94 protein-coding genes, 1 tRNA gene and 4 pseudogenes (1 of these 99 running past the window's edge) are annotated in these 114,590 nt (G+C 67.6%); 51 read left to right on the forward strand and 48 right to left on the reverse strand.

Features of this window, described 5'->3' with window-relative positions; all coding sequences use genetic code 11:
* Window positions 1-233, reverse strand: a pseudogene (locus QHF85_RS17780) (hypothetical protein); the annotation flags it as partial.
* A 159-nt stretch (window positions 234-392) separates the two neighbouring features.
* Between QHF85_RS17780 and QHF85_RS17785 the strand changes: the two are divergent.
* Both QHF85_RS17785 and QHF85_RS17790 read left to right on the forward strand, forming a co-directional pair.
* Window positions 393-1,862, forward strand: a complete 1,470-nt coding sequence (locus QHF85_RS17785) for a hypothetical protein (protein ID WP_281328397.1) — start codon at window positions 393-395, stop codon at window positions 1,860-1,862.
* Window positions 1,863-1,871: 9 nt separating this feature from the next.
* A complete protein-coding gene (locus tag QHF85_RS17790; RefSeq protein ID WP_281328398.1) occupies window positions 1,872-3,008 on the forward strand; it encodes an acyl-CoA dehydrogenase family protein in 1,137 nt (378 codons plus the stop codon).
* Window positions 3,009-3,051: 43 nt separating this feature from the next.
* On the opposite strand, the gene QHF85_RS17795 is transcribed toward QHF85_RS17790, so the two are convergent.
* The 7 genes from QHF85_RS17795 to hxsC4 all read right to left on the reverse strand — a co-directional run bounded on the left by QHF85_RS17795 (window position 3,052) and on the right by hxsC4 (window position 10,045).
* On the reverse strand, window positions 3,052-3,216 hold the full coding sequence (locus QHF85_RS17795) for a hypothetical protein (protein ID WP_281328399.1): 165 nt from the start codon (window positions 3,214-3,216) through the stop codon (window positions 3,052-3,054).
* Window positions 3,217-3,288: 72 nt separating this feature from the next.
* Entirely contained in the window at window positions 3,289-4,044 is a 756-nt protein-coding gene (locus QHF85_RS17800; protein ID WP_281328400.1) for an AgmX/PglI C-terminal domain-containing protein, read from the reverse strand.
* Window positions 4,041-5,168: an acyl-CoA dehydrogenase family protein gene (locus QHF85_RS17805; RefSeq protein ID WP_281328401.1), complete on the reverse strand. Its 1,128-nt coding sequence runs from the start codon at window positions 5,166-5,168 to the stop codon at window positions 4,041-4,043. Before QHF85_RS17805 ends, QHF85_RS17800 begins: the two co-directional genes overlap by 4 nt.
* A 35-nt stretch (window positions 5,169-5,203) precedes the next feature.
* Window positions 5,204-6,238 carry a hypothetical protein gene (locus QHF85_RS17810; protein WP_281328402.1) on the reverse strand — a complete coding sequence of 345 codons (1,035 nt, stop codon included), beginning with the start codon at window positions 6,236-6,238 and terminating at the stop codon, window positions 5,204-5,206.
* A complete protein-coding gene (locus tag QHF85_RS17815) occupies window positions 6,210-7,958 on the reverse strand; it encodes a serine/threonine-protein kinase (protein WP_281328403.1) in 1,749 nt (582 codons plus the stop codon). The genes QHF85_RS17810 and QHF85_RS17815 overlap by 29 nt, the downstream gene beginning before the upstream one ends.
* A 52-nt stretch (window positions 7,959-8,010) precedes the next feature.
* On the reverse strand, window positions 8,011-8,862 hold the full coding sequence (locus tag QHF85_RS17820) for an ATP-binding protein (protein ID WP_281328404.1): 852 nt from the start codon (window positions 8,860-8,862) through the stop codon (window positions 8,011-8,013).
* Window positions 8,863-9,007: 145 nt separating this feature from the next.
* Window positions 9,008-10,045: a radical SAM protein HxsC4 gene (hxsC4, locus tag QHF85_RS17825; protein WP_281328405.1), complete on the reverse strand. Its 1,038-nt coding sequence runs from the start codon at window positions 10,043-10,045 to the stop codon at window positions 9,008-9,010.
* Between the two features lie 249 nt (window positions 10,046-10,294).
* Here hxsC4 and QHF85_RS17830 point away from each other — a divergent pair, with 249 nt between their 5' ends.
* The 3 genes from QHF85_RS17830 (at window position 10,295) to QHF85_RS17840 (ending at window position 16,431) form a co-directional block, all read left to right on the forward strand.
* On the forward strand, window positions 10,295-11,440 hold the full coding sequence (locus QHF85_RS17830; RefSeq protein ID WP_281328406.1) for an acyl-CoA dehydrogenase family protein: 1,146 nt from the start codon (window positions 10,295-10,297) through the stop codon (window positions 11,438-11,440).
* 393 nt (window positions 11,441-11,833) lie between these two features.
* Window positions 11,834-15,391 (forward strand): DUF4215 domain-containing protein, encoded by a 3,558-nt coding sequence (locus QHF85_RS17835; RefSeq protein ID WP_281328407.1) that lies wholly within the window; start codon window positions 11,834-11,836, stop codon window positions 15,389-15,391.
* Window positions 15,392-15,525: 134 nt separating this feature from the next.
* On the forward strand, window positions 15,526-16,431 hold the full coding sequence (locus tag QHF85_RS17840) for an adenylate/guanylate cyclase domain-containing protein (RefSeq protein WP_281328408.1): 906 nt from the start codon (window positions 15,526-15,528) through the stop codon (window positions 16,429-16,431).
* 12 nt (window positions 16,432-16,443) lie between these two features.
* On the opposite strand, the gene QHF85_RS17845 is transcribed toward QHF85_RS17840, so the two are convergent.
* Complete coding sequence (locus QHF85_RS17845) at window positions 16,444-17,994, reverse strand: serine/threonine-protein kinase (RefSeq protein ID WP_281328409.1); 1,551 nt, start codon at window positions 17,992-17,994, stop codon at window positions 16,444-16,446.
* On the reverse strand, window positions 17,991-20,336 hold the full coding sequence (locus tag QHF85_RS17850; protein WP_281328410.1) for a FecR domain-containing protein: 2,346 nt from the start codon (window positions 20,334-20,336) through the stop codon (window positions 17,991-17,993). Before QHF85_RS17850 ends, QHF85_RS17845 begins: the two co-directional genes overlap by 4 nt.
* Window positions 20,337-20,498: 162 nt before the next feature.
* On the opposite strand from QHF85_RS17850, the gene QHF85_RS17855 reads away from it, so the two are divergent.
* The 3 genes from QHF85_RS17855 to QHF85_RS17865 all read left to right on the forward strand — a co-directional run bounded on the left by QHF85_RS17855 (window position 20,499) and on the right by QHF85_RS17865 (window position 25,537).
* A complete protein-coding gene (locus QHF85_RS17855) occupies window positions 20,499-22,250 on the forward strand; it encodes an OmpA family protein (protein ID WP_281328411.1) in 1,752 nt (583 codons plus the stop codon).
* 37 nt (window positions 22,251-22,287) lie between these two features.
* On the forward strand, window positions 22,288-24,060 hold the full coding sequence (locus QHF85_RS17860; protein ID WP_281328412.1) for an adenylate/guanylate cyclase domain-containing protein: 1,773 nt from the start codon (window positions 22,288-22,290) through the stop codon (window positions 24,058-24,060).
* A 73-nt stretch (window positions 24,061-24,133) separates the two neighbouring features.
* Window positions 24,134-25,537: a sigma 54-interacting transcriptional regulator gene (locus QHF85_RS17865; RefSeq protein WP_281328413.1), complete on the forward strand. Its 1,404-nt coding sequence runs from the start codon at window positions 24,134-24,136 to the stop codon at window positions 25,535-25,537.
* A gap of 3 nt (window positions 25,538-25,540) precedes the next feature.
* Here QHF85_RS17865 and QHF85_RS17870 read toward each other — a convergent pair whose 3' ends face one another.
* Complete coding sequence (locus QHF85_RS17870; protein ID WP_281328414.1) at window positions 25,541-26,374, reverse strand: LysR substrate-binding domain-containing protein; 834 nt, start codon at window positions 26,372-26,374, stop codon at window positions 25,541-25,543.
* An 85-nt stretch (window positions 26,375-26,459) separates the two neighbouring features.
* Between QHF85_RS17870 and QHF85_RS17875 the strand changes: the two genes are divergently transcribed.
* Both QHF85_RS17875 and QHF85_RS17880 read left to right on the forward strand, forming a co-directional pair.
* Window positions 26,460-27,179: a TSUP family transporter gene (locus QHF85_RS17875; protein ID WP_281328415.1), complete on the forward strand. Its 720-nt coding sequence runs from the start codon at window positions 26,460-26,462 to the stop codon at window positions 27,177-27,179.
* A 158-nt stretch (window positions 27,180-27,337) separates the two neighbouring features.
* A tRNA-Thr gene (locus QHF85_RS17880) sits at window positions 27,338-27,412 on the forward strand.
* Window positions 27,413-27,518: 106 nt separating this feature from the next.
* Here the strand turns inward: QHF85_RS17880 and QHF85_RS17885 are convergent.
* Together QHF85_RS17885 and QHF85_RS17890 are read right to left on the reverse strand one after the other, a co-directional pair.
* The gene (locus QHF85_RS17885) at window positions 27,519-28,706 is read right to left on the reverse strand and encodes a site-specific integrase (protein WP_281328416.1); all 1,188 of its coding nucleotides are present in this window, start codon (window positions 28,704-28,706) and stop codon (window positions 27,519-27,521) included.
* 67 nt (window positions 28,707-28,773) lie between these two features.
* The gene (locus tag QHF85_RS17890; protein ID WP_281328417.1) at window positions 28,774-29,001 is read right to left on the reverse strand and encodes a hypothetical protein; all 228 of its coding nucleotides are present in this window, start codon (window positions 28,999-29,001) and stop codon (window positions 28,774-28,776) included.
* Between the two features lie 1,643 nt (window positions 29,002-30,644).
* Between QHF85_RS17890 and QHF85_RS17895 the strand changes: the two genes are divergently transcribed.
* From QHF85_RS17895 to QHF85_RS17940, 10 genes are all read left to right on the forward strand, one after another.
* Entirely contained in the window at window positions 30,645-30,995 is a 351-nt protein-coding gene (locus tag QHF85_RS17895) for a hypothetical protein (protein WP_281328418.1), read from the forward strand.
* Window positions 30,996-31,442: 447 nt separating this feature from the next.
* Entirely contained in the window at window positions 31,443-32,552 is a 1,110-nt protein-coding gene (locus QHF85_RS17900; protein WP_281328419.1) for a hypothetical protein, read from the forward strand.
* Window positions 32,552-33,010, forward strand: a complete 459-nt coding sequence (locus QHF85_RS17905; protein ID WP_281328420.1) for a transglutaminase domain-containing protein — start codon at window positions 32,552-32,554, stop codon at window positions 33,008-33,010. The genes QHF85_RS17900 and QHF85_RS17905 overlap by 1 nt, the downstream gene beginning before the upstream one ends.
* A gap of 19 nt (window positions 33,011-33,029) precedes the next feature.
* Window positions 33,030-33,752 (forward strand): hypothetical protein, encoded by a 723-nt coding sequence (locus QHF85_RS17910; protein WP_281328421.1) that lies wholly within the window; start codon window positions 33,030-33,032, stop codon window positions 33,750-33,752.
* Window positions 33,753-33,783: 31 nt separating this feature from the next.
* Window positions 33,784-36,219 (forward strand): LysM domain-containing protein, encoded by a 2,436-nt coding sequence (locus tag QHF85_RS17915; RefSeq protein WP_281328422.1) that lies wholly within the window; start codon window positions 33,784-33,786, stop codon window positions 36,217-36,219.
* Window positions 36,220-36,347: 128 nt separating this feature from the next.
* Window positions 36,348-37,073: a hypothetical protein gene (locus tag QHF85_RS17920; protein ID WP_281328423.1), complete on the forward strand. Its 726-nt coding sequence runs from the start codon at window positions 36,348-36,350 to the stop codon at window positions 37,071-37,073.
* 97 nt (window positions 37,074-37,170) lie between these two features.
* Entirely contained in the window at window positions 37,171-37,608 is a 438-nt protein-coding gene (locus QHF85_RS17925; RefSeq protein WP_281328424.1) for a hypothetical protein, read from the forward strand.
* A 33-nt stretch (window positions 37,609-37,641) separates the two neighbouring features.
* Window positions 37,642-38,838, forward strand: a complete 1,197-nt coding sequence (locus QHF85_RS17930; RefSeq protein WP_281328425.1) for a hypothetical protein — start codon at window positions 37,642-37,644, stop codon at window positions 38,836-38,838.
* Between the two features lie 10 nt (window positions 38,839-38,848).
* Window positions 38,849-39,253: a hypothetical protein gene (locus QHF85_RS17935; protein ID WP_281328426.1), complete on the forward strand. Its 405-nt coding sequence runs from the start codon at window positions 38,849-38,851 to the stop codon at window positions 39,251-39,253.
* A gap of 80 nt (window positions 39,254-39,333) precedes the next feature.
* Window positions 39,334-40,212 (forward strand): SpoIID/LytB domain-containing protein, encoded by an 879-nt coding sequence (locus QHF85_RS17940; RefSeq protein ID WP_281328427.1) that lies wholly within the window; start codon window positions 39,334-39,336, stop codon window positions 40,210-40,212.
* A gap of 32 nt (window positions 40,213-40,244) precedes the next feature.
* Here QHF85_RS17940 and QHF85_RS17945 read toward each other — a convergent pair whose 3' ends face one another.
* A complete protein-coding gene (locus QHF85_RS17945) occupies window positions 40,245-40,580 on the reverse strand; it encodes an STAS domain-containing protein (protein ID WP_281328428.1) in 336 nt (111 codons plus the stop codon).
* A 23-nt stretch (window positions 40,581-40,603) separates the two neighbouring features.
* Here QHF85_RS17945 and QHF85_RS17950 point away from each other — a divergent pair, with 23 nt between their 5' ends.
* Entirely contained in the window at window positions 40,604-40,981 is a 378-nt protein-coding gene (locus tag QHF85_RS17950; protein WP_281328429.1) for a hypothetical protein, read from the forward strand.
* A 1,047-nt stretch (window positions 40,982-42,028) separates the two neighbouring features.
* Here the strand turns inward: QHF85_RS17950 and QHF85_RS17955 are convergent.
* A complete protein-coding gene (locus tag QHF85_RS17955; protein WP_281328430.1) occupies window positions 42,029-42,289 on the reverse strand; it encodes a helix-turn-helix transcriptional regulator in 261 nt (86 codons plus the stop codon).
* A gap of 98 nt (window positions 42,290-42,387) precedes the next feature.
* On the opposite strand from QHF85_RS17955, the gene QHF85_RS17960 reads away from it, so the two are divergent.
* On the forward strand, window positions 42,388-42,927 hold the full coding sequence (locus QHF85_RS17960) for a sigma-70 family RNA polymerase sigma factor (RefSeq protein WP_281328431.1): 540 nt from the start codon (window positions 42,388-42,390) through the stop codon (window positions 42,925-42,927).
* Window position 42,928: 1 nt separating this feature from the next.
* Here the strand turns inward: QHF85_RS17960 and QHF85_RS17965 are convergent, their stop codons facing one another.
* On the reverse strand, window positions 42,929-43,237 hold the full coding sequence (locus QHF85_RS17965) for a helix-turn-helix transcriptional regulator (RefSeq protein ID WP_281328432.1): 309 nt from the start codon (window positions 43,235-43,237) through the stop codon (window positions 42,929-42,931).
* A gap of 227 nt (window positions 43,238-43,464) precedes the next feature.
* Between QHF85_RS17965 and QHF85_RS17970 the strand changes: the two genes are divergently transcribed.
* Window positions 43,465-44,607 carry a hypothetical protein gene (locus QHF85_RS17970; RefSeq protein ID WP_281328433.1) on the forward strand — a complete coding sequence of 381 codons (1,143 nt, stop codon included), beginning with the start codon at window positions 43,465-43,467 and terminating at the stop codon, window positions 44,605-44,607.
* A 6-nt stretch (window positions 44,608-44,613) separates the two neighbouring features.
* Here the strand turns inward: QHF85_RS17970 and QHF85_RS17975 are convergent, their stop codons facing one another.
* Window positions 44,614-45,573 (reverse strand): hypothetical protein, encoded by a 960-nt coding sequence (locus QHF85_RS17975; protein ID WP_281328434.1) that lies wholly within the window; start codon window positions 45,571-45,573, stop codon window positions 44,614-44,616.
* A 169-nt stretch (window positions 45,574-45,742) separates the two neighbouring features.
* On the opposite strand from QHF85_RS17975, the gene QHF85_RS17980 reads away from it, so the two are divergent.
* Together QHF85_RS17980 and QHF85_RS17985 are read left to right on the forward strand one after the other, a co-directional pair.
* Window positions 45,743-46,819: a sigma factor-like helix-turn-helix DNA-binding protein gene (locus QHF85_RS17980; protein ID WP_281328435.1), complete on the forward strand. Its 1,077-nt coding sequence runs from the start codon at window positions 45,743-45,745 to the stop codon at window positions 46,817-46,819.
* 265 nt (window positions 46,820-47,084) lie between these two features.
* Complete coding sequence (locus QHF85_RS17985; protein WP_281328436.1) at window positions 47,085-47,561, forward strand: hypothetical protein; 477 nt, start codon at window positions 47,085-47,087, stop codon at window positions 47,559-47,561.
* Window positions 47,562-47,614: 53 nt separating this feature from the next.
* Here the strand turns inward: QHF85_RS17985 and QHF85_RS17990 are convergent, their stop codons facing one another.
* The 3 genes from QHF85_RS17990 to QHF85_RS18000 are packed head-to-tail and all read right to left on the reverse strand — an operon-like array spanning window position 47,615 to window position 53,592.
* Window positions 47,615-50,662: a type I restriction endonuclease subunit R gene (locus tag QHF85_RS17990; protein ID WP_281328437.1), complete on the reverse strand. Its 3,048-nt coding sequence runs from the start codon at window positions 50,660-50,662 to the stop codon at window positions 47,615-47,617.
* Window positions 50,663-50,675: 13 nt separating this feature from the next.
* Window positions 50,676-51,920 carry a restriction endonuclease subunit S gene (locus tag QHF85_RS17995; RefSeq protein WP_281328438.1) on the reverse strand — a complete coding sequence of 415 codons (1,245 nt, stop codon included), beginning with the start codon at window positions 51,918-51,920 and terminating at the stop codon, window positions 50,676-50,678.
* A 43-nt stretch (window positions 51,921-51,963) separates the two neighbouring features.
* Window positions 51,964-53,592 (reverse strand): class I SAM-dependent DNA methyltransferase, encoded by a 1,629-nt coding sequence (locus QHF85_RS18000; RefSeq protein WP_281328439.1) that lies wholly within the window; start codon window positions 53,590-53,592, stop codon window positions 51,964-51,966.
* Between the two features lie 538 nt (window positions 53,593-54,130).
* On the opposite strand from QHF85_RS18000, the gene QHF85_RS18005 reads away from it, so the two are divergent.
* Window positions 54,131-54,970: a hypothetical protein gene (locus tag QHF85_RS18005; protein ID WP_281328440.1), complete on the forward strand. Its 840-nt coding sequence runs from the start codon at window positions 54,131-54,133 to the stop codon at window positions 54,968-54,970.
* Between the two features lie 944 nt (window positions 54,971-55,914).
* On the opposite strand, the gene QHF85_RS18010 is transcribed toward QHF85_RS18005, so the two are convergent.
* Both QHF85_RS18010 and QHF85_RS18015 read right to left on the reverse strand, forming a co-directional pair.
* Window positions 55,915-56,904 carry a site-specific integrase gene (locus tag QHF85_RS18010; RefSeq protein WP_281328441.1) on the reverse strand — a complete coding sequence of 330 codons (990 nt, stop codon included), beginning with the start codon at window positions 56,902-56,904 and terminating at the stop codon, window positions 55,915-55,917.
* Window positions 56,905-57,121: 217 nt separating this feature from the next.
* Window positions 57,122-57,271 (reverse strand): hypothetical protein, encoded by a 150-nt coding sequence (locus tag QHF85_RS18015; protein ID WP_281328442.1) that lies wholly within the window; start codon window positions 57,269-57,271, stop codon window positions 57,122-57,124.
* Between the two features lie 229 nt (window positions 57,272-57,500).
* On the opposite strand from QHF85_RS18015, the gene QHF85_RS18020 reads away from it, so the two are divergent.
* Window positions 57,501-57,818 (forward strand): hypothetical protein, encoded by a 318-nt coding sequence (locus QHF85_RS18020; RefSeq protein ID WP_281328443.1) that lies wholly within the window; start codon window positions 57,501-57,503, stop codon window positions 57,816-57,818.
* Here the strand turns inward: QHF85_RS18020 and QHF85_RS18025 are convergent.
* Both QHF85_RS18025 and QHF85_RS18030 read right to left on the reverse strand, forming a co-directional pair.
* Window positions 57,776-58,198, reverse strand: coding sequence for a helix-turn-helix transcriptional regulator (locus QHF85_RS18025; protein ID WP_281328542.1), 423 nt, complete (start codon window positions 58,196-58,198; stop codon window positions 57,776-57,778). The genes QHF85_RS18020 and QHF85_RS18025 overlap by 43 nt on opposite strands.
* A gap of 65 nt (window positions 58,199-58,263) precedes the next feature.
* Window positions 58,264-58,476: a helix-turn-helix transcriptional regulator gene (locus tag QHF85_RS18030; RefSeq protein WP_281328444.1), complete on the reverse strand. Its 213-nt coding sequence runs from the start codon at window positions 58,474-58,476 to the stop codon at window positions 58,264-58,266.
* 273 nt (window positions 58,477-58,749) lie between these two features.
* Here QHF85_RS18030 and QHF85_RS18035 point away from each other — a divergent pair, with 273 nt between their 5' ends.
* Window positions 58,750-59,472, forward strand: a complete 723-nt coding sequence (locus QHF85_RS18035) for a class I SAM-dependent methyltransferase (RefSeq protein ID WP_281328445.1) — start codon at window positions 58,750-58,752, stop codon at window positions 59,470-59,472.
* A 444-nt stretch (window positions 59,473-59,916) separates the two neighbouring features.
* Complete coding sequence (locus tag QHF85_RS18040) at window positions 59,917-60,186, forward strand: sigma factor-like helix-turn-helix DNA-binding protein (RefSeq protein WP_281328446.1); 270 nt, start codon at window positions 59,917-59,919, stop codon at window positions 60,184-60,186.
* Window positions 60,187-60,391: 205 nt separating this feature from the next.
* Here the strand turns inward: QHF85_RS18040 and QHF85_RS18045 are convergent, their stop codons facing one another.
* From QHF85_RS18045 to QHF85_RS18055, 3 genes are all read right to left on the reverse strand, one after another.
* Entirely contained in the window at window positions 60,392-62,299 is a 1,908-nt protein-coding gene (locus tag QHF85_RS18045) for a hypothetical protein (RefSeq protein ID WP_281328447.1), read from the reverse strand.
* A gap of 183 nt (window positions 62,300-62,482) precedes the next feature.
* On the reverse strand, window positions 62,483-64,345 hold the full coding sequence (locus tag QHF85_RS18050; protein WP_281328448.1) for a serine/threonine-protein kinase: 1,863 nt from the start codon (window positions 64,343-64,345) through the stop codon (window positions 62,483-62,485).
* 1 nt (window position 64,346) lies between these two features.
* A complete protein-coding gene (locus tag QHF85_RS18055; RefSeq protein WP_281328449.1) occupies window positions 64,347-65,165 on the reverse strand; it encodes a sigma-70 family RNA polymerase sigma factor in 819 nt (272 codons plus the stop codon).
* Between the two features lie 400 nt (window positions 65,166-65,565).
* On the opposite strand from QHF85_RS18055, the gene QHF85_RS18060 reads away from it, so the two are divergent.
* The 7 genes and pseudogenes from QHF85_RS18060 to QHF85_RS49800 form a co-directional block, all read left to right on the forward strand.
* Window positions 65,566-65,934 (forward strand): hypothetical protein, encoded by a 369-nt coding sequence (locus tag QHF85_RS18060; RefSeq protein ID WP_281328450.1) that lies wholly within the window; start codon window positions 65,566-65,568, stop codon window positions 65,932-65,934.
* 40 nt (window positions 65,935-65,974) lie between these two features.
* A complete protein-coding gene (locus tag QHF85_RS18065; RefSeq protein WP_281328451.1) occupies window positions 65,975-66,112 on the forward strand; it encodes a hypothetical protein in 138 nt (45 codons plus the stop codon).
* A 217-nt stretch (window positions 66,113-66,329) separates the two neighbouring features.
* Window positions 66,330-67,820 carry a HAMP domain-containing sensor histidine kinase gene (locus tag QHF85_RS18070; protein ID WP_281328452.1) on the forward strand — a complete coding sequence of 497 codons (1,491 nt, stop codon included), beginning with the start codon at window positions 66,330-66,332 and terminating at the stop codon, window positions 67,818-67,820.
* Window positions 67,802-69,175 carry a sigma-54 dependent transcriptional regulator gene (locus tag QHF85_RS18075; protein ID WP_348652744.1) on the forward strand — a complete coding sequence of 458 codons (1,374 nt, stop codon included), beginning with the start codon at window positions 67,802-67,804 and terminating at the stop codon, window positions 69,173-69,175. Before QHF85_RS18070 ends, QHF85_RS18075 begins: the two co-directional genes overlap by 19 nt.
* 119 nt (window positions 69,176-69,294) lie before the next feature.
* Complete coding sequence (locus QHF85_RS18080; RefSeq protein WP_281328454.1) at window positions 69,295-69,792, forward strand: response regulator; 498 nt, start codon at window positions 69,295-69,297, stop codon at window positions 69,790-69,792.
* Between the two features lie 676 nt (window positions 69,793-70,468).
* A pseudogene (locus QHF85_RS49795) lies at window positions 70,469-71,194 on the forward strand (Ig-like domain-containing protein); the annotation flags it as partial.
* 69 nt (window positions 71,195-71,263) lie between these two features.
* Window positions 71,264-71,779: pseudogene (locus tag QHF85_RS49800) on the forward strand (lamin tail domain-containing protein); the annotation flags it as partial.
* A 485-nt stretch (window positions 71,780-72,264) separates the two neighbouring features.
* On the opposite strand, the gene QHF85_RS18090 reads toward QHF85_RS49800, so the two are convergent.
* The 7 genes from QHF85_RS18090 to QHF85_RS49805 all read right to left on the reverse strand — a co-directional run bounded on the left by QHF85_RS18090 (window position 72,265) and on the right by QHF85_RS49805 (window position 78,331).
* Window positions 72,265-72,918: a hypothetical protein gene (locus QHF85_RS18090; RefSeq protein ID WP_281328456.1), complete on the reverse strand. Its 654-nt coding sequence runs from the start codon at window positions 72,916-72,918 to the stop codon at window positions 72,265-72,267.
* Window positions 72,919-73,500: 582 nt separating this feature from the next.
* Window positions 73,501-74,274 (reverse strand): DNA alkylation repair protein, encoded by a 774-nt coding sequence (locus QHF85_RS18095; protein ID WP_281328457.1) that lies wholly within the window; start codon window positions 74,272-74,274, stop codon window positions 73,501-73,503.
* Between the two features lie 58 nt (window positions 74,275-74,332).
* Entirely contained in the window at window positions 74,333-75,097 is a 765-nt protein-coding gene (locus QHF85_RS18100) for a protein phosphatase 2C domain-containing protein (protein WP_281328458.1), read from the reverse strand.
* A 162-nt stretch (window positions 75,098-75,259) separates the two neighbouring features.
* Window positions 75,260-76,018 carry a thioredoxin domain-containing protein gene (locus QHF85_RS18105; RefSeq protein ID WP_281328459.1) on the reverse strand — a complete coding sequence of 253 codons (759 nt, stop codon included), beginning with the start codon at window positions 76,016-76,018 and terminating at the stop codon, window positions 75,260-75,262.
* Window positions 76,019-76,083: 65 nt separating this feature from the next.
* Window positions 76,084-76,626, reverse strand: a complete 543-nt coding sequence (locus tag QHF85_RS18110) for a zf-HC2 domain-containing protein (protein WP_281328460.1) — start codon at window positions 76,624-76,626, stop codon at window positions 76,084-76,086.
* The gene (locus tag QHF85_RS18115) at window positions 76,623-77,246 is read right to left on the reverse strand and encodes an RNA polymerase sigma factor (protein WP_281328461.1); all 624 of its coding nucleotides are present in this window, start codon (window positions 77,244-77,246) and stop codon (window positions 76,623-76,625) included. Before QHF85_RS18115 ends, QHF85_RS18110 begins: the two co-directional genes overlap by 4 nt.
* Before the next feature lie 71 nt (window positions 77,247-77,317).
* A complete protein-coding gene (locus QHF85_RS49805) occupies window positions 77,318-78,331 on the reverse strand; it encodes a LysR family transcriptional regulator (protein WP_348652743.1) in 1,014 nt (337 codons plus the stop codon).
* A 5-nt stretch (window positions 78,332-78,336) separates the two neighbouring features.
* Here QHF85_RS49805 and QHF85_RS18125 point away from each other — a divergent pair, with 5 nt between their 5' ends.
* The 6 genes from QHF85_RS18125 to QHF85_RS18150 all read left to right on the forward strand — a co-directional run bounded on the left by QHF85_RS18125 (window position 78,337) and on the right by QHF85_RS18150 (window position 84,015).
* Window positions 78,337-78,810 (forward strand): GFA family protein, encoded by a 474-nt coding sequence (locus QHF85_RS18125; protein ID WP_281328462.1) that lies wholly within the window; start codon window positions 78,337-78,339, stop codon window positions 78,808-78,810.
* Window positions 78,807-79,499, forward strand: coding sequence for a type 1 glutamine amidotransferase domain-containing protein (locus tag QHF85_RS18130; protein WP_281328463.1), 693 nt, complete (start codon window positions 78,807-78,809; stop codon window positions 79,497-79,499). Before QHF85_RS18125 ends, QHF85_RS18130 begins: the two co-directional genes overlap by 4 nt.
* A 52-nt stretch (window positions 79,500-79,551) precedes the next feature.
* On the forward strand, window positions 79,552-80,505 hold the full coding sequence (locus tag QHF85_RS18135; RefSeq protein WP_281328464.1) for a hypothetical protein: 954 nt from the start codon (window positions 79,552-79,554) through the stop codon (window positions 80,503-80,505).
* A gap of 228 nt (window positions 80,506-80,733) precedes the next feature.
* Window positions 80,734-82,089: a serine/threonine-protein kinase gene (locus QHF85_RS18140; protein ID WP_281328465.1), complete on the forward strand. Its 1,356-nt coding sequence runs from the start codon at window positions 80,734-80,736 to the stop codon at window positions 82,087-82,089.
* Window positions 82,067-83,062, forward strand: coding sequence for a PEGA domain-containing protein (locus QHF85_RS18145; RefSeq protein ID WP_281328466.1), 996 nt, complete (start codon window positions 82,067-82,069; stop codon window positions 83,060-83,062). The genes QHF85_RS18140 and QHF85_RS18145 overlap by 23 nt, the downstream gene beginning before the upstream one ends.
* On the forward strand, window positions 83,062-84,015 hold the full coding sequence (locus tag QHF85_RS18150) for a formylglycine-generating enzyme family protein (protein WP_281328467.1): 954 nt from the start codon (window positions 83,062-83,064) through the stop codon (window positions 84,013-84,015). Before QHF85_RS18145 ends, QHF85_RS18150 begins: the two co-directional genes overlap by 1 nt.
* A 4-nt stretch (window positions 84,016-84,019) precedes the next feature.
* Here QHF85_RS18150 and QHF85_RS18155 read toward each other — a convergent pair whose 3' ends face one another.
* From QHF85_RS18155 to QHF85_RS18185, 7 genes are all read right to left on the reverse strand, one after another.
* Window positions 84,020-84,466, reverse strand: a complete 447-nt coding sequence (locus QHF85_RS18155; RefSeq protein WP_281328468.1) for a hypothetical protein — start codon at window positions 84,464-84,466, stop codon at window positions 84,020-84,022.
* A gap of 7 nt (window positions 84,467-84,473) precedes the next feature.
* Window positions 84,474-84,863 carry a DUF4150 domain-containing protein gene (locus tag QHF85_RS18160; RefSeq protein WP_281328469.1) on the reverse strand — a complete coding sequence of 130 codons (390 nt, stop codon included), beginning with the start codon at window positions 84,861-84,863 and terminating at the stop codon, window positions 84,474-84,476.
* 10 nt (window positions 84,864-84,873) lie between these two features.
* On the reverse strand, window positions 84,874-85,524 hold the full coding sequence (locus QHF85_RS18165) for a DUF3540 domain-containing protein (RefSeq protein WP_281328470.1): 651 nt from the start codon (window positions 85,522-85,524) through the stop codon (window positions 84,874-84,876).
* 29 nt (window positions 85,525-85,553) lie between these two features.
* A complete protein-coding gene (locus QHF85_RS18170) occupies window positions 85,554-86,597 on the reverse strand; it encodes a pentapeptide repeat-containing protein (RefSeq protein WP_281328471.1) in 1,044 nt (347 codons plus the stop codon).
* Window positions 86,594-89,281, reverse strand: a complete 2,688-nt coding sequence (locus QHF85_RS18175) for a DUF2169 domain-containing protein (RefSeq protein ID WP_281328472.1) — start codon at window positions 89,279-89,281, stop codon at window positions 86,594-86,596. Before QHF85_RS18175 ends, QHF85_RS18170 begins: the two co-directional genes overlap by 4 nt.
* 67 nt (window positions 89,282-89,348) lie before the next feature.
* Complete coding sequence (gene tssI, locus QHF85_RS18180; protein ID WP_281328473.1) at window positions 89,349-91,754, reverse strand: type VI secretion system tip protein TssI/VgrG; 2,406 nt, start codon at window positions 91,752-91,754, stop codon at window positions 89,349-89,351.
* 181 nt (window positions 91,755-91,935) lie between these two features.
* Entirely contained in the window at window positions 91,936-93,900 is a 1,965-nt protein-coding gene (locus tag QHF85_RS18185) for a DUF2169 domain-containing protein (RefSeq protein ID WP_281328474.1), read from the reverse strand.
* Window positions 93,901-94,336: 436 nt separating this feature from the next.
* Between QHF85_RS18185 and QHF85_RS18190 the strand changes: the two genes are divergently transcribed.
* Window positions 94,337-96,106 (forward strand): multicopper oxidase domain-containing protein, encoded by a 1,770-nt coding sequence (locus QHF85_RS18190; protein ID WP_281328475.1) that lies wholly within the window; start codon window positions 94,337-94,339, stop codon window positions 96,104-96,106.
* 75 nt (window positions 96,107-96,181) lie between these two features.
* Here QHF85_RS18190 and QHF85_RS18195 read toward each other — a convergent pair whose 3' ends face one another.
* From QHF85_RS18195 to QHF85_RS18210, 4 genes are all read right to left on the reverse strand, one after another.
* Window positions 96,182-98,413, reverse strand: a complete 2,232-nt coding sequence (locus QHF85_RS18195; protein ID WP_281328476.1) for a DPP IV N-terminal domain-containing protein — start codon at window positions 98,411-98,413, stop codon at window positions 96,182-96,184.
* Window positions 98,410-99,804, reverse strand: coding sequence for a PLP-dependent aminotransferase family protein (locus QHF85_RS18200; RefSeq protein WP_281328477.1), 1,395 nt, complete (start codon window positions 99,802-99,804; stop codon window positions 98,410-98,412). Before QHF85_RS18200 ends, QHF85_RS18195 begins: the two co-directional genes overlap by 4 nt.
* A 168-nt stretch (window positions 99,805-99,972) precedes the next feature.
* The gene (locus QHF85_RS18205) at window positions 99,973-100,398 is read right to left on the reverse strand and encodes a hypothetical protein (protein ID WP_281328478.1); all 426 of its coding nucleotides are present in this window, start codon (window positions 100,396-100,398) and stop codon (window positions 99,973-99,975) included.
* A gap of 276 nt (window positions 100,399-100,674) precedes the next feature.
* On the reverse strand, window positions 100,675-103,869 hold the full coding sequence (locus QHF85_RS18210) for a serine/threonine-protein kinase (protein ID WP_281328479.1): 3,195 nt from the start codon (window positions 103,867-103,869) through the stop codon (window positions 100,675-100,677).
* Between the two features lie 309 nt (window positions 103,870-104,178).
* On the opposite strand from QHF85_RS18210, the gene QHF85_RS18215 reads away from it, so the two are divergent.
* Entirely contained in the window at window positions 104,179-105,612 is a 1,434-nt protein-coding gene (locus QHF85_RS18215; RefSeq protein ID WP_281328480.1) for a hypothetical protein, read from the forward strand.
* 143 nt (window positions 105,613-105,755) lie between these two features.
* Here the strand turns inward: QHF85_RS18215 and QHF85_RS18220 are convergent, their stop codons facing one another.
* Window positions 105,756-106,658: a sigma-70 family RNA polymerase sigma factor gene (locus tag QHF85_RS18220; protein WP_281328481.1), complete on the reverse strand. Its 903-nt coding sequence runs from the start codon at window positions 106,656-106,658 to the stop codon at window positions 105,756-105,758.
* A 212-nt stretch (window positions 106,659-106,870) separates the two neighbouring features.
* Here QHF85_RS18220 and QHF85_RS18225 point away from each other — a divergent pair, with 212 nt between their 5' ends.
* The 3 genes from QHF85_RS18225 to QHF85_RS18235 all read left to right on the forward strand — a co-directional run bounded on the left by QHF85_RS18225 (window position 106,871) and on the right by QHF85_RS18235 (window position 110,127).
* The gene (locus QHF85_RS18225) at window positions 106,871-107,230 is read left to right on the forward strand and encodes an ArsC/Spx/MgsR family protein (RefSeq protein ID WP_281328482.1); all 360 of its coding nucleotides are present in this window, start codon (window positions 106,871-106,873) and stop codon (window positions 107,228-107,230) included.
* Window positions 107,231-107,254: 24 nt separating this feature from the next.
* Window positions 107,255-108,376: an aminotransferase class I/II-fold pyridoxal phosphate-dependent enzyme gene (locus QHF85_RS18230; protein WP_281328483.1), complete on the forward strand. Its 1,122-nt coding sequence runs from the start codon at window positions 107,255-107,257 to the stop codon at window positions 108,374-108,376.
* A gap of 344 nt (window positions 108,377-108,720) precedes the next feature.
* Window positions 108,721-110,127 carry a hypothetical protein gene (locus tag QHF85_RS18235; protein WP_281328484.1) on the forward strand — a complete coding sequence of 469 codons (1,407 nt, stop codon included), beginning with the start codon at window positions 108,721-108,723 and terminating at the stop codon, window positions 110,125-110,127.
* 46 nt (window positions 110,128-110,173) lie between these two features.
* Here the strand turns inward: QHF85_RS18235 and QHF85_RS18240 are convergent, their stop codons facing one another.
* Both QHF85_RS18240 and QHF85_RS18245 read right to left on the reverse strand, forming a co-directional pair.
* Window positions 110,174-110,533, reverse strand: coding sequence for a glutaredoxin (locus QHF85_RS18240; protein WP_281328485.1), 360 nt, complete (start codon window positions 110,531-110,533; stop codon window positions 110,174-110,176).
* A 108-nt stretch (window positions 110,534-110,641) separates the two neighbouring features.
* Entirely contained in the window at window positions 110,642-111,271 is a 630-nt protein-coding gene (locus QHF85_RS18245; RefSeq protein ID WP_281328486.1) for a cyclase family protein, read from the reverse strand.
* Window positions 111,272-111,551: 280 nt separating this feature from the next.
* On the opposite strand from QHF85_RS18245, the pseudogene QHF85_RS49810 reads away from it, so the two are divergent.
* From QHF85_RS49810 to QHF85_RS18260, 4 genes and pseudogenes are all read left to right on the forward strand, one after another.
* Window positions 111,552-111,686 (forward strand): annotated as a pseudogene (locus tag QHF85_RS49810) (glycosyltransferase); the annotation flags it as partial.
* Window positions 111,687-111,694: 8 nt separating this feature from the next.
* The gene (locus tag QHF85_RS18250) at window positions 111,695-113,158 is read left to right on the forward strand and encodes an FAD-dependent monooxygenase (RefSeq protein WP_281328487.1); all 1,464 of its coding nucleotides are present in this window, start codon (window positions 111,695-111,697) and stop codon (window positions 113,156-113,158) included.
* A gap of 192 nt (window positions 113,159-113,350) precedes the next feature.
* Window positions 113,351-113,614 (forward strand): hypothetical protein, encoded by a 264-nt coding sequence (locus QHF85_RS18255; RefSeq protein ID WP_281328488.1) that lies wholly within the window; start codon window positions 113,351-113,353, stop codon window positions 113,612-113,614.
* A 95-nt stretch (window positions 113,615-113,709) separates the two neighbouring features.
* Window positions 113,710-114,590, forward strand: partial view of a hypothetical protein gene (locus tag QHF85_RS18260; protein WP_281328489.1) — the 5' portion only. The gene runs 19 nt beyond the window's last position; the window shows 881 of its 900 coding nt (coding positions 1-881); the start codon lies at window positions 113,710-113,712; the stop codon falls past the right edge of the window.

Consider the following 114,590-nt stretch of genomic DNA (forward strand, 5'->3'; position numbering starts at 1 on the left):
GGCGCTGCGGGCGCGGGCGCGGGCGTGGGAAGGGCGGCGGAGGCGGGCGTGGGGGGCGCGGCGGCGGGGGGCGGCGCCGGGGGCATCAGCTCGGCGGCGGGGCTTGGGCCGGGCGCGGCCTCGGTTTTTGCGCTCGTGCAGCCTGCGAGCGCGCCGAGGACGAGGACGGCGAGGCCCGTACACGACGCACCTTGGACGAACGCGGAGGGCCTGGGAGCAGAGGCGCGAGGCATGGCGAGGCGCGGCGCGGGCCGCTTTCGACTCCCCAGTTACGCGTTTGACGCCCGGTGTGCAAAACATTTAACCTGACGGAGGCCTCTGCGCGGGAAGGAAGAGCCATTTTTGGCCGCCCGTGCCCGGGCCGGTTCGTGTCGTCGAGGAGGCGCCGTCCGATGAGCTTGGGCCACCGTAACCATGGGCGGATCGTCTTGATCGGAGCGTTCGTCGCGGCGCTGTTCGCGGCGTGCGCGCAGGGCAATCACGTCGAGCAGCCGGGGGGCGGCGGCGGCGCGGGCGGCGAGGGCGGCGGGGGCATTCCGCCGGGCCAGATCGGCGGACCGTGTGGCGACGACGTGCCTTGCGAGCAGGGGGACTGCACGGTCGTCGGCGCGAACAAGTTCTGCACCGTGCCGTGCCCGCCCGGCTGCCCCGACGGGACGTACTGCGCGATCATCAACGGCGACTCGATCTGCGTGCCGGATCTCGGCAGCCAGTGCTTGCCGTGTACGACGAAGCTGCAATGCCTGAACCCCTCGGACACGTGCTTGCGGGCGCCTGCGGGGGATCGCTTCTGCGCGCGGGATTGCACGACGGACGGCCAGTGCCCGAACGGCTTCACGTGCCTCGAGGGCGCGAAGTACCCGCCGAAGCCGGACGGCGAGATGCCGGACGCGGGGCCGCCGGACGACGCGGGGGACGCGGGGGATGCGGGGTCGGACGACGGGGGCACGGACGCGGGGCCGACGAAGCCGCCGCAGGGGGAGGCCTACAAGTTCTGCGTGCCCAACGTGCCGTTCTCGTGTCCGTGTAGCGAGAAGCGCGATGGGGTCGAGAAGGATTGTTCGAACTCGAACGACTACGGCACGTGCACGGGCGTCGAGATGTGCAACGGCGACACGGCCAAGTTCGAGGGGTGCACGGCGAAGGTCCCCGCGGCCGAGACGTGCAACGCCCTGGATGACGACTGCGACGGCATGATCAACGAGGGGGATCCGAACGAGCTCTGCAGCGCGGAAGGTCCGGTGCCGCCGCACGCGTCGTGGGTCTGCACGGCGCAGGGCTCGTGTGATCTCGGGCCGTGTGAGCCGGGGTGGGCGAGTTATCCGCCCGGCCCGATCTCGAACGGCTGCGCGTGCCCCGTCGAGATGGGCGAGCCGAACGACCTCTGCGCGAACGCGACGGCTGCGGGCAGCGTGAGCGACACCGCCGGGAGCAGCCTCACGATCACGGGCACGCTCGGCGGCGCGAACGACGTGGATGTGTGGTCGTTCGACACGGTGGACACGAACGAGGTCACGACGAACTCGTACCACGTGAGCATCGATTTCGTGGCGCCGACGCCGAACGACGAGTTCGTGATCGACGTGATTCGCGGCGACGCGTGCACGGATACGCCCACGGGCGGCGGCGCGGGGATCACGTCGTACGACTGGTGCGTCGACGGGAAATCGGCGGACGGCCTCTCGGGCGAGGTGCCGTGCGCGAACGACGGCTCGCAGCCCGTGCACTGCAACAACAACAGCACGAAGTACTTCGTGCGCGTCTACCGCAAGCTCGGCGCGCAGGGGTCGTGCACGCAGTACAGCCTGCTCGTGACCGCGAAGGGCGGCGATCCTTGCGATTTCACGCAGAAGTGCCAGTAACGCGGACCCATGGACCTCGAGCCTAACGAGACCGAGGCGCTCGTCCAGCGGACCGCGCGGGACTACGCCGAGCGTGTGATCCGGCCCGTCGCGGCCGATCTCGACCGCGACAAGGACATCCCGCGCGACATCCTGCGAGGGCTCGCCGACCTCGGCCTGATGGGCGTGAACGTGCCCGCGGCGCTCGGCGGGGCCGAGGCGGGCGTCGTGGCGTATGCGCTGGCGATGATGGAGATCGCGCGCGCGTGCGCCTCCACGGCCGTGACGATGAGCGTGACGAACATGGTCGCGGAGGTGATCGCGCGGTTCGGCACGGAGGCGCAACGCGAGACGTACGTGCCGCGGATCTGCGCGGGCGACTACGCGGCCGGGTCGTTCGCCTTGAGCGAGCCGGAGGCGGGCAGCGATCCCGGCTCGATGCGGACCGTGGCGGAGCGGACCGAGGGCGGCTGGGTGCTGCGCGGGCAGAAGCAGTGGATCACGAACGGGGCGTGGGCCGGCGTGTTCGTGGTCTGGGCGCGCACGGGCGGGCCGGGGACGCGAGGGCTCTCGGCGTTCCTCGTGGAGGGCGGGACGCCGGGGCTTCGGTGCGGCCGGCCCGAGGACAAACTCGGCCTGCGCGCGTCGAACACCGTGCCGATCGAGCTCGACGACTGCAAGGTGCCGGCGGACGCGCTGCTCGGCAGCGAGGGCGAGGGGTTCAAGATCGCGATGATGGCGCTCGACGGCGGGCGCATCGGGATCGCGTCGCAGGCTTGCGGCATCGCGACGGCGGCGCTCGAGGAGGCCACGCAGTACGCGCGGGAGCGCAAGCAGTTCGGCCGATCGATCGGCGACTACGAGGCGATCCAGTGGTCGCTCGCGGATTGCCGGACGGAGCTCGAAGCGGCGCGGGCGCTCACGCTGCGCGCGGCGTGGCTGAAGGAGAAGGCGCGGCCGTTCTCGGCCGAGGCGGCGATGGCGAAGCTCTACGCGAGCGAGGCGGCGAACCGGATCTGCCAGCGGGCGCTGCAGATCCACGGCGGCTACGGTTACGTGCGGGATTTCGCGGTCGAGCGTCACCTGCGCGACGCGCGCGTGACGACGATCTACGAGGGGACGAGCGAGATCCAGCGGATCGTGATCGCTCGGAGCGCGACGCGCTGATGGGTGGGAGGCAAACCCGTTGGGGCTCCAACGGGTTTGCCCGTCAGACGAAGATCCGCGTCAGGACGAAGACGACGACCGCGATCACGGCCCCGAGGAGGAGCGTGTAGAGCAGGACGCGCTTCAGGATGACGCGGAGCTTGTTCTTGAGCAGCGTCTTGACGAGCTTCCAGAGGAGGCCGAGGACTTCACGGATGAGCTTCCACACGCGGAGATCCTAGCGCGGCTCTGCGCGCGGCGCCTCTCGGCCGAACACTTCTTCACCGAGCTTCGGGCGTGCTCACTCCGCGACGAGGGACACTTTGCCGGCGTAACTTCCAGGCGACGGGAAGCTCATGCCGCGCAGCGCGTCGACGATACACGACGCCGCGGCGTCGCCCTTCGGATCGGCGCTCGACACGCCCACGGAGAGGGGCTTGCCGTCGGTGTCGAGGTACATCGTGGCCTTGATCGGGCCCGCACCCTGGCTCGCGCGGCACGTGGCGAGCGCTTGCTTCGCCTTGGGCAGCTCCTTGCCCAGGCGATCGGGGTCGAGCGAGACGGGCGGGCGCTCGTCGGCGCTCGGATCGAAGGAGAAGCCACCCTCGGCGAGGCCTTCCTTTCCGCCCACGGGCGAAGGCCAACTCGCGCCGCGCAGCGCGCCGAGCATGCACGACTCGGTCTCGCGATCGCCGAGCGTCGACTCCTTGAGGAACGCGACGGTGGCCGTGCCGCCCTGCGCGATCCGCAAGGCGAAGCGGATCTCGCCGCCCATGAACGGGATGCGGCGGACGCCGTTGTGGAAGCACGCGCTGAGTTTGTCCGAGGTGCGCTGGAGCGTCGACTGGACCTTGTCCTGATCGAGCGCGCCGATCTCGGCTTCGACGTTGGCGCCGCTGCTCCCGCCGCTCGTCGAGGAGTCCGTGCCGCCCGTGTCCGGCGGCTTGTTCGTCGTCACCTCGCCTCCACAACCCGCGAGCGAGGCGAGCGCCGCGAGCGCGGTGACGAGGGCCGGAAGAGAACCAACACCCAGGCTTCTTTCGTTGCTCTTCATCATCCCTTCAACATGGTTTGCGCGATGATCGATCGCTGCGTTCCGCTGCTCTCCTCGACGAGCTCGGTGGTGCGGGCGTCGCGGAAATGACGCCCGAGGCCCTCGCTCGCGCCTCCGCCGCGCGCGCCGAGGATGTCCATGGCTCGGTGCGCGACGCGGGTCGACATCTCGGAGGCGAAGAGTTTTCCGATGGATCGCTCGGCCGAGGAAGGCAGGCCGCGATCCGCGAGGTGCGCGGCGCGGAGCACGAGCAGGCGCGCCGCTTCGATGTCGACGGCCATGTCGGCGAGCTGTGCCTGCATGCCGAGCAGGCCCGGCGTCTTCACGCGATCCTGCGTGCGCTTGACGTGCGCAGCCGCCTTGTCGAAGGCCGCGCGCGCGACGCCGATGGCCTCCGCAGCGACGGCGATCCGCGCGTCTTCGAGCGCCGCTGCGGCGATCGAGGAGCCTTCCCCCGGCGCGCCGATCACGTCGGCCGCGTCCACACGAACGCCACGCGCGCGCAGCAAGGCCGCGCTCGCCGCGCGGCGGCCCACGGTGGCCTCCGCGGGGACGAGCGTGAGGCCGGGGGCGCTCTTCGGGACGAGGAGCGCGACGAGGCGAGGATCGTTCGGGTCGCGGTTCGTCGCGGCAAACACCAGGAACACGTCCGCCGCGGGGCCGAGGATCACGGGGCCGGCCTCGCCTTCGAGGACGAAGCCACCGGCGGCGCTGGGCTCGGCGATGAGGGAAACGGGCTCCGCGGGATCGGGCATCGCGGCCGCGCCGAGCGAGGCGCCGCGCGCGAGCCGGGCGAGGTGGTTCTGCTTCTGCGCGTCGCTTCCGGCGCGGAGGAGCGTGCGCGCGACGAGCGCGACGTGCGTGCCCACGATCGCGGCCGAGCTCGCGCACGCGGCGGCGATCTCCTCGATCGCGAGTGCGAGCGCGACGAGGTCGCCGCCCGATCCGCCGTGCTCCGCGGGGATCGTGAGGCCGAGCAGGCCCGCGTCGCCGAGCGTCCGCGCGTGGCCTTCGGGCAGGCGCGCGTCGTGATCGATCTCGGCGGCCCGCGGCGCGAGCTCCCGCGCGGCGAGCGCGCGCGCGGCTTCCTGGAAACGCTTTTGCTCTTCGGTGAGGTCGAAGTCCATGGCAGGTCGTGAAAAAGGGTCGATTCGGTTCGGGCTCAGAACGTGCCCAGGAGCGAGGCGCCTCCGCCGTGGGGGACGAACGAAGGGACGAGCCACGCGCGAGGCGCCTCGGGAGCGCGCTCCTTCGCCGGGGAGCGCGAGACGAAAAACAGCACGACGCCGGCGGCCAGGGCAGCTCCGCCCATGCTGAAGCCGATCGTCGAGACGAGGGCCTTCGTCTGCGCGCCCTCGATCAAAGCGAATCCCTCGGCGTTGCACTTCTTGCCGGGGCAAAGTGGCTCGGCCGCGCCCACGTCGCTCGACGCGAGCCCGCCGAAGACCGCGCCGACGCCGAGCGCGACGGCGCCCAGGCCCCCCGCGACGAACGCCGCGGTGCGCAGGCCGTTCGCGCCGGAGGATCCGGCCGGCGGCGCGTCGATCTTCTCGACGGGCTTCACGCTCGGATCCGGCGCGAGCGCAGGCACCGAGACGGTCTTCACGTCGGCATCCTTGCCGACGACGATCTTCGTCGACCACGACAAAAACCCGGGCGCGGTCGCTTCGATCGTGTGCTCGCCGGGATCGACGGGGATGGCGTCGCCGAGCAGCGCGGACCCGAGGACCTCGCCGTCGCGCTCGATCACGAGGCCCGCCGCGGGGCTCGTTGCCTCGACGCGCAGGCGCGAGAGCTTGGGGGCGAGTTTGCCCGCGAACTCCTCGGCGATCCGCAGGCGATCGGTGTCGCCCGTGGCGTGCGCCAGGGTCGCGGCTTCCTTGTACCGCGCCCACGCGGTGGCGGTGCGGCCGAGCTGCTCGTTGCAGAGCGCCAGGTTCAAGAGCGCGCCGACCGAAGGATCGAGCCGCGCGCTCTCCTCGAACTTCGGGCACGCCTCCGCGGGTTTGCCCTGGTCCAGGAGCTCGCGGCCGCGCAAGAAGGCCTCCTCGGCGATGGCCTTTTTGTCACCGCCCTGCGCGGCCGCGTGGCCCGGAGCGAGCGCGATCGACGCCGCGAGCGTGAGCGCGGCGGCGAGGATCCTCCGAGGGGCGCGGGCCCTCGGGGCGCTAGCGGCGCGTGAAAGCGGATTTCGCATCTTTCTTCGTGGTGCTCGTCGGCGCCGGCGTCGCCTTGCCCGTGGGCTTCGGGCCCGGCGGAGGTGTCACGGACGCGCTCGCGGACGCGGCCACCATCGGTGACGCAGATGCCGAGGCGCTCGGCGGGGCTGTGGATTCGGGCGTGACCGTGGGCGTCGTGGACGTCGGCGCAGCCGCGATCGTGGGCGCGGGGATCGCGGGGACCTCCACGGGCGCGCCGCTGGCGACCGCCGTCGTGGAGGACGCCTCGACGCTCGATCGGAACAGGAAAATGAGCACGCCGCCGAGCAGCCCGACGAGCGCGCCGAGGCCGAGCACCACGAACCCGAACGATCGACCTGCATCGCTCGGCGAAGGCCGCGTCCGCGCGGCGCTGGCGAAGGCGGCGGCCGCATGCGCGCTCCGCGGGCCCGTGTAGAGATCGGCCTCGATGCGGCTGAGGTCTGGCTCGATCGTTTCGAGCTCCGGGGGCTCGGTGAGCGTGACGATGCTCGGGCCGGTCGTCGTGGCCGACGCCGGCAGCTCCGGAGCGGACACGATCTGCACCGGGAGCGGCATCGTCTTGTGCGCGGCGCTCTGCACAGCGACGTCCGCGGGCGGCAAGGCGGCGGCCAGCGTCGTGCTGATGGCCGCGTTGCGCCGCCCCGTGTTGGGAAGGGGCACGGTGCTCGGGCCCTCGGGGAGCGAAGACACGAGCCCCGCGTCGGGGAATTGCATCGCGGGCAAGGTCGGCTGCGAGGGCATGCGCGTGGCCTCGGCGCCGGGCGCGCCTCCGGCGAGGGGCGTGGGAAGGCCGGCCATGCGCGTGATCCGCTCCAGCGTGCTCTGCGAGCGCGGCGGCGCGTAGGGCGCGAGCGCGACGGCGAACTCGGCGATCGACTGATATCGCCGGTTCTTGTCGCGCTCGTAGGCGCGCTCGAGCCGCGCGGCGAGGTCCTCCGGGACGTCCGGGCGGAAGTCGCGGAGCGGGCGCGGCGTGCCGGTGAGGACCTCGGCGCAGAGCTGGGGCAAGGTCTCGGCGAAGAACGGCTGCGTGCCCGCGATGAGCTCGAAGAGCGTGATGCCGAGCGAGTAGATGTCGGTGCGGTGATCGACGCCGCGCGTCTCCTGCATCTGCTCGGGCGACATGTAGAGCGCCGAGCCCATCGCGGTCGAGGTGCGCGTGAGCGCGTGATCGCCCGGCGCGCCCTGCATCTTCGAGATGCCGAAGTCGAGCAGCTTGACGAGCGGCGATCCGTCGCGGCGGCGTGCGAGGAACAGGTTCGCAGGCTTCAGATCGCGGTGCACGATGCCGTACGAGTGCGCCTCGGCGATGGCCTCGCAGGCCTGGAGGACGTAATCGATCGCGTCGGGCACGTCGATCACGCCGTCCTTGAGCTGCCCCGCGAGGTCCCGGCCGTCGAGGAACTCCATCACCATGTACGGCGCGCCGTTCTCGAGCGTGGCCACGTCGAGGACGCGGGCGACGTGCTCGCTCTTGATCTTCACGGCGGCGCGCGCCTCGCGCTGGAAGCGCGTCGAGGCCTCGGGGTGCTGCGCGTACTCGGGCAGGAGGAATTTCAGCGCGACCCGCTCGTCGAGCGCGACGTGCCGGGCCTCGACCACGTAGCCCATGCCGCCTTTGCCGAGGACACGCTCGACGCGGTACTTCTGGGCGAGGAGGGTGCCCGGTACGACGGCCGCCGCCGGCGAGCCATGGGGAGACGCATTCGACGTCACGGACCTCTGCGCATGATGGCGCCCACGGCCGTCCGTCGGCAAGGGCGTTCTGTCACGTGGACAGCGGGAGATCGAAGCGCACGGCCGTCCCCTTGCCGAGCTCGCTCTCGATCTCGATGTCCCCGTTGACGGCCTCGATGAGGGTCTTGACGACGGAGAGCCCGAGGCCCGTACCTTTGCCCGAAGGTTTCGTCGTGAAGTACGTCTCGAAGACGCGCGCGAGGATCTCGGGCGCGATGCCGGTTCCCGCGTCTTCGACGAGGCAAAACGCGCGTCCCGTCTCGCGGCTCTCGCTCACCTCGATGCGGATGAGCCTCCCCTCGGGCGGCTGCTCCATCACCGCGTCCGCGGCGTTCGTCACGAGGTTGACGAAGATCTGTTCGAGCTTCGTGCGGCTCATGGCCACGCGCACGGGTACCTCGGGCGCGTGCGTCATGATGCTGACGCGCTTCGTTCGGCCCGAGACGTGGAGCATGGAGAGCACGTCGGAGATGACGGCCATCACGTCGAGGACCTCGTGCCGATCCTGGGTCGGCGTGCCGAGGTGCAGGAGGTTTCGCGCGTGCTCGGTCAGGTGCGCGACGCCGCGCTCGAGGGCCACGAGATCGTCGGGCTCCGGTGGCTTGCCCGCCTTGGCGTGCATGCGGATGAAGGTCGCGGTGTGCGTGAGGACGGCGGCGACGTTGTTGAGCTCGTGTCCGACGCTGGCGGCGATGGTGCCGAGCGTGGCGAGGCGGTCGGCCTGGAGCAGGCGCGCGCGCGTGCGCTCGAGCTCCTCGGCGAGCCACTTGCGGTGCGCCTCGGGATCCTGTGAGAGCGGCGGCACGTCGCTCTTGCGGCTCGCCACGACCACGCTCGAAGGACCGAGGCTGTGCGGGCCCGAGTGCGGGGTGCTCTGGAACATCGGACGCGGGGGAGGGGGAGCCGGGAGGGGAGGCCCGAGAGGGCGCTCTGCAGGCGTTGCCTGCGCTCTCACCCCGCTCCCACGTCCATCGCTCTTGCCGTCGCTCATGCCTGCTCGGGCGATGGTACCACGTTCGGCCCTGTGATCACCGAGCGTTTGGGGTGCCAACGACCGGCTCGAACTCGTCCCAGCCGTACCGCTTGAGGTAGTTGCGCCAGACGCCCTCGCATTGCGGCCCGTATTTGCACGTTCCGCACGCCTCGCGTTTGTCCCGCTGGGCCTCGTCGAGATCTTGCCGCGTGACGAGGACGAGCCCCCGGCCCCGTCCGTCCGCGGCCCGCTCGGGCGCGCGCGCCGCGTCGAGGTTTGCCTGATCGCCGAGGTCGAAGTGCCGGTAGCGCTCGACGTACCCGCGGTTGAAGTCGGCGACGCCCTCCGTCGTGCAGAGCGGGATGTCGACGAGGAACGCCATCGGCCGCGGCTCGCCGACCTCGGCGAGGAAGCGCCGGAACGCGGCGGCGGTGTCCGTGTAGCGCGGGAAGATCTGCTCGAAGTACGTGTCGGCGCGGCCGTTCGCCTGCATCACGTTGAAGACGACCTGGTCGACGCCCGCCTGCCGCAGGAAGCGGTAGATGTCGAGCATGTGCGGGAGGTTTCGGTCCGTGAGCACCGTCGAGGTGTGGAGCTCGACGCCGAAGCGCTTCAACTTGGCGATCGAGGCGAGGCCGGCGGCGGTCTGCTCGAAGCTGTCGGGCGTGCGGGTGAGGCCCTCGTGGAGCTTCTTCGTGTGGCCGTGGATCGAGACGTAGAACCGGTTCATCCCGGCCTTCGCGAGCAGCGCGGCGTAGGGCAGGTGCGAGAGGCGCCTGCCGTTCGTCATCACGCTGATCTTGCGGTAGCCGAGGCCCTTGGCCATCGACACGAGGTCGGGCAGCTCGGGGCGCGTCGTGGGTTCGCCCGAGGTGAAGCAGACCTCCTCGGCGCCTCGGTTCTGTTCGAGGATCCAGCGCACGCGCTCGGCGGTCATCGCCGAGTTGTTCACGTAGCGGCCGTCGCGATCTTCCTCCATGCAGAAGATGCAGTTGTTGTTGCAGACGGCGCCGATGGAGACGTGGATGCGCTCCTCGCGGGTGGAGAGCCGCTCGGCGATGGTCGGCTCGGCAGCGTTGGCTCCGTCGGACAAGCGTCGGCCTCGACAAGAGCGTCTGCTAGCGAGCGGCGTGCGTCAACCGCTTCGGGGGTTTGGGGGCGTAGCTCGGCTCGCCGAGCGTAGCCCCCAAGCGTTGACTGGGGTTTGGGGGCGTAGCTCGGCTCGCCGAGCGTAGCCCCCAAGCGTTGACTGGGGTTTGGGGGCGTAGCTCGGCTCGCCGAGCGTAGCCCCCAAGCGTCGACGGTGGACGCGGGCCGGGAGGTTTGGTAGCCCCTCATTCAAATGGACAGGAATCTTTTCCGCGAAGAGCACGAGCTGTTTCGAACGTCCTTCCGCCGGTTCGTGGAGCGCGAGGTCAAGCCGCACCAGGAGCGGTGGATGGAGCAGGGGAGCGTCGACCGCGAGGCGTGGCGCAAGGCGGGCGAGGGGGGCTTTCTCTGCCCGTGGCTCGATCCGGCCTACGGCGGCGCGGGCGGCGATTTCCTCCATTCGGTGATCGTCATCGAGGAGATGGCCCGGTCGTATGACTCCGGCTTCGCGATGTCGCTCCACTCGGACATCGTGGTGCCGTACATCGAGACCTTCGGCACGGAGGAGCAGAAGCAGCGCTGGTTGCCCGGCTGCGCGTCCGGGGAGATCGTGACGGCGATCGCGATGACGGAGCCCGGGACGGGCAGCGATCTCGCGGGGATCGCCACGACGGCCGTGCGCGACGGCGACCATTACGTGCTCAATGGGGCGAAGACGTTCATCTCGAACGGCATTCTCTGCGACATCTGCATCGTGGCGGCGAAGACGGACGCGGATTCGGCGAACGCGCACCGGGGGATCAGCCTGTTCGTCGTGGAGGCGGGCGCGCCGGGCTTCGTGAAGGGCAAGAAGCTGCGCAAGATGGGGCTGCCCTCGCAGGACACGTCGGAGCTCGCGTTCGAGGATTGCCGTGTGCCCGTGAAGAACCGCCTCGGCGAGGAGGGCGGGGGCTTCTTGATGCTGATGCAGAAGCTCCAGCAGGAGCGGCTCGTCGTGGCGATCGGGTGTCAGGCGGGGGCGGAGCGCATCCTCGAGGACACGGTCGCGTATTGCAAGGAGCGCAAGGCGTTCGGCAAGCCGATCTCGAAGTTCCAGAACACGCAATTCAAGCTGGCCGAGTGCGCGACGAAGGTCGAGGTGGGCCGCGCGTTCCTCGATCGCCTGATCGCGGAGCACATCGCGGGCAAGTACCTCGTGAAGGAGTGCTCGATGTCGAAGCTCTGGCAGACGGAGATGCTCGGCGAGGTCGTCGACGAGTGCCTGCAATTCTTCGGCGGTTATGGATACATGCTCGAATATCCGGTGACGCGCGCTTACATGGATGCGCGCGTGCAGCGCATCTTCGCCGGGACGAACGAGATCATGAAGGTGATCATCGCGAAGCAAATGGGGCTGTGAGCGCCGCCTTCCGGCGCGATTCGCCCCTGCCTGCCTGACGCGCCTCCCGAGGCTCGGGTCGCCGAGCCGCATCCGCATCGACATCCATTGGACCGAGCGCTTCCTCGTCAGGGCCATGTTCCGTGGCCCCTCGGGGAACGGGTGCGTCCGCGTGCCCTCGTCGAGGCGTTCGTCTAGCCCGATTGAAATTTGCCGGCGGATCCCGAGCACACGAGAGCCGTCGGGGGGCGGGATCGAGGCGCCCGAAAAAAAGATGCGACCTCGGGACGCGGCGAGCATCTCCCGGACGCTGGGCCTGTGGTTGAAGGCGCAGCGCCGTACACAAGCTTACGAACCGGGTAGATGACTATGCATATCAGACATCCTGGAGGGCCTCGCATCGCCCTGCATTTCATGGCGCTCGCCCTTGCGCTCGCTGTCTCGCTGGTTGTTCCTCGTGAAGCCCGCGCCGCGACGACCATCGCCGGCGGCACCATCGGTACACAGACCTGGAACGCCGCGGGCAGCCCCTACAATGTCCAGGGGGACGTCACGGTGCCGAGCGGCGCCTCGTTGACCATCGAGGCCGGCACGGTCGTGCGGTTCGCGAGCAGCGACGGGCAATCCGGCGGTAGCGACACGGCCCGCATCGAGCTCATCGTGCAGGGGCAACTCAACGTCAATGGCACGGCGGCGAGCCCCGTGCAGTTCATGGCCCAGAGCGGGTCGGCCGTGGGCACGTGGTTTGGCATCCGCGCCGGTGCGGCGAGCGCCGTCACCATCTCCGGCGCGTCGATCGCCCATGCGAGGCAAGGCGTCACCTCGAGCGCGGCGGGTATGGGTCTCGCCGTCGAAGGTACCACGATCACCGCCACCACGTATGGCTTCTACCTCCTCGCCGGCACGCCGACGCTCACGAACGTGAGCGTCAGCGGCGGCTCCGTCGGCATCGACATCGCGGGGTCCGCCGCAGCGACGATCAATGGCTGCACGATCAATGACAATACCAACCGCGGCATCCGGATCTTGACGACGGGCGTGGCTGCGGTGAACACCATCAACAATTGCGTGGTCCGGAATAGCTTTTACGGGCTCGATCTGTCGGCCGAGACGAACGCCATCTCGACGGTGAACATCACGGGCGCCACGATCCACGAGCAGTCCCGCGGCGTGTCCGCCTCCGCGTCTTCGGGCGCATCGACGACGGTGAACCTCAAAAACTCGAACGTGACGGACAACACCACCGGCGTCTACGGGGCGGGCGGCGCGGCGACGGTGAACGTCACGTATTCGAACGTCTGGGACAACACGACGAACTATACGGGTGTGACCCCCGGTCCGGGGTGCTTTTCGGCGAACCCGCTGTACGTGAACCCGCTGTCGAACCTGCGGATCACGTCGAATTCGCCGTCGAGGTTCGCGGGAGACGCGGGCCAGGACATCGGGGCGCTGCCGTACGTGAATGACGCGACGCCGGGGTATCATGGGACGCTCTGGACCGATACGACGCTGACCTTGGCAGGCTCGCCGTATAACGTCGCGGGGGACATCACGGTGCCGCCGGGCCGGAAGCTCTCGATCGAGCCGGGCGTGGTGGTGAACTTCTCGAACGGCGACATCATGGCCGCGGGCACGGACACGGAGCGCGGCGAGATCCGGGTGCGGGGGACGCTGGAAGCCATCGGGACGGCGGCCGCGCCCATCACGCTGCGCGCCCTCGTGGCGGCCGCGCAGAACTGGTATGGCGTGCGGGTGCTGTCCGGCGCGACGGCGGCGACGCTGACGCACGTGAACGTGCGGCATGGGTACAATGCGATCCATTCGAGCGCCGCGGGCAACGTGCTCGGGCTTTTGAACGTCACGACCGACACGTCGCTGCACGGCCTGCTTCTCGACGCGGGAGCGCCGCTCATCAAGAATTTCACGACCAAGGGCAACGAGTACGGGATCCGCGTGGAGGGCAATGCGTCCCCCACCTTCTCGGGCCTGACCGTGAGCGACAGCGAGTGGGATGGCATTGATTTCCGCCCGGAGAGCGGCACTGCCACGGTGACGATCGAGAACGGGCTCTTCCGCTCCAACTGGGACAACATCAGCCTGAACGCCACGGGCACCGCGACCGGCACGCTCCACGTGACGAACACGACGGTCCACGGTCCAGGCGCGTTCGGCGTGAGCCTGAGGGCGGCAGCGAATGCGACGGCGATCGTGAACGTCAAGAACAGCATCATCACCGGGGTCACGACGGGCGTCTACCGGGACAACGCGACGGGCTCGACGGCGGCCAACGTCACGTACACGAACGTCCTCGGGACCTCGGCGAACTACGACAAGGTGGTGGCGGGAGCGGGCTGCATTTCGCAGAATCCGGGTTTCGTGAACGCGCCCTCGGACCTGCACCTGGCCATGGGCAGCCCGTGCATCGACAAGGGCACGTCGGTGGGCGCCCCCCTCACGGACCTCGACGGCAAAACGAGGCCGATGGATGGGGACGGCGTCAATGGCCCCGCGGTCGACATGGGCGCGTACGAGTTCGTGCCTCCGTTCTATTGCGGCGACGGCGTGGTGAACGGCGCCGAGGAGTGCGACGACGGGAACGCGTCGAACACGGATGGGTGCCTCACGACGTGCAAGACGTCGGGCTGCGGCGACGGCTTCGTGCAGATGGGCGTCGAGGAGTGCGACGATGCCAATGCGTCGAACACGGACGCCTGCACCACCACGTGCAAGAATGCGGCGTGCGGCGATGGGTTCGTGCAGGCGGGCGTCGAGGTGTGCGACGACGGGAACCTGTCGAACACGGACGCGTGCCTCGCGACCTGCAAAATGGCCGCGTGCGGGGACGGCTTCGTGCAAGCGGGCGTCGAGCAATGCGACGACGGCAACCTGACGAACGGCGACGGCTGCCTCAATTCCTGCAAGAACGCCACGTGCGGCGACGGCGTCGTCCAGAGCGGCGTCGAGCAGTGCGATGACGGCAATGCGTCGAACATGGATGGCTGCGTGCAGGGTTGCAAGGACGCGGCGTGCGGCGACGGCTTCGTGGAGGCCGGCGTCGAGGCGTGCGACGACGGCAACCCGATCGACACGGACGCCTGCCGGAACAATTGCAGCTTGCCGGGTTGCGGCGACGGCGTCGTCTCGGGCAGCGAGGAGTGCGACGACGGGAATGCGTCGAACAACGACGCATGCACGAGCACCTGCAAGGCGGCCAAGTGCGGCGACGGCCACGTGCAGGCGGGCGTCGAGGTGTGCGACGACGGCAACCTGTCGAATGCCGACGGCTGCCTCAACACCTGCGCGCCTGCCAAGTGCGGCGACGGGTTCGTGCAAGACGGCGTCGAGCAATGCGACGACGCGAATGCGTCGAACATGGATGGCTGCGTGCAAGGCTGCAAGAAGGCCACTTGCGGCGACGGCTACGTGGAGGCCGGCGTCGAGAGCTGCGACGACGGCAACCAGAACAACGAAGACGACTGCTCGAACCTGTGCGCGTCGGCGACCTGCGGCGACGGCATCGTGCAGGCGGGCGAGGCGTGCGACGACGGGAACGACTCGAGCACCGACGATTGCCTCGCGAGCTGCGTCGAGCCGAGCTGCGGGGACGGCTTCCTCTGGGACGACCACGAGGAGTGCGACGACGGCAATGACGTCGCCGGCGACGGCTGCGCGTCCGACTGCAAGAACGAGGAGCCGGGGGCGGGCGGCGCAGGCGGCGCAGGCGGCGCAGGCGGCGACGGCGGCGCGGGTGGCGACGGCGGCGCAGGCGGCGCAGGCGGCGCAGGCGGCGACGGCGGCGCAGGCGGCGCAGGCAGCCAGGGCGGCGGCGGCACCGGCGGGGGCGCGGGAGGCGAGGACGGTGGCTGCGGTTGCCGCACCGTCGGCTCGACCAGCGACTCGCACACGGGCCTCGTGCTCGGAATTGGCGCAGCGCTGATTGCCCTGCGGCGTCGTCAGCGGCGCGCGGCCTGACAAGGACCGGGGCGGCCCTCGCGTGAGGGCCGCCCCTGCGCAGCCGCGAGCGTCCGGCGCGCTAGCAACGACGCTTCCATCCTCACACACATCCTTGCGCAGAGCCGCGGCGAGCGGTGTAGAATCGGGCGGCAATGCCCACGATCCACTACGCGCCCGACGGGATCTCCCTCGACGTCCCGGAAGGGCAGACTCTTCTCGCCGCCGCGCTCTCCGCCGGCATCCCGCACATTCGCGCCTGCGGCGGCAATGCGCGCTGCTCGACGTGCCGCGTGGCTGTTCTCGAGGGGCTCGAAAACGTCGACCCTCGGAATGAGCGGGAGCAGTCGCTCGCCGAATGGTTCGGGCTACCGCCGAGCGTACGCATGGCCTGCCAGACGACGGTGCGCGGCCCCGTCCGCGTCCGCAGGCTGGCGCTCGATCAGGAGGACGTGCAGATCATCAGCCGTCTGCGCGCGGGGAAGGCGGCCGCGCTCGGGGCCAAGCTCCCCGTCGCGATCCTCGTCGCCGATATCCGCGACTTCTCGGCCTTTTCCGAGGGGCTCCAGCCGTACGACGTGATCTATGTGCTGAATCGCTATTTCGAGGCCATGGGGCGCGTCGTGGCGGCCGAGGGTGGCTTCATCAACAACTACATGGGCGATGGCCTGACGGCGCTCTTCGGCGCGGACGGGCAGCCGGACGCGCCATGGCGGGCGGTGCGGGCGGCGCTCGGGATGCTCGACGCGGTGAAGCAGCTCGAGCCGTACCTCGTGACGAGCCATGGCCGGGCCTTCGACATCGGGATCGGGATTCATCTCGACGAGGTCGTGGTGGGGCCCGCGGGCGCGAGCGACACGAAGCTCATCGCTGCGATGGGCGGCGCGGTCGACTTCGCCTGCCGCGTCGAATCCGCGAACAAGGAGGTCGGCAGCCGGCTGCTCGTCTCGGAGCCCGTCTACAGCGTGGTGGCGGACAAGGTCTCGGTGGGGCGCACGGCGCGCAATGCATCCAAGCAAGGCCCCGAGCTCACGCTGCACGAGATCACGGCACTCCGCTGAGCCAGCGTCGCGCTACCGGCCCCTCCGCAGAATCCTACCAATCTTCTTGCCGAGCCCGTCCGGGCCGGCGGGGGCATTCGCCACATCGGCGGCGCCCGCCGAGACGAGCCGCGTCATGCGCTCGGGCGTGAGCGACGAGGCGCACACGAGGACCCGCGCCCGCGGCAGGGTCCGGGCGAGCTCGGCGATCCGCGCAGCCGCGCCGTCCACATCGGCGCCCGCGTCGACGAGCACCACGGCGAGGTTTGCCCGGGCCTTGTCGTCCAGGGCTTCGAGCGGGATCAAATAAATGCCTTGGGATGCGAGGCCCGTCACACACGAAGGATCGACGCCCCCCGGGCTTGCCATCCGGATCCAACCGACCTCCGTGAGCCCGTGCCCCGGATCCGTCGTATCGCCGGCGGGGGCGCGCTCTCCCTCCCATTGCGGCGCGCGTGACGCCCGCCCGCCGAGCGGCTCGTTCCCTTTGCGCGTGACGAGCTGCGTCGCCAGCGATTTGGGATCGAGCGCGTCCTCGAGCCGCTTCCTCACGATCGCGGCGCTCGCCGGCCTCCGCTCCGGCTGCTTGGCGAGCATTTCGAGGCGCAGCTTTTCGAGCAGCGGCGGCACGGGCTCCGAGCCGACCGGGCGCGCGAGCGGCGGCGGCGGCAAGAACAGATGCGCCGAGATGATCTCGATGGAGTTTTTCCCGAGGAACGGCGGCCTGCCTTGCAGCATCGCCGTCAGCACGCACCCGATCGCATAGATGTCCGTCGAGGGCCCGACCGCGAGCGAATGGCATTGCTCGGGGCTCATGTACTCGGGCGTGCCGCCCACGGCCTCGGGCTTCGTGAGCGTCGAGCCGTTATCGTCCTCCTTGGGCAATTCGACGTGCGCGAGCCCGAAATCGAGGATCTTCACGGTGCGCCTGCCGCCCACGTCCGTGAGGAAGACGTTCTCCGGTTTCAGATCCCGGTGCACGATCCCGCGCGCGTGCGCCACCTCGAAGGCGTCGAGGATCTGCACGAGGATGTCCCGCACGTCGGTGAACGGCGGCGCCGCGTCCCGGTCGCGGAGCCACGCGTGCAGCGTGACGCCGACGAGGTACTCCATCACCAGAAAGGGCAACCCGTCGTCCTCACCGTAATCGATGACGCGCACCACGTTCGGGTGGTCGAGCAGCGTCGCGGCCCGGGCCTCGCGGTAAAACCTCCGCACGTAGTCGGGCTCGATCGCGACGTTGTAATGGAGCAGCTTCACCGCGACCGGCATCCGCAAGGTCACGTGTTCGGCGCGATAGACCTCGCCCATGCCGCCCGAGCCGATCCGCGCGAGGAGGCGATATTTGCCCGCGAGGACGAGCCCGACATGGCCGCCGCCGCGCTCGCGGGGGACCGAGGGGGCCGCGGGGGAATGCGCGGCGTGCGGTGCGCCGAGGGTTTGCAGCGTCGTGTGGTGCTGCGCTTCGAGCTCGTCGAGGTCCTCGGCCCCGGGCGGCCGCACGCTGATGCGCAGGGACGCCTGCGCGCTCGTGGGGCCCCCGGGCCGCGAGGGCGAGCGGTCGTCGTCGTCGTCGTCGCTCATCGGCTCTCTCCCTCCAGGCGGAAGCCCAGCGATCCGGTCACCGTGCCCGCCGCCTGCCAGGTGACGCTCTCCGCCCGCCCGACCCAGCCGGACAGCGCGAGGAAAACCGAGCCGCCCGCCTCGACGCCGGCCGTCAGGCCATAAGGAACCACGACCGTGCCGGTTTGTCCGATCGTGGCGAGCACGTGCGCATCCGCGACGACGTACGCCCGGAGCCAGCGCAATGGGTCGTAGGTCGCGCCCACGAGCAGATAGGGCTGCACCCAGGGGATGCGCGCGGAGGGCTCTTCCAGGAGGAACCGCGCCCCCGCATTGACGACCCAGGTCATGCGGCCCTTCGCCCCGCCCGCGGCGCCGCCCACGTCGAACATCAGATCGCCCTGATTGGCGAGGGGCAGGCCAATGCGGAAGAGCGGCGCGATTTCGAGCTCGGACGCGCCTTCCTGGAAGACACGATATCGCGCGCCGAGCCACGCCATGTCCTCCGTGGGCACGCTCCCCGGCATTTCGACGGCGTCTCCACGTTCGAAGGGCGTCGTCACGATGAGCGCGTCGAGCCCGAGCGGGCCAAACGATCCGCTCACCCGGCCATTGGCCTGGAAGACCGGGCCATTCGCGGTGATGCCCGCGCTCAGGCCTCGACCGACGGTCGTGGGCGCCGTCGGGCTCGTCCACGGCACGGCCGTGACGCCGGCAGGCCGGAACGGCGGCAGCCACGCCCCGAGCGGGCGGAAGACCGGGCGCCGTGGCGGCGGCGGCGGGGGTTTGTCCGGGGCCAGGATCGTGGTCGTGCCGAGGACTTTTCCGTGAGAATCGAGCACGTCGAGCCGCGCCTCTCCGTGCGCGTCGCCGACCGGGAGGGAAGCGACGAGCGCGCCGCCCTCGGCCACGGCGAGCGGGACCGTCTCCACGCGCTCCCCGAGGCGAACGCGGAGGCGCGGCGCGACGCGCTTCGGGACGTCGATCTCCCCGAGCCCCTTCGTGGCGACCCGCACGTGGATCTCGCGCTTCGCGGTGTCGAACGTCGCCGCGGGCGTGACCACGACGGGCGTGGGGACGAGGGTGATCCGCTCCTCGAGCCCGCTCTTCGTGCGGAAGCGCAGCGTCTTCGGTGCTTGCTTCAGGAGGTCGATCTGCGCCGGCGGCGGGCCGAACGGGCCCTCGTCGAGGGCCACCTCGACCGGGCTCGACGCCGTGAGCGCGAGGATGCCGTAGGGGTTCACCGTGACGGTCTTGCCCTCGAACCGCGCGCCCTCGCCGCGGAGCTCGGCCGCGACGACGTCGATGGTGCGCGCCTCCGAGGCGACGCCGAGGTACTCCTCGACGTCGATGGCCCGGACCCGCACGCGGTACAGGCCCGGCGGCATCTTCTCGGCGCGGAACGAGCGCACCTCGGCGGGGATCTCTTCACGCACGACGAGATCGTGGAACCCCTCGTCGCGCGAGACTTCGAGCCGGTAGGCCTTGGCCTTCTCGACGGGGCTCCAGCTCGTGGTGATCACGGCCGTGCCCGGGGGCGCGAGCACGACGGACGGCGATCCACCGTCCTCCCAGCGCGGCGCGGGCGGCAGCGGGCGCGGCGGGGCGGGGGGCGCCTTCCCCTCGAAGCGCGTGCCGTGGTCCTTCGGCACCGTGACGGTCTTGCCCCCCGACTGGACCTGCGCTTTGCCATCGAAGACCGCCACCGTCGTGCGCGTCTTCTTCCGCTCGACGACCGTGTCGCGTGACTCGGCGCGCACCACGCCCCCCTCGGGCACGGCGACCTCGGCCGGCTCGCCGCGCAGCGCGGACAAACCCGCCTGCACCTCGCCCGCCTCGATCTCGACCGTCGGCGGCGTCTTCGAAACGCGCGTCTTGCCGGCGGTCCCGTAGATCACGACGAGCGTGTTCTGCGCGAGGAAGACGTGCGTGTGATCGAGGAACTCGATGTGCGCGCGCCCCTCGTCCATCGTCTGGACGTTGTGGTTGCGGTAGAGCGACGTGCCCGTCGCGACCTCGTTCCACGCGCCGCCGGAGGGCCTGCCGCGCACGTCGGGGTGGGCCGACTTGATGCGCGCGTCGGGCACGCTCGTGACGCCCTTCGGCAGGATCAGCGTGATCCCCTCGGGCAAGGGCTTGCGGCTCGCGCAGTCGACGCGGTTGTAGCGGTTGATGAGCGGCACGTGCGCGGCCGCGCCGTACATCACCTTCGCGATGTCCTCGCACGTCTCGCCCTTCTGCACGCCCCAGTGCACGATGGGCTCGAGGAATCCGGGCGGCGGCGGCGCGTCGGCGTGGGCGCGCGGCGCGGCAGCGAGCACGAGGGCCAGGGCGGCCAAGGCTCCTTTCACTGCTGTGCGCATGCCCATTCCTCCGGAGTCGCGCCCTGCCGAACCGCGGCGCGGTCGCCAGCATAGACGCGGTTCGTGGCGCATGGCGAGGCCCGCGCGTCCTGCCGTGAACGGCCTTCCTCCCGCTTCGTTTCGGGTTGCCCCCCCGCGGCCTCTGCCATAGCGTCGCCACCCATGGTCGCCCGGCTTTCCCGCTCCCTTGCGTGCGCGGGCGCCGTATGGCTCGCGCCCGCCGTGGCGCACGCGCAGGCGGCGACCGCGCTGGAGCGCTTCGAGCCGGCGCCCGCGGGGGACGGCTTCTTCGCCGTGCCGCGCGCCGAGGTGCCCGGCGATCTGCGCGCCACGGCCGCGCTCGTGTTCTCGTACGCCGATTCGCCGCTTTCGCTCCGCGTCGGGGCGGGCGACGCGGCAAAGGACGCCGGCGAGGTGGTCTCGTATCAGGTCACGGGGCACGTCGTCGCCGCGCTCGAGATTCGCCGGTTCTTGAAGATCGATCTCGACGTGCCGGTGACGCTCGCCCAGGGCGGGGACTCTCCCTCGATCACGGGGCTCGTCTCGGCGCTGCCGCCCGGCACGCCCGCCACGTACGGATCGCCCGACGGCGCCGCGATGAACGACCTCCGGCTCGGCGTGCGCCTCGTGCTCTTGCCCCAGCGCGGCGCGATCCCCGCGGCGAGCCTCGTGTACGCGGTCTGGGTGCCGACGGGTGACGAGACGGCGTTCGCGGGTACGGGCGAGGTCCGGCACATGCCCTCGATCGTCGTGGGCGCCGACATGGGCCGGTTCTCCTACTCGGTCGCGCTCGGGCGGCGCGTGCAAGACACGCGCGGCGGCCTCGGCCTGCTCGGCGGGGAGCTCATCGCGGGAGGCGCGATCGCCGGGCGTTTCGGCCGATTTTCGGCGCACGCGGAGCTCTACGGATCGACGGTGACCGTGGAAGCCGCGCCGTTCGGGCGCGGCACGACGAACATCGAGCTTTTGCTGGGCGGCCGCGCCAGCGTGGGTCCGCTCTCGTTTGGCCTCGCGGGTGGGCCCGGGCTCACGGCCGGCGTCGGGACGCCGACGTTCCGGCTCGTCGCGAACGTCGGCGCCTCGTTCGACGTGCCGCGGAAGGCGCAGGCGAGGACCGAGGCCACGAAGCGCGGCGGCGCGGCGGCTTCCGCCGTGGATCCGAAGGCGAATCCGAACGGGAAACCCAAGCCGATCGTCGATGTCGCCGCGGGGCCGGACGCCGACGGCGACGGTGTTCCGGATTCGAAAGATGTTTGTCCGGACCGCGCCGGCGACGCGACGCCCACGGCCGCGCGCCCCGGTTGCCCGGCCGATCGCGACGGCGACTCCATCGCGGACGTGGACGATGTCTGTCCGGACGAGCCCGGCGTGGCGAGCGCGGATCCCGCGCGTTTCGGCTGCCCGCTCGACGCGGACGGCGACGGGATCGCCGACGCCGCCGACGCTTGCCCCAAGGAGCGCGGCGAGGCGAACGCGGACCCGAAGATCACCGGCTGCCCCCCGTCGGTGCGCGTCGAGGGCACGCAGATCGTGATCCTGCAGGAGGTCAACTTCGCCACCGGTAGCGACGTGATCGCGCCGGAGAGCTACGCGCTCCTGGAGCAGGTCGCCGCGGTCTTCGCGCAGCATCCGGAGATCGCGCGCGTCGCGATCGACGGGCACACGGACAACGTCGGCGCCGAGCGGGCGAACGTCACGCTCTCGCAGCGGCGCGCCGTCGCCGTCGTGCGCTGGCTCGTGGATCACGGCGTCGATGCGCGGCGCCTGGAGGCGCGTGGGTTCGGGCCGCGCAGGCCGGTCGCGAGCAACGACAAACCCGAGGGGCGCGCGAAGAACCGTCGCGTGGAGTTCCAGATCCTCCGGCGCACGCCGCTCGGCGAGGCCGGCTGGAAGGAAGGGGCCGCGCAGCCATGACGCAGCGCAGAGGCGCACGCGAGGGGCGCGATCCGGCATGAAGCTCGGCTCCATCGGCGCACGCGCGCTCTTGCTCTTCGCCGCGGTCGGGCTCGTGCCCGTCGGCGCGGTCGTGGCGCTCCTGCTCTCCGTGAACCGCCAGGCGGTGCAGACGAGCGAGCAGCAGCTCCAGGCCGCCGTGCTCGAAGAGCTCGAGCGCGCCACGATGCGTCATGTCGAGGGCGTGCGGGTCGACGCCGACGCCGTGGCGTTCGCGCTGCACCAGGCCGCGGGCGCGAAGCCCGCCGCGGGGGGCGGGGATGGCCTCGACGCCGTGCGCGCGACCCTCGGGGCGCGCCGCGAGATCGGCGCCGTCCGCTTCGAGGTCCCCGAGCGCGGCGTGAGCACGGTGCTGCGCCAGAAAGGCGACGACGTCGCCGCGGGCCCCGACGTGCCCGCCTCGACGCCCGAGATGCGAAAGGCCGCGGACGAGCACGGCATGGGCGTCTCGCTGCTCGGATCGGGCAAAGGCCTGCTCGTGGTGCCGATCCCCGCGGTCGAGGGCGCGGCCACGACGGCGCGCGGTTACGTCACGGCCGCGCTCGATTTTGCCGATCTCCAGCGCGAGATCGACGACATCGCGGGACGTCGCTTCGGCGGCGCGGTCGGGCTCGTCGTGGTCGACGCGGCGCGGCGCAGCGTCGCCTCGCACGGCATGCCCGAGATCGGCGCCTTCGCCGACACGACGAGTCACCCGCTTTGGACGGGTTTTTCCAGGGAGAACCCCGGGCTCGTGGGCGTGGTGCGCGTCGCGCCGTACCGCGCGGAGAGCGGCGCGGACATGATCGGCGTGGTCCGCTTCCTCCCGGGCCTCGGCTGGGGCGTCGCGCTCGCGCGTCGCGAGGAGGACGCCTTCGCCGTGCTCTCGGCCATGCAGCGCCGCGGCGCCCTCGTCGCGCTCGGCGCCGCGCTGCTCGCGCTCGCGGCGGCGGCCTTCTCGGCGCGCTGGATCGCGCGGCCGATCGTGCACCTCGCGGGGCAAGCGCGCCTCGTCGGCGAGCGTCGCTGGCGCGAGCTCTCGCTCACCTCGCCCCGCACCGACGAGATCGGCACGCTCACGACCGAGCTCTCGCGCATGGCGACCGACCTCGAAGGCAGCGAGATCGAGATCGCCCGCCAGGCCCGTCAGCGCGCGGATCTCGGCCGATTCCTGAGCAAGGAGCTCGTCGAGGCGATCGTGAGCGGCCGGCACGAGCTCGCCCTCGGCGGCCGCCGCGCCACGGTGAGCGTGCTCTTCGCCGACGTCGTCGCGTTCACGCCGCTCGCGGAGACGAGGCCCGCCGAGGAGGTCGTCGCGCTGCTGAACGAGCTCTTCTCGGTGCTCACGGAGGTCGTCTTCCGCCACGGCGGCACCGTCGACAAGTTCCTCGGCGACTGCATCATGGCCGTCTGGGGCGCGCCCGTCGCCCAGGAGGATCATGCCGCGCGCGCGCTCGCCGCGGCCGAGGACATGATGCGCTTCCTCGAGACCGCGAACGAGTCGTTCCGCGAGCGCTACGGCACCACGATCGAGCTCGGCATCGGCATCAACTCGGGTGAGGTCCTCGTCGGCAACATCGGCTCGGACAAGCGGATGGAGTACACGGTCATCGGTGACGTGGTGAACGTCGCCGCGCGCCTCGAGGCGATCGCGCGACCGAACCAGGTGCTCGTCGCAGATACCACCTGCGCGCTCGTGGCGAACGCCTCCTTCGAGCTCTCGCCCCTCGGCGAGCGCGCGCTCACAGGCCGGAGCGCGACCACGAAGGTCTACGAGCTCGTGACGAGCTGACGCCATTTTCAGCCCGCCGCATGACGCATCCCACGACCAAGGGCGCGGGCATGGGCTAGAGTAGGCGCGCGCAATGAACAGGCCCCCGTTCGGAAGTGATCCGTCGCTCCCCGGCGTCCTCGGACGCAACTCGGAGACGACCCCGCAGTTCTCGGACCCCGTCATGATCCCGCGGATCGAGCTCTGCGTGGAGCGCGAGGCGGGCAAGGCGACCGAGCGCATCGTCGTGCTCGAAGGCGAGCTCTTCCGGATCGGGTCGCACGCGAGCAACGACCTCGTGATCACCGACCCGATGGTGTCGCGCTTCCACTGCCGGATCGCGCGCGGCGCCGGCGGCTTCCGGCTCATCGACACGGGCTCGCTGAACGGCTCGCGTATCGGCGGCGTGCGCGTCCGCGACGCGGATCTGCCGCTGCCCGAGTGCCGGATCGAGCTCGGCGAGTCCACGGTGCGCGTGCGCGAGCTCAACGCCACGGCCGCGGCCGACGTGCCTGCCGCGCCGAGCTTCGGCTCGATCTTCGGCGCCTCGCTCGGCATGCGCCGGCTCTTCGAGCTCTTGAAGCGTGTCGCGAAGACGGACGCGAACGTGCTCATCGAGGGCGAGAGCGGCACGGGCAAGGAGCTCATCGCCACGGAGATCGTGCGCCGGAGCCCCCGCGCGAACAAGCCGCTTGTGATCGTCGACTGCGGCGCGATCTCGCCGAACCTCATCGAGAGCGAGCTCTTCGGGCACGTGCGTGGCGCGTTCACGGGGGCCGAGCGCAACCGCATCGGCGCGTTCGAGGCGGCCGACGGGGGCACGGTCTTCCTCGACGAGATCGGTGAGCTGCCGCTCGACATGCAGCCGAAGCTGCTCCGCGCGATCGCCTCGCGGGACATCCGGCGCATGGGCGAGAACCAGTCGCGCAAGGTCGACGTCCGCGTGGTCGCCGCGACGAACCGCAAGCTCGAGCGCGAGGTGAACCTCGGCCGCTTCCGCGAGGATCTCTACTATCGGCTCAGCGTGGTCACGGTGCGCGTCCCGCCCTTGCGCGAGCGCATCGAGGACATTCCTTTGCTCGTGAACTGCTTTCTCTCGGCGCTGGAGGCGACGGACAAGGCCCACCTCTTCACGGCGGAGGTGCTCTCGGAGATGTCGCGGTACGACTGGCCAGGCAACGTGCGCGAGCTGCGCAACCACGTGGAGCGCCGCGTCGTGCTGGAGACCGTGGCCCCGAGCTTCCGCGACGAGGAGGAAGACGCGAGCCCCGCGCCGGAGAGACCCGGACCGAGCGCCGGCGCCGTCGACATCGAGGTGCCGTTCAAGACCGCGAAGGACACGATGATCGACCAGTTCGAGCGCGCCTACCTCGGCGCGTTGCTCGCCTGGGCCGACGGCAACGTGAGCCGCGCGGCCCGCAAAGCGCAGCTCGACCGCATGTACCTGCACCGCTTGCTCCAGCGTCACGGCCTCCGGCGCGCGGGCGCCCTCGAATAACCTTCAGCGCTTCGCCCGCGCGCTTCGGTGCGCGAGCAGGAGGTGCCGGAGCGCCGCGGCGGCGGGCGGCAGGCGATCCTCGCCGCGATGCACGATGTGCATGGGCCGAACGATGGGCGTGGCCGGGTGCGGCACCTCGACGAGCCGGCCGAGGGCGAGGTCGTGCTCGACGGCGAAGCGGCTCACGAGGGCCACGCCGATCCCCGCGCGCACGTTGCCCTTCACGGCCGCGATGCTGCCGAGCTCCATGACGACGTCGGCGTCCGGAAAATGCTGGTCGAGCAGCGCGCGTGTGGTCGATCCCCGCCCGAACGTCACGAAAGGAGCGCCGTCCGCCGGCAGGCCCGGCGCGGCGACGAGGATGAGGTGATCGTCGATCCAGGGCTCTCCGTCCGGATGCGTGACCACGCCGAGATCGATCTCCCCGCGCTCGAGGGCGTCGAGCACCTCGGCGGTCGTCGCTTCCCGCAGGCGAAACCGCACCCCCGGATGTGTCGCGCGGAACGCCGAGAGCGTCGGGGGCAAGAGATACGTACACGCCGTCGCGCCGGCGCCGAGCCGCACCTCACCGGCTTCGAGGCCCTCGACCTCGGCCACGGCCCGCATGGCATCGCCCACGGCGGCGAGGATGTGCAGCGCGCGCGGCAAGAGCACGCGCCCGGCGGCCGTCAGGCTCGTCCCTGCGCGATCTCTATGGAAGAGCCGCGCGCCGAACGCCTCTTCGAGCCGCTGGATGGACGCCGTGAGCGCGGGTTGCGACAGGTGGGCATGCCGCGCGGCCCTCGTGAACGTCCCGTGTTCGGCGATGAGGGCGAAGTGCCGCAGGGCATCAAGCATCAGTTGAAGTTATCACGACCTTCCGAACAATCGATTGGCTTGATGGCGACCGGGCCCCTACGTCTGGTATCGAGGAGGTGGAGCGATGCTGGCGCTTCTCCTGGTTTTCGGGGTTCTGGCGGGTGTGCTGACGACGATGGCGGGTCTCGGCGGGGGCATCCTGCTGCTGCTCGGCCTGTCGCTCGTGTGGGGCCCGGCGGCGGCGCTGGCCTCGACGGCGCCGGCGATGCTCTTCGGCAACCTGCATCGGCTGTGGCTCTTGCGGGACGCGTTCGACCGTCCCACGGCGAAGGCGTTCGCCTGGGGCGCGGTGCCCGGGAGCTTCGTGGGCGGCCTGATGGCGGCGTGGATGCCGGAGGACGTGCTGCGGTGGCTGATGCTCGCGATGACGGCGGCGGCGCTCGGCCGAGCGTTCGGGCTTTACACATGGAAGCCGCGGGCGGCGGCGATGATGCCGGCGGGCCTTGGGATCGGGGCGATCAGCGCGACGGCGGGCGGTGCGGGCCTGCTGGTCGGCCCGCTCTTCATGGCGGCGGGTCTCACGGGCAAGCGATTCGTGGGCACGATCGCCGCTGCCGCGGTGGCGCTGCACGCGGGGCGGGTGGCGGCGTACGGGCTCGGCGGGATGATGACGCAAGAGACGGTGGTGCGGGCGACAGTGCTGACGGTGGCGGTGATGGGCGGCAACGTGGTCGGGTTGTGGCTGCGGGATCGGGTGCTCGATGAGCGGCGAGCGGAGCGGCTGGAGCTCGGTGCCCTGGTGGTGTGCATGGGGCTGAGCATGGTGGGGGTCGGGAAGGGGTGAGCCTGGGGGTGGAACTCTAAAGGAGAGGAGGGAGGTGGAAGCGGGGAGGGGAGGCGGTCAGCGGGGGCGATTCGTGGGGGATTGGAGGGGGGTCGAAAAAAAGACGTTGACAACCGATGCGGAACATGGTTTTTCTGCGCGCCCGTTCGACGGGAAGTGCCGCCTTAGCTCAGTGGTAGAGCAACGGTTTCGTAAACCGTAGGTCTCGAGTTCAAATCTCGAAGGCGGCTCCAGGCGTTTCTTGGGTGATTCCGCGGGGTTACTGACCGCGAGGTTGATCGCCCGTCTCGTTGCCAGAAATGTTGTGGCCTCACTGTGGCCTCAACTGACGATGGCCGCTCAGAGCTGGCCCTCGTCCTGGCCGTCCGTTCGGGACCCCTGCCGAGGCCGACGCACGGGCAGCCGACGGGCTGCCTCTTCCAGGTCCTGCTTCAGGAAGTGGACGTACTTCTGCGTGGTCGCCAGGTGCTTGTGACCTGCCATCCGCTGGACAACGTGGACAGGGATGCCTGCGCGGAGCCAGCTGGTGATCGCGTAGTGTCGGAGACAGTACACCGACCACCCGCTCAGGCCCGCCCGCCGGCAGACGCGCTCGAACGCTTGGTCGATCCCGAACTGACCCCACGGCTTGCCGTGGTCGTTCAGGGCGACGTGCGCCTCCCGCGGTCCCTTCCTCACGATGGGGGCGAGGAGCCGAGCGAGTTCCCTGGAGACCGGGATCTCTCGCTGGCCGGTCTTGGGCGTGTGGATCTCGCCGTGTGACCGACCCTCGCGCACGCTGAGGAAGCCGCCCACCGCCACGCCGTTCTCCCACCGCAGGTGCGCGTCCTTGCAGCGGAGCGCGCGGACCTCGTTGGGGCGAAGCCCAGCGTCCGACATCAGGGCGAAGGTCGGGCGGTGGGTCTCGCGGGCGTCGTCGAGGATCTTCTGGACCTGATCGTCCGAGGGGATCTCGAGGATGCTCTGCCCGATGGGCTTGAGCTTCGGCAGGTTCGCCGGTCGATCCTCCATGTACCCGCGGCTCTTTGCGAACCGGAGGACCGATCGGAGGACGATCTGCGTGTTGTTGCGCGTCGAGCGGGTCAGCTTCCGCCGGGACAGGTCGAGGTCGAGATCCGCAGCGGCCTTCCCATCGACCTTGTCCAGGGGGAGCTCGCCGAACCTCGGGAGCAAGGTGCTCCGGAGGACCGACTCGTAGCCCCTTCGACTCGTGACCTTCAGCTCGGCCACCATGAAGGTCTCGCGGTACTCGGCGACGAGCTCCGCGAAGCTCTTGGTGGCCTTCGCCCCGCCATCCGATCCGGAAGGGGCACCGGCAGCGATACCGCTGGTCGATGCCGCTGGCTCGTGCGGCTCGCCGTACTGCGCAATGTTGAGCAGATACCGCTTCTCCTCCGCGCGGGCCGCGGTCCAGGTCTGGACCTCGGCATCTTTGCGGAAGCGTCCCCGGCTGCCGTCCCGTTTCTTGTACTGGATGTCAATCAACAGACGGGTTTCCCCGTATCGTTCTACTTTGCGGACTGCCATGGTCAGATTCCTTTCCGACCATCCCAGCCACTTTTGCGAGGCTGGGACTGTAGCACCGGCGCCGTCCTCACGGGACCCCCCACGCCTCGGAGAACCGCACCCGCCAGATCCGGCCGAACTTGCGCGCCCGCACGCCGTCGACACTGGCCTCCATGCCGCCGTCGGACGCACGCACGGCGCGTCGCTCCAGCGTCTTGCGCAGCGCGCCGGCATTCATGCCGAGATGCGCCGCGGCACGGTCGAGGGGAACCCACGCCCCGACCCCTGGATGGACTTCTCCCCGCTTTCCCGACATGCCGGTACCTCCTTCCCCTGCCGCCCATGGCCACCTCCCCGACGCGCGCGAGGGCTCCGCGGCGTCACGAATGGACGACCGGCGAGGGGGCTCGAGCTCTCGGCGAGCGACCCCGAACCGGGCGTCCGTGGGGCGGAATCTACGGTATGCGCGAACGATGCTTCAAGGTATTTCGCGAACGATATCGAATATTTGTTGGAATTGTCGCGTTGGATGCAGGATCCGGCACACCACCCCTTGTTTCAAAGGGTATCGATCCAGGAAGGGCCTGAGAAACGATCCATATTTCGCCCCGTCGCTACACGCTTCACGCGTCCACTCCAGGACGAACCGATCACCATCGGTTTTAGCGTCAAATCGCGTGATCGACTTCACGTTGCGGCGCCGGATGCACGGCGCGGGCCACGAGCCATCGGATCCAGCAAACGCCCGCGATATTTGCCTGATGCGAGATTGGCCCCTTCATTCCTAGGGGGCGAGACCCGGCTCTGCCTGGAAATCGAACCACATTTCACCCTGTCGCTCGAGCGTCCCGACCCCGTTCGCGCGCATTTGCGCCGAATCGTTCGTCGCTCCATCACGTTTCGTGGATGATTCTTCACAATAAGCCCTCCGCGAGACCCGTAGGTTACCGCCCGCGATCGTCAAAAACGCCGCGCTTCTGCACGAGTGGCGCCGGGCGCCCCTTTATTTCCAGGGGTCGACCGGCGGGCGAGCCTGAGAAACGATCCATATTTCGCTCAGCCGGGTGGGGTGGTGCACGAATGATCCGGGCTCGCGCGGCTCGGAGGTCCCGACCGGGCTCGCCGACGAGCTCGACGCCCGCCCTGTGAGCGGCTCGTCGACCCCGCCAGGGGCCGATCCTGGGACCCTCGCCAGGCTCACCTCGTGGCTCTTCCAGGCTTCCACCGCAAAATGCCGCCATCGGCGCCGCTCCTCGACGCCTTCACGATGAGGTTCGTTCTGCACGGATCGGGTCCGTCCAATCCGAACGATCAGGGGTGCACCTGGGCACCGTGCACAGACACATCGAGCCAGGGTATCAAATGGCAAACCCAGTGTACGCGCTCGACGAACCGTTGAAAGCCAGTTCCATGCATCCGGAGCGATGCCCCCGCTTGTGACGATGCGCGCTCGCGAGTCCTAACCCCAGGAGTTTATCATTGCGAACCTCGCAGAGTGGCTCGAATCATGCCAAATCGAGTATCTCCTACGCACATACTACTTTAGTAGAATACCGCGCGGCGGTCCGCAACGCCGAACCCTGGAGACGACAATCACCGACAAAAGGAGGATCGTCCGGGCCGTATGGGTAGGTCCTGACGCTACGGAAGGCGTAGCTCGTGACGGCGGAAGCGCGCCAGTCGATCTCCAAACCCGCTAAATCATCGCTCGGAGCCTTGAGAATGGCTCCGTCAGCACCCCTCCTGGGACTGGCAAACTCCGACTCCTGTCTCACCGTGCCCATCGCTCTGTCGGTCCTACGAAACAAGCCGATCGCGCCTCTTCGCGGCACGACGACCTGCGCGAACCGGGCGCAGCAAAACGCATGTTTGTCCGCGGAGCGATTGCAACAAAATGAACGTGCTTAGCAAATACCAATTGACCTCGGATCGCATTCTCCTTCATGATGGCACCGCGCCATGAACAACGCGGAATCCGGTGCGCTCGACCGGACATCAGTCGAGCCGGACCCGGGGGGACATCCGCCATTTCCGCGCGCTGGCACGGAAAACGGTCGTTACGCCCGGAATTACTTCGAGAAAATCCTCGTTCACCGCTTCCTTCCGGACGGTACGAAAGAGGTGTGCCCCAAGATCTGGGCGGGCTCGGAGCTCACGAGCTGGCAGCAGATCCTCGATCTGTATGGCGGTGAGTGCTCCTATCGGCTGATCGCCATGACTGGGTGGGGCCTGTGTCATGCAATGACGGATCGCATCTACTTCCCCGAGCCGCGTTTTAGGCAGCTCTTGGGAGTCCACGGGGAGGCCTGAGCCATGACCGAACCCGAACTTAGCGCCCCTGCCGTCGAACCCGATTTCGGCGGTCATCCGCTATTTCCTCGCCCGGAAACGGAGACCGGCCGCGATCCCCGGAAGTTCGACGTCATTCAGATCATCCGGTTCCTCCCGGACGGGTCGAGGGAAACGTGCCCCCGGACCTTCAAGGGATCGGAGCTTCGCTCCTGGCAGCTGGTCTACGACATGTTCGGCGGCGGCCAGTATCAGGCCGTCGCGCAGTGCGATAAGACGCATCGTTACCAGGCTCGGTCCGAGAGGGTGAACTTGCCCGGCCCATCGAAACCGTTCAACGACGAGGGGAAACAAGTGCCGAAGCAGGACACGAGTCAACCCGTCGCGACGCTGCCGCCCCCGGTTCCGGGCGCGCCCGCGCCATATTACGTAGCGGCACCCGGGCCTGCGCCGAACCAAAGTCCCGACATGATGCTGGAGCTCGTGCGGCTCATGTTCGAGAGCAACGCGAACGCCCAGAAAGAGATCCTGCGCGCGGTCGAGCGGCAGACGACGAATCAGCCGAACCCCATGGAGATGCTTCGCGAATTGCTGCCGCTGCTGCTCCAGGGGAAGGGCTCGAGCACGAGAGACCTCCTCCAGGGCGTGCATCTCGCGAAGGAGCTGCTCCGCTCCGTCGGGCATGCGCCCGCCCCCGCCCGCAGCGGCGGGGACGACCTCTCCGAGCTTGCGGGCATGGTGAAACTGCTCATGAGCGCGAAGTCGGGGGCATCGTCGAATGCCCCTGCGCCCGCACCGGAAGCGCCTGCGCCGCCGCAGTCCATGCCGGGATGGCCCCCGGCAGGATGGGCGCCCCCGGGATGGCCGCCTCCGGGGTGGCCGCCCTACGCGATGGGAGGCCCGCCGTGGCCCTGGTATGGCCCGCCTGGCTATTACCCCGGCATGCCCCCGCAGGGGCCGTATGCCGAGCCGGTGCACCCGCATGCGCCGCCGCCCGCGCCGCCCGTCTCCGCGCCGCCGCGCGCCCCCGTGGCGCCCACGCCGGGCCCCGTGGCCGACGTGGCACCGCCCGCGCCCGTAGCGCCAGCCCCCGTGCCCGTGGCGCCCGTGGCGCCTGCACCTGTGGCGCCTGCGCCTCCTCCCGCGAGCTCCGCCGCGGCGCTTCCGGGCGCCCAGCCCATCGAGGCTCCACCCGTCGCCGTTGCCGTTCAACGCCCTGCGGTCACCTCGACGCCGGTTCGGGCCGCGCATGCATACACGCCCCCGCCGCCGCCTCGGCCCGTGGCGACCACTTACGCCACGCCCGTCGCGTGGACGTCGCCCGAGCCGGAGAACGGCTTCGCGCCGGACGAGGAGCTTGTCATCGTTGAAGATGTCCCGGCGATTGATCACGAGGGAGCCCTGGGCAAGATCCTCGACGCCTTGCAGAAACCTCCACACGCTGGGGCGGCACCGTCTCCGCTCGCGAGTGCGCTCGGCGACGAAGGGTTTCGCAGCCTCGTTTCCTCGCTCTTGCCTGAGGAAGCGAAGCAGGGCTTCTACATGCTGCTCGCGCAGCAAGTCGGGGGAGGTGGGTGATGGTCAAGGTCGCTATCATCGACTTTCCGTCCAATCTCGCCAAGGCACGCTACATGGCCGCCGGAAGCGTGAGCGATCTTCGGCTGCGCGAGGTACAGCGCTGGGCCGCGGTTTTTCAGAAGCTTCCGCTCGAGCAGCGGCCGGCCGCGATCCTCAAGTTCTGCCAGTACGCGATCGACTACGTGCGCGATCCGCGCCGGGAGGTGCTCGAGGATTCGGCCGTGACGCTGATGCGCGGGTATGGCGATTGCGACGCGAAGGCCCGCGTCTTCGTCACGCTCTGCCGGGCCTGCGGGGTCATCGCACGCGAGAAGCCCGTGCGTCCCGCAGAGGATTTTCCGCACATCCTCGCCGAGGTCTACCTCGGCGGACGATGGTGCGCCGTGGATCCGACGATCTTGAATTCATCCATCGACCGCATTCCGCCGGGATGGATGGCGGTGACGAACTACTGGTAGTAATTCCGTAGGGGGACACATGCTGCGCTGTGCAGTCTGTTATCGGCGCCGGTCGCCGATCTCGGGAGGGTTTTGTCTATGCGGTGCCTCGGTCTGGGAGCCCGTGCCGCACGAGGTCCCGCCCGGCATCGTGGTCGAGTCGCTCGACGAGGCGGGGAAACCCCTTCGCCCGACGCACTTTCCGGCGATCCTGTCCAAGGCGCTCGGGGGCGTGGTGCTCGGCTTGAAGGTCCTGGTCGGCGGCGTTCCGGGCTCGGGCAAGTCCACGCTTTGCGCCGAGCTCGCGGCGCAGATCGCCGAGCGCCTCGACGGGCTCGGGTACTGGCTCGACGCCGAGCAAAACCAGCAGCTCGTGCGGGAGTTGTTTCCCAGGACGAACTCGTCCCCGCATCGGATCCGCCTCGTGAGCCGCCACGGCAAGGGCAGCAAGGTCGGATGGCGCGAAGCTCTGAAGGCCGTGCCGCCGGATGCCGCAGTTATCGTCGTCGATTCGCTCCAGCGATGGGGCCGGACCTTCGTGGAACAGACCGCGCTGCTCGAGGCCCTGGCCGTGATGGCTCCGACTGTGCTCGTTGTCTCGCACTTCAACAAGGCCGGCCAGTTCGCAGGTCCGATGGGGAACGAATACGACGTCGACGCAACGGCGATCGTGAAGCCGACGAAGGTCGAAGTGACGAAGTGCCGCTGGAGCCTCTGCCCGCGCACCGTCCAGCGACCGGCAATCTCCGAGGATGTCGCCTGACGGCGACGCGGAACGAAAGAGAGGACCGTATATGCGAGCGATCACGTTGTCGTACGACACCGGTGCGCCCTTCGACGAGCAAGGCAATCCCTTGGGGGAAGCTTCGCCCATCGAGGACACCGGCGATTTCATGCAGATGCTCTCCGGTCTGTTCGGAGGGGGAGGCGGTGGCGGTGGCGCCCCGAACGCGAGCAGTGGCGGTGGCAGCCTCGGCGAAAGCCTCGGGATGCTGGCCGGTGCTGGCCTCGGTAGCCTCATCGGTCCGGCGGGAACGGCCATCGGCGCGAGCATCGGGCGCGCCGGTGGGGGATTGATTGAGGGGGCGGTGAAGACCGCGACCGCGCCGCGGAAGCGCAAGCTCACGAAGCACGAGCGCAAGATACTTGCCGAGGGGCAGGAGAAGACCCGGCGTACCGGAAACCCGGTGTACGCCGATGAAGCAAATTTGCGGGTTCACCGTCCCGCGGACTACCGGCGCAGGCGCGCCGCGGGAACGCTGCCCTCGCAACGCATGGCCGAGGAGCAGCGTCCGCCCACGCAGCCGCCTCCGGCGCAGTCGAAGACGCCACGAATTCGATTCGATTTCTCTGGAGCGGCGCACGAGCCGTCGGAGGAGCAGCGCGTTTTCGCGCCCGAATACTACGAGCGGCCGCACGAGGATCGATATGACGACACCGCAGCGGTGGATACCCGACCGCGACCGCTGCGGCACACATCGATCGCGCCCTTGAGCCCTGCATACATGGAATCGCTGATGCGCGATGTACCCGCCGTGAAGAACATCGACCCGCGCCTTTTGCGGCTCGCCTCCGGTAACGTCAGCGTGGCGAGGGACGTCTCCGGGGTCGACCCGACGACGGGCACGTACCACGCCGTGCCTGGCGAGACGCCGCACGGCATCACCAAGAAGCTCACGGGGCAGGTGGAGCGCGTGCAAGAACTGCTCGCCGCCAATCCGGGTAAAGCCGATTCGTCGCCCGTGTGGAACATCCCGCCCGGGTGGCTCCTCTACGAGCGCGAGACGGGCGCCCTCTCGACGACGCGCAAGTACGTCGTGCAGAGCGGCGACAGCCCTTTCGCCATCGCCAAGAAGCTCGGGGCGAGTGACCGATCGTGGTGGGCCGAGCTCCGCGCTGCGAACCCGCACAAGTCCGTAAAAAACGGAAACTGGACGTCGCTGCACGCCGGCGAGGAGATCGGCATTCCCGACGCGTGGCCGCAGCACGCTCTCGCCGTGCCCGTCAATCCCGCCGCGCCTGCTCCTGCCCCGTCGGGGATTCCCTCGGGCGCGCCGCCGAGCACACCGACGCAGTCGCAGACCCCTTCGGGCCTACCTGGTCCCGGGCAGAATGCGACGCTCGATCCCGGATTGCTCCTCCAGGTGCAATTCATGCTTGCCCGGTGGGCGGCCCGTAACCCTGGGGCTTGCAACCCCGCGGATTTCGGAAGGACGAACTACGACTTTACCGGCACGACGACGCCGCGGACCTCGCTGGCCATTCAATCGTTCCAGCTTTGGTGGAACCGCGAACGGCCGACGCGAATGCTTCGCATGGACGGGAGCCTCGACCAGCCCACACAGGACGCGCTGCGGGAGGTGGAGCAGGTCTACACGACGCCGCCGCTGCTGCCGCAGATTTACGTCCCGGGCTCGACGTCGCAGTATGGCACGCCGCTCCCGTCGAGCCAGCAGCAGCAGCCCGCACCGACCCCGCAACCGACGCCAAACCCCCAGCCGGTGCCCACCTCGACGCTCGAGCAGCCGGTGCCCGGTACCACGATTCCCCCGGGCATGCAGATCCCGCCGGGATGGCCCTATGGCTGGCCGTGGGGTTGGCCGTGGCTGAACAATCAGCAGCAACAGCCGCAGCAGCAACAACCGCAGCCCGTACCGCAGCCGCAGCCCCAGCAGCAACCGGTCCCGCAGCAGACCTCACAGCAGCCGCCCATTCCGCAGCAGCAGCAACCGGTCCCGCAGCAGAGCTCGCAACAGCAGCAACCCGTTCCACAGCAGCAGCAAGTCCCGCAGCAGCAGCCCATGCCTTTCCCATTCCCCCCGTTCGGGCAATGGCCGCAGATTCCAGGGTTCCCGGCGATCGCGGCTCCCCAGATGAACATGCCAGCGCCGTCCCCTGCCCCCAGTGTGATGGGAACGGCCCAGCCTGATTCGTGGCCACTGGATCCGCACATGCCCGAGGATTGGAAGAACACCGCGCGAAATCTGCTTCTGTCGATGGACCCAAACCTGCTGGAGCAGGCAGCCATCATCTATGAACAACGCGGCTGCCCGGTGACCGCGAACTCGCTGCGTATGCGTGCAACCTTGCTCCGGGCAGCGAATCCCGGCCCGGAATACGAATACCCCGTCATCGACACCACTCCCGACACGAGCACCAGCAGTTCGTCGAGCAGCCCGAGCCTGCTGCCCGTGCTCGCGTTGATCGGCGCTGGAATCGCGTTCTCCTGAATGGAAGGGGCCGGCCGGATATGTTCTCGTTTTTGCCCTTCTGGTGGTGGAACTGGTGGCAAGGGCTCCAGCAGCCTACGCCCGTGCCGTCGCCGGCTCCCTCCTCCCCCTCAGGTACCTTCCGCTGGATGCATCGGGAGCGGGATCCGGTGACCATCACCGCGGCTGCTCTCGCGACCGCGAAGAATGGGATCTGGCTCAAGCTCGACGCGCGGACGCTCGCTCGACAGTTTCGAGCATTCGTCTTGCTGTCGCTTCAGACTGCGCCGCTTTCACATACGCCCGTCCCGCTTGGTGAGCTCGGGCCGCATCTATACAGCACGCAGGAACGCAACGCCGCTGGCTCCGCCATCGCTCGGACGCTCGTGCTGCTCGCGCCTCCGAAGATCCGGCCAACCGCGGACGTGATTACGGAGGAGGACGCACCGACGCAGATGGCTTTCGAGACGGGAGCCGCACCGGTTCTGATCGTCCTGTTGGTATCGGCGTGCGCGCTCGCCGCGGCCTATCTCGGGAGTGTCATCGCGGAGGCCGTCTACGGCGTCCGGTTCGACGACGAGATCACGAAGCGGATGCTCTCGACGCAGGCGAAGGCCGTCGAGGTCCTTGCGCTGCACGTGGAGCGCGAGCGGATCGCGGGGCACGAGCTCCCCTTCGACGACAACGAGCGCGCTGTGCTCCTCGAACTTGAACGCATCCAGCGCGAGCTCGCCACGGCGCAGCGGCGCCCGCTGCCTACTCCGTTCGACGGGGCTACCGAATTCGTGCGCGCGGCGACGTCGTCCCTCCTCCCCATGGCTTTAATCGCCCTCGTGGCATTCCTCATCCTCAGTCCATCGAATCGGAGGTCATGAACCCATGGCAGAACGAAAAGAAAACGTGCGTGTGAGCCGCAAGTGGGTAGCGGTTCCTCGCGCACAGATCGTCCGCCGCAAGGGACGGCGACGCCACATGGCGCGCGACGTCGGCAAGGGCGTGCTCTACGTCGCGGGCGCTGGTGCGGTCGTCGCCCTGCTCGCGAACCTCGACGACCTGAAGAACAGCAAGGAGGTCAAGGACAAGTGGTGGCTCTTGCCGCTCGGGATCCTGACGATCGGCTACCTCCTGCGCAAGCGCGGCAATGCATACGCGAATACCGTGCTCGCGGTCGGGGGCGCCATGTTCGCGCTCGCGTACGCTGCGCAGTCGAAGCAGGCGCAGGCCCAACAGCCCGCGCAGCCGAAGCAGGTGGCCCCGAAGCAGAGGGAGGCCGGTGCGCCCTTCACGCTCATCCCGGGGCCGCAGGGATTCGCCTGGGTGCAGATGCCCGACGGCCAGTTCTTGCGCGTGCCGCTCAACCGGACGCAGGTCCCGCCTCGTGTGGCCGAGTCTTTCGCGGCGGCCGGGTGACAACAACGACAAATCGAACGGAGGATTTCGACGATGACGACCAATGGTATGGACCTCGCCAAGCAACAGGTCCTCGACATTCTCTCGCGCACGGACGCAGAGGGCGAGACGGCGGCGCCCATCGACGAGCCGGACTACGACGACACGGCGGGCCCCGACGACGAGGACGACGTCGCGGGCGTCGAACTCGAAGCCGAGGACGGCGACACCGGTGACATCCGGGCGTTGCAACGACGCGGGCGCCACTCGATCACGCTCGAGGAAGCTCGTGCCCTCCAGGCCCGCGCCCGCGTCCGCGGCCAGGCCGCTGGCAAACGTCGCGCCCAGGTGAAGGCGAAGAAGACGGGGCGCGTGCAATTCCCGCCCAACATGGTCCGGCCCGGCAAGGGGGCTAAAGACCTCGTGGAGAAGTGGCACCGCAAGGGCGAGCCGTTCGTCGTGCGCCAGGACGGCCATTTCTACTCCGTGACCGAGATCCGGTGCGTGTGCGAGGGGACGGCGAAGAGAGCTTGGCTCCGGATCCGGGCTGGGAAGTATCTGTTCTTCGAGCGCGCGGTCGGGGACGACATGACGTTCCTCGGCACCGTGCCGGGTCGGATGACGACGAACCTGACGAACCTCCAGCGTCCGTCGAAGAACACCTACAATGAGCAGGACTTCCTGATCCGCTCGATCACCATGCAGGAGGCGGGGCTTCGCGTCCGGTACGATCCCGCGGAGATCAAGGGCATCCCGGAAATCGGGGCAGCGGAGCCGGTGCTGCTCGGCAACGGGTGGTTGTGGGACGACGCGGGGGCGTTCTTGCCTACGGAGATCTTCCACGATTTCTCAGGCGAAAACCTCCTTTACCGCGCTCTGCGGCGCTCGGGGGTATTGTTCTTCGCATGGGACAAACGCGGCGTTGGCGGCAGTGGCACGGCGCGCCAGGTGCTCGTCGACCACCTGCGCAATGTGCCCGACGCGAAGGTGAAGACCCTCGAGCGCACGTCCGGCGGTGCGCCCGTGTTGCCCGTTCCCGATGGCTACATCTTCACGGACAACCCGGAGCACAGCGAATACGGGGCCTTCACGGCGATGATCGAACTTCAGGACGACGTCGTGTTCCCGATCAAGCCGATCGATCTCGGGTCGGGCTCGCCGATGAAGCCGGTCGAGATCGGTCTTTACGTGCAGCTCTCGCTCAACGGCGTGAGTTTCCAGCACGAGAAGCGGTTGCAGGGATCGACGTGAGGAGGACGTGATGGTGAGCGTGACCGAGATAGACAGTGAAAAGGAGCGGAACGTCGTCGAGACGGACCCAGCGCTGGAGCCGTCGAATCATTGCGTGGTCATCATGGAGCAATTGCCCCTGACCTACCACGAACCTGCTCCGACGTGGCGCGTGTCGGTCGCGCTCACCATTCGCGATGCGGGCGTGTTTGGCAAGTTGTCGATACAGGCCGACTTGCCGACCGTGATCATTGGGCCGCTGCTCCTCAAGCGGCAGATCGTGGCGGTCGCGCGGTATCCAGGACGCGTGGCGTCGTGGTCGTTCCGGTTCGAAAGCGATGCCGGGCGGGCCAAGGCGCTCGTCTGGCTGCATCCTGGCGTTTCCCCGACCGATCAGTGCGGCATCCACGTCGTTCAGCACGCGCGTTTCGGATGAACCCTCGTGAGCTTCGTGCTCTGACTCTTCGCTCCTGGCCGGTCCCGGCCAGCCGAATTGCTCTCCCGGAGTTGCAAGCCGTGCAGGCGGTCGTGGACGACGCGCCACCGCTTCTCGTGCCGTCCATTCTTCGCGTTCTCTACGCTGAGCCCGTGACGGCAAGGGCACTGCGATGGGGGGACGTCAACGCGGTGGTCGACGCGTTGCGGTGGCGGCGATGGGCGGGTCGGCCGCCGCCCGACGTACTGGCGGCGAGGAAGGCAGCGACCGCCGAGCAGCTCCACGAGCCGATCGCGATCCCGGTGGCCATGCGGGACGAGCTCGGCGACTTTCCCGAGGAGATCCTCACGAGCGAGGGCCGGCTCCGGTTCGAGGAGGAGTATTTGCCCCGGGTATGTACGGCCGAGCATGGCTCGGCGCACCCCGAGGCGAAGGCGGCGCTCGTCGTCGCGGCGCGGACGTTCGTGCTGCGGGCGATGCGGGATCATCCGTTGCTGGGGAGGACGACGCCGATCTCCAACAGCACGCGGTTCCAGACGTTCGCGCGGACTGCGGGGGCCGAGTGCATCGCGGCAGCCGAGAGGACGAGGGGGATCGCGATGCGGTACGGCGGGCGGCTGATCGTGGCGAACTATGTCGCGGGGGCCTTGTGGAGGGACGACGGGTCGGTGGGGAAGGACCCAACGGAGACCGAGCGGTGGGTTACGTACAACGCAGGGAAGAACGGGGCGGACGTGAAGCCGACGCGACTCACGTTGTCGACGCATCCGGGGAATCGCGGATGCATGAGCCAGAATGGGTCGGACTGGCTCGCACGGCATGGGTGGGGATATCAAGGAATATTGAGGTTCTTTTACGGGAAGGATGTCGACATTGGCGCGAGAAACGGTAGCGGGAATAGTGGCGTGCTTTTCGGGCTCGTGGGGTTGGTGATGCTGGGGTTGGCCCATGATGGCTGACTGCTGCTCACATGCGAGTTGTTGACGGCAACCTACCGGGACAGCTTGCCCATCCGTCGCAGGCACTCTTGAAGGCCATCCTGAAGGTTTCTCCGTGTCGGCAAAGTACTCAAATCGATGCCGAGCGACACGAGCGTCTGCGCGACGTCCGGCTGGACTCCCGTTAGAATGCAAGTGGCGCCTAGTAGCTTTGCTGCCATTGCCAAATTCAGTAGGTGACCACCGGACGCTGTATCCACCGTATACACGCCCGAAATATCAATGAGCGCGAAGCGTGACTGCTTCTCCATGGTAGCCGCGAGCAACGTGTCGGTGAGCTGCTGGGCCCGCATCGAGTCCACGACGCCGAAGACGGGCACGACGAGCACAGAGTCCCATACCGATTCAGGTCTTGCGGGGCTCTCAGGGCCCCGTGCGGGGCCTTTCTTTCACGACCGATGGCGGCCTCCTTGCGGCCGGCTGCGGAGACGGCGCGGTAAGGCTCTGGGAGACACGACGCTGGGAGCTGAAACGGACGCTCGCTGGCCATACGAAGCGGGTCGTCTCCGTGGCCTTCGATCCCCGTGGCGACACGCTTGTCTCGGGTTCATCGGACGGCACCCTCCGTGCCTGGAACGTCGTCACGGGCAAGGCGCTGGGCGTGCTGGCAGAGAACGCAGGCGCACTCGAGTGCGTGGCCATGAGCCCGGACGGGCGATACGCTGCATCGGCGCATTCGGACGGGACGGTCCGCGTTTATCGATGGCCCTTCGACATGACGCCGGGGTAATCGCGGCCGAAGCAGAGCGTTGGGCGACTCGCGCGAAGGGCGAGGTTCAATCCACATAGACACGCGCGAGCCCGAGTCCAGAGCCGCGGGCGGCTCTGACGACGATCTTACCAGGCCACTCGACATTCATCGAATGCCGGAAGCACCGCGCGCTTCCCTGGTTCCGAGCTGCGGTCGAACGCCGGTGCGCGAGGACTCCGGCCGGCGAAGTCGGAGACCACACCACGAGCTCAAGGTCGAGCACCGTAACCCCGACCCCCGTTCCAACAATTGAGTAACATCTTCCAGGCTCCAGCGGGAGCGGCAGCTCGAACGCTTGTCCCTGATGGAATTGCGCACCCATGGCTGGGCCCAAGGGGCGCATGCCTGGGGCCTCCACCACGGCAAGCCGATCGAGCCAGGGCTCCGCTTGGGCGGTAGCGGCTGAGGGGAGAAAGGTCACCACAGAGCTGTGCTGGGGTGCCGTGGACAGGAGCGCCGTGGGCGGGGAGGGCGGGGGCGGGATCGCCGGCGTAGACGCGGTCGTGGGGGCAGGTGCAGCGACGGGGTACGGATACGGCACGAGGACCGGCTGCACGACCTGCACGGTCGTTGTGTGCGTCTCCTGGTAGTGCGTCTCCTGGTGGTTGTCGTTGACGGTCGTCGGTTGCGCGGGGCTGTTGAGGCGGAACTCGACGGGCGGGACGCCTGGGATCGGGCCGGTACAGGCGGAGCTAGCGAGGATGGCGGCGAGCAGGACGGATTGAGCGAGCTTCATGAGGACCCCTTGGGTGCGGCGATGTTGGATCTCCGTGGAGGCCCGAACGTTGCGCATTTGGAATACGCGAGATTCTTGCAGACGCGTGAGACCTGTCGCCTCGTGTGCCCACTACGCCCGCAGTATGTAATGGGCGAAATGCATGGTCGCCCGTTCGGAGCCTCTTATCTGGCTCGCTCGTCGTAGACTATGAGTCACAATTTGCTCGACGACCGGCCCCTCGGCGATTATGGTCCGTCCGTACGAAACACGACGCGTGCCCAATGGGCACCGCAAGCCGTTGCCGCACCTCATGCCTCTTCGTCATCGGGCAAGAGGGTGCTTTCCGCGTCCCGAAACAGGTCGCTCGGGCGGACGTGTAATGCCGAAGCGATGCGCCAGATCGACAGCACCGTTGGATTGCGTATGCCTCGTTCGACGCCGCTGATGTAGGTGCGGTCGAGCTCGCAGAGGTCCGCAAGGGCTTCTTGCGAGACCCCCTGGCGGAGCCGCGCCGCACGCACAGCGGCACCAAAGGCGCCGGTAACCCGTTTTCCTTCGTCGCGCTTCACGTCGTCCAGAGTCGACGAGTGATGACAGGAAGTCTACGGACTATGAGTCACATTTGTGAGGAGGATGGCCTGCTGCCGGGGCGGAAGCGAGGCCCATCGTGATCCGCTACCGCCACGATCCCAATCGTCCTGGCGAGCCGATCATCGAGGCGAGCCCACGAGAGCTCGACGGCTACCGTGATTTCATTCGCGGGTACCTGGTGAAGACATGGAGCGTGCTGGGTGACGATGACGTCGAAGACATTGCCCAGGATACGCTCATCGCACTTTGCCGCATCGTCGGGGAAGGGCGGGGTCGCGGTGTGTACACCACTTCCCCCGAGGACGTCATTAAGCGCATGGCTTCAGCCGTCGCATGGCGTCTTGCTCGCAACCTCAGGAAGCGCAGCCACAACCGCCACCCGGCGGAGTCGCTCGACGAGGATATAGACATCCCGGATCCCGGGGCGCTGCCCGATCAGGTGGTAGAGGCCCGGAGCACGCTCGAGCGTATTCTCGAATCGGATGCGCGCGCGACGCGCGTGCTGGTGCTGTTCGCGGCCGGCTCGGGCGTGGCCGAGATTGCGCAAGCGTTCGGGGTTCAGGTCACCGCCGTCTGGCCGATGATCTCGCGAGCCAGGAAGAAGCTCTGCTCATGAGTCATTCCTCACGAGTGAAGGAACGCTGGATTCCTCTCGCCCAATCCTTCAGCACTTGCGTCGCCTCGCGCGCCGGGAGAAACCTCAACTTGTCGAACCCGCGCGACAATTCGTCGTCGTTGGCACCTGTAAATATGAACATGGGCACGACATCGAGCGCCGCCGCAATGCGGCCAATTGGGATGATCGTCGCGTTGACGCGGGCCCGCTCGATGCTCGACACATACCCCCTGGACAAGCCGCTCGCCTCCGCGAGCTCTGCCTGAGTCATCCCACGATGCAGGCGCAGCTCACGGACGCGGGCACCCACCCGGACACGAACCTCTTGAGCGTCACGTTTTCCTTGCCGAAGCACAGGCTGGTCCCTCCCGACGGGGGAAAACCCGTCACGCTCTACCCATACCACGCCTTGCCTCCGTCGACAAACCCTTCTGTCAAAAACCGATTGTCCGGTCACACCATCCGCCGGAGCAGACGCCCGGGGGTTTGTCTCCGGCCTTGACGGGTGATCGTGGCGCGCGGTAGCATACGCCCCCGATGCACGTCCGCCTCTTCCTCGCTGCATGGCTCGTGACGTCGGCAACCGCCGCACCGTTCCTGGCTGCCGGTTGCTGGTACGACGACGTCGACATCGGTTCGGACTGCGCGCCGGGAACGCCCCCGAAGTGCTGCCCGTGCCCCTGGCCGGAGGACTGCCCGGACGGTGCTCCTCCGCCGCTCCCCGAGTGCGTCGATGGCGGCACCGAGGCGGGCGATGGCTCGCAATCCTCCTGTACGGATGGGACGTGCGTGGTCCCTGCTCCCGACTGGGCGCCCGTGCTGCTCGCCACGGGTGCAGAGATCGACGTGCCCGTTTGTCCGGAGAACGCGCCCGAGATCGCCTTCGAGGGAAGGCCCGCGCCGGGGGCGTGGGGGCTCGTGTGCCCGACGTGCACGTGTGATTCACCCGTAGGAGGAGGATGTCACGTGCCCACGACGTGGACGGTCACCTCGGATGCGTGCGCGGGCGGTGGTGTCAATACCAGCTTCGATCCTCCCACGGCTTGGGAAGGGAAATGTTCCGCGACGAACTCGATCCCGGCAGGCCTCCAGTGTGGCGGCGTGCCGTGTGTCGGAGGGATCGACATCTCCGCGCCCACCATTGAGGAGCCGCCCTGCACGCCGCATGGCGATGATCCGCCGCCTGGACCGGCCCATTTGGTGACCGGAGGGTTTGGCGCGCCGTTCGCCCGCGCCTGCGCCCGTGCGCCTTGGCCGGCGTGTGAAGGAGAGGAGGTTTGTCTGCCGCTCTCGGGTGCGCCGTTCGCCACGTGCTTGATGCACGCGGGCGACGAATCGTGCCCCGAAGGCTGGCCGGTCAAGCGTCTCCTCTACGGACAGGTCGACGATCAGCGGCAGTGCGAGGCTTGCTCGTGCGGCCCGCCTATGGGCGCGATGTGCTCCGTCAAGGTCCACGTGTACAGCGACGCTGCGTGTACCGTTCAGCGATTGGAGGTTGACATCTCGCCCGAGATGGGAGGCGGTTGCTTCCCCCTCATGTCCGGCGTTGCGCTCGCTGGCATCGCCGCCGAGGTGCTCGACTATCAGGCTGGCACCTGCGAACCGCATGGCAGTGAGCCGGTAGGCGACGTCTTCCTCGCGGACGCAACGACGTTCTGTTGCCGCGAGCCCATGATCTGAACCGGATCAGAACCAGTAAAGGAGCGACGCACCGAAGTTCGCCGTCACTGGCTCCGTGCGCCATCGCGTCGGTTGCTCTTCGGCTTTGAACCTCGATCGGAACAGGTTCCCTGCGATCTCTACGTCCATTCGGACCTTCAGGCGATCACCGATCGGATGTTCGAGGAGCCCGCGGATGGCGAGGCCGACGAAGTGGGAGCGACTCGGGTTGGGATACGTTCGATTTACGGTCTCGGCCCACGTAGCTCCGGCCACGACCCCTCCACAGACGCCAAAGGATTCGCGCAGGTAGCAGGGGCCCAAACTCGTCGAGGCCGTGTGCATACGCACGAGCGTCATTCCAAGGGGCCGCGTGAGCAGCGGAAAGGTCGCGCGCGCATTTGCCTCGATCGTCCACCGCTTTGCGACGCGATATCCGCCGCCGATGTGCGCGCCTCCGACGACCTCGGGGGCGATGCCGATCGCGAACAGCCCTCCGGTCCCGAGGAACCATCGACGCTCGACGGGCAGCGGGGGCGAGGGGGGCGTCGGGGGCGCTGATGGCGGCGGACCTGCGGGCGGAGGCGGCTTCGGCGAGGGGCAGGGCTCCGGAGCCTTTGCGGGCGCCGGCAGCTCCTCTGGCGGGGCCTCGCGCTTCTCCATCCAGAGCGCCGCTGCGAGCGCCGCCTTGTAGAGCACCTCGTGGCAACACATTGCGGCCGGGTATTCGCGATGGATCGTGTCGAGCACCTGGTCGTCGAGGTCCTTGAACACGAGATCCACACCGTACCCGCCTGTTGAGGTTCGGACGATGCGCGTCGAAAGGACCCGGGACGCAGGTGGATCCAGAAGCGGCTCCGCGAGCACGAGATCGAGGAGACCCTCGAAGTCCTGGAGACGGTCACACGCCGGGAGCTCCTTCGCGGAGAGCTCCACTCGGTAGTGGGGAGACTCGGCCTCCGCGGCGGCTGGTGTCACGGCTAACATGGCGAGCATGAGAAGCAGGACCGCCAAACCAAGATTGGCGCGCCGTTTGGTTGGGTGGAACACGGGCTCCCGGATTTTTTCGGGGTGCATGTCGATTCGTTGAAGGGATTTGGGCCTCGTCGACCCTGTACGAGGGAGGGGACGTTGACGCGACCCGAGAGGTTTTACCGTGAACCAGCCCAAAAAAGAAGAATACGATGAGCTGATCGCGCTCATTCCGCTTCTTTATAAGCGAGCACGAGCGAAGGGCGTTCACGAGCAGGACGCCTCGGATGTCGTCGCCAATGTTCTCGTGGACGTTTATGCACGAGAGAAGCCACTTCCGACCGCATCGGACGAACGAAAAAAGATCGTTCTGGCAATCCTGAGTTTCCGCATACTGACGCACATCAAGGAACGCAAGGCGCTGGAGCGGCAGGAGCTCGTGGAGGGGTCAGCCATCGAGCTGCTCGTGCCGGAGCCGCGGGATGCGATCGTGGCGATGGAGGAGCGTCAGCGGATCGAGAGGATCTGGCCGCTGCTGCGTCCGGAGTTTCAGCGCGCGATCGAGGGGAATGCGCTCGGGGAGAACGCCGAGGAAACGGCGGAGAGGATGGGCGTGAGCGTCAAGTCCGTGGAGACGTGGCTACAACGCGGCAGGAAGGTGGCCCGTTTCGAGCTGGCGAGGCTCGACACGATCAAGAGGCCCCGCGGCATTCGGACGGTGGTGGTCCTGGTCGGGCTCGGGAGTTTCCTTGCGGCCGCACGGGTCGCGGAGGCATTCGTGGGGTGGGGGCGCGGGTTCTTTCGTGTCAGCGCGCGCGTGCTCGGCGCGCCGTTCCGCGTGTTGCCGAGCGTGGCGGCTGGTGTCCTCGCTCTGGCCATCACGCAGCAGAAGCCGTCCGCCTCGGCCAATGAATCGGGGGCGGTCGTGGTGCAGGCGGAGCCGAGGGGGGAGGCGGAGGCACCAAGGATGGAGTCGAGCGCATGTGCGCCTCCTCCGGTGATGGGCTCGTCCTCGGTCATGGTTGTCTCGGCGCCGAAGACGAGGCCGCGGTCCGGAGCGAATGCGTCCGATAGACCGAGGCCCGACAAGGCTTCACCGTCGGATGCATGGCTCTTCAAGGCCAAGGCCGCATTGCGTCGTGGGAATGCTCGACGTGCCCTGGAGCTCGTGGAGCTCGACGCACGCGAGAGACCGCAGCCGGACGAGGATCGGGAGAACCTTCGCGCCGCGGCGCTCCGGGCCTTGGCCGGCCAGCGCTGACGAGCGGATTGGGTTCGTCGAAAAGTTACGTTGCGCGCTCCCGGAAGGGCGCGAGGGCACTTCTCTGGGCGAGCCGCGTCCGTTGCGCCCTTCCGGGAGCACTTTTATCGGATCACGAGCATCACGAGGGCGACGGCTGCTTCGCGGAGTCGCGTTCGTCTAGGCATGAGGAAGGGAGATCCCGCGCGTGGTCGCCGCCCTCGTGATGCTCGTGATCCACCCACGCCACGGAGATGCGTTCATGTCTGACGAGGGTCCCCGAACGATGCGTCCCGATGAACCCCCCAGCGCGCCGAGCTCGCGGGTGCAAATGAAGCTCGTGGTGGGGGAGGGGCGCTCGTCGTCTCCGCCGCCGCCTCCGCGGTTTCGTGTGCCCCTTCAGCGGGCCATTGACGCGATGCGCGAGCTGTTCCCCGCCGAGCTCGCGGAGGTGATGCGCTTCGTCGACAAGGTGCGCGCGGCGCGCGGGGCGGCGGCGGATCCGGATCTCGTCTCGCGTGTCTTGGGCGAGCTCCTTCGCCTGCTTCCGAGCTACCGCGACACACCCGGCGTGCCGGTGTCGCTCGTGCGTGTGGCGTTCCCCGAGGTGCCGAAGACGCTGCTGGATCGGGCGTTGCTCACGGCGGAGGAGCGGGGGTTGCTCCGGCTGGTTGCGGCTGACTTCACCGCGGCTTTCGTCGAGCCGTCTGCCGGCGTTCCGACTGCGCGAGGGTTGCTCTACTTCATTGTGCCTGTCAGGTGAGCGCGATGCAGCAGTCATGCCGAGCCATGAGGGGCTCGCTCAGGAGCGCATGATCACGCCGCCAGCGGCCACTCAGCGTAGAGGGCCTCGGCCTGGGCCATGAATTTGTCGATGAAGGGCTCGAAGTCCTCGCTCTTCACGTTCTTCCGGCGGAGCACCCGCTTCACGGCCGCCTGGATGGCCGCCCTGACGTCGTCCCGGTGGGACTCGGTCCAGTCGACCTTCAGGTTCTTCTTGATCGTCTGCACGACGTCGTGAACCAGGTCGCGGAGGAACGGCTGATCGTAGACCGTCTCGTAGTTGTCCGAGACCGCGTCGTAGAAGGCCAACTCGTCCTCGGCGAGCCCGAGGGCCTTCGCGCGTGCGTCGCCTGCATCCAGGTCCTGCCGCATCTTGATCATCTCCTGGACCACGGTGGCGGCGTCGATGATGCGGCTGTGATAGCGCTGGAGTGTTCGCTCCAGCAGCTCGCGGAAGGACTTCGCCTTGGCGAGGTTCCGCTTCTGGCGTCGACGAATTTCGTCGAGGAGGAGCTGTTCGAGGAGCTTCAGCCTCAAGTTCTCGTGCTTCCGGTCCTTGAAGGTCTGGAGGAACTTGTCATCGAGGATGGAGATGTCCGCCCTCTCGATGCCGGCTGCTTTGAAGATGTCGACGACGCCTTCTGACTGGACCGTGTCGTCCACGAGATCGCGAACGGCGACGTCCAGGTCCCGCTTCGGCTTCCGGCCCGGGATCACCTTCGAAAGCTGCTTGCGCACACGCTGGAAGAAGATGATCTCGTCGGCGTGTACGCGGCAGTCGTCGAGGTGCTTCACGAGCAGGAACGCCGTGGTCAGCCGCAACTCGGCCTGAAGGTACTCGTCACGGCGCTCATCCTCTTCGGCAAGATAGCCGTAGACGAAGGCGTAGAGATCCTCCAGGTCAATGCGTGAGAGCGTTCGCCACTTCGGGGCCTGCGCTGCTTGCGCGGCGGGCAGCAACTTCCGCACCGCTTCGAGGCACTCGAAGAAGAGGGGCCGACCCTTCGTCTCGATGTCGGGCGCGGGCTCACCCTCGCCGCCACCCTTGGTGTAACGGTCCGTAGCTTCGCGCAGCTCGTCCCCGATTCCGATATAGTCGACGATGAGGCCGTGGGGCTTGTCGCGGAAGACCCGGTTCACGCGAGAGATCGCCTGGATCATGTTGTGCCCGCGCATTGGCTTGTCGACGTAAAGCGTATGCAGGCACGGAATGTCCGTCCCCGTGAGCCACATGTCGCAGACGATGACCATTTTCAACGGGTCGTCGGGATCGACCATCCGCTTCTTGATGGCATCGCGCTTGGCCTTGGTCGTGAGGTGCCCGGCTTCGCTCCATTCCTTCGGGTCCTTCCCGAGGTTGCCGGTCATCACGACCTTGATCTCCGGGCAGTTCGGCAGCGCACGAAGCGCGTCGTAGAGTCGAACGCAGTTTGCCCGCGTCATTGCGACGACGAGCGCCTTGCCGGCGAGCGTGGCGGTTCGGTCAAGGAAATGGTCCAGCAGGTCGGCAGCGAGCTTCTTCACGCGGTCCTCGGCGCCCGCTGCCTCCGCGAGGGCCGCCCAGCGGCTCTTGCGCCGCTCGATCTCGATTTGGTCGAGGTCCTCAGCGTCCTCGGTGATCTCCTTGAGCGCGCGGTCCACATCGTTGCGGCCGAGGTGCAGCTTCACCATGCGCGGCGTGTAAAAGATGCGGACGGTCGCCTTGTCTTCCTGCGACTGCTTGATGTCGTAGGTATGGATGATCTCCCCGAACACCTCCTCAGTGTCGGCGCCACTGAAGCTCACCGGCGTTCCCGTGAACCCGAGGCGGCGTGCGTTCGGGAGCGCCTCGTTCATGTAGCGGGCATATCCCTCGAGGAAACCATATTGTGATCGGTGAGCTTCGTCGGCGATGACGATGATATTTGACCGAGTCGAAAGCACCTCGTGCGAAGTTTCTCCTTCGCGCAGGCGGAACTTCTCGATCGTGGTAAATATTACCTCTCCGCCCTCCGTACGGAGGAGTGAGCGCAGATCAACCCCGCTTCCCGCATGCTGAACGGGACCAACAAGCGACCGGACCGCGACGAACTGGTCGTGGAGCTGATCGTCGAGGTCGTTCCGGTCGACCTGGATCACGAACGACGGATTCTCTAGCTCCGGCATGCGGCGCAGGATGCCGACGAGGAAAGCCATCGAGAGGGACTTGCCGGATCCGGTTGTGTGCCAAACTACGCCAATCCGCTTGTCGCTCCCCGCGAGGAAAGTCTGTCGGGTCTTCTCAGCGGCGAGGCGGACGGCGAAGAACTGGTGGTACTTCGCGCCCTTCTTCGTCACCTTCTCGTTTGCCTCCTCGAAGGCAATGAAGTCTCGGACGTAGGAGAGTAGCCGGTCCTTCGGGAACAGCCCTTCGATGAGCGCCTTCATGGAGCTCATCGTCGCCGGCACGACGTTGCGCCCGTCGATGGACTTCCACGGCGCGTACCACTCATCGCTCGCGGTCCACATGCCGTGCAGCGTATGCACGCCGTCGCTCACCACGGTGATTGCGTTGAACTCGAAGAGCTGCGGGAGGTCGTGGATGTAGTGCTGAACCTGGTTCAGCGCGTCGTCGACGGTCGGCGCGTCGGAGTACGGGTTCTTGAGCTCGAAGAGGACGAGAGGGAGACCGTTGACGTAGACGATCACGTCAGGCCGGCGGTCGTTCTTTCCACCGATCCCGAGTTGGTTCACGACAAGAAACTCGTTCGCGCTGTGGGTCTCCCAGTCGATCGCGTAGATGTGCCGGTACTCGATACGCCCGTTCGGGTGCTCGACGCGAACCTCGAAACCTCGTGTGACGAGCTGGTGGAACGCGAGGTTCCGGCGGAGCGGGTCTACGCCTTCGGGGCGGCTCAGCTTAGCGACGGCCTCGTCGATTGTAGCTGTCGGAAGATCGGGATAGCGCCTCGCTAGGTTCTCGCGGAGCCGGGGCGTGAGGACGACTTCGGCCTCGTCCCCACGCTCGACCTCTGACCCGTGGCACCATGCGTATCCGGCCCTCTCAAGTCGATCGATCGTGGCCAGCTCGAATTCGGTTTCCGTTCCGCGATGGCGCGCCATTTGTACCGCCCTCCTATACTACCTTAGAGATGGCCTTGTCGGCCTGCTTGATGGTTACCTCACCCGAAAGCAGAGCGGGAAGCAGAGTGTCCCGCAGTGTCTCCAAAGTTCGGTTTTCGACTCTATTTGCCACGAGTTTCGCAAGCAGAGGCTCCTGGACCTGCGAGAGCGCGGACAACAGCGGGCCCTTCGGGACAACCACACGTGCGTCGGTGAGGTGATGCCGTCGAATGTGGCCCATCGTCGTCGCCTTGTCGGCTGCGATCGCCTGGAATTCTAGCAGGTGTTCCTTCACCCAGTGGAGATAGAACCACTTCGGGTATTGCTGAGACGTGACCTTAAAGAGATGCTGGTTTAGCGCTCCCGGGCCACCACACCACACGTCGACAAGGAGGCTTCCCGACCATGAGAAGATGACGTCACCGTCGTGAATAACGTACTCGGCCGGAATCCCTGCGCTCGCTCTCTCGGCACCAGCGGAAGTGCCGGCGCGAAGCTGCGCGATCTTGATGACCGGCAGATCTGGACCGTCGTCCGGCGGGAAGTTCTGAAGAGCCAGTCCGTTGAGAAACTCGGCGATGCTGTCGAGCGGGCAAGTGGTCCACCCTTGCGGGATCGGCCCAAGCTCCGAATCCTCGAAATGCTTGGGTAAGAGTGGCAGCGCCGCATCGGGAACGCCCACCGGGCTGCGCCCGACCCGCTTGGCCTGCACCGGATCGAAGTCCACAAACCACGACTTGAAGAGGGCCGACGCCAGTGCTTCGAGTGTGCGATTCATGCGGCGGTTCAACTCGAGCTTGTCGTCGAGGACGCCGAGGAGAGACGCGATGGAGCGTTGCTCGTTTAGCGGCGGGAGTCGGAGAGCGACCTTGCGAAGCTCTGATTGTCGGATGCCGAGTACTGTGGTGCCTGTGGCTCGCGCCCGCAGTTGCTCCTGTACTCCGTCGGAGAGCATCAGGTACTTGAGAAATTTCGGAGCAAGCAGGTTTCGGTCGCCTCGAAGTGTTATTACCCGCTGCGCCAGAGCGACTTTCTCGCCGTTCAACTCCGCAATTTCTCCGAGGGGGGCTTCGGTGGTCATGACAACGTCGCCGGCCTGCGGTATACCGCGCCGCATCCAGGAATCATAATCGGCCGGATCGATGAACTCATCAGGCGCAAGAATGCGTCCGTCCTTGATAACCTTTGCAGTCACCAACGGAATGCCGGACGTCGTCTTCGTCGGGCTCTTCCCTCGGTAGTCGATGAGTGCTGCCATGCATTCCTCTAGCGGCAGCGTGCGCCAGTGAGGAGTGTTGCTTTCAGCCACCTTCAACCTCACGGAGCCTAGCGAGGAGGACCGCGTTCAGCTTATTCGAGTCGGCCAGCTCACGTTTTAGGTTCTCAACGAGCTTTGGAAAGCGTTCTTCGAAGCCTGCTTCTTCACTGTCGTCGTCGGGAGAGCCGACGTACCGCCCGGGAGTAAGCGCAAAACCGTGCTCCCGAATCTCATCAACAGTGGCGACCTTGCAGAATCCCGCGCTCTCCTCGGGGGCCGACTTTAGTCGAAACTGGCGGTATGTCAGGGCAATACGCTCGATTTCCTCGGCAGATAGCTGTTTTTGCTTCCGCGACCCCGGAATCAGCGCTCCGAGCTTCTTCCCATCGATGAAGAGCACCTCACCGGAGCGCTTGCGCAGCCCGTTCCCCCCCTTGCGGCTCTTCGAGAGGAACCAGAGGGAGCATGGTATCTGTGTGTTCGCAAACAGTTGACCGGTCAGCGTGACAATGCAGTCAACGTAGTCCTGCTCGACGAGCGCCTTCCGGGCCTCTAGGCGTGCAGTCTCGCTGTTCGACAGTTCCCCGGTCGCCATTACAAACCCAGCGGTCCCTCCCTCCTTTAGGTGCGATAGGAAGTGAAGGATCCACATGGTATTCGCATTCCTCGGCGAGAGCGGCATCCGCTCCTTTCCGAGCACTAGACGGGGGTCCTTATCGGCGAGCTTGTCGGCTCCCCAGCCGTTCTCGCCCTTCGCACCATCGTTGAATGGTGGGTTCGCGATTACGTAGTCCGCCTTCAACGTCGCGTGCTTGTCATCCGTGTAGGAATTGCCGAGCTGAATGTTCCCGTCGAGGCCGTGGATGAAGAGGTTCATCCGGCAAAGGCGGTAGGTAAAGTCCTTACTCTCCTGCCCGAAGAACGAGAGCTGGTGGTTGTGCTTCGTGAACAGATCGCTCTGCACGAACATGCCACCCGACCCGCAGCACGGATCGAAGACGACGCCCTTCGTGGGCTCCAGCATCGCGACGAGCGTTTTCACGATGCTCGCCGGGGTGAAGTACTCGCCGCCCCGCTTGCCCTCGGAGGACGCAAACTCGCCGATGAAGTACTCGTAGACGCGGCCGATGAGGTCCTCACCGCCGTGGTCGAGCGTGAACACGTCCTTCGAGAAGAGGTTGATCAGCCCGCGAAGGCTGTCCGCGCTCATGTTCGAGCCGGCGTAGATCGGCGGGAGGAGGCCGCGCAGCTTGTCGGAGTACTTCTTCTCCAGAAGCTCGAGGACGTTGTCGAGCTTCACCTTGATGTCGTCTGCCTGGGCGGCCTTGCGGATGTTCTCCCAGCGAGCCTCGGCCGGGATGACGAAGGCGCCCGCGCTCCGGTACTCGTCCGGGTCGTCGAGGGCCTTCTTGTCTCCGTAGTAGTCGCTCTTCCGATCGTGGAAGACGAGGTGCTCCAGTTCCTGCCGGCGCTTGTCGTACCGGAGCGAGAGGAAGCGCAGGAAGATGATCGGCAGGACGTAGCGCTTGTAGTCGGCAGGCTCGATGGAGCCGCGCAGCGTCACGGCCGCCTGCCAGAGCTCCTTCGTCAGCTCGACGATCGAGCCGTTGCCGTTGCCGTTGCCGTTCTTCGCCGCGCCGTTCGCGGCCTTCGTCGTCTTCTTAGCGGCCATCGCTCGTGTCTCCCACAGCAGCGCGCACGCTGATGTCAACGTCCGACGGAGACCCAGCGACCCCGATCCGGCGGGATAGGGGCTCCTTCGGGATCCCGACCCGCCTCGCTATGCCATCAACCGAGGCGCACGGTGCGGAAGTCTCGATCGGCTTGGATACTGCGCTCATCAGCGCGAGACTACCCAAGATCCGGGAGATTCATCAAGGATCATGATGGCTTTGCGAACACCGTCGTCCCGGCGACGGTTTCTAGCGACGTCTCGACGTGGATGCCGTGAGCCCGGTGCGTGTGGTTAGGGAGACGGTTTCGGATGAGTCGATGTGGTCCGGGACACCGAGTCTGTCCTAACGGGGTCAGCCTCCAGCCACGATCTGCAACGGCAGGAGGGCTGGACAGGAGAGGAAGGATCGGTGTAGTCTGTGATACACGAGGAGTAGCCAAGGCGTGACGTATATTGAAAGTACCAGGTCGTTTGATAACTAAGCCGGGAGAGTCCCACCGGATTTTATCCTGGTGCAGGTCGAGGGAGCATCTTCATGGACTACAACGATATTGGTACGCTGGTTGGAGGCGTTTCCACTGGCGTACTTGCGCTTGCCGGTCTGGTTGGCGTAGGTGTTGTTTATCAGGACTTGCGCATTCGTCGACTGCAACTGAAGGAAACAGTCGCCCGTTCGGAGGCATCCCTCAACGTCAACGTCGAGGTGCGAGCCCTGCGCGGGCGCGACACCAATGGCAAACCGAATCGTGTCGTCGAGACCAGGGTTTCTTTGCATAACAATGGTAGCGACACACTAGCGATTGCTGCGCTGTACGTTTCGATTCGTGGATTGCATCCAACCAAGAGCACGTATGTAGGCAGCGTACCGACAGGCGGGCGCATGTACGCGTACACTCAATCGGAGCTGTTTGCGACAACGCACGTCATTGCGCCTCGTGAGAATATTGGTCGTGTGGACAAAGGTGTTTTTCAGGTCGCGCCGGATGAGTCCGAGGAGTTTGCGCACTGGGGAGCGCTAGACGAGGAGGCGGCCAACAAGAGCGGCATTGTGGTTGTGGCTGTCGACGTCTTCACGGTTGCAGCAGATCTTATCGGTGTACGGTACAACCCTCTCCGGGTGGGAATGCCTCATCATGCCAAGTGGACGGAGTATATCAACGACGGGGCGCGTCAGGGGTTTTGCGTTTTTGCGAGAAGTGGCGCGGACGAAAATGGAACGCCGAAACGCGTCCTACGAATGCGTCCCAAGAAGTGGAATGGCGACGAGAGTACCTTGATTATTGACCCGTACCACACAAATGAGTTTGCTGACGTGCTACGATCATTAGTGGAGTGGAATCGCTATCGCGCCGTGTCGTTGTGTGACTCCCCATAGGGACCCGCTGACGTGCGCCCGGAAGACGCCACCAGCGAGAGCATCGACGCCCTGGGGATCGCCGCCGTGCTGGGTCCTTCCGCGTACTTCTCCGACTGCACTTCGACGTCCGAGTCCGGCGCCGTGGGCGGCATGCGCGCTTTTACGCGACGCGGAGAGTCCGCGCGTGAAGGAGCGTGGGCTCCAGTACAGCCGCCCCGACCGAGGGAGCGCCTCGCCGAGCGTGGGCGCGGCTGAGCCCGCATGGGAAGCGCTCGCGAACGCCGAGTAAGGGGTGAACAGTTTAACTTCCGTCCGTGCTCGCCAGCGTTCGTACGTGATTGCGCGGGACTTGCGATTAATCGGAAGTTTGTAACCAAACCACCGCTCTTCTGGACAAACTGCCGAGCCTCCTCGTGGCCTCGCCGTGGCCTCACTGTGGCCTCAACTGGGGTCCCAAGACGTCTCCAGACGTCTCATCCCGTCGCCTCCCCGCAGCACCATCACCTTCGCAAAAATGGCTGAGATGATGCTATTTTCGTCGCCGTTTCATGTACTTGCGGCGCTCTACCGGAGACCCCTCCAGATTGTTTCGTAAACCGTAGGTCTCGAGTTCAAGTCTCGAAGGCGGCTCCAGGTGTTTTCACGAGTGATTCCGGGCCCTTAGCGGGCCCGTTGTCGATCGCTCTCCCCGGTTGGTCGCGGCTCTGTTTCCAGGCCGTTGCCCAACTGTTGCCCAAACCCGGAAGCCGGTCGGCGACCGGTCGGGCTCGTCGGGAACCTCCCGAGCACTTCGAAAAGTGCCTGAAACCTAGGGTTTCGAGGGACGCACGGCGCGTTCGGGACTCCGCCGGGATCGGCTGGGCCCGTTGCCCATCCGTTGCCCTGCTGTTGCCTTGGCCGTGGGGATCTCCGCTGGATCGTAGGCGATCTCGGGGATGTCGCCTCGTGACCCCGCGGGGCTGTTAGGAAGCGTCCGATCGCCTGCGGTTGGCGATCCGCCGGGCTGCCTCTTCGAGGTCCTGCTTCATGAAGTGCACGTACTTCTGCGTGGTCGCCAGGTGCTTGTGACCTGCCATCCGCTGGACAACATGAACAGGAACGCCAGCCCGGAGCCAACTGGTGATCGCGTAGTGTCGGAGACAGTACACCGACCACCCTTCGAGCCCGGCTCGCTTGGCCACGCGCCCGAACGCCTGGTCGAGCCCCCACTGGCCCCACGCCTTGCGGCGATCGTTCAGGGCCACGTGCCCCTCGCGCTCGCCCTTCGCCAAGGGGGCGAGGAGCTTCGCGAGCTCCGGTGAGACCGGGATCTCGCGCTGGCCGGTCTTGGGCGTGTGGATCTCGCCGTGGGACTTGCCCTCACGGACGCTCACAAACCCGCCGACCGGCTCCCCCTTCTCCCACCGAAGCAGCACGTCTCTACGAAGGAGCGCGCGAACCTCGTTGGGGCGAAGGCCGGCGTCCGCCATGAGGCGGAAGCTCGGACGGTGGGACGCGCGCGCGCAGGCGATGAGCTTCTCGACCTGCTCGTCGGAGGGGATCTCCAGGATGGCCTGCCCGAGGGGCTTCAGCTTCGGCAGGTTCTCGGGCACGGCGTCCACGTACTTCCGTGACTTGGCGAACTTCATCACGGAGCGCAGGACGATCTGCACGTTGTTCCGCGTGCCGGGCTTCAGCTTCCGCTTGGACAGCTCGAGATCGAGGCCGGCGGCGGCGTTGCCGTCCACCTGGGTGATGGGCAGCTCGCCGAACTTCGGGAGCAAGGTGCTCCCGAGGACCGACTCGTAGCCTTTCCGGCTCGTGACCTTGAGATCGGTGATCATGAAGGTCTGCCGGAACTCGTCGACCACATTGGCGAACGTCTTCACCGCCTCCGTGGAAGGAGGCGGCCCCTCGGACGAATTGCCATCGGACCCAGGCTCATAAGGCGAGCCATACTTGGCGATATTCATTTGATATCGCATCTCTTCCGCCTTGGCTGCCGCCATGGTTTGCACTTGGGCATCCTTGCGGAATCGCTCCTGGCGTCCGTCTTTCGTCGTATATCGAATGTCAATGAACAGGCACGGTTTCCCGCGCCGCTGGGACTTGCGAACCGGCATGGTCAACAACCTTCCTGCCCGTCCCAGCCACGGCTGCGATGCCCGTCCTGTAGCACGATGCGCGAGCTCACGGGACCCCCCACGCCTCGGAGAACCGGACGCGCCAGATCCGGCCGAACTTGCGCGCCCGCACGCCGTCGACACTGGCCTCCGTACCGCCGTCGGACGCACGCACGGCGCGCCGCTCCAGCGTCTTGCGCAGCGCGCCGGCATTCATGCCGAGATGCGCCGCTGCGCGATCGAGGGGAACCCACGCCCCGTACCTACTCGCGGACGGGACACATGCGTCCTGGCCGCCGGAGGAGTGGCAGATCGGCTGGCTTCGCGATATCGCGAGTGAGGCGCGCGCCGGCAGGGTCCTGCTCGTTGCGACACACACGCAACAGCGGTACACGGAGCGGTTGCCCCAGGGCAGAGCGTTCTGTTCGACCGTGACGGTCCTCCGCATGGCCACGGGATGGCCCCTCGCCCGCGCAGGCCCACTGGACGCCCCGGTCGTCACGAGGGAGGACGCTCTCTACGTGTACTCGTACGCGAGCGCGGACATCGACGCGCCGGCCCACGCGGCGCAGCTCGTGCGCGTCGTGCCCGAACTGAGCGCGCGGCATCTCGGGCCGTGGGTTGCGCAGCAGGGATTGCCTGCGGCCCCACCGTCGCGGTCCCTGCTCGGCTTGGGGCTTCTTGGGATCTTCGCAACGCTCTTGCTCGATCCGGGTCCGAGCTACTCCGACCGGCGGAGCACGCCCCTCGAGTTCGGCGGTTGATCTTCCCTGAAAGACCGCTGGATCTTCCTCACCCACTCCTTTAGCACTCGCCCTGCTTCACGTGCCGAGAGATATCTCAGCTTGTCAAGCTCGCGCGACAAATCGTCGTCGGCGCCAGTAAACATGAACATGGGCAGCACATCGAGCGCTGCTGCGATGCGACGAAGTGGAATCATCGTCACGTCGACGCGGGCGCGCTCAATGCACGATAGATACCCCCTGGACACGCCGCTCGCCTCCGCGAGCTCCTCCTGCGTCATCCCCCGATGCAGGCGCAATTCACGGACGCGGGCGCCTACCCGGACGCGAGCCTCTTGCTCGCCGCACTTCACTTGACGAGGCACAGCCAGGTCCCTCCTGACTGACGGGGTAAAACCCATCACTCCGACCAACCCATACCACACCCCGCCTCCGTCGACAAACCCTTCCGGCCACTCCCGGTCAGTCACACCGGCTGCCGTAGCAGATCCACCACGTCGAGCCCGAGCGCCCTCGCCAGCCGGTCCATGTTGTCCACCGAGATGTTCCGCTCCCCGCGCTCGACCGAATCCACGTACGTCGGATGCAGGGCCGCGCGCTCGCCGAGCGCTTCCTGCGACAACCCCTTGGACTTCCGGGCGGCGCGGAGATTCTTCGCGAACCGCTCACGAGCCGACATTCGGGGTGTTGACGTACGCCGCGCCACGGCCGCAGCGTCTCAGGACCCCGAGCACGGGTCCAAAGACTATAAGTCGTGATCCGAGCCAGGCCAAACCGTGGTAGCGTCGTTCCTCGCCGAAGCCGGGGATGGCCGTCGTGATGGACGCGGTCAGACTCGCCTACCATGACCGCCGGTCGAAAGAACCGCCGATGCGATCGAAAGCCGCGCTCTGTTGCGGGGGCGCGGAGGGCGCTACTCCTTGCTGCACGGGGTCCAGAAGGAGAGAACGTGATGAACACGGACGCACACGGAACGCATTCGGCGGTGATCTTCGACCGCGAGCGGGCATTGAAATACGACACCAATGTGCACCTGGCGATGGCGGGTTTCCGCGCCATGTACCAGGTCGTGGCCGAGGTGCAGGTCGCGGCGCTCGGCGGGCCCGAGGCCGCGTCGCTGCTCGTGGTGGGTATCGGAACCGCGACCGAGGTGCTGCCTTTCGCGCAGATCGCGGGGCCCGGTTTTCGTTTCACGGGTGTGGATCCCTCCCCGGAGATGGTCGCGCTCGCGCGGGAGAAGCTCGCGGCGGAGGGGCTTCTGGAGCGGACGAGCTTGCATGTGTGCGAGATTGGGGAGCTTCCGCGCGGAGAGTTGTTCGACGGGGCGCAGATGATGGGCGTCTTGCATCATCTGCCGGGGGACGAGGCGCGCATCGGGATCCTGCGTGAGATCGCCGCGAGGCTGAAGCCGGGGGCGCCATTCGTGATGGGTTGCCGGGCGGGAAATGTGCCGATCTTGCGGGCGGTGGAGGAGCGACGGTCGATGTCGAATGGAGTGCCGCCGGAGATGATGGAGCAGCGGAGGAAGATTTTGAATGCGCTGAAGGTCCCGTCGGAGGAGGAGGTCTTCGGGCTCCTTTCGCAGGCGGGATTCGTGGAGCCGCGGTTCGTCTTCGGGGAGATGCACTTCAAGGTGTGGGTGACCCGGTACGAGCCCTCCACGATCGGCGCGTAGCTCCCGTACGCGACAAACCCCTTGGCCTTCCGGGCGGCGCGGAGGTTTTTCGCGAACCGCTCACGAGCCGACATTCGGGGTGCCGACGTACGCCGCGCCACGGCGGCAGCGTCTCAGGACCCCGGGCGAGGGTTCACAGACTATAAGTCGTGTTCCGATCCAGGCCAAACCTGTGGTATCGTCGTTCCTCGACGAACCCCGAACCACGAACGATGCCTCGTTTGGCCCTTCTCCTCCTCGCAGCTCTGGCGCCGCTCCTCGCGGCGTCGCGCGCGGATGCGGACCCCGAGCCGCCGCGCCCGGCGTTCCGGCTGCAATATCCGCTTCCGCCTCGCCATGGAACTCTCCTAGCGCAAATCCGCGCCTTTGGGTTTGTCCACGGAAGTGGGGGAGGATCAACGGTGTGCCGCGAACTGGCGGAAGCTCGAGCGGCACACATACGAGGTGCTCGACGCGCAGGCCATCAAAGCGGCGCAAGCCATGCCGGAGGAACCCGAGGCGCGCGCGGAGCTGGTGGACGCGTTGCGCGTGGCGTTGGGGAGGCTCGACGCGACGGACAGGCAGCTCCTCGTCTGGCGCTTCGTGGAGGGCGAGGCGCTGCGTGAGATCGGGAGGCGGATCGGGTTGCGGAAGAGTGGGGCCGAGGTGCGTGCGGCAAGAGCACGGAAGCGCCTACGTCGCTTGCTCTTTCGCCCACGCATGAAGGACCATTGACGTCGCCATTGGTCGTACCTTGGCTCCCCCCATCCGCGCGGTGGTTGAGCCGATCGGCGAGGCTACCCCTGCGACTTGCGCGCTGGAAGCTGCGACCCAGCCGACTCCGCAATGATGGTCCCGTCCCCGCGTCGGGCGGATCGGCGTGGCGACCGTCGAATGGCCGACGCCGGGCGCGCCCCCGCCGAGGGCCGAGGGGACGCCATCACGGCGCGAGCGACGCGACGAACACGTCCGACGAGTAAAGACCGTTATAACCGAAGCTCGCGACGTGCTCCTGGTCCCCCCAGTGGATGGCTCCCTCGAAGCTGCCGCCCACGTAAATCTGGCCCGCTGCATTCACGCCGACGGCCTCGCCCCATTGGGGCAAGGTTTTCGAGTCGGAGTCCCCCTCCACGCGCGACCACCGGAATGCGCCGTCCGCGGCCGAATACGAGGCGACCACGATATCCGACGCGCCGGCCGTCGTCTGCGCGGTCCCGCTCCCGAAGTCGACCGATCCGCGCAGCGCGCCGGTCACCACGACGTCGCCGTTGTTTCCGAACGTGACGCCCTTCAAACCTCCGGCGCCCGTGAAGGCCCTCCCCCATACCGGCGCGGTGGACGCGTCGAGCTTCACCATGAAGAACGTCCCGTTTTGCGGGCCGGCGATTCCGAGATCGACGATCATCGGCTTGTCCCCCGAGTCCGTCGTCAAGACGAGCGTGTCGTCCGGCCCCGCGGCCACGCGAACCCACAAATTTTGTGACTGATTCGCGGCGTCTTCCGGAAAGCTCCTGCTCGCGACGTGCTCTCCCGTCGCCGAGAGCCTCGCGACGAAGAGCCCCTTGTCGAGCGTCGCGACGCCAAAGTTGATCGTGTTGGTGTTGTATCCCGCGATCACGAGCCGGCCTTGCGAATCGAAGGCGGCGCCCGTGGCTGTCTGGAATGCGGTGTCCCCGTAACGTTTCGTGAAGATGACCTGACCATCTCCCGAGAATTTCACGGCGAATGCATCCCCGGGAGAACCGCCCCCGTTGATCTGGTTGCCGCCGAAGGTCAGGTTGCCGGTGAACGTGCCGACCAGCGCGATGGACCCATCGGGGCCGCAAGCTACGGCCTTTGCGTAGGCCGAGGCCGAGCCGTTCGAGACCAGGGAGAAGCGATGGTTGCCCTCCGCATCGTAGCTGACCACGAACGTCTGCATCGACCCGGTGCCGACCTTCAGGCCTCCGCCCGCGTTGATGCCGCCGCCGGTGGTATCGCCGACGACCGCGACGTTGCCCTGCGGATCGACGCACACGCCGCGCATGTGCAATACATTGGCCGATGCAATGTTGCGCGCCCAGATGGGTTGGCCGGTACCGTCGAGCTTCGCGACGAATCCGTCGAGATTGTACCCCACGTTTCCGAGCAAGAGGCCGCCGCCGAAGTCCATCGAGCGAAGATAATCGCCCGTGATGAGCACGTCCCCTCCCGCGTCCACCGCGAGCCCCCCGAGTTTCTCTTCGGTTTGTTCCATGATGTTGCTGCCGAAGCGTCGGCTCCAGCTCGTCGAGCCGGGGCACGTCGCGTTTGCGCCATTGCAGTCCTCGTCCACCGCCGTCTTGCAATCGTCCGTCGCCGGCAAGACCTCCCCCTCGCACGGACCAAAGCCGGAGCCATCGGGCAGGCACGTCGACATCCCGCCGAGGCACGTCCCCACGCCTTCTGTGCCGCCGGGCCCGTCATAGCAGCCCTTCATCGTGCCGGGTACGCAGATTTGTGCACCACTCGAAGCGCTCGATGTCCCGCCCATTCCACCAGCGCCGCCGGTGCCCATTCCACCAGCGCCGCCGGTGCCCATTCCCCCTACGCCGCCGGTGCCCATTCCACCAGCGCCGCCGGTGCCCATGCCGCCAGAGCCGCCCACGCCCCCAGAGCCGCCGGTGCCCATTCCACCAGCGCCGCCGGTGCCCATGCCTCCGGAGCCGCCCACGCCCATTCCACCTGCGCCGCCTGTGCCCATGCCTCCAGAGCCGCTCGTGCCCATGCCTCCGGAGCCGGCCGCGCCGTTGGTCCCGGTCCCGGGATCGTCCGAGCATGCGCTGGCCCAAAGCCCCAATGCAACCACAACGAGCGTACGCGTCTTCATCGTCATTCTCCTCCGCAATGTCCGCAGGTCATTCCGTTCGGACAGGGCACCCAATCGGCGGTCGCACCGGGAGCAGGATTTCGTCGCTTGCGCCGGTGGCAGAGACGCGCCTCACGCACGCCCAGCAAGGTGCTCTGGGCCGCAGCGGGAGCCGTGGCCCGATCGCGTCTTTCGGCAGCGCGCTTACCGCGCGGCGGCGCACTCGGGGCGCTGACCGGCGAGCCACGTCGCCGCGCGCTGCTCGCGATCGTTCATCGGGAAGAGAGCGCCGGCGACGACCCGCGCGCGCGCGCAGTCGCCGGCCGCAGCGAAGCAGTGCGCGAGGCTCACCCGGGCGTGGAAGACGGTGCCCGGCGCCGGCGAAGGGCGTTCGCCGATGGCTCGCTCGAGTTGCGTGGCGAGCTGCTCGCAACGCGCGACCGTGCGGGGCCCGAGGTGTGTCTGCGCCGCCACGGCGAGGATGCGCTCCTCCGGGGAGGCCCGGCTCGTGTCGTCTGCGGGGCAGTATTGCAACAGGGACCGCTGCACCGCGACATCGTCGTTGCCGGCGGCGCGCATGCGCTTCGCGCCTTGCTCGCACTGGCCGGCGAGCATCTCGCACGAGGCGCGCGTGTGGGCCATGATGCCGACGCTCGCCGCGTCGAGCTTTTCGGCCCGCGCGAGGAGCTCCAGGCACGCCTTGCCGTTCCCCCCGCGGAACGCTTCCGCTGCCTTCTGCATGAGCTTCGCGGCCTCGCCCCTGTCGCTGCCCGACGCGAAAGGCGTGCCGGAACTGGCTGCCGCAGCGATGGGGGCCGCGAGGCGCGCGCTCGCGGGCAGGAGGGGTTGTAAAAACGCCGGCGGCTGCGGAGAAGGAGCCGGCGCGGCGGTGAGCGTGGCGGACGGTTCGGGCGCTGCCACGCTCGGCGCGGGCGCGGTGGTGCTGTGGGTCGGATCGACGCCGTTCGCGGAGGTGGTGCTCGTGGGTATGGCTCGGTCGCCCGGGAAGCCGGCCGCGGCGAGCGTCGCGAGGCCGACGCCGACGAGCGCGAGGGAGACCGCGCGCGCCCGGCGCGGAGCGGCCACGGGACGCGCATCGAGCGAGGCCTCGAGCGCCGCGACCAGCGCCTCCACGTCGCGGTGGCGGGCGGCAGGATCGATCGCGATCGCGCGGGCGAGGGCGTCCCACAGCGCGGGCTCCGGGCCGGCGCTCCCCCACCGCTCGCGGCCGAGGCGCGCGAGCTCTGCGGCCGCCGTGCCCGCCGGCAGACGCGCGCCCGTGAGCGCTTCGAGAAGACAGAGCCCGAGCGCGAACTGATCGACTGCCGGGCCCACCTCGCTGGCGCGCTGCTCGGGCGCCATGTACGCCCGTGTGCCGGCCGGGTCGGCGCGCTGCTCCGCGCCCACGGCCAGCCCGAAATCGGCGACGCGCACGCGCCCGTCGTCGCCGAGCAGGAGGTTCGCTGGCTTGATGTCGCGGTGCGTGAGGCCCGCCGCGTGGATGGCGGCGAGGCCGCGCCCAGCCTGCACGTATGCTTCGACGCGCTCGCGAAAGCCCGGCCCGTGCCCCGGCCAGGCCTTGTCGAGCGTCGCCCCCTCGACGTACTCGGTTGCGAGGAAGACGGCGCCGCCCTCGACGCCGACGTCGAACACGGTGAGCACGTTGGGGTGCGTGACCTTCGCGAGCGCGCGCGCCTCGGCCGCGAGCCGATCGGCGGCGCCGGCCTGGTCCGGCCTCATCAGCTTGAGCGCGACCCTACGTCCGAGCGCCGGATCCCAGCCCTCGTAGACGACCCCCATGCCCCCCGCGCCGACCACCTGGCGGATCTGGTAGCGACCGAGGCTCGGAGCTTCGTGCGGCGGGCTGGGCGCCGCGGCGTGGGGCTCGCTCGCGGCCCCAGGGGGAGAGGCGCCGAGGACGCGCCCCAGCTCGACGAGGGCGCGGCGGCAGGCGGCGCAGTCGTCGAGGTGACGCTCGAGCGCGTCGCGCTCGGGCGCCGCGGCATGCCCTTCGACGAAGCTGCAGAGGGCCTCGGTGTCGGGGCAGGACGCGAGCGGCGGGCGCATCTCATTCGTCCCGGGCAAGCAGGCGCGAGAGGCTCAGATCGAGGTTGCTCTCGACGATGCGTAGGATGCTGTCGAGCTCGGCGTCGCCGACGCGCAGCGCGCTCGAGAGCTCCTCGCGCGTCGCGTCCGAGAGCCGCTGCCGCGCCTGCGCCGTGCGCCGCGCCGCCGTCGCGCGGTGGACCCCCAAGGCCGCCGCCACCTCATCGCACGTCAGGCCGTCGAGCACCGAGAGGCGCAGCACCAGCCGCTCTGCCGGCTCGAGCCGTGCGATCGCGCGCGAGAAGGCGGCGCGGAACGCATCGCGATAATGCGCCTTGAGGAAATCCAGCTCCACGTCGCGGCCGTCGGCGACGGCCTCGAGCGCGTCGCCCTCGGCCTGGATCTCGCGCCGCTCGCTCTCCGCGGCGTTCACGAAGGCACGTACGGCTGCGACGCGCAGCCAGTTCTCCAGGAAACCCCGGCCCGAGTAGCTGGCGATACGCGGCTCCGCGCCCGGCCGCGCGGCGAAGAGCCGCTCGCGCAGCATCTGGCGGAGCTCGGCGCGGCGATCTTTGCTCGGCGCGAAGCGGGCGGCGACCGCGTCGATCACGCCGCCGAAGCGCCGTTCGAGTTGCTCGACGGAGCCCGGCGAGCCCGCGGCGCAGGCGCAGGCGAGATAGAAATCGTCCGCCCGCACGCGGGCGAGCGCGGCCTCGGGATCGGGTGCCGCCGCGAGATGACGCTCGAGGTGACGGAGGAAGAAGTCGTCGTCGAGGTCGAGCCCCGGCCAGGCGCCTCGGCCTGCAGCCGCGAGTGCCAGCCTCGCCTCCTTCATGTGCATCGACGCGGCGATGGTACGCGGAGCTCGGCCGCCGGCGCAAGCGACGAAATCCTGCCCCCGGCGCGCCGGCGGCGCGTTCGGTCGACTGGCGCGGGCGCACGCCTCGGGGGGATCCCCGCGGTAGTCCACCTCTATGGGATCAGGTCCGTTGTCCAGTGACCAGCGGATCAGCGCCGCAACGTCGCGGGGGCCTATCTCTCCCGGGGTGCCAAACGAAGGGCAACGGCCCGCCTGAGCTCGCGCACACGCCGTGAATGTATGTCACGCCCGGGACCGCCTTGAATCCGATGGCGCGCCCTGGGGGCGGATGTCGGTGCACTTCTCCTTGGTAGACGCAAGGCTGGCCCCCGTCGACCCATGCCCGTCCGAAGCGCCGGCGTCGGGAGCGCCTTGCAGCTACGTGACCACGTGCAGCTACACCGTCGATGACGGCTGCGGCCCAGAGGAGCAGACGGCCTCGTGTGATGGCGCGGTCTGGACCACCGAGGGTATCTCGACCTGCAATCCCCCGCCCCCTGATTATTGTGTTTCCTACAAGAACGAGACGGAATGCGGCGCGGACGCAGGCTGCCGCTGGCTCGTCCCGGGCTGCGGGATGCCGGCCCTCCCCGAGGCGGGCTGCTTCGCCGTGACGGATTGCACCGGCGACTTCGATTGCCCCATCTCCGGCGGCACGTGCCAGGAGGTGAGCATCAATCCCTGCCACAACCAGCCCTGCGGCGCCTGCGGCATGACCGTCTCGGTGTGCGTGACGCCGGCCGCTCCCTGACGGCGCGGGGATGATACATCTTGGCCGTACGCCGATCGCGGTGACAGCGAACGCAAGATTTTTCTGGAGAGACCCCGGCGACCTGCTCGACGATCCAGGCCGACCGACGGCCGCGGGCTGCGCGGCGTCCAAGCTCGCCGATCCGGTTTTTCTCGGCCAGGTTTGTCTCGACGCCTGAGTTTGTCCTGTGGTATGCCCGCGCCATGCCCCGAGTCGTCCATTGCCTCGCGCAAGGCCAGGAGCTGCCCGCTGTACGAAACGTCGGGTACGGCATTCCACAATTTGTGGATCACCGTGGAAGCCGGGAGCGCGGGCGGGGAGGGGACGTTCGACGGCTGGATCGCAAGCGGTGAGCGGGGCGCGGGCGCGCGGCCGCGCCATGGTATGCTCCCGCGGTGAAGCTCGCACGCAAGCTCGCCATTGCCCTCATTCTGGGCGTCTTCGCGGTCGTCGCCGTGCACGCCTACCTCCGCGTGCGTCGGCTCATCGCGATCTTCGAAACGGACATCCGCCACGACGCGCACGCCTATGGCCGCGCCCTCGCCGCCGCGATCGCGGAAGTCTACCACGCGGACGGCAGCGAGCGCGCTCGCGCCATCGTGGCGGTCGCCAACCAGCGCGAGAACCACGTGCGCATCCGCTGGGTCTCGCTCGACGCGCCCGCGGGCAGCGAGGACGCCCCCGCCGCGCCCCGCGCCGAGCTCGATCCCGTCGCGCGGGGCGCGGAGATCGTGCTCCGGCTTCCGCACCTCGACGACGTCCACGAGGAGCACCTCGTGACGTTCGTGCCCGTCGTCGCCCCTGGCGGCGGAGCGCTTGGCGCCATCGAGCTCGCGGAGTCGCTCGCCGGCGAAAAGCAATACATCCGCACGACGCTGCTCAACACGGCGCTGGCGAACCTCGCGGTCGCGCTCGTCTGTGGGCTCATCGCCACGGCGCTCGGCGTCTGGTTCGTCGGAAGGCCCATGCAGAGCCTCATCGCGCAGGCACGGCGCGTCGGCGCGGGCGACCTCTCGGCGCGCCTCTCGCTCTCGCAGCGCGACGAGATCGGCCAGCTCGCCCAGGAAATGAACCTCATGTGCGACCGCCTCGCGGACGCGAACGCACGCGCAGCGCGGGAGACGGAGGCACGCATCTCTGCGCTGGAGCAGCTCCGCCACGCCGATCGCCTCGCCACCGTCGGCAAGCTCGCCGCGGGCATCGCGCACGAGCTCGGGGCACCGCTCCAGGTCATCTCGGGCCGCGCGCGCCTGCTCTGCGAGGACGGCACGAGCCGCGAGGAAGTCGAGAAGAACGCGCGCACCATCGCCGAGCAGACCGATCGCATCATCCGCATCGTGCGCCAGCTCCTCGATTTCGCGCGCCGCCGGGGCGCCGAGAAGGCGCGCGTCGACCTGCGCGCCCTGGCGCGGCGCACGGTGTCGCTGCTCCAGCCGCTCGCGGACAAACGGTCGGTGTCGATCGAGATCGTCGCGGGCGAGGTGCCCGTCGAGGCGGGCGCCGACGGCGAGCAGATCCAGCAGGCCGTCACGAACCTCGTGGTCAACGGCATCCAGGCCATGAAGGAGGGCGGCGCGCTCCGCGTGAAGGTGCACGAAGAGCGCGTGGTGCCCCCCGGCGACGTCGGCGGGGACGAAGCCACGTACGCCTGCATCGAGGTCGCCGACGAGGGCGAGGGGATGCCTGCCGACGTCGTGGGCCATATCTTCGAACCCTTCTATACGACGAAGGACGTGGGCGAAGGGACGGGGCTCGGGCTCTCGGTGTCCTATGGTATCATCCGCGAACACGAGGGATTCATCCGCGTCGACAGCCAGGTGGGCAAAGGCAGCCGGTTTCGCGTATACCTGCCTCTGTGCGGCCGAGCATCCCCGGGCGTGTCCTGATCATCGACGACGATCCCGACGTTTGCGAGCTGCTCGACGCGGGGCTCGAGAAGCGCGGGTTCGTCACGTCCTACCGCACGAGCGGCGAGGCGGGCCTCGATCTGCTCGCAGCCGAGGACTTCGACGTCGTCGTCTCCGACCTGCAGATGAAGGGCATGACCGGCCTCGCGCTCTGCGAGCGGATCGTGGGGACGCGGCCCGACGTGCCCGTCATCGTCATCACCGCGTTCGGCAGCCTCGACACTGCGATCGCGGCCATCCGCGCGGGCGCATACGATTTCCTCCCCAAACCCTTTGAGCTCGAAGTGCTGCGTATCGCGGTCGAGCGGGCGGTGTGGCACCGGGCGCTGCGCGACGAGGTGAAGCGGCTCCGGCGCGCGGCGGCCGAGGCGCGCGAGTTCGAGGAGATGGTCGGCGCGAGCGCGGCGATGAAGCGGGCGACCGACATGCTGGAACGCGTGGCCCATCTCGACACGTCGGTGCTGATCACGGGCGAGAGCGGCACGGGCAAGGAGCTTGCAGCGCGTGCGCTGCACCGGCGAAGTGCGCGGCGGGGCGGGCCGTTCGTCGCGATCAACTGCGCGGCGATGCCCGAGGCGCTGCTCGAGAGCGAGCTGTTCGGCCACGTCCGCGGCGCCTTCACGGACGCGCGCGCGGCGCGCACGGGCCTCTTCCAGAAGGCGCACGGGGGGACGCTCTTTCTCGACGAAATCGGCGACATGCCGCTCGGCCTGCAACCGAAGCTCCTCCGGGTCTTGCAGGAGCGCGCTGTGCGGCCCATCGGCGGCGACGATGAGGTGGCCGTGGACGTGCGCATCGTGTCGGCCACGAACCGCGACCTCGAGGCGGCCGTGGAGGAGCGCCGATTCCGGGAGGATCTCTATTATCGGATCCACGTGGTCCAGGTGGAGATGCCGCCCTTGCGCTCGCGCGGCACGGACATCCTGCTGCTCGCGCAGCGATTCGTGGAGAAGTTCGCCGCGGCGACCGGACGGCGCGTCACGTGCCTGTCGCCCGCGGCGGCGGACAAGCTCATGAGTTATACGTGGCCGGGCAACGTCCGGGAGCTTTCCAATTGCATCGAGCGCGCCGTCGCGCTCGCCACGTTCGAGCAGATCGGCGCGGAGGATCTGCCCGAGAAGATCCGCGCCCACGAGGCCAAGCACGTGGTGGTGGCCACGGACGATCCCGCGGAGCTCTTGCCGCTCAAAGAGGTGGAGCGCCGGTACATCCTGCGGGTCCTCGAAGCGGTGCGGGGCAACAAGACGCGCGCGGCGGAGATCCTGAAGCTCGATCGCGCCACGCTCTACCGCAAGCTCGCTCGGTACGGCCATGGCGACGGCGGAGGCGCGTAACGTCGCAGAATGCTACAGCGCCGCGAAACACGACGCTCGCACGCGTGTCTGCGCCAGGAGCCGGTGCGAAATGCGGCGGGGATCCGCGTGGCGCGCCGTTTGCAATACCGCTGCGCCCAATGGCGCAACCGACATCGAGCGCGGCGTGGGACCTCGGAGGTGGTGGAGACGAGCTGCCGCGTCGCGCGGGGTTGCGCGTCGTCCTCGCCGAGGACGACGTGGAAGTGCGCCTCCTCCTCGCGCAGGCCCTGCGCAAGGACGGGCATACGGTGATCGAGGTCGAGAGCGGCACGCAGCTCTTCGAGTTTTTGCGCGCGCTCGCGCAGGGCGCGCCCGACGAGAGCCATCCCGACGTGATCGTCTCGGATATCCGCATGCCCGGCAGGAGCGGGATCGACGTGCTCGCGTCCCTGCGCGAAGTCGGGTGGCGCACGCCCTTCGTGCTGACCACGGCGTTCGGCGACGCGGCGACGCACGCGCGCGCGCGGGCCGCGGGCGCCTTCGCGGTGTTCGATAAACCTTTCGACGTTGACGATCTGCGCACGGTCGTTCTAAACGCCGGCCGGCGCGCGGGCGCGGCATGTTCGACATCCGGGGGCCTGGGCTCTACCTCATGAGGCTCGACGGCGGGCGGCCGAAGCGAATCTCGACGCTCCTCGGCGATTCGCTGCGATGGGAGCCGCTGCCGCCCGGGCGCGCAATCGAGATCGACGCAAAGGTGCCATGAAAGACGAGGGTATGAAGAAGAGGTTCGTCCAAGCGATGTTGTGGGTCGCGCTCGCCGGCTTCGGCGGCGCGTGCGCGGAGGGCACACCCCCAGGAGGCGGCGGTGGAGGGGGGAGCGGCGGCCAGGGCGGGTCCTGTCGGAACGACGACGATTGCCCGACGCCGGCAAATCCGTGCGTGACGGCGACCTGCGACGCCGGCGCGTGTAGCACGACGCCCAAGCCGGCCGGCACCGTCGCACCCGAGCAACAGCCCGGCGATTGCGTGGTCCAGCAATGCGACGGGGATGGAAGCGTGGTCCCGATCGACGAGGACGGCGACCTGCCGGTCGACGGCAATCCGTGCACGAACGACGTCTGCACGAGCGGCATCAGCTCGAACCCGCCCCTCGCTGCGGGCACGGCCTGCGACGACGCCGGATCGATTTGCAATGGCAGCGGCGCCTGCGTCGAGTGCCTCACCGCGGCCGATTGCCCGGGTTCGGACACCACGTGTCAGACCCGCGTCTGCGAGATGGGCGTGTGCGGCGTCGACTATGCGCCCACGGGCACGCCCCTTCCCTCGCAGATGGCTGGTGATTGCCTGCAGACGATCTGCGATGGCTCCGGCGGCACATCCGCCGACGTCGACGACGCCGACGTGCCCATCGACGGAAATGCATGCACGGCCGATGTCTGCACGGCCGGCGCGCCTTCGAACCCGCCGCTCTCCCTCGGGACGGCGTGCAACCAGAATGGCGGCAAGGTCTGTAGTGCGAGCGGCGTGTGCGTCCAGTGCAATACCGGCGCGCAATGCCCGAGCGGCGTCTGCGCGAGCGGCGTGTGCAAGGCGGCGAGCTGCGCCGACGGCGTCCAGAATGGGTCCGAGACCGACGTCGATTGCGGCGGCGCCGGTTGTCCCGCCTGCGGGGTGGGCGAGGGCTGCCTCGTCACGGCCGATTGCAAGAGTGGCCTCTGCGTTTCCGGTGTCTGCCAGCCTCCGGCCGTGCTCGGCACCTCGCCCGCCGACGGAGCGGCGGGCGCTCCGGTCAGCTCCACGGTGTCGGTCACGTTCAGCGGCGCCATGGATCCGGCCACGCTCACCACGCAGACGACGGTCGGGCCGTGCACCGGCACGGTCCAGCTCTCGACCGATGGATTCGCGACCTGCCTCGGCTTCGCCGCGGCCTCGCCCGTGATGTCGGGCAATGGCACCGTGGCCACGTGGACCCCGTCGCCGGCGCTCTCGTATGGTACGACGTACCGGGTCCGCGTCACCGTGGCGGCCAAGGGGATCGACGGCGCGGCGCTCGCGGCGAGTTATGCCTCCAGCACCGGCTTCGGGACCGCCGCGCCTCCGGCCTCGGCTCCCTGCGCGAGCACGGTGGTCATCAGCCAGGTGTATGGCGGAGGCGGGAACTCTGGCGCGACGTACAAGAGCGATTTCGTCGAGCTGCACAACCGCGGCAGCACGTCCGTGAGCCTCGCCGGCTGGTCGGTGCAATACGCGAGCGCGGCCGGGACGACGTGGCTCGTGACGAACCTGAGCGGCACGATCGCCCCCGGCGGCTATTACCTCGTCCAGCAGGCGAGCGGGGCGACCGGCAGCGCATTGCCGGCGTCCGACGCGACGGGCACCACGAACATGAGCGCCGCGGCAGGCAAGATCGCCCTGGTCGACGCCACCGCCGCGCTGACGGGCGGCTGCCCGAGCAGCTCGCACATCATGGATTTCGTCGGGTATGGGAACACGGCGAGCTGCTTCGAGGGGAGCAGCGCGGCCCCTGGGGCGTCGAGCGCCGCGCAATCGATCCAGCGCCTCACCGGCGCGTGCGTCGACACCGATGACAACAGCGCCGACTTCGCCACGAGCCAGGTCGCGCCGCGGAGCACGGCGAGCATGCCGAGCGCCTGCGCCTGCGCGGGCGACGTCACGGCAAACGAATCGGATCAGCCGTACGAGGTCGATTTTTGCAACGTCGAGCTCCCGGCGTCGATGACGGTCTCCGTGTCGGCCATGACGCCCGTGATCTACGGCCGGGTGTACGAGGCAGGCGTGACCGAAGCTGCCGGCGCGAGCGCGACATTGCAAGCAGAGCTCGGCTTCGGCCCGGCCAGCGTCAACCCCACCACCCAGAGCGGCTGGCAGTTCTTCCCGGCCACCCACAATATGCAGATCGGCAACGACGACCAATACAAGGCCTCGTTCCTCGCCCCCACCCTCCCGGGCGCCTATCGGTATGCCTATCGGGTCAGCCTCGACGGGACGCGGTGGACCTATTGCGACTTGAACGGCGCAGGCTCGAACGCGGGGCTCTCCTTCGAGGTGACCCAGCTCGGGACGCTCACCGTGACGCCGTGACGACGACGTCCTGAGGGCGAAGATCAGGGCGGCGCTTGGCTTTTTCGGCGGTCACGTGCGCTGCGGCCTCCGCCGAGCCGGCCCAGATGAAACCGTATCCCACCCACCAGGCTCGCATCGGGCCGACCGCCTTCCACGTCGGCGCCGCCCCACGCCCATTCGACGCGTCCGCGAAGCTCGAACGTCATCGCATCCCAGAATCCGCCGCCAGGGGAGAAGCCGAGCGCGCCCGTGGCGCTCGCATGGTGGAGCCGCTCGCTCAGCGGCTTTCCGAAGAGCGGCGTGTACAGCAACTCGAGGTCTGCATCGAGCCTGGGGCGCTCGGCGACGGCACGAATGCGTATACCGGCTGTCGGCCCCACTTCGGCGTACACGGTCGAATCGAAGGTCGATTTCCACAGCCAGTGAGGTGCGACGGTCAGGCCTCCGATCCCCTCCAGGACCAAGGGGCCGCGCGCGTTGCCCACCACGGTCACGAGGGCCAGCGCGTCGAGGCGAAGCCTCATGAGCCCCGCCTTGCCGGCCGCGTCGAAATACGAGCGTCCCATGAAACCGAAGCGGGAATCCTGGCGAGGGTAGCCGCCAAAGTCGACGCTCACGTTGAATGCAGTCACGCGCTGGCCAGCGCCCATGTCCATCCCCAGCGTCCCGTAGCCAGGATCCTCGGGGGAGAACATCACTAGGTACGGTACCGCTCCCGGGACGGCACCCAGGAGCGCCAGGAAAGGTATGAAGGCTCCGTTCCAACCCTCCTCATCCGTGGCATGGGCACGGCTCGAAACGGCGATGCAGGACAGGGCCACCAGCAAGGCACACAGGCGGCGAACGGAGGCGGTTTGCATCCGGTGCCTGGTCTCGGTGGTGCGCTCGAAGACGGTATCTGACGACGCCGACCGCGCCCTCATGACATCCTCGGAGCGCGAAGGTCCCGGATCCGATGCCCAGCGAGGCCGGGAGCGCTCGAGTGGGCAAAGGTTGGTGCTCGTTCGTGGGGGGTCACGTCGTGGCGTTTGCAAAAGAGTGAGTCCACGAGGGCTCGAGCTTAAAGCAGCAGCGCGCATCCGCCCACTTAACACTTTTTAATGGGGGGTCGCGACGCGGTGCGTAGGTCGTCGGGCAGGTCGAGACGGCCCTGCGCGCGCCCGCGAGCGCCAGCCGGCGCGCGAGGAGCGTGCTCGGCGTCGGGGAGGAGGGCGTCGATCCCCAACCCCGAAGCGCTGCTCCGCGCGCGCACCGAGAGGTGCTCCTCGTCCGATGCGTCAGCCTTGCCGACGCACCATTTCGTCAATCCAGATGGGGGCGAACGGAGATGTGCACCCCTTGGAAACCGGATAATCGCGATAGATCCCCAGCCTCTCGCCAATGGCAATGGCCCGCTTGCGATGCTTGGGGAAGTGAATGCCGATTCCTGTAAGGCAGAAATTCATCGTCCATTGCACTTCCGAAGCAGCGGTTGCCATTCCCGTCTCGATACGGTCCAGGAGCGCTGGCAGATCGAGTCCGTCCGGACGTTTGGCGATGCGCTCGGACGTCAGGCTCCAGCCGGCGCGGGCGGCCCAGCGGTCATCGTCTTGCATCCATGATTGGCGAAGAGATTCCTTGTCGGGATGGTTCTTGACGACATTGGAATTCAGCCAGTCCGCAACTTGCGCGAAGTCGACGGATCGCACCATTCGATCCATCTCGTCGCGAGACAGGTTTTGGGGCTCGAGCAGAAGGACCGCCAGGAGCCGGGCATCGATGTTCCCGGTGTCCCAGAGAGCGATGGCGAGCGGGTGGTTGGTCTTGACCTTCGCGGCGAGCTTCCGTATGTCACCAAGACGGACGCCGAACTGATTGTCCCCTGCGCCATGTTTCTTGTTTTGCGCACGGACCTTCTCATGACCGAGAGATTTCAGCTGCGAGAGGGCATCCTCGAGAGTCATTGTCATGCCTGTGGCGCTCCTTGCGTCGGAGAATGCGGGACACGGTTTGATCAGGTCATGCCAATCCTTGCATTCGGTCGAGACATCAAAGACTTTGCTGGGACGCACGTCAAGAGGGATGTAGAGGAGGGGCCAGGGTAACACCTGCTCAGGCGCGTCTGGACGGCTACCGCGCATCGGACTTGGTCGACATGGGCGACCTCGGCACGACGAGCACGCACGTGATGTTATCGTTCGCGTCGCGCTGAATCGCCGGGCTGACGAGGCCGCGCGTTGCCTCGTCGAGGTCGGCGCTCGCACGAAGGGTGGCGACGATCTCGTCGGGCGAAACGAAATCGTGGAGCCCATCGGTGCTGAGCAGATACACGTCGCCTGGACGGCAGGGCAACGTCCGGACCTCGAACGCGAGATCCTTCTGCATCCCGACGGCGCGGGTGAGGATCTTGCGCGCCACTTCCGGCGACATGTCGGGAGGGAGCTCGCATCCGAGCCTCGCGGCGTCGTTGAGGAGGTTGTGACCCTCCGTGAGTCGTTCCAGCGTATCCCCCACGATACGATGAACGCGGTTGTTGCCGACATGGGTCACGTGGACGCCCTCCTCGTCCACCGCGAGGGCCGCGAGGGTGCAGCAGGCGCCGGTGAGCGATCGATGGGCCGAGGCGTGCTCGATGATACGGAGGTTGGCGAGACGTACCGCCTCGACGAGGCGGTGGGCGCCGGGCGCGTCGCGCGTCGCCTCGAATTGCTCCCGCATCACGTCGAGGGCGAGCTCCGTCACGACCTCGCCCGACGCGATCATGCCGCTCATGCCGTCCCCGACGACGAAGAGGCCGAGGTCCGGGAACACGCCGAATCGGTCTTCATTTCGATCACGGAGGTGACCGATGTCGGTCGCGCCAGCGGCGAGGGGACGGCCATCGAGCATGCCCATGCCGGGATTGTATCTCATCCCGAGCCCCCCGTGGGGGGCCCAGCGCTTCGCGCGGCGCAGACGCGTAAGCGTCGGGGGATGCATCCGGCGCCTCGAGCGCCGATTTCGATGACCGCACACCCACCCTGCTCGACCCGATCCGGACGCGAAGTTCCGCTCAGCTCAGCGCCCAGCGAGCGCGCGGTCGATGGCCGCGCGGAAGTCCTGCACGGGCACGGCGCCCGGGATGCGGCGGCCGTTGACGAAGAACGTCGGCGTGCCCCTGATTTCGAGCCGCGCAGCCTCCGCCTTGTCGGCGGCGAGCTGGGCGTCGGTCTCCGCCGATCGCATGTCGCGGCGCAGCCTCGCGACGTCGAGGCCGGCGGTCTCGGCGGCGCGCTCGATTCCCTCCTGATCGAGCGCCCCGTGGGCGCCGAGCAGCGCGTCGTGCAGGGGCCAGAATTTGCCCTGCGCCTGCGCCGCAATCGCGGCGCGGGCCGCATCCTCGGCGTGCGCGTGGAACGGGAGCGGGTGGTGCTTGAAGGCGATGCGCAGCTTGCCCGGATACACCTGCTCGAGGTCGCGCAGCGTCTTCTCCGCGCGGGCGCAGAAGGGGCACTCGAAATCGGCGAACACCACGAGCGTGACGGGCGCGCTCTCCGGCCCCCGCACGGGCGCTTTGCCCAGCGTGACCTCCTCGACGATGTCGGACGGCGCCTCGGCCTCCGCATGCTTGCAATCGCAATCGAGTTTTTCCCCGTGGCACCCCTCCGCTTCGGGCGCAGCTTCCTGCGCCGCCGGCGCGGCGGCGGGCCGTATCGGGGCTTCGTCGGTCGGGCCAATGCTCTCGGGCGCCTGGCTGCACGCCGCGGCGAGCGCGACGGCGACGAGGGCCATGGAATGGGTGAGAGAAACGAACGGCGAGCGAATCGCGTGCGACATGGCAAGGGCTCCTGGGCCGGGGAAATGCGGGTGGCGGCGCGTGCCGCCGGATCCCTCGTCCGGCCTCATTCCTCCTGTGGCCCGTCCTCGGAGCAAGTTACACAAGATTGACTCATGCACCCAGAAGGCTCCTCGGGCTCGGGCTCGGCGCTCGGGACGACCGCGGACGCGCATGCATAACAAGTTTCCCCGGCGCGTGCGTCCTCGTGGGCCGTCGCGGAGGGCTCGGCCGTGAGCGGAGGCGCCTCCTCCCGGGGCCACGCGAGCAAGACGAGGAGCGCCGCAGCGGCCGCGAGGACGAACCCCGGCCCCGCCCATCCGAAAACGGAGCGCAGCCTGCCTCGCGCCTTCGCGCGCGAACGAGGCGCCTCCGCGATCGGGCGGACCCTTTCGGACGCGCGCGCCCGCGCCAGCACCGCCTCGAATGGGGGAGGCGGGGGAAAGGCCGCCGCGCGGGCCGAAAAGACGCGCTTCTCGCGCTCGAGCCAAGCCATCTCCTCCTTGCAATTCCGACAAACTTCGACGTGCGCCGCCACGCGCGCGGACGCCTCCGGGGCGAGCTCGCCCCGAAAGAACGCCTCGACCGCCTCGGCATGGCAATCGCTCATCGCGCACCTCCTTCCTCGAGCTCCGCGCGCAGGATCTGCCGGGCGCGGTGGATCTCGATCTTCACCTTGGGCACGCTCCATCCCATGGCGCGCGCGATATCCTCGTAACAGAGATCGTGATCGAGCCGCAGCAAGAGCACCGTGCGGCGATCCTCGGACAGCTTGTCGAGCGCGCCCTGCACGAGGCCGAGCGCCTCGCGGCCGAGGACGTCCTCCTCGGGCGAGCCGGACGATGCATTCGCGGGGCGCTCCTCCCAGGCCTCGGGAGGGTCGTCGGTGAGCACCTGCCGGCGCCGCCGGCGCGCTCGTTTGACCTCCATCGATACGTGCCGGGCGATCCCGAAGAGCCAGGGTACGGGGCGCCCTTCGGCCTCGAGGGTGTGAAGCCGCTGGAAGGCCCGCACGAACGTCTCCTGCGTCGCGTCGCGCGCGGCCACGGGATCGCCGAGGAGATCGCACAGGAAGCGATGGATCTGGTGGGCGTGGGCGGCGTAGAGCGCCTCCAATGTCGAACGTGTCACCTCGGGGCTCCCCGCGCGCGGGCCCCCGGCGGGAGGGGCGTCCGTCGCCGCGCGCGCGAGCGCCGGGGCGATGAGGGAGGCGTCCGGGATCGAGGTCACGCAGCCACTGTGGCCGGAGGAGCCCGCAGGTTACAACCGATCTGCGCGGGGGGCTCGCTGGGCTCGCGACGTCAGGCCGAGGCGACCTCCTCCACGAACCTGCGGAGCCACACGTTTGCCGGGTCCGACTTAGCGTGCGCGTGCCAGTAGATGTGAAGCTGCACGGGTGGCAACTTGAACGGCAACGCGCGTCGCGCGAGCGCGTGGACCTTGCCGACCTCGCCCGTCAAGCGCCGCGGCGCGGTCAGCACGTCGTCCGAATGAGCGACCACGCGAAACGCCGTGTCGTAGTTCTGACAGCGCACCACCACGCGCCGCTCGACGCCGAGCTTCAGCAGCGCGTGATCCTCGAGCACGAGCCCTGTCGCTCGGCTCGACACGAGGACGTGAGACGCCGCGACGTACTGCGCGACCGAAAGCTTTGGCCGAAGGGGGTGCCCATCTCGCACGACGAGGCAGAAGTCGTCGTCGAGAACGCGACGGTGTCGTACCGGCTCGTGGACCGGCATGAAGACATCGAAGGCGATATCGATGTGTCTGGACGCAAGCGCACGCGCAATGGCAGAGCGTTGGTACGCGACGCTCGCCAGCGTGGCAAGCGGAGCCGCCTTCGCGAGCGCGCTCCGGAGCTGAGGGAGGAGCATCGGCTCGATGGAGTCGGGCATCCCGACGCGAAACATCAGCGTCGTCGTGGAAGGCTCGAACGCTCCCCACTGATGGAGGAGTCCGCGCAGCTGAGCCAGCTGTTCGACGAGCGCGGGCGCCATGCGCAGGCATGTCGCCGTGGGCAGCATCTCGGTCCCTTCTCGCTCGAAAAGCGGGTCGTCGAGATGCTCCCGGAGCCTTCGCAGCGCATGGCTCACTGCCGAGGGGCTCAGCGCGAGGACGCGCGCCGCCCGCGTCAGGTGGCGTTCCCGGAAGACGGCCTCGAAGACGCGGAGCAGGTTGAGGTCCATCGTGTCGAAGCGATCATGCACGCGATTCATCGAGGTGAATGAAATCATATCACTTCCTTCATCGGGACGCTTCAGCGAAAAGTCCTCCCGTATCGCGAGCGCGTGACCTTCCCCCCGGACAGCGGACATCGGCCATGACAGAGACCCTTCAGGAGCAGCAAGCGGCCTGCGAATGCGGCGTTTGCCAGTTCGAGGTCGGCGCAGCGCCGGCCGTACGTTTCTTTTGCCACTGCACGATCTGCCAAGCCTACAACGGCAAGCCGTTTGCCGACGTGACGGTGCTTCGCGCCAGGTACGTCGAAGTGAACGACAGAAGCCAGATTGCGTTCAAGAAGTACCGCCTGCCCCCGAACATCGACCGCGGGCTCTGCAAGAACTGCGGCAAGCCCGCCATCGAATTCGGTGGCTTCGGCTCGGCGAAGCTCGCCTTCATTCCCAGCATCAACTTCAAGCGCCAGGAGCTCCTCCCGCCGCCTTCGATGCACATTTTCTACCATCGGAGGCTGAGCGACGCCGCCGACGACTTGCCCAAGCACAGCGGCTATCTGGGCAGCCAGATGGCCGTCGGCGGACGGATCATGCGCCTCTTCCGAGGAGGTGGCGGATGAGCAAGACCAAGCGCATTCTCCACGTCGTCAGCAACGTGGACCACTATGACGGCCGGTCGACGCCGACCGGCTTGTGGCTCTCGGAGTTGACGCATGCCTATGACGTCTTCGCCGCGCGGGGCTACGAGCAGCGCTTGGTCAGCCCGAAGGGCGGGCGGACACCTCTCGAGCCCCGTTCGCTCAAGTGGCCGTTTCTCGACGCGTCTGCAAAAGTGCGCTGGGCAGATCCGGCTTGGTCGGCGCTGCTGTCGTCCACCGCTCGGCCTGACGAGATCGACGCCGCAGGCTACGACGCGATTTACTTTACCGGTGGCCACGCCGTCATGTGGGACTTCCCCGACGACGAGGCGCTCCAAGCTCTCACACGCGACATCTACGAGCATGGTGGGGTCGTCTCTTCGGTGTGCCACGGCTACTGCGGACTCCTCAACACGAAGCTGTCGGACGGACGCCTCCTGGTCGCAGGGCGGCGCGTCACGGGCTATTCGTGGTGGGAGGAAGTGCTCGCCGGCGTTGCGACGAAGGTGCCCTACAACGCCGAAGCGGAGATGCGCGCTCGCGGCGCGCGATACGAGAAGAGCCTCCCGTTCCTATCGAAGGTCGTTGTCGACGGGAGATTGGTGACTGGGCAGAACCCTCAATCCGCGAAGGCGACCGCGAGGAGTGTCGTGTCTCTCCTCTCTTCATGATTCGCACACGGCAATCGCGTTCGGTCTTGAACCGCTCGCGAGGAGAATTCACATGCTGACCAAGTTCAAGAGAGAAGTTCTCGACAGGAAGCCTGCCGAACGTGAGCGCAGCCGCTTCACAAGGCACATGGCCGCCCTCGCATTCGCGCTTGGTGCTGCGACGTTCCTCAATGGCTGCGTCATTAGCCATGTGACACGGGAGGGGCCGGAGTGGAACGTTCAAGCTGACGAGAAAACGCTTGCCGTCGACTCGTCCCCCCAAGGCAATGATGACCTCGCGCCGTTGAGCGACGAGTTCGAGGACGCTTCCACGCTTCCGCAGTGGGCAAAGCTGAGCGACGTGGAGGGATGGCCGGATGAGATCAAAAAGCTGGACGCCAACACGGCGAACCCAGGAAATCTCACCGTGGAACCCTATGCGAGCTTCTGGTTCGGCGACTTTCACGCGCCGTTCCTCTTCAAGAAGGTGACGGGTGATTTCATCGTCACGACGCGCGTGCTCGTGACGGGGGCGACCGCAGACGTACCCGCGCGGGGGTATTCGCTTGCGGGTCTGCTCGCTCGCGCGCCGCACGACGAAGGGCGCAAGAATTGGAAGGAAGGCACGGAGAACTGGATCTTCATCACGGCCGGGAGCGGCGACGGTGACGGCGTCCCTCAGTTCGAGACGAAGAACACCAAAGACAGCTCGAGTCGGCTCGAGCTCAGCCCGCGAACCCCCGGCTGGGTGGAGCTTCGCATTGCGCGCGTCGGCACGCGCATCACGCTTCTTCGTCGTGCGGAGGGGGAAGACTTCCGCGTCATGCGCCGGGAAGAGCGTCCCGACCTGCCGCGAACGCTTCAGGTGGGGCTCATCGCGTACACGGACTACGACTCGCTGAAGTGGGACCTGATCTTCAATCGTGTCGACACGTATCACCAGCGCGTCATCACCGACGGAGTGCCGGACCTCATTGGTCGCTTCGACTACGTTCGCTTTCAGAGGCCATCGGTCTCCAAGCGGTGATCGAGGACGGAGACGCGGTCGCAGCTTCCTCCTCCTGGGCCGGGTGGGCGCACAAAAGTACTTGACATTCACGAAACCCTTTGCACTACCCGGTCCTCGATACCGCTCCACGCGTCCAGCGTCGGACCGGCCGCGGGCGCAGCAGGAAATCAACGGCTGCTAGGACGAGCAGACGGTTCCGGCTATTGTTAGGGTATCCGCCAGGCGGCGAGCCGTGGCGGAAGGTGCATGAGCGCTCTGACAGAAGGCAGCATCATCGCCGGCCGATACCGGCTCGGTCGCCCGCTCGCGAAGGGCGGCATGGGATCCGTCTTTTTCGGCGAGCATCTCCAGCTCCGCACCAGCGTGGCCATCAAGCTCATGGCGCCCGCGCTTGCCGCCTCCGCCGACGCGCGCGCGCGCTTCGAGCGTGAGGCGCAGGCGTCCGCGGTCATCAAGAGCCCGAACGTCGTGCAGGTGTACGACTACGGCGTGGAGGGCGACTGCCCGTACATCGTGATGGAGCTGCTCGACGGCGAGGACCTCGAGCGCCGCCTCGTCCGCGTCGGGCGCCTCTCACTCGAGGCCACGGTGGACATCGTGGAGCAGGTCTGCAAGGCCCTTCGCCGCGCGCACAAGCTGGGGCTCGTGCACCGCGATCTGAAGCCCGCGAACCTCTTTTTTTCGCGCCACGGCGACGAGGAGCTCGTGAAGATCCTCGACTTCGGGATCGCGAAGGCGAATGGTCCGGTGCTCGCTGGAAACGCCACCAGGACGGGCACGCTGCTCGGATCGCCGCAATACATGAGCCCGGAGCAGGTGCGGCGCGGGAAAGAGGTCGATCCCCGCAGCGATCTGTGGTCGCTCGGGGTGATCGCCTACCGCTGCGTGACGGGCCGGCTGCCGTTCACCGGCGAAGAGATCGGTGATCTCCTCGTCGAGATCTGCACGGACCCGATCCCCGCCCCCTCGAGCATCCACGGCGCTCTCGGTCCCGACGTGGACCGGTTCTTCGAGCGCGCGCTGACACGCGACGTCGGCAAGCGATTCCAGAGCGCGGACGAGCTCGCCGACGCGTTCGCGGCGCTGGTGAGGGGCAGCGAGCCCATGCCGATGAGCTCCTCGTCGCCGAATCACGCGCTCGGCCCGCCGTCAGCGCCGGGCGCAGCAGCCGTCCACGCGCCGGGACCAACTTCGGGGGCGGGCGGAACGCTGTCGCCCTCGGGGCTCAGCCTCGCGCAATCGCCGGCGAGCAAACCGCGCACGATCGCGGTGGCGGTCAGCATCGCTCTCGCGGCCGGCCTCGCCGTCGCGCTCGGCGCGTTCGCGTGGTCGCGCTCCTCGGCCCCGAGCGCGCCTGTTTCCAATCCGGAAGGTGAAGAAATGCGGCCGGCGTCTTCCGAGCCCAGTCCCGCCAGCGTCGAGAGCGCCGCGGCGTCCCCGAGCGAAACGGCGCCCGCGAGCGAAACGGCGTCCGCGAGCGGACCGGCGTCCGCGAGCGGCACGGCAGTGGGCGCAAAGGCGCCGTCCGCAAGGCCCGTCAAGGGCGCGGCCCAGCCGAAAAAATGGACCAAGACAGGCCATGATCCGCTCGACCATCAATGACGCCGCGCGCCGCGGGGCACGCTTCCGGCCGGCCGTCGCATGCGTGACATGGGCGATCGTCGCGGGCGCGGCCCCGGCGCGCGCCGAGCCCGTGAAATCGGATCCAGCGGCCGCGGAGGCGCTGTTCAAAGCGGGCCGCGACCTCGTCAAGCAGGGAGATTATGCCGCGGGCTGCCCCAAGTTCGAGGCTGCGCTCGCGCTGAATCCATCCGCCGGCACGATGCTCAACATCGCCAGGTGCCACGAGCATGAGGGCAAGCTCGCGACCGCGTGGGAGGATTATCACCGCGCACAGACATTGAATCGCGAGACGGCGGGCGCCGCGCGCAAGCGGGAGCTCGACGACATCGCAATCCAGGGAATCAAGGACCTGGAGCCGCGCCTGCCCAGGCTGAGGGTCGTCGTCACCGCGCCTCCTGCCGGAATGGAAGTCTCGCGGGACGGCAAGGATTTGCCGAGCGCCGCGTGGGGGGAGGCGCTCCCCGTCGATCCGGGCAAACACGAGGTCAGCGCGCGCGCCCCGGGTCACAAGCCTCGGACGGCCTATGTGACACTCGAAGAAGGCAAGACGAGCACGGTCGAGATCGCGCTCGAGGTCGGGACGACGCCGAGCGGCGGTGTCCCCGTCTGGGCGTGGATCGCCGGCGGCGCCGGGCTCGCGCTCGTGGGCGTCAGCGCCTATTTCATCTACGACCATCAGGCCGCGATCGACGCCCTGCATGAACACTGCGACGTGAGCTACAATGGCACGTACTGCGCCTCGGGCTACGATTACGGGGCGGACAATGGGCGCAAGAACCTCGATTTCGGCCTCGCCCTGGGGCTAGGCAGCGCAGGCGTCCTGGCGCTTGGCGCCGCCGTGTATGGGATCGCGACAGCACCTCGCTCGAAATCGGCGGAGCCGCAGGGCGTCGCGGTGATGCCCTGGGTCGCTCCCGGCGCAGGCGGGGCGTGGATTTCCGGGAGATTCTGATGGCAGCATCGAAGTGGTCTCTCTTGTGCGGCATGGCCCTGGCAGGGGGGCTGGCCGGTTGCACCGCCGACGTCGTGCCGAGCTCCTCGATCGCGAGCTGCACGGATCTGGCGGCCACGTGCGGGCCCAAGAAAGACGAGATATGCTGCGCGAACTCGCTCGTCACGGGAGGGGAGTACGAGCGCCTCGAGCTGGATCAAAACAAGTCTTATCGGGCCACGGTGAGCGACTTTCGGCTGGATCGCTTCGAGGTGACCGTCGGGCGGTTTCGAAGGTTCTTGAGCGAGTATCCCGGGAACATGCCGGTCGCGGGTGATGGGGCTCATCCGAACATCGAGAACAGCGGATGGTACGATTCTTGGCCATTACCGCAGGATCAGGCCGAGCTCCACGCTTCTGTGGAGTGCAATCCCGACTACCAGACCTGGACGGACGAGCCCGGCGACGGCGAACACAAGCCCATCAATTGCGTCAACTGGTATGTCGCGTTCGCCTTTTGCGCCTGGGACGGCGGCCGATTGCCGACCGAGGCCGAGTGGACCTATGCAGCGGCCCGCGGCAGCGAAGAGACGAATTACCCGTGGGGGAGCGCCGCGCTGGACCAGGACCATGCGGTCTATTGCCCGAACTACTCGGAGGTGGATCAGGGCTGTCCGACCGCGACGCGCGCCGACATCGCGGACGTCGGCTCCAGGTCTCCCGCGGGCGATGGGAAATGGGGACAAACCGACCTGGCCGGCAACGTGCGCGAGTGGACCCTGGACTTCCACGACGTGTACCCGGACGATTGCGTCGATTGCGCCAACCTGACGAATGTCATCGGAGGCCGCGAGGCGCGCGGCGGCGACTGGAACAACGATGCGGCGAGCCTGAGCTCGTATCAACGGATCGGTTACGACCCCACGGCCAAGATGAGCTGGGTGGGGTTTCGCTGCGCTCGCCGGCCGCGCTGAGGGTTCAGGGCGCGTTGCACATGATGATGTGCTCGACGCCGTCCATGAGGATCTGCTCCACCCGCGGTGCCTCGATGGCCCGGGCGTCGGCGAAGCGCTCGAGATCGAAGGGCGGCGGGTTGACCTCCAGATAGGCGAGGATCTGGAGCGGATATCCTTTCCAGCGGATGACGCAGAAGCCGACCACATTGCGGCTCCCGGCGGCCCCGCGGAGGCCGAGGGCGAGCTCGATGCTCGGGGTGTCGTGCCCTTGATCGAGGAGGATCTCGGCCTCGTGCCCAGCCCGCCGGAGCTCGGCCGCGAATTCCTCCATTTTCGGCCGGAGCATATCGTCGCGGAGGGACGCGAAGCTCCGGAGGAAATCGGCCTCGTCCGGCGTCCGCCCCTCGGCGATGCGCCGCGCATAACGCGCGGTGAGTCGCTCGAGGCGGAGGCGGTTTTGCTCTTTCATGCGTGCGTCAGGGAGCGAGGATCAGCACCTTGGTCTGGCTCGGAGCGACCGTCATGCCCCGGGCATTGGTGCGGTTCTGCATGGTGGGGCTCGTCAATCGCGTCACCGGCGCGCCCTTGATGAGCACCTTGCGGGCTCCCGCCACGTGCCGCGAGGTGCTCATCACCGAGCGCGAGAGCACGCCCCCGGTGATGCCCGGGTTGTCCCCGTTGGTCATGGGCACCTTCGTGCGCAGGTTGTGCGCCGGCGCGCATACGAAGAGGACCTTGTAGACCGCAGAGACCGCCATGGGGTTGGCCGCGAAATTGGGATAGGGGATCGGCGTGGGCACCGGGGGCGTGAGGCATACGTCGGGCATTGCGAAGGCCATGCCCCCGCGCTGGGTATTGGCAAACATGGGATCCTCCTCAACCGATGTGGACCTGACCGCCGTCGATCTTGGTCAATTCTCCGCTCGTCACCAGGGTGGTTTGCGACTTGATGTTCACCGCGGCCTTGGCCGAGACCTCGTAATACCGGGCCCGGACTTGCTCCGATTCGGCGATGAAGCGATAGGCCCTCGTCACGCGCGACACCCAGCGATCGGCCACCGACTCCACCGATCGGGCCACGGTCTTGACGTGATCGATCTTCGCCACGAGCTGATCGCCGAGGTAGCTCATGGCCTCCACGGCCAGCGCCCCTTCGCGGGCGTGGACCCGCACCTTGCCCGAGGCCAGCGTGGTCTCGCCGGGCGTGGCCATGCACATGCCATTCTGGGCGCGGATCGTCACCTTGCCCGCGGGCGCGCTCATTTCCAGATCGCCCTCGGCCACGAGCCGCGTCGCCCCTCCGCCCTGGCGCCTGAGCACCGCGAGCACGTGGCAGCCCTCGTCGTGGAGCGCGAGGAGCACCAGGTCCCCGAGCTCGGGCTCGACCAGGCAGCTCACCGCCCTCTCGGCCTCGTATTCGCCCGAGCCCACGCGCACCTGGAGGCGTTTGCCCAGGACCGCGGTCACCGTGCCCACCTCCTGGGTGGCCAGGGTCTCGGTCCGCTGTCTCGCCAAGTTATCTCGCATCGTCGTCTCCGTATCTGGAAAGAGGCCTCTCAAGGAGACCAACGCTCCGCTTCGAGCAGCTCCTCGTCGTCGCCCAGAGCGCCGGCCCGGCTCGTGAACACCGCTCCTTCGTCGCGCGTCTGGTGAAAGCGGGCGCGGAAGAGCTTGGCGTGCGATAGGTCCGCTTCCTCCACGCCGGCGTGGGAGAAATCGGCGTAACTGAGATCGGCGCCGCGGAAGCTCGCGAGCTTGCACGCGGCGCGAAGGAAATGGGCCTGGTAGAGGCAGGCGTCGGCGAAATTCGCGGCCTCGAGGTTGGCCTTTTGAAAGACCGCCTGCCGGGCGTGGAGTCCTTTGGCCGAGGCCCCGCCGAGCCGGGCCTCGGCGAACATCGCCCGCTCGGCGTTGGCGCCGTCGAGCTTGGCGCCGATGAGCTTGGCGCCCTTGAAATTGGTCTGCACGAGCAGCGCTCGGCGCAGATCGCAGCCGCTGAGATCGGCCTCGTCGAGCATGGTGAAGGATAGGTCCATCCCCGAGAGATCCTGCCCCTGGAGCTTCGTTCCGCTGAGCACCGAGAGATGTATCCTGGCCCCGCGCAGGCTCGCGCTGGAGAGGTCGGCCGCCATCAGGCAGCAGCGCTCGAGATCGGCCTCGTCGAGGACGATCTTTTCGAGCTCGGTCTCCACGAGCACGAAGCGATCGAGCTTGGCCTTGAGAAAGCTGGTCTCGGCGGCGCGGCCCTTGATGACATCGACGATGGTCAGGTCCGCGCCCTCGAAGGAGACCCGGGACAGGTCACATTCGACGATTTTCGCGTCCACGAGATCGCTGCCTTTGAAGACCGCGCCCTGCATGTTGCATTCGTGGAACGAGGTATGACGGGCCTTGGCCCCGCTGAGCTCGGCGCCGCCGAAGTCGCAGGCATTGAAGATCGATTCGCTGAGCTTCGCGCCCGTGAGCTTCGCCCCCCGGAAGCTCACGCCCTCGAAGACCACGCCGCCGAGATCGAGGCCGGAGAGATCGAGGCCGCCGAGATCGGCGCCTTCGATGATCTCGCCCTCGGCGATCAAGGAGAGGAGCTCGTCGCGCGTCATCCTTCGTGCCTCGTGAATGCCACCTGCTTCACCAGCGCCCCGGCGAAGCTCGTGCGGTCATCGCCGATGGTGTGGAGGAGGCTGGCGCCGAAGAGGTTGGCTTTCTCGAAAATCGCGCCCGGCACCTTGGCCTTGTCGAGGACGGCCTCCATGAGGTTCGCGCCGCGGAGATCGGCCTCGCTGAGATCGGCGCGGGCAAAGCGCGCTTCGCGGGCGCCGAGGGATGCGAGGCGCGCGCCGCGGAGCACGGCCTCGCTGAAGTCCGCGCCCTCGGCCCGGGCTCCCTCGAACGTGGCGCCCTCGAGGTTTACGCCGCTGAGGTTGGCCTCTTCGAGATCAGCGGCCGAGAAGTCCGCGCCTGGCAGCGCCGAATCCGCAATTACGGTCAGGCCTCGGGCCTGCGCTTCGCGGAACGAGGCCTTCTCGCCGCTGAAGTCGAGGAAGCTGGTCTCCACGAGCGTCGCGCCGTCGAAATTCGCGCCTGCCCCCTTGCATTGCAGGAAGGTCGCCTCGCCGAGCTGCGCCCCGGTGAAGCGCGCCTCGGTGAGATCGAGTTGATAAAATTGAACCTTGCGGGCGTCGGCGTCGGTGAAATCGGCGCCCATCACCCGCGTCTCGAAGAATTCGGCGCCGGTGAGCTCGGCCCCGGCGAGCTGGGCCCCATCGAGGCGCGTCTTGTAGAGGATCGCATCGCGGAGATGGGCGCCGGCGAAGCGCACGCCCGAGGCCTCGGCGAAGCCCAGGTTGGCGCCCACGAGCTTGGTGTCCTCGAAGCGCGCGCCCTTCAAGATGGCGCGGGCCAGGACCGCGCCCGAGAGATCCGCCGAGCTCAGATCGCAATCCGAGAGATCGGCTCCTTCGAGCAAGGCCTCGCGGAGATCGGCCTCCGCGAGCCGCAAACCGTGCAGATCCGCGCCGGTGAGATCGCGCCTGGCGAGTGACTCGCCCGCGCCGAGCGCCGCCTCGACCTCGGCGCGCAACTTGGCCTTTTCGGCGTCCGAGAGAGCCTCGGCAGGAGGAAACAGGTGCGCGTGGGCGCGATAGGCCTCGAGCGAGGAGGCCTCGATCTCCCGGAGGTCGGCGACGAATCTCGGATCCGCGATCCTGGCTTCGAGATCCGGTATCGGAGCGCCGGCTTTGCGGGATGTCGCGGCGATCTCGCGCATCTGGGCGATCTCGGTGTCCGCGCGGAACTTCGGGGGCCCTCCGCCCTCACGCTGCGATTTTTCGCGGAGCGCGTCGAAGTCGATCCCCTGCGCCGAGCAGTTCCTGCGCGCTTTCTCCTCCGCGTCCCTGCTCCGGGTATCCAGGTCTTTCTCCAGCAAATCCGCTTCGGCGTCGAGGCCCTGAATGTAGTCGGCCAGATCGTCGCCCTCGGGTATCGGCGCTGCCGCGCCAGGGCGGTTTGGGAGCGCCTCCTCGGGATCGAGACCGGCTGCGCGGAGATCCTCCCGCGCCCGCGCGAGATCGCGCTCGGCGCGGAGGCTGGCGCGTTTCTCGAGGAGCTCGTCGTCCTCGAGGAGGTCGTCCATGTCGCCGCTGAGCTCCTCGTCGAACAGGGGCGCGTTCGGCGGCAGCTCCGGGAGCAGATCTCGCTCCCGGAGGGCTTCGACGAGCCCCTTCTCTTCATCGAGGCGCTTGATGAGCACCTCGCGGTAATGCAGGGCGGGCTTGGGCGCATCGGCCCTCTCCAGGCCAGCGAGGAGCACCGCCACGTCTCCGGCGTCGTCCTCGGCGACCTTGATCACGCCTCGGAAGATGGCGACGCCGCGCTCCAGATTGGGGAAAAGGAGCACCGTCTCGAGGCGGGTGACCACCTCCCGCAATGCCCCCTCGGCGGCCACGCCCTCCGCCGTCTCCGCGTTCGACACGAAGACGCGGGCGTGAAGGAGGGGCACATGGCTCTCGATGCGCGATCGCTTGGGGTGGAAGTTCTCGAGAGCAATGGCTTCCCCGCCCTGGAAGTACGCTGCGATGCGCTGATCCGCGGGCGCGACCTGGAAGGCCTCGGGATCGATATCCCGGGCAAAGCCGGGGAAATCCTTCTCGAGCCACTCGGAGCCATAGGTGCCGAGTTTGGCGCGGCGCTCCTCGAGCGTGGGATCGAGGGCCCCGAAGGAGGCCGGCGGCGGCCTTTCCCGAGGCGAGGTGATCATGTGCCGGGGATCTTCGAGGTGCGGGAGATAATGCACCGAACGGCCCTCCTCCTCGACCGGCGAGAGGCCCATTCCCCGGGGGTTCTGCGGGTACGAAGGACCGCCGAAGGCGTTTTCCCAGGCGATGATCATCTCGGTGATCGGCTCCGGGTCCGAGGGCACCCCGTTTTTCCAGACGCGTTTGCCGACGGCATAGACGGTTTTGTCGAGGATCGGTTTCTCCGCCGGCCCGAGCTTCAGGCGGGCGGCGAAGGCCGGGCTCGCTTTGCCGCCGGGGGCGAAGGCGGTGCCGTACACGAGGATTTCGCCCCGCGGTTTGGGCATTCCCTCGTCGAGGATTGGCTCCGCCCCGGCGGCGCCCTTGCCGAGCTCGGGCGTGACCCTCTGCCACATTGCATCTTCGGGCAGGGGCACCTCCGGCGCTTCGAGGGGGAAGTAGGCGCAAATGCCGACGCTCAAATGGTGTTCGCCGCGGAGGGTGAACACCCGCTGGAAGACGGAGAGACGCTGGGGCTTGACGACGCGCATGGAGGGGTCCGGGGCAGAGAAATGGGTTTGCGAATCGATCTCGAAGCGACGAGGAGCTCGGCGCCGGCTACAGGACGACGAATCGCCCGGTGCGCCACATCTCCTGCCCCGCCTGCTTCAGCTCTCGGTCGAGCCTCGAGATCCGGGTCCTGAGCCTCTGCTGATTGACCTTGTTTTTGACCTCGACCGCGACACCATCGAAGATCTCGAGCGTTTGCCCGGTGATCTTGTACATGGAGTTGCCCCGCAACGTCTCCCGGACATTGCCAACCGTGCTCAGGTTGACGAGCCCTTGCTGGGTTTCGTCGAGCTTTCCAATGTGCGTCGCATGGGCGTCCCCGGCGTGGAGAATCTTCTCTCTTCCGTTGTGCGTATCGGTCAGATTGCCGTGGTGGAACGACACCGTGTCTCCCTGGTGCACCTCTTTGAGCTTCCCCATGTGGGTCACGTCTTCGTCGCCGCGATGGATCTCGGTCACGCTTCCGGTCTGCGTCGACGTGGTGTCGCCAATGTGGAGCTCGGTCTTGTTGCCTTTGAGGGTCTCCTTCTTGTTGCCCTTGATGGTCTCGCTCTTGGGCCCGATGTAGAGCTCCTTCACCTTCCCCAGGGTGAATGCGAACTTGCCGCCGAGGAGCTCTTCGGTCTTGAGCCCGACGAGGAGCTCCTGCTTCCAGCCGCCGACGTACTCCTGCACGGTGGCGAGCTTGAAATCCTCGGTGGCGCCCACGGTGAGCGTGGTTTTGTTGCCGAGGACCTTCTCCGTCTGGTGCTTCCACTCGTTGGTCTCGTCGCCCTCGGCCTTGATGTCGAGGTTCCCCTTGGCCGTGATGCTGATGTCGCCGGTGACGTTGACCGTCCAGTTCTGTCCCACGGTGTTGTCGAAGTTCTTCCCGATGCTGACGAGGCCGTTGTCGTCGGTCTTGGCGATGAACTCGTGCCCGTCGTTCGGTGAGCCCATGCGGATGTAGCTATTCGAATAGGGCGTGGAGAGCGTGACCCGCTGCGATCCCGCGAGATCCTCGAGCTCCAGGCGGTTTCGGCCGCCGGTCTGGATGACGTTCTTGGTGTGATTGCCGCTGGTCACGGGGCTCGGGGTGAGCACGTTGGGGACCACGCCGGAGATCACCGGGCGATCGGGATCTCCGCCGAGGAAGCTCAGGACCACCTCGGTGCCCTTGCGGAGGGGAAAGTGAAATCCCTCGATGCTCCCGCCGTGGGGTTGCATCATCCGCACGTAGGTGGATCCGGAGCCGCTCGGGGAGTCGTTCTCGTCGAAGTTGAACTTCACGAGGTAGCGCCCGTAATCGTCGATCTGGGCGTATTCGCTCTCGCCGCCGCCGTCGACGACGCCGTTCTCGAAACCGTAGATGCGCGGCCAGGGCGTCCGGGATTCAGGCCGGAACTGGGTGCTGGCCGGGATGGCCGCCACCTCGACGAAATAGGTGTCCTCGTGCTCGAGGCCGATGAGCTCCTTGAGGTGCGCATCGCCGGCGGCCTGGTTGCCCTGGTGGTGGACCTCGATGGCCAGATACTTGGTGTTGAAGCGTGGGCGGGGGTGCTCTTCGAGATCGAAGGTGTAGCCGGCGCGGAGGTGCATCCGCGTGCCCGTGGCCCGGGCGATCGATTTCCGGGCGAGGAACTCCTCGGATCGAATCCTGGCCAGGCGGGCCCCGGTGTCGGGAGAGAAGAAGCGCTCGCCATAGAGGCTGACCTTCCCGGCCCCCTTGGCCGAGACCGCCGCAGACCCCGAAATGTCGAGCTTCGGCCGCCCATAATCGTAGTCGCGGAGCTTGACCTCGGCGGGCATGGATCCGTGATTCAGGGAGAAAGAGCGGAGCGAGGCGCCGGCGCTGCGATCCGCCCCGGTCTGGGGGAAATAACGGACCGGCTTGCCCATGCCCTCGGCGGGATAGGACTTGTCGTCACAGAAGACGACCTTCTCGCCTCCCTCGCTGTGCTCGAAGAAATAATGAATCCCCTCGCGCTCCAGCCAGCGGGAGACGAAATCGAAATCGCTCTCGCGGTATTGACCGATGTGCTCTTCCACCTCGTAGCTCTGGGTGAGGCGGAATTCGTAGCTGCCGGCGAGGCCGTTGTCGTCGAGGACCGCCCGGATGGCGTCGGGCGCGCTCTTCTTGGTGAAGATCCGGCTGTGCCGCGAGAGAGCGAGCCGTGAGAAGCGGGGCACGAGCACGACGCGCACCAAGGCCCGGCCCCCATGCTCGTGCACCAGATCGACGTCGCCGAGCACGCCGGCGAGCACGAAGGGCGGGACGTCGTCGCTCTCGCGATCGATCACCAGGCTGGCCGGGTCGCCCACGGCTTCGGCGAAATCGATGTCGCCGTCGTCGCTGTGAAATTGCAGGTACACTTCGAATCGATAGGGACGCGACATCGCTTCGGTGCCACGGAAGCCGACGACACGCGAAGGGCGGGGAAGTCCGCTCGACGAAAAGGTGATGAGGTCGCGCATGGATGTACCTTTCTCATCGCGGCGCCGAGGTTCCCGGCGCTTCGGGCGCGGAGTATAGCGATCCGGCTCCCGAGAAAAAAGACGTGATGACCCGTCTCGCCGCCCTAATCCTGCTCGAAGTTGGAGGCTCTGCCGAGCGGTACGCGCCGAGCAGCCGGAGCGGGATTTTCGAGATGCCGTTTCACCGGACCTGGGCGATTTCTTTTTCGACCTGCGCGGCGAGCACAGGATCGGCCATCCGCTTTTCCCACCGCCGTTTCACGCGTATCCACACGGTGCGCCGGATCCGGAGAGCATCGAGCGCCGCGGAAAGGCTGCCGCGCTCGTCGGCGACGACGAGGGTTGCGTAGGTTTTTACGTCGAGCGGGCCACGGATGGCCTCCCACGCAGCGATGTACGCCGCGTCGAAGCGATCGCGCAGCGCCTTCACCCCGCGCTTGACTTCCTGATCCACAGCCTCGTTCCAGCGTTGCTCCTCGGCGCGCCAGGTCTCTTCCGTGAGCCTGTGCCCGGCGAGGATCTCGGCGCGCGACGCAGCACGCTCGGCAAGCTCCGCTGCGATCGCGGCACAGCGCTCGAGGTCGATCGGATCGTGCGGTGAAGGTGGGGTCGCTCGTGCAGGGGCCGCGGGAGGCGCTGGTGTGGCAGGGGGCTCTGCACCGGGCGAAACGATGGGCGCCATCACGGCCGGAGGCGTCGGCGTGGCCGGCGGTGCGGGAGCGGCGAAAGGCTGCGGCTCGGGCGAGATCCTCGGCGCGACCTCTTCGGGCGCCGGGGCGAGCATCATCGTGCCGGCGTCGAAGGCGGGCGCCACGATGCGCGGCGCGATCTGCGCGGACCAAGGAGCGCCCGGGATCGGCGCAGCGGGCCCTCCACGCGGGGCTTGCGTGCCCGGATCCGCGAAGGGAAGCGGCGACGCCGTGACGACGTCGTCATCGGGCGGCAGCACGAACGTCGCGCCCGCGGCGCCGGTCTGCGTCGCGGGTTCGTCATGATTCGAAGCAGGCGAAAATGGCAGGATCGGCCGCGACGCCGGCGCCATTTCGTTGTCCGCGAGCACCACGGTCTCCGCGCCCTTGCCGATGACCATCGTCACGGCGTCGTCGCCCTCGACGCCGGGCGATAACGCGCGTGATGCGGGCGCCGCAGCCTGCTCCATCCATCGCGGATCGGGCCACACGAGCGCCTCTCCCGCGACCTCGATGCCTGCGACGAGGCGCGCGGCCGCGAGCGCCGCCTCGCCCGCGGCAAGGGGAAAGCTGCGCCGGCACACGAGCGTGCATCGCTGCTCGTCCCCGTCGATGCGGAGCGTGTCGGCCATGAGATCGAGCGGATGTCCCTCGGGCACGCCGAACGGGGAGAGACCAAAAATCCTCACGACGCCGCGCGCCCCTGGCAAGCGCGTGGCGACGCGCGGCCGCGTGGGCGAGAGCCCTTCGAGCACGATCCATTCATCGCCGCGCAGGAACATCGTGCGCTGATCCGGGGGCGCTGCCTGGAAATACGACCAGTCGAAGACATCGGGGATCTCCGCGATCGCGCCCTCCAGCGCCTTGCGCGGCGTGGCTCCCAGGAGCCGCTTGCGCGCAGGCCAGGCACGCGCGATCGGGCCGAAGCCGGCAGGGCGAAGCGGTGCGCCCGGATCGGTGATGCTTGCCTCGCCGGCGCCCGGTGTGATCCCGAGCGGATTTTCCTCTCCCAGCGCGCCGCTCCACGCGCGCTCGTAGACGACGGGCATGCGCTGAAAGCCCGCCTTTTCATGGGCCACGAGCCGCTTGTCGAAGAGGGGCCTCGTGCCGTCGAAGACCGCGAGGCGTAATGGCAAAGGCTGCGCGGCGCGCTCCGGGGGCGCATAGGCGTGGCCCGTGAAGAGCACATCGGCGCGGCCCAGATACGGCGCCACGTCCGTGGTGAAACGGACGCTGCGGCTCGGATTGTTGCCGTGATGCACCTCGGCCCGCAGGATCGGCTGCGGATCGGCGCGCTGCATATCGGCGTCGGGCACGAAGGCGAACGTGGCCTTGGCGATGACGGTGAGGTGGAGCTGCCCCGCGGCGCGCCACGCAATGGCAGTGGCGGCCGACGCCGGCAGGGCGATCACATCAGCGACAAGCGCGCTCTCACGCACGGGTCGCAGACCTATCACGGCGGCCCCCATCCTACAAGGGATCTTTTGGAACGACAGCATTGAACAATTCTGCCGGCGGATGATCGGAGGTGTACGATGCGTCGATCTCGTTCCCGGTTCTGTAGGTAAACCAGGTCACGGTTCTTCGCGCATTGCGATTCTTCGCGCGTCGCCCCGTCGGCTGGAGAGGGCGCGGGTGTACCTGTACCTGTATCTGTACCTGTATCCGTTACAGCCGTCATGTCAGCGCTCGTGATGCCTCGACGTCCCGATCTCCTGGGATGTCACCTGGGGGCCAAGTAGGCCCAACGCCTTCTCGGCGAACGGACGGGCCCAAGAAGTCGAGCCATGGCTGGCACCACCCTTGCTATTGCGGTTTTTACCCTTCAGGCCCCCGTGGTATCTTGCATGCTGGTGCGAGCTGAACGCTTGCACGATGGGAAAGTGAAACAACATGATCACCTCACGGCGTAACTTCCTTCAGGTCGTCGGCGGCACAATCGTCACTTCGAGCTTTGGCGCCGGCTGCACGCCCGATCCGCCGCCGCCGCCGCCTCCTCCTCCTCCTCCGAATGTCGTCAAATACACGCTGGCCCCCCAGTGGGTGACGAAAACGATGGACGGCCTGACCGTGCGGCTGCGGAGCTACAATGGCAACCTCCCCGGAGATACGCTCACGGTCAGCCCCGGCGATCGCCTCGAGGTCACGATCGACAACCAGCTCACGCCCTACGACTCGAGCGCCTGGGATGGGAATCACAACGTACCGCACGACCTCAACACGACGAATCTGCACCTGCACGGCATGGCGGTCATCCCGCACTTGTTCAATGAGGTGGGTACATCCGAAGCACACTCGGACATGATCGCGATCGAGCCAGGTACGTCGTTTACGTACGTCTTCGATATCCCGAGAGATCACCCCTCCGGCATGTATTGGTATCACCCGCACCACCACGGCTCGACGGCCGTCCAGGCGGTGTCGGGCATGGCGGGCGTCATCATCGTGAAGGGTCCGATCGACGATGTGCCCGAAATCGCGAAGGCGCAGGATGTGCCCATGGTCATCAGCGACATCGGGCTTTTCGAGTCCGAGACGAAGGCCGGCGAATGGACGTACGAGCCGATGCAAAACGCCATCTGGAACACCTTCGGCGACGGGACGGCGGAAAATCCCTTCGTCCGGATGTGGGACGAGATGAATGAGAAGTGGGTTGCCCGACCCGATCTGAAGAGCGGCTTCACCACCGGCGATTACCAAGTGCGTTTCTACTGCGTCGATGCAGTGCCCGTCTATCGCGAGGATCACGTGGGCGGCAAGACGCCCGCGGGCACGCAGATTCTTCCGGATGGCAAGAAGATCGACATGCAGCCGGGCGAGGTCATTCGACTGCGCATCCTGAACGCCTGCTCGGACCTCGTGATGCCGCTCGTCTTCCCGGACCTGGATATCCACTTGATCGCCATGGACGGCGTCCCGTTCACCGCGCCGCGCAAGATGAAGACCGTCCTGCCGCCGGACGGCCAATGGGATGGCGTCGTCGACTACAATGCCGCCGCGACGAGTCTCGTGCTCGCGCCGGGCAATCGCGCGGAGCTGCTTCTCAGGGCCCCCGATCAAGCGGGGACCTACACCATCGTGCAGCTCGGCCACACGGGCCAGCAGTTCCTCGACGCCGCCCTCAAGGTCCTCGCCACGATCACGGTGGCAGGCGACCCGAAGCCCATGGATCTACCGAAGACCTTGCCAGGCGCGACCCGGCACCAGCCGCCCATCACGCAGGCCGACATCTCGGACACGCAGAGCGTCATGTTCACCGGCAGGTTCGACCCGGAGGGTATGGGCATCGGCCTGAACAACCCGGTCGTCGGAATCGATTTCAGTCTCAACGAGCTGCAATACGATGTCCACACCATCAATACCATCGTGAAGCTCGGCACATCGCAGGAGTGGACCTTGAACGCGATGGAGCATATGAATGGGAACGGCGAGGGACACCCGTTTCACATTCACGTGAACTCCTTCGAGGTCAAGAAGATCGGCAACATCGACCAACCGCCGGGCACGATCATGGACACGGTGTGGGTGGGCATGAATCAGACCGTGAAGGTGTGGATGCGCTTCAAGCAATGGACGGGCAAGACGGTCTACCATTGCCACATCCTGCCGCACGAGGACACCGGCATGATGGCGAACCTGCTGATCACCGAAGACCTGAGCTGATCAGGTTCCTCGCCTGGCCCCCCGTGCGGCACTGTACTGGGGGGTCCCGAGAGCATGATGCCTCCCCGGACATGCTCAGCGCGGGCCCCCCAGCTCTTTGACGAAGAACCGCCGCACGTCGTCCTTGTAATACTGGAGCGCCGACCCCTCGGGGCTGTGTGGCTGTCCGGGCATGATGAGCAGCTCGAAGGGTTTGCCTTCGCGAATCAAGGCCTCGGCCATGCGCATCGTCGTGGACACCGATGCATTCACGTCGCTCGTGCCATGCATCATCTTGAGCGCGCCACGAAGGTTTCGCGCGAGAGATACGTTGGACCCTGCCGCGTACCCGGCTCGATTCTCGTTCGCGAGACCCAGGTTCGGCTCGTTGATGACGGCCTCCTCTTCGAGGGCCCCGGGCGCCCCAGCATAACCCGCCTTGAACAGCTCCGGCGCGGTCAACATGCCGCGAAGCGCGAAGTAGCCGCCCCAGGAGTGGCCGTAGATCCCGACGCGGCTCATATCCATGTAGGGCCGCGCGGCGGCGGCCTGCCGCAGCCCGGCGACGTGATCGGGGATCTCGGTCTGACCCACGCGCCCATAATTCGCGTCTTGGAACGCTTTGCTTCGCCCCGGTGTGCCGCGCGCGTCGAGCACCATGACCACGAAGCCCAGTTGCGCCAGCGAATTCGCCCACCGCGACTCGCCGGTGCCGACGAAGCTCCAGGGCACGACCGAAAGCCACGGGCCGGCGTAGATGACGTCGAGGACCGGATATCGCTTGCGTGGATCGAAATCCCACGGCTTGTACAGCACGCCGTACAGCGGGGTCACGCCATCGGCAGCCAGGACCGTGAGGGGCTCCGGCGGCGAATCATGCAACTCCGCGAGCGCGCTCGTGTCCGCTTTCGCGTAACGGAACGGAGCCCCACCGTCGGTCGAGCCCACGTCCCACACCCGCGGCTCCACGCGCGTGGAATGACCATCGATGTAATAACGCCCCGACGGCGCGAGGAGAATCCGATGGATGCCCGGGCTCGGCGAGAGCTGCTTCAGGTCGCCACCGGCGAGGCTCGCACGATAAAGCAGGCGGTCATAAGGAGCTGCGTTGTCAGCAGAGGCAAGCAAAAAGACCGTGTCTGCCTTGAGGGCGACGCCGACCACTTTATGTACGGGAAACGAGCCTTTGGTGACCTGACGCTCGAGCGTCCCCGCGTAGTCGTACAAATAGACGTGCCGAAAGCCGTCGCGCTCGGACATCCACAGGAAGCGTTTGTTGTCCTCGAGCGGAGTGACCTGCAGCGACCACCCGTCCACCGCGAAATCGAGCGCACCGACGAAGCTTTCCGGTCGGTCCTCGCGCAGCACGAGGCGGGTCTTCCCTGCCTCTGGCTCCACCGCCGAGAGCTCCAGCCGTTTGCCATCGCGGGACAGCTTCAGCACCAGCGCTTCGCTGCCATCGGGGCGCCAGCCCGAAAGCCAATCGTAGCTCTCCCCAGGCGCGGCCGGAACCCGCGTCACGCGGCCGGTCGCAGGCTCGACCACGTGGAGCTCGGACCGCATCAAGGGGGTCCCGACCTTGGAATAGGGCACCATCTTCACCTGCTCGATGCCCGTTGCGTATGCGTAATCGACGATCGGAATCTTGTGGACGCCGCGCGCGTCGTTGCGCCAGATCACGAGGAATCGGCCGTCGGGAGACCATGCCCGCTCGGGGATCTGCCACTCGTAATTCTCTTCGCCGCTCCGCTCCAGCAAAGGATTGCCATCGCTGTCGACCACGGCGAACCCAGATCCGCGTTGAACCGCGATGTTTCGGCCATCGGGAGACAGGTGATGGCTCGGGGACAGCATCAACGCGGCGCGATCGGTCGCAGCGAGGGCCACGACGCGCCGATCGGACAACCCGAGCGCGAACGACCGGCCCTCGAGCTGGAAAACAATCCGGCGATTCTCGGGAGCGAGCCCAGGCGCAAGCACGAATCCGAGGTTGTCCGGTAGCTCGACCTTCTGCCCGACCAGCTGCGAGAGCTGGGCCTCGAGCGCGTCGCTCGACAGGACGGGTACCATCGTTCGCTCGTGCGCGTCGACCAGGACCCACGTCCCGCGATGGGGACCGACCGCAGACCAGTACACGAACTGATCGCGATCGGGGAGCCATTGCGGCGCGACGAGATTGTCGCGAATGCGCTCGAGGAACCGGAAATACTTCTCGGCGAGGTCGAGCCGCGCTTGCAATGGATCGCCTGGGGCAGGTGCCGTCCTCGGAGGCTGGCAGCCGAGCATCGCAGTCACGAACGGGAAAACGAAGAGGGCGAGCTGTCTCATGGCATGGCACTCCAGGGGGAGGTCGGCGATTCGTCGAGCAGCTTTGCCAGTACGGTGAGGCCCCGCTCGAGCTCGTTGCGAGATCTCGCCGCGCCGAGCGATACCCGAATGGCGTTGGGCGCGCTTCCGGCGCGGGCGGCGAACACGTGCGCCGGACCGATGAGCACGTTCCGCGCGGCAGCCTGCTCCAAGAGCTCCATCGCCCGCCGGTGCTCCGGAATCCTCATCCAGAGGAAATACGCGGTAGCATGCGCGAGATATGGATGGTTCTTCAATATCTCCGCCGCAATCGTCTGGCGGGCGGCGGCCTCGCTGCGCCGCGCGTCTCGAATGGCCGCTGCCGTGCCGTCGTGAATCCATTGCGTCGCGATCTCGACCAGCAAGGGCGAGCCCGACCAGACCGTCGCTCCGGCGGCGATCTCGAGGCTGCGTCGCGCCTCGAGTGGTGAACGAATGAAGCCGACACGGAGGGCAGGGACCGTCGCCTTCGACAGGCTCCCGATGTAGTACGTCGCCTCGGGGGCGAGCGCGGAGAGCGGCGGCGGCGCGCCGGAGACGAGCGGAGCGAGCGCGCCGTTCTCGATGATCGTGACCCCGTACTTGCGGCAGATCGTCACGACCTCCTGCCGACGCTCGAGTGGCATGATGGACGTGGTCGGGTTGTGGTTCGTCGGAGTGCAATAAAGCACTTTGGCCCCGCTCGAACGGCATGCCTGCGCGAGCGCATCGGGGATGAGCCCATCCTCATCGACCGCCACCGGATGCGTCGGCAGCCGGAGCCATTGCGCGGCGCCGAGCGCGCCGGGATAGGTGACCTCCTCGACGAGCACGCCGGTCGTCGTCGCGAGCGCCGACAGCAACATCACGGTGGCGTGCTGCGCGCCGCTGCACACCGTGATCTCATCGGGGGACGCGACGACGCCGGTCGACGCGAGCCAGCGCCCGCCCGCGGCCCGTTGCGCCGCGGTACCACCATGCGACTGATACCCGCTGAGCGCGCCGAGGTCCGCGCGTGAGCTCAGCTCAGCGAGTGCGGCAGCGAGCGCGCAGTGCCCGAGATCGCCTGACATGATCGGCGTCGCGGTCGGGCCGAGATCGATTCGATCCCGGTCGAGCATGGGCGAATACGCGTCGCGATCGGTGAGATTGTTGACGAACGTCCCGCTCCCGACCTGGCCACGAACGAGCCCGCGTCGCTCCGCTTCGGCGTACGCGCGGGTGATGGTTCCCAGCGATGCCCCGACCGCGTTCGCGAGCTCGCGGTGCGTGGGAAGTCGGTCGCCAGCGCGCAGCTTGCCGGCGCTGATGTCGGCCGCGAGCGCGTCGACGATCGCCGCGTACAGCGGCGCGCTGGAGCGTCGAAGGCGTGGTTTCCAGGCATGACTGGGCATGGCGTATGTACTAGTCTACTCCAAGAAGTGTCATAGTACAATCTTCCGGGCCCAGAAGGCGGGGCGGCGCGGCAGGATGTTTCGAGGCTCTGTGGCCGCCCGCTCAACGGCTTGGCGCGGCGCCGAGCGGGCCCCCTGCAGGCGCCCCGGGGGGCCTGTCGGCGGCCGTCACGGCCTCGTGAACTGCGCGACGAGCAGCGCGATCCAGCCGACGACGATCGCGACGGAGCTCGTGCCCGCGAAGGCGGCTGCGGCGCGCTGGCCAAGACCTCCAGCGAAGGCAAAGGCGTCGACGCCGAGCGCGCGGAACACGTACGCCATCGGGTTCACCCAGCCTCCGTAGACGAGCAAGACCGCGACCGTCGTCCCGCCGCTCGACACGGGCCAGCGATCGAGCAGGAACGCGGCCACGGCCTGCATGAAGGCGAGCATGAGCCAGTCGAGGTGCGCAGCGGTCATCGCCTTGTGACGCAGGGTGCGTCCGCGATCGTGCATCCACGGTTGCCGCGCAACGACCATCGACCAGCCGAGAAGCGAGGAGAACGCAATCTGGGCGCCCGCGTTCAACGCGAGCAAGCGAGCAGGATCGAGCATGCGACCGTATGACGCACGTCAGGCCCGACGAGTAGCCCTCTCGCCGAGGAGCTTGGGATTTGGGGCACGCCTCTCGCCTCGAGCCTCGGGTTCGCCCATCCAGCCGGAAGCCCCTGCGACTTGCTCTTCATCGGGCCATTGCACGGGCTCATGGCCGGCCTGGGACCTCAGCGAGGATCGATGGGGCTGAGTCGGCCGACTCGCTCCTCGATTGCATGCGCCGCATCGAGACAGAGGTTCTCTCGCAGCCCTCGCCCGGGCCCCGGGGTGAGGAGCTCAATGCCTCGGTCGCGCTGCGAGCCATCGCTCGAGCTCGGCAGCTTCGGGAAGTCTTGCCTTCGTGGAGCGGGCGAAGGCCTCCTTCGCCGCGTTCGCGAGCTCGAGGGCGCGTTCGTGATCGCCTTTGCCCTCCCACAAGGCCCGCGCAAGGGAAAAACGCGTGCTCGCGAGGACCTCGGGACGACCCTCCCAGGTCTTCCCCTCGCAGAGAGCGAGCGCGCGTTCGAGCGGCGCAAGTGCCTCGTTCGGGCGGTGTAGCGCGAGGTGGGTTTTCCCTATCGGAGTCAGCACCTCGGGGAGGCCTGGGTAGTCAGGACCGCCGACTTTCTCGAGAATGACGAGTGCACGCTGGAAATGCGGGAGCGCTTGCAAAGGCTTGTCGGCGCGGAGCAGCATGTCTCCCCAGTCGACGAGGCCGGGGACGACGTTCTGGGATTCGGACTCGCCTGCCTTCTCGAAGAGAAGGTTGGAACGCTCGAAGCGGGCGGCCGCGGACGCATACAGCTTCTCCTCCGTGTCGATCTTGGCCAGACAATGCGTCGCCAGGGCCAAGCGAGCGCTCTCCTTCCCCAGTTGTTTCTCGGTGATCGAGAAGGCCTCCTGGCAATATACCCGCGCCTTCTCCAGTTGGCCTGTATAGATGTGCACATGACCAAGGACCTCGGTGGCATCCGAGATCGCTGGGCTATCGCTATCGTGCGTCTTCCGCCAAAGGCCCAGGGCACGGCTCACGTAAGAAATCGACTCCTCCGCCTTTCCTTGCTCGAAGAGTGCGAGTCCGGTGAGGTACAGGGTCTGGGCGGCATCGCGGTTGTATTGCCCGTACGACAGGTCGATGAGCGGAAGCGCGCCTTGGAGTAGAGTCACGGCCTCCGCGTATCGACATTTCCCAAAGAGCGCCACCGCGATCCGACGCCGCATCCCTGCGGTCCGTGGGTGCGTCGGGCCGAGGTCCTTGACATAAATGTCGAGTGCCTTTTGAAGCGCTTGGTGGGCCTCATCGAACCGTACCCCCTGACTCAGATACGTAGTGGCCAATTCTGCATGCGCCCTGGCCACGTTGATGTTGTCTGGTCCGAGCATCTCGACCCGCCGCTCGAGGACACGCTGGTACCTGTCGACGGCCTGCATCATGTTGCCCTGTTGCCCGAAGGAATATCCTTCGTACCTGAGCAGATCCGTCTCGAATGCCTTGTCTCCGCCGATTCGCTCCAGCGCTGCCCGCGCGGCGCGGTTGATCCGCATCGCCTCATCGAAACGGGCTTGCGCGCCTCCGGTGACGAAGAAAAGCTCCATCTGGGCACGCGCAGCCACCCGGTCGTGTCGGCCTGCTTCCGCGGCCAGGGCGGCCTCGGTCAGCGTTTGCGCTGATGCCTTCACCTCGACGTCCTGCTCGAGAATGCCGCGTTCCAGGAGCGCCTCGGCCTCGAGGGGTCGATATCCCAGCAGGCGCGCTTCTTCCGTGATTTCTCGGATGAGCGCGAGGCTCTCTTTGTACTGGCCCGTGCGGGTGAGCGCCTTGGCCTCGGCGAGGCGGCCGCGCAGCTCGTCCACCTTGGCGCGCGCCGTCGGGTCGCTGGGGGGCCGAACAGGCATCGTGAGCAGGTCCGTGCGTGCACACAGCGCGACGGGCGCCACGTTCCCCGCGGCTTCCACGGCCTTCTCCACCGTCTTCGCATTCGCGCGCTGGAACTCGGTGGTGAGCGCCTCGACCTCCCGGAGCCGGTCCTTCAAGCATTGCATCCGCAGGTCGAGCAGGGACTCGGATTGCTCGCCGCGCATGTGCGTGGCCTCGCAAGCGTCCGTGTGCATCGCGACCCAATTCGATGTATAGGCGTCGAAGGCGCGCTCCACGCCCTGCCAGGCGTCGCTGGCAAAGGACACACGCGTGGCGAGGAAGGCGTCGCGCACCGCTTGCTTGCGTGCCTGATCCCAGACGCCCGCGAGGTTTTGTTCGGCGCCCTGGCACAAGCGGGGGGGCGTTGCCGCGGGCTTCCTGAGCGCGAAAAGAGCGCTCGCGCCCAGCGCCAGGGCCGTGACGGCAAAAAGCGTGATGCGGCGAGAGCGAGCGCGAGGATCGTGGGTGAGCGCAGAGAGCAGCTCATTCATCGATGGGAAACGCTCGGCTGGCTCCCCGGAAAGCCCGCGCAGGAGGGCTTGGTGAATGCGCTTCGGAATGCGCCTGTTCTTCGGGGCCGTGCGTTGAGGGCCGCGCGAAATGGACGCGAGCAGGCTCTTGTACGTATCGCCCGAGAAGGGGCGCTCGCCATACAGTGCCTCGTACAGCGCGACGCAGAAGCTGAACTGATCGCTGCGCGCCTCGACCGAGTCGCCCTCGATCTGTTCGGGCGCCATGTATGCCGGTGTTCCCACGAGCGCTCCGCTGCGCGTCAGGTTGGCGGCCAGGAGGCGCATGGGCTGTACGCCATCCCAATCAGGTAGAGCTTCCTCGTCCCTCTCTTCTTGCTGACCTGCGGTCGTACCCAGCGCAGCGCGTGCCAGTCCAAAGTCGGTCACGCAAACGCGACCGTCGTGCCCACAAAGCACGTTATCGGGCTTGAAATCACGGTGGATCAAGCCAGCCGCGTGGGCCGCGGCGAGGCCGCGCCCTGCGAGCACGAAGCGATCGAGCACCTCGCGTGTCTTGCGTGGGCGCTCGCGGAGCCATTGGGTGAGCGTTTGTCCGTCGAGGAGCTCCATCGCGACGAACACGTGCTCTCCCGCCGTGCCGCAGTCATGAACGGTGATGACGTTCGGGTGCGAAAGGCGAGCCATGGCCTGAGCCTCCCGGAGGATGCGCACCCTCGAGCCCTCGACGCCGAGCTGCTTCATGATTTCGGGGCGCAAGATCTTGAGCGCCACTTTGCGGTCGAGCTCGGGGTCATAGGCAGCGTGGACCACGCCCATCCCGCCCATGCCAAGGCAGTCGAGGACAAGATAACGTCCGATGAGCGTACCGCGCGGCAAGAGAGCGGCCGGGATCGGTGCATGATGGCTGTCCAGCGTGCCGTGGGCAGCGAGGGTCGGAGCCGCACCGACCTCATCCGCGAGCAGGGACGAGCGAGCGAACTCCACCAGAGCGCGCCGGCATTCTGCGCATCGATCGATGTGCCCCTCGACCTGTGTCGTCTCCTCGTCGGAGAGCACACCTCGAACGAATTTGAGGACAGTGTTCGCGTCGATACAATCCATGGCCGAGCCGTGGACGAGTCTACTGCGCGCTTGGGGTTGCAACAATTGCCATCTCTCCGCCGACGGTGTGAGGCCGCCGTCAATCGGCCCTGCGTTGGCCGGACGGACGGAGGATGGAGATTTTTTTGCGACAGGTTGCCGAGGTCGGTGTCCATGAGCGCGAGAGGCATCGGTAGGCGAGAGCTCGGGTGGCGCTCCCGGCGTGAAGCATTGCGCGCGCGCGACGTGCGTAGGGCGCGCTCGTGCGGGCAGGGCGCTGCGTGCGTGCCCATGCGCCCACGCGTCTCGTGAGGAAGGAAGAACTAGGTCATGCGTTCATTCTCGATCTTGGCGTTCGTGGCTTTGGCCGTCCCGGTGATCGGCTGTGGGAGCAGCAGCGATGGCATTTTTGCATCCGGGGGGACCCCGGGCGCTGGAGGCTCCGGCGGCGGAGCGGGGGGCGCCGGTGGCGCCGGCGGCGGAGCGGGGGGCTCCGGTGGCGCCGGCGGCGGATGCGATACGCAGAGCTGCAACGAGCCTCCGCCCGCCGCGTGCGCCGATGGCTCCACGGTGATCACCTACGAGAGCCAGGGGGCCTGCTCGGACGGCTCGTGCTCGTACCCCTCGTCGACGACGCCCTGCGATGCACCGCCCCCGCCCGCCTGCAATGACGATGGCTCGCTCCGCACCTATTCATCCGCGGGCACGTGCACGGACGGCGCATGTTCCTACGAGCCGATGGACGCCGATTGCGGCGCCGCGGGCTGCTGCGAGGACCATTGCTGCGAGCTCGAGCCCTCCAACGCCGACACCCTCGGGCAGCTCGAGCAGACGGGTCTCGTGATCTCAGCGCCCCAGGGGACCTTCGACACATCGACCGGCTGCATCACTCCCTCGGTGCTGGGCGACTGCAAGGTCGTCGTGCCCGCCGGCTCGCCGGAGGTATGCGTCTGCCGGGCCGACGAGCTGACGATCAGCTCGCTCACGATCGAGGGCAAGCGCGCGCTCGCCATTTTCGCGACCAGGAGCGTCGCCGTGGGGGCCATCCATGTCATGCCGGGCGCGGGTACGGGCTGGACGTACGAGAACAGCGACGAAACTTCGGCAAGCGGTGGGAGCTATGGCACGACCGGCGGAAATCCTGGGGCGGCCACCACGCAGGGGACGCCCGCCATCGTGCCGCTGACCGGGGGCATGAACGGCCAGAGAAGCGACAACTCGGGCGGCCTGGGCGGCGGCGCCCTTCAAATCAGCGCGGGGCAGATGATTACCATCGACATCGGGATCAACGCCGGAGGAGGGGGCGGAAGGCCGGGCTGGGGAGGTTCGTCCGGGGGGGCCGGGGGCGGGAGCGGCGGAGCCATCCTGCTCGAAGCGCCCAGCATCCTCATGAAGGGGACGCTTTCCGCCAATGGAGGCGGCGGAGGCGGCGGTTCGAGCAATAACCACGGGAGCGGTACGGTTGGGGGGGCCGGGTGGGGGACGACCGCGGCCCCGGGCGGCAGCGGCACGGACGGCTGGGGTTGCGCCCTCAATGGTTACACCGTCGGGGGCGACGGCGGCAAGGGGTCGGCGGGCGATAGCAACGGTCAATATGGGCAGGATGGCGATTCCGTCTTCGGCTGCCTGGGCGGCGCGGAGTACGTGGGAATGGGCGGCGGCGGTGGCGGCGCCGGTCGCATTCGCATCAACACGCTGAATGGCTGCAACTGCTCCGGCGCGACGTCGGCATCGGTGTCGATCGGGACCGTCGTGCTGAAGTGACTGCGGACGCAGATCGTGCGGGTCTCCTACGCCCTCGACGAGTGGAGGAAGTAGAGGGCGGCCCGGAGACGAAACTCGGCAAGGTCTTCCTCGATGGTCGGACCCTCGAGACGCGGTGGACCCCGTGTCCATAGACCGCAAACTCACTCCGCGGCGTCTATCAGATACCGGTGGAGGCTCAGGTTGAGCTCACTCTTGACCAGGGCGAGCAGACTGTTGAAATCAGCGTTGTCGAGCCCCAAGCGCTCGCGGAGGAGGCGTTGTGTCTCGAGGAAAATGGACTCCCGCGCATGCGCAATCCACCGTGCGACGGTCGAACGGTGGACCCGGTGGATGGCCCCGATCTGATCGATGTTCAAGCCATCGATGAAATGGAGGCGTAGCAGGTTCCGATCGCGCGCCGACAATGCTGCAACTGCCGATTCGAAGGCATACTTGAACTCGTTCCTGTAGCGCGACTTGAGATACTCCATCTCCGGGGACGCGTGGACTGCGAGCCCATCGAGGTGGTCATCCGCGTCGACGTGTACGCCCTCTCGCTTGCGCCCGCGCCGCGCGTTGAGCGCCATGCGCGTGGCGGTGACCCGGAGCCAGGCGCCCAGCGACCCGACTCCGGCATACTCGCCGATTTTCGGCAGCTCATCGGGCTCTGCAGCAAACAGCTTCTGACGGAGGAGCTGGAGGAGATCGCCACTGTCCGTGGCCCCGGCGACGCGCGCCATCGCTGCCTGGAGCCATGCAAAATAGCAGCGCTCGATCTCTGCAATGGCGGTCGAGTCGCCGTGCGCGGCCGCGCAGGCGAGGTAGAGATCACGGGTGTTCAGGGTTCCGAGGGCCTCGAGGGGTCTGTGTGTCGAGGAGAGGCGCCCCCCCAGGTGGCGGGCAAAGGTTTCACCTGTCACATGAATCTCGGGATGTGCTGCATGCGCCGCCTCGATGAGCGCGCAGAGCTTCGCTTCGAGCCCTGATGTTGCGGCTTCGGTCTGCGTGGACGCGCCACCGAGCACATCGAGGAAGACGGCTGCGAGCGCGCGAGACGGTGCCATGAGTCGCCGATCTTACCAGGAGGTCGGTCCTTCATCAAGCGACGGAAAACACGTTCCCACGGAAGCGGAGTGCAGCGGGGGTGGCGAAATACGATGGCGAGCGCGGTTCAGAGCACCTCGGCCGGTCGTCCCTGGTGTGTCGCGGCCACAAGCTGTGCATCGAGGGAGTGGGGCGCCCCGTTCGCGCGCGCCCGTGCTAGGGTGGCCCTCCTGTGATCCAGATTTTCGGCACGACGAAATGCAAAGCAACGCGCGCGGCGCAGCGGTTCTTCGCAGAGCGCGGCATCAAGGTGCACAGCGTCGACCTGCGCGAAAAAGGCCTCTCCAAGGGAGAGCTCGCCAGCGTCGCGCGCGCCGTGGGCGGCATGCGCGCGCTCTACGATGCGGAGAGTCCACGCGTGAAGGAGCGCGGGCTCCAGTACAGCGCCCCGACCGAGGCACGCCTCGCCGAGCTGCTCTTGGAGGATCCGCTGCTGCTCCGCACGCCCATCGTGCGCTCGGGGACGCGCGCGGCGGTGGGCGCGGCCGAGCCCGCATGGCGGGAGCTCGCGGACGCCGAGAAGGCGCGGTGAGGCGGACGGGAGGTATTCGAAAGAATGGAGAAGCATCCGTCTGGAATCAAACCTGAATCGTGGCTCGTCTCGGCAGGCCGCGCTTCCGAGCCCGGCGCTCCGCTGAACGTACCGCCGATCCCCGCATCGAACTTCATCATCGGCAGGGGGCGCGAGTACGCGCGCGATGATGGTACTCCGACCTGGGAAGCACTCGAAGAAGTCGTCGGCGGGCTCGAGTCTGGCAAGGCCGTGGCGTTCGCCTCCGGCATGGCCGCCATTGCCTCCGTGTTTGATCAGCTCGCGGCTGGTGCCGTCGTGGTGCTACCCGATGATTGCTATCAAGGTGTCGCAGGCCTGGCAGCAGCGGGCGCTGAAAGACGGCGTTGGTCCGTGCAGCGCGTGGCGGTGGACGATACCGCCGGCTGGATTCGCTCCTGCGGTGTCGCCGACCTGATTTGGCTTGAATCCCCCTCGAACCCGCTGCTGACTGTCGCGGATCTGGAGGCTGTCTGCGCAGCGCCACGCAAGCCCGGAGCGATCGTCGCCGTGGACAACACCTTCGCCACGCCTTTGAATCAGCAGCCGCTCGACTTCGGTGCCACGGTGTCTCTGCAATCGGCAACCAAGTTCATTGGCGGCCACTCCGACCTGTTGGCAGGGGTCGCCACGACGAAAGACGATGCGCTCTTTCACGCCCTCAGAAAGTCTCGCGAGTTGACGGGCGCGACACCAGGAACGCTCGAGGCCTTTCTTGCCGTCCGAGGCGCGAGAACGCTCGCACTTCGCTTACAACGGGCCCAGCAAACAGCCATGATGCTTTCGCAGCGGCTCGAGACGCACCCGCTGGTCACTCGTGTCCGGTATCCAGGCTTGCCCTCCCATTCGACGCATGCGACGGCCAAGCGCGTGCTCAAGGGCTTTGGAACCATCCTTTCGTTCGATCTGCTCGGAGGGGCTGCGTTTGCGGATCGTGTCTGCCAGAACGTCAGGCTCATCCGCCATGCCACCAGCCTCGGAGCCGTGGAATCGACGATGGAACGAAGATCTGCGATCCCGGGACAGGGACACCTTCCGCCGTCGCTCCTACGGCTCAGCGTTGGTATCGAGGACGCCGACGATCTCTGGGCCGATCTCGACGCGGCCATAGGCTCGGCTGCACCGTGACTCCTGTCGCACCACCCGACCCACCACATCCTCACCCCTACCGACGATACGGCCGAGCTCGGCGCGAGCCTGTGTATACCCGTGGAAAAAAATTCCGCGGTTGGGCGCTTCGTAATGCTCGGGACGCCGCAGGGCGTCCCGTTCCACATCGTGCAGTGGGCGCGTCGAGCAAGCGTGCCCGCGGTGGCTCCATACGCGTCGCAATGCACAAATCGAGCACGCTTGCGCAGTTCGCGCAGCATTGCGCAATTCGGCCCCCGCAATCGACCCGCCATTCCCCCCTCCTTGCCCCCGAACGAGCGCGGCATGCAATGTGCTGAGCGCATCGGCCAAGGAGATCGAAGATGAAGAAGATTGGTTTCGTCGTGCCGTCCGGTGTCGCGCCCATCGCCCCCTCGCACGCGCGAACAAGGGGGAAGCGCCTCGCCGTGATGCCGGTCGTGCTGGGCCTTCTGGCCGCCGCCGCCAGCGGGTGCACGATGGAGACGGCCCCGGCCGACGACAGCGAGGTTTTGCAGGCCACCGCCGAGGCTTCCGCGGCCCTGTCGGCAACGCTGGTGGGCGCGGTGGAGCGCCAGCAGGTCGTCGGCGACGTGTACCATTACAGCTTCCTGCTGAAGGTGGGGGACACGCCCAACGCGCGCATCCGCGTGCACCGGGTCGTGCGCGAGGATTCGCCCCATGTCGCGCATCCGACGTCGCAGGCCATCCTGCTCATGCACGGCGATTTCGCGACGTTCACCACGAACTTCACGCCGTCGCTGATCAGCGCTGCCGCGAAGCCCGATCGCGATCTGGCCGTGTACCTGGCCAAGCGCGGGATCGACGTGTGGGGCGTCGATCGGCGGTGGACGACGGCGCCCGCGGAGGGGACCGATTTCTCGGATTTCGCCGGCATGGGGGTGGCGCAGGCCGTCTCGGATACGGGCCTCGCGCTGTCCTTCGCGCGCACGCTCCGCACCCTGACGGGCGGGGGCCAGGATCGCCTGTTCCTGGGCGGGTTCAGCAGCGGCGCGCAGCTCACGTACCTCTATGCGGCCGAGGAGAGCCAGAAGCCGCTCGCGCAGCGTCAGGTGAAGGGCATCGTGCCCATCGACATCTACGGCAAGCTCTCCCCGGCGGACGAGTCGCTGAGGCTCTACGCCTGCGCCAATGCGGCCGACGAGTATGATTGGGTCGCGCAGGGGTTCGTGGACAGCGACAACAGCTCGTTCGCCCAGCCGCTGGGCGCGCTCGCGGCTTCCGACCCCTGGGGCGCTTCGCCGATCTTCCAGGGCTACACCAACCGGGACGCGATGCTCGGGTTCGTGTCGGCGACGTTCCTGCTTTATGAGCCCAAGCCTCAGTATCACCTGGTGGCCGGCATGTACAAGAATGGGTTCCCCACCGCGTTGCGTTATTCGTCGGAGGCGCTCGTCAGCGACTGGCTCGCGCATTCGCCGCCGCACGAGTCGCTGGTGGAGACCGCCGACCGAGATGCCATGTGGTGCGGGACCGGGACCCTGCCGCTCGCGGATCACCTCGCCAACATCTCGGTGCCGCTCTTCTACCTCGGCGCCGCGGGCGGCTTCGGCGATCACGGGCTTTATACGACCACGCTGGTGGCCTCCACGGACGTGACCACGCATGTGGTGCGCCGCCTCCCGGCCTCGCGCGAGGTCGAGGACTTCGGCCATGCGGATCTGCTTTACGCGGAGGATGCGCCGGCGCTCGCGTGGGCGCCGCTCACGCAGTGGCTGCTCGCGCATTGAAGGTTTTCGTTCCCGTCAGCGCTACCGCGCCCCCTTCAGGGCGTCCTCATTTCTTGAGCTTGCCGGCCGCCTCGAGTTTTTTGAGCTCGCTGTGCCCACCGACGAGGATCCCGTCGAGGAATACCATCGGGAAGGTCGGAAAACCCGCCCAGAGCTTGATGGCGAGGCGTTCCTTCCAGCGGGAAAAGTAGCTCCCGTACTCGAGATACGTGTACTTGATGCCTGCCTGGTCGAGCAATTTGCGAGCGTTTTTCACGACCGGGTTTTGCGCCATGCCGACGACGACGACGGGATCACGCGCGACAGCGGCTGCGACCTCGTCGACGATGCCTCGGTGGAAAGACGCGAGGATGTCGTGGACCTCGGGGGAAACCTTGTCGCTCGAGAGGGTGGGGCGAGTGCTCATGGTCACACTCGTAGTCCAGACACGAGCCTGTGGCAACGTCGTTTGCTCCTGCAAGTCCTTGTGCGACGCCGGCCGTCGACCGCGAGGAGCGCCCGTTGCGACACAGGATCAGAAGAGCAGCGCGCGCACGGGGCTCGCTTCGAGCGCGACCGGCAGAGGCGGGCAAACGAGCGTGTAGCTGCCCGCCGCGACGCCATCCAGATCGAGCGCGACGAGCGCGGGCAGCCCTGCGGCCGCAAGGCGGTTGTGGGCGGGGAAGGTCGTGGAATCGAGAGGGTCGAGGCTGTAGGCATCGAATCCGACGAGGAGGGGGCGGCGCCCGAGCAGCGCGTCGATCGCCTGCGGATCCAGAAAGACGAGGTCGTCGGCGGGAGAAGGAGCACGCCAGCGGGCGCTGTTGCGCGTGCGGAGGAGGAGGCGGCTCCGGCGCGGGATGCGCGTGAGGTCGCCGAGGTCCGAGGCCTCGATGCGGTCCTTGGAGAGGCGCGCGAGATCCAGAACGAAGGCGGGGCCGACGAAGGTGTCGGGCGGAAAGGCGGAGAGATCCGGGGCGCCGAGGACGAAATGGGAGGGCGCGTCGATGTGGGTGCCGACGTGGGCGTGAAGGTGGAGGCTGGAGACGTCGAGCGGGGCGCCGTCACGAATGCGCGCGAGGGGACGCAGCTCCGGAGGGGGATCGCCGGGAAAAACGGGGGTCGTTGCGGCAAGGGGGAGCGAGAGGTCCTTGACGAGGCGCATGGCTTGTGAAGGTAGCCGGGCCAGCGGGGAGGTGTCGAGGAATCGAACGGTGAACGCGGGGGCGGCATCAACGCCATCCACGGCATCACGCGTGTTTCGCAAGGCGCGTTTCGCCGGCGCACGGGTTTGTCCGCGGATGCGCGCTCGGGCTCGGCCTTTCTACGCCCAGCGTATAGCAAACTGGGGGGCTTGCGGCAAGACCCAGGTCGTGCCGTAGAGTCGCTCGCCTCGGTCAGACCCTCTGGCCGAGGTGAAAATCTCCAGGAATGGGAGGAGCGACATGCGGGCGTTGTTGTCGACGGATGGGTCACGCGGGGGCGTCGAACCGATGGCGGGACGCGCGGTGCAGCCGGGGGCACGCGGCGCGGAGGCGCGGGTGTGCGCGGCGCTTGACTTTGCGGAGCTGCTGGCCGGAGGGTGGCAATGACCGAGCATGCGGTGGTGATCGTCGGAGGGGGGCCGACGGGGCTGATGTTGGCGGGCGAGCTTTCGTTGGCGGGCGTCGACGTCGCCATTGTCGAGCGGCGCGAAAGCCAGGAGCTCGTCGGCTTGCGCGCAGGCGGTCTGCACGCACGTTCGCTCGAGGTCCTCGATCAGCGCGGAATCGCCGAGCGGTTTGTCTCGCAGGGACAGGTGCATCCGGTCGTGCACTTCCACATCCCTCTCGACATCAGCGACTTTCCCACCCGACACAACTACGTGCTCGGGCTGTGGCAGAACCACATCGAGCGCATCCTGGCCGGCTGGGTCGACGAGCGGGCCGTGCCGATCCATCGCGGGCGTGAAGTGACGGGCTTCGCGCAGGACGAGAGTGGCGTCGACGTCGTGCTGTCCGACGGCAGCTCGCTGCGGGCGGAATATCTCGTCGGCTGCGACGGAGGACGCAGTCTGATCCGAAAAGCAGCCGGCATCGAGTTCCCCGGCTGGGATCCGACGACGAGCTGGTTGATTGCCGAGGTCGAGGTGTCCGAGGAGCCGGCATGGGGCATCCGAAACGACGCCACCGGTACCCATGGACTCGGCAAATTGGACGATGGGCGGCGAATGCGGGCCGTACTGACCGAGCCGCAGGTCAGACACGGAAGCGAACCGACCCTGCGCGACGTCAGCGAAGCGCTGATCGCCATCTACGGGACAGACTACGGGATCCACAATCCCACATGGATCTCGAGGTTCACGGATATGACGCGGCAGGCCGCGACCTACCGTGACAGACGGGTCCTGCTGGCCGGCGACGCTGCGCACGTGCATCCCCCGGTGGGTGGACAGGGCCTCAACATCGGTGTGCAGGACGCGGTGAACCTGGGATGGAAGCTGGCCCAGGTGGTCAAGCGGATATCCCCCGAATGCCTCCTCGATACCTATCACGCAGAGCGCCACCCGGTCGCTGCCCGCGTATTGCGTAGCACGATGGCGCAGGTCGCGATTCGCCGTCCGGACGATCGCACGAAGGCCTTGGGCGACTACGTTTCCGAGCTCCTCAGCATGGCCGAGCCTCGCAAACGACTGGCCGCGGAGATGTCGGGTCTCGGCGTTCATTACGACCTCGGCGAGGGACACCCGCTGCTCGGACGCCGCATGCCCGATCTCGACCTAGACACCGCCGACGGCCCGCGGCGGCTCTTCACGCTGCTGCACGCGGCCAGGCCGGTGCTGCTCAACCTCGGGGAGCGCGGTGGCTTCGACATCACTCGATGGGCCGATCGCGTTTCGTTGATCGACGCCCAATACGTGGGTGCGTGGGAGCTTCCGGCCATCGGGGCGGTCACGGCTCCCACTGCCGTTTTGGTTCGGCCTGACGGATATGTGGCCTGGGTGGGAGACCTGACCCAGGTGGGGCTCGCGGACGCGCTCACCACTTGGTTCGGACCGCCTGCTGCGGCGTAGCGGGGAATCGTTTCGCGCTCTGACCTCGGGACGTACAGCTGTCGCCGCATTGCCGCGTACCCCGAGTTCCTCAGTGAGCACGCGCTGGGGAACGCGATCGACATTGCGGGCTTCGATTTCGGCCCGCTGCCGAAAGGGCAAAGCCTGCCGGAGGGCATCCCGGCCGGCTTCAAGAACGGCTTCGAGGTTCGCGTGCTCTCGCACTGGAAGGCGCAGACAGGCCACGCGGCGATCCACGCGCGGTTCCTGAAGACGCTCGCGAGGCGGCTCATCGCACGGAAAGACGTCTTCCGGGTGCTGCTCGGGCCGGGCTACGCGGGGCATGACAACCATTTCCATTTCGACATGGCGCCGTTCCGGATGGTGGAAATGTACGACGGCGGGCAGCCGCTGGTGCCGCCGCCCGCGTCCGTGAGCAGTGGCGACGCCGCCGCAGCCCAAGACGTAGCTCGTTGATCGTTGATTCGAGGCGCCGGCCTGGGGTAGGGTCATGCGCCTTACGGGCGTGTGGGCGAGGGATCGACCATTCGCCAGAAAGTCGAAGGTCAACGATGCATCGTTTTCACGCTTGCAGCCTCGCGCTCCTCTTGGTTGCATTGTACGCAGGTTGCAGCTCAGACCCCGCGAATTCGAGCTCGGGCGGCGGCGGTAGCGGCGGTGGCGGCACCGGCGGCGCCGGCGGCGCCGGCGGCAGCTCGACGGCCAGCAGCGGGAGCGGCGGCACGGGCGGCTCCGGCCAGAACCAAGGTTTGTGCGCTTCCGGCAAATACATCATCTGCGAGGATTTCGAGGCCACCGAGGTCGGCGCGATCCCGCAAGGGTGGACCAAGCACGGCGACCCCGCCGCGGTCGCCGACGATGAAGCGGTGAGCGGCGCCCACGCGTTGAAATTGGGCCCGACCGTCAACGGGGAGCGTCGCATCTACCACGACGGCTCGAAGCTCGGCAGCGGGCACTGGGGCCGCATTCGTTACAAGGTGGCGCTCCCCGTCCCCGACGCCTTCGTCCATTCGACCCTCGTCGCGCTTTACGGAAGCGGCCCCACCGTAGGGCCGGAGGAGGTCCGCGTGGTCGATACCGTGAAGGAGGACAAAGACGGCTGGAACAACGACGGCAACGGCTCTCACGTCCAGTACCTCTACAACGTCCAGCCGAACGGGGCCGAGTTTGGCAAGGGAAGCGAATACACCTGGATGTTCGATGACCAGTGGCATTGCGCCGAATGGCACATCGACGCGCCGACGCAGAGCTACGACTTCTACATCGACGGCGTGCACGTCGATCAGATCAGCATCGCGAACGGAGCCGGCAACTACGAGGGCTCGGAGATCCCGGACGCTTTCAGCGAGGTGCGCATCGGCTGGAACAACTATCAGCAAGCCCCGCCCGGTTTCACCGCGTGGATCGACGATATCGCGCTGCATAGCGAGCG

The sequence above is a fragment of the Polyangium sp. 6x1 genome (genome assembly GCF_029946515.1).
Taxonomy (GTDB): domain Bacteria; phylum Myxococcota_A; class Polyangia; order Polyangiales; family Polyangiaceae; genus Polyangium.

What these genes read in the sequence shown, in the direction of transcription:
- QHF85_RS17785 (WP_281328397.1), top strand. Translation starts at nt 393, where the DNA reads ATGAGCTTGGGCCACCGTAACCATGGGCGGATCGTCTTGATCGGAGCG.
- QHF85_RS17790 (WP_281328398.1), top strand. Translation starts at nt 1,872, where the DNA reads ATGGACCTCGAGCCTAACGAGACCGAGGCGCTCGTCCAGCGGACCGCG.
- QHF85_RS17800 (WP_281328400.1), bottom strand. Translation starts at nt 4,044, where the DNA reads ATGATGAAGAGCAACGAAAGAAGCCTGGGTGTTGGTTCTCTTCCGGCC.
- QHF85_RS17805 (WP_281328401.1), bottom strand. Translation starts at nt 5,168, where the DNA reads ATGGACTTCGACCTCACCGAAGAGCAAAAGCGTTTCCAGGAAGCCGCG.
- QHF85_RS17810 (WP_281328402.1), bottom strand. Translation starts at nt 6,238, where the DNA reads ATGCGAAATCCGCTTTCACGCGCCGCTAGCGCCCCGAGGGCCCGCGCC.
- QHF85_RS17820 (WP_281328404.1), bottom strand. Translation starts at nt 8,862, where the DNA reads ATGTTCCAGAGCACCCCGCACTCGGGCCCGCACAGCCTCGGTCCTTCG.
- QHF85_RS17830 (WP_281328406.1), top strand. Translation starts at nt 10,295, where the DNA reads ATGGACAGGAATCTTTTCCGCGAAGAGCACGAGCTGTTTCGAACGTCC.
- QHF85_RS17835 (WP_281328407.1), top strand. Translation starts at nt 11,834, where the DNA reads ATGGCGCTCGCCCTTGCGCTCGCTGTCTCGCTGGTTGTTCCTCGTGAA.
- QHF85_RS17840 (WP_281328408.1), top strand. Translation starts at nt 15,526, where the DNA reads ATGCCCACGATCCACTACGCGCCCGACGGGATCTCCCTCGACGTCCCG.
- QHF85_RS17845 (WP_281328409.1), bottom strand. Translation starts at nt 17,994, where the DNA reads ATGAGCGACGACGACGACGACGACCGCTCGCCCTCGCGGCCCGGGGGC.
- QHF85_RS17850 (WP_281328410.1), bottom strand. Translation starts at nt 20,336, where the DNA reads ATGCGCACAGCAGTGAAAGGAGCCTTGGCCGCCCTGGCCCTCGTGCTC.
- QHF85_RS17855 (WP_281328411.1), top strand. Translation starts at nt 20,499, where the DNA reads ATGGTCGCCCGGCTTTCCCGCTCCCTTGCGTGCGCGGGCGCCGTATGG.
- QHF85_RS17860 (WP_281328412.1), top strand. Translation starts at nt 22,288, where the DNA reads ATGAAGCTCGGCTCCATCGGCGCACGCGCGCTCTTGCTCTTCGCCGCG.
- QHF85_RS17865 (WP_281328413.1), top strand. Translation starts at nt 24,134, where the DNA reads ATGAACAGGCCCCCGTTCGGAAGTGATCCGTCGCTCCCCGGCGTCCTC.
- QHF85_RS17870 (WP_281328414.1), bottom strand. Translation starts at nt 26,374, where the DNA reads ATGCTTGATGCCCTGCGGCACTTCGCCCTCATCGCCGAACACGGGACG.
- QHF85_RS17875 (WP_281328415.1), top strand. Translation starts at nt 26,460, where the DNA reads ATGCTGGCGCTTCTCCTGGTTTTCGGGGTTCTGGCGGGTGTGCTGACG.
- QHF85_RS17885 (WP_281328416.1), bottom strand. Translation starts at nt 28,706, where the DNA reads ATGGCAGTCCGCAAAGTAGAACGATACGGGGAAACCCGTCTGTTGATT.
- QHF85_RS17890 (WP_281328417.1), bottom strand. Translation starts at nt 29,001, where the DNA reads ATGTCGGGAAAGCGGGGAGAAGTCCATCCAGGGGTCGGGGCGTGGGTT.
- QHF85_RS17895 (WP_281328418.1), top strand. Translation starts at nt 30,645, where the DNA reads ATGAACAACGCGGAATCCGGTGCGCTCGACCGGACATCAGTCGAGCCG.
- QHF85_RS17900 (WP_281328419.1), top strand. Translation starts at nt 31,443, where the DNA reads ATGATGCTGGAGCTCGTGCGGCTCATGTTCGAGAGCAACGCGAACGCC.
- QHF85_RS17905 (WP_281328420.1), top strand. Translation starts at nt 32,552, where the DNA reads ATGGTCAAGGTCGCTATCATCGACTTTCCGTCCAATCTCGCCAAGGCA.
- QHF85_RS17910 (WP_281328421.1), top strand. Translation starts at nt 33,030, where the DNA reads ATGCTGCGCTGTGCAGTCTGTTATCGGCGCCGGTCGCCGATCTCGGGA.
- QHF85_RS17915 (WP_281328422.1), top strand. Translation starts at nt 33,784, where the DNA reads ATGCGAGCGATCACGTTGTCGTACGACACCGGTGCGCCCTTCGACGAG.
- QHF85_RS17920 (WP_281328423.1), top strand. Translation starts at nt 36,348, where the DNA reads ATGCATCGGGAGCGGGATCCGGTGACCATCACCGCGGCTGCTCTCGCG.
- QHF85_RS17925 (WP_281328424.1), top strand. Translation starts at nt 37,171, where the DNA reads ATGGCGCGCGACGTCGGCAAGGGCGTGCTCTACGTCGCGGGCGCTGGT.
- QHF85_RS17930 (WP_281328425.1), top strand. Translation starts at nt 37,642, where the DNA reads ATGACGACCAATGGTATGGACCTCGCCAAGCAACAGGTCCTCGACATT.
- QHF85_RS17935 (WP_281328426.1), top strand. Translation starts at nt 38,849, where the DNA reads ATGGTGAGCGTGACCGAGATAGACAGTGAAAAGGAGCGGAACGTCGTC.
- QHF85_RS17970 (WP_281328433.1), top strand. Translation starts at nt 43,465, where the DNA reads ATGCACGTCCGCCTCTTCCTCGCTGCATGGCTCGTGACGTCGGCAACC.
- QHF85_RS17975 (WP_281328434.1), bottom strand. Translation starts at nt 45,573, where the DNA reads ATGTTAGCCGTGACACCAGCCGCCGCGGAGGCCGAGTCTCCCCACTAC.
- QHF85_RS17985 (WP_281328436.1), top strand. Translation starts at nt 47,085, where the DNA reads ATGCGTCCCGATGAACCCCCCAGCGCGCCGAGCTCGCGGGTGCAAATG.
- QHF85_RS17990 (WP_281328437.1), bottom strand. Translation starts at nt 50,662, where the DNA reads ATGGCGCGCCATCGCGGAACGGAAACCGAATTCGAGCTGGCCACGATC.
- QHF85_RS17995 (WP_281328438.1), bottom strand. Translation starts at nt 51,920, where the DNA reads ATGGCAGCACTCATCGACTACCGAGGGAAGAGCCCGACGAAGACGACG.
- QHF85_RS18000 (WP_281328439.1), bottom strand. Translation starts at nt 53,592, where the DNA reads ATGGCCGCTAAGAAGACGACGAAGGCCGCGAACGGCGCGGCGAAGAAC.
- QHF85_RS18005 (WP_281328440.1), top strand. Translation starts at nt 54,131, where the DNA reads ATGGACTACAACGATATTGGTACGCTGGTTGGAGGCGTTTCCACTGGC.
- QHF85_RS18010 (WP_281328441.1), bottom strand. Translation starts at nt 56,904, where the DNA reads ATGAATATCGCCAAGTATGGCTCGCCTTATGAGCCTGGGTCCGATGGC.
- QHF85_RS18015 (WP_281328442.1), bottom strand. Translation starts at nt 57,271, where the DNA reads ATGAATGCCGGCGCGCTGCGCAAGACGCTGGAGCGGCGCGCCGTGCGT.
- QHF85_RS18020 (WP_281328443.1), top strand. Translation starts at nt 57,501, where the DNA reads ATGGCCACGGGATGGCCCCTCGCCCGCGCAGGCCCACTGGACGCCCCG.
- QHF85_RS18025 (WP_281328542.1), bottom strand. Translation starts at nt 58,198, where the DNA reads ATGGGTTTTACCCCGTCAGTCAGGAGGGACCTGGCTGTGCCTCGTCAA.
- QHF85_RS18030 (WP_281328444.1), bottom strand. Translation starts at nt 58,476, where the DNA reads ATGTCGGCTCGTGAGCGGTTCGCGAAGAATCTCCGCGCCGCCCGGAAG.
- QHF85_RS18035 (WP_281328445.1), top strand. Translation starts at nt 58,750, where the DNA reads ATGAACACGGACGCACACGGAACGCATTCGGCGGTGATCTTCGACCGC.
- QHF85_RS18045 (WP_281328447.1), bottom strand. Translation starts at nt 62,299, where the DNA reads ATGAAGACGCGTACGCTCGTTGTGGTTGCATTGGGGCTTTGGGCCAGC.
- QHF85_RS18050 (WP_281328448.1), bottom strand. Translation starts at nt 64,345, where the DNA reads ATGCGCCCGCCGCTCGCGTCCTGCCCCGACACCGAGGCCCTCTGCAGC.
- QHF85_RS18055 (WP_281328449.1), bottom strand. Translation starts at nt 65,165, where the DNA reads ATGCACATGAAGGAGGCGAGGCTGGCACTCGCGGCTGCAGGCCGAGGC.
- QHF85_RS18080 (WP_281328454.1), top strand. Translation starts at nt 69,295, where the DNA reads ATGGCGCAACCGACATCGAGCGCGGCGTGGGACCTCGGAGGTGGTGGA.
- QHF85_RS18090 (WP_281328456.1), bottom strand. Translation starts at nt 72,918, where the DNA reads ATGTTCTCCCCCGAGGATCCTGGCTACGGGACGCTGGGGATGGACATG.
- QHF85_RS18100 (WP_281328458.1), bottom strand. Translation starts at nt 75,097, where the DNA reads ATGGGCATGCTCGATGGCCGTCCCCTCGCCGCTGGCGCGACCGACATC.
- QHF85_RS18105 (WP_281328459.1), bottom strand. Translation starts at nt 76,018, where the DNA reads ATGTCGCACGCGATTCGCTCGCCGTTCGTTTCTCTCACCCATTCCATG.
- QHF85_RS18110 (WP_281328460.1), bottom strand. Translation starts at nt 76,626, where the DNA reads ATGAGCGATTGCCATGCCGAGGCGGTCGAGGCGTTCTTTCGGGGCGAG.
- QHF85_RS49805 (WP_348652743.1), bottom strand. Translation starts at nt 78,331, where the DNA reads ATGTCCGCTGTCCGGGGGGAAGGTCACGCGCTCGCGATACGGGAGGAC.
- QHF85_RS18125 (WP_281328462.1), top strand. Translation starts at nt 78,337, where the DNA reads ATGACAGAGACCCTTCAGGAGCAGCAAGCGGCCTGCGAATGCGGCGTT.
- QHF85_RS18130 (WP_281328463.1), top strand. Translation starts at nt 78,807, where the DNA reads ATGAGCAAGACCAAGCGCATTCTCCACGTCGTCAGCAACGTGGACCAC.
- QHF85_RS18135 (WP_281328464.1), top strand. Translation starts at nt 79,552, where the DNA reads ATGCTGACCAAGTTCAAGAGAGAAGTTCTCGACAGGAAGCCTGCCGAA.
- QHF85_RS18140 (WP_281328465.1), top strand. Translation starts at nt 80,734, where the DNA reads ATGAGCGCTCTGACAGAAGGCAGCATCATCGCCGGCCGATACCGGCTC.
- QHF85_RS18145 (WP_281328466.1), top strand. Translation starts at nt 82,067, where the DNA reads ATGATCCGCTCGACCATCAATGACGCCGCGCGCCGCGGGGCACGCTTC.
- QHF85_RS18150 (WP_281328467.1), top strand. Translation starts at nt 83,062, where the DNA reads ATGGCAGCATCGAAGTGGTCTCTCTTGTGCGGCATGGCCCTGGCAGGG.
- QHF85_RS18155 (WP_281328468.1), bottom strand. Translation starts at nt 84,466, where the DNA reads ATGAAAGAGCAAAACCGCCTCCGCCTCGAGCGACTCACCGCGCGTTAT.
- QHF85_RS18160 (WP_281328469.1), bottom strand. Translation starts at nt 84,863, where the DNA reads ATGTTTGCCAATACCCAGCGCGGGGGCATGGCCTTCGCAATGCCCGAC.
- QHF85_RS18165 (WP_281328470.1), bottom strand. Translation starts at nt 85,524, where the DNA reads ATGCGAGATAACTTGGCGAGACAGCGGACCGAGACCCTGGCCACCCAG.
- QHF85_RS18170 (WP_281328471.1), bottom strand. Translation starts at nt 86,597, where the DNA reads ATGACGCGCGACGAGCTCCTCTCCTTGATCGCCGAGGGCGAGATCATC.
- QHF85_RS18175 (WP_281328472.1), bottom strand. Translation starts at nt 89,281, where the DNA reads ATGCGCGTCGTCAAGCCCCAGCGTCTCTCCGTCTTCCAGCGGGTGTTC.
- tssI (WP_281328473.1), bottom strand. Translation starts at nt 91,754, where the DNA reads ATGCGCGACCTCATCACCTTTTCGTCGAGCGGACTTCCCCGCCCTTCG.
- QHF85_RS18190 (WP_281328475.1), top strand. Translation starts at nt 94,337, where the DNA reads ATGATCACCTCACGGCGTAACTTCCTTCAGGTCGTCGGCGGCACAATC.
- QHF85_RS18195 (WP_281328476.1), bottom strand. Translation starts at nt 98,413, where the DNA reads ATGAGACAGCTCGCCCTCTTCGTTTTCCCGTTCGTGACTGCGATGCTC.
- QHF85_RS18200 (WP_281328477.1), bottom strand. Translation starts at nt 99,804, where the DNA reads ATGCCCAGTCATGCCTGGAAACCACGCCTTCGACGCTCCAGCGCGCCG.
- QHF85_RS18205 (WP_281328478.1), bottom strand. Translation starts at nt 100,398, where the DNA reads ATGCTCGATCCTGCTCGCTTGCTCGCGTTGAACGCGGGCGCCCAGATT.
- QHF85_RS18210 (WP_281328479.1), bottom strand. Translation starts at nt 103,869, where the DNA reads ATGGATTGTATCGACGCGAACACTGTCCTCAAATTCGTTCGAGGTGTG.
- QHF85_RS18215 (WP_281328480.1), top strand. Translation starts at nt 104,179, where the DNA reads ATGCGTTCATTCTCGATCTTGGCGTTCGTGGCTTTGGCCGTCCCGGTG.
- QHF85_RS18220 (WP_281328481.1), bottom strand. Translation starts at nt 106,658, where the DNA reads ATGGCACCGTCTCGCGCGCTCGCAGCCGTCTTCCTCGATGTGCTCGGT.
- QHF85_RS18230 (WP_281328483.1), top strand. Translation starts at nt 107,255, where the DNA reads ATGGAGAAGCATCCGTCTGGAATCAAACCTGAATCGTGGCTCGTCTCG.
- QHF85_RS18235 (WP_281328484.1), top strand. Translation starts at nt 108,721, where the DNA reads ATGAAGAAGATTGGTTTCGTCGTGCCGTCCGGTGTCGCGCCCATCGCC.
- QHF85_RS18240 (WP_281328485.1), bottom strand. Translation starts at nt 110,533, where the DNA reads ATGAGCACTCGCCCCACCCTCTCGAGCGACAAGGTTTCCCCCGAGGTC.
- QHF85_RS18245 (WP_281328486.1), bottom strand. Translation starts at nt 111,271, where the DNA reads ATGCGCCTCGTCAAGGACCTCTCGCTCCCCCTTGCCGCAACGACCCCC.
- QHF85_RS18250 (WP_281328487.1), top strand. Translation starts at nt 111,695, where the DNA reads ATGACCGAGCATGCGGTGGTGATCGTCGGAGGGGGGCCGACGGGGCTG.